106 protein-coding genes and 1 pseudogene (1 of these 107 cut by a window edge) are annotated in these 113,029 nt (G+C 73.1%); 57 read left to right on the forward strand and 50 right to left on the reverse strand.

Going from position 1 to position 113,029, the window contains the following annotated elements:
• The coding region (locus ACFYO8_RS14365) for a glutamine synthetase beta-grasp domain-containing protein (protein WP_387257258.1) at positions 1-884 on the reverse strand (884 nt) is incomplete at its 3' end.
• A 183-nt stretch (positions 885-1,067) separates the two neighbouring features.
• Here ACFYO8_RS14365 and ACFYO8_RS14370 point away from each other — a divergent pair.
• Entirely contained in the window at positions 1,068-1,469 is a 402-nt protein-coding gene (locus ACFYO8_RS14370) for an RDD family protein (RefSeq protein WP_387188779.1), read from the forward strand.
• Positions 1,470-1,530: 61 nt separating this feature from the next.
• On the opposite strand, the gene ACFYO8_RS14375 is transcribed toward ACFYO8_RS14370, so the two are convergent.
• Positions 1,531-2,220, reverse strand: a complete 690-nt coding sequence (locus ACFYO8_RS14375) for a DUF4191 domain-containing protein (RefSeq protein WP_354869830.1) — start codon at positions 2,218-2,220, stop codon at positions 1,531-1,533.
• A gap of 215 nt (positions 2,221-2,435) precedes the next feature.
• Here ACFYO8_RS14375 and ACFYO8_RS14380 point away from each other — a divergent pair, with 215 nt between their 5' ends.
• Both ACFYO8_RS14380 and ACFYO8_RS14385 read left to right on the forward strand, forming a co-directional pair.
• The gene (locus ACFYO8_RS14380; protein WP_354869832.1) at positions 2,436-2,606 is read left to right on the forward strand and encodes a hypothetical protein; all 171 of its coding nucleotides are present in this window, start codon (positions 2,436-2,438) and stop codon (positions 2,604-2,606) included.
• Positions 2,603-5,635 carry an AAA family ATPase gene (locus ACFYO8_RS14385; protein ID WP_354869834.1) on the forward strand — a complete coding sequence of 1,011 codons (3,033 nt, stop codon included), beginning with the start codon at positions 2,603-2,605 and terminating at the stop codon, positions 5,633-5,635. Before ACFYO8_RS14380 ends, ACFYO8_RS14385 begins: the two co-directional genes overlap by 4 nt.
• On the opposite strand, the gene ACFYO8_RS14390 is transcribed toward ACFYO8_RS14385, so the two are convergent.
• Together ACFYO8_RS14390 and lipA are read right to left on the reverse strand one after the other, a co-directional pair.
• The gene (locus ACFYO8_RS14390) at positions 5,595-7,229 is read right to left on the reverse strand and encodes a DUF423 domain-containing protein (RefSeq protein ID WP_357708929.1); all 1,635 of its coding nucleotides are present in this window, start codon (positions 7,227-7,229) and stop codon (positions 5,595-5,597) included. The two genes, ACFYO8_RS14385 and ACFYO8_RS14390, sit on opposite strands and share 41 nt — an antisense overlap.
• Positions 7,230-7,289: 60 nt before the next feature.
• Positions 7,290-8,336, reverse strand: coding sequence for a lipoyl synthase (gene lipA / locus ACFYO8_RS14395; protein WP_354869839.1), 1,047 nt, complete (start codon positions 8,334-8,336; stop codon positions 7,290-7,292).
• Positions 8,337-8,692: 356 nt separating this feature from the next.
• On the opposite strand from lipA, the gene aspS reads away from it, so the two are divergent.
• Entirely contained in the window at positions 8,693-9,979 is a 1,287-nt protein-coding gene (gene aspS, locus ACFYO8_RS14400; protein WP_354869841.1) for an aspartate--tRNA(Asn) ligase, read from the forward strand.
• 365 nt (positions 9,980-10,344) lie between these two features.
• Here the strand turns inward: aspS and ACFYO8_RS14405 are convergent, their stop codons facing one another.
• The 3 genes from ACFYO8_RS14405 to ACFYO8_RS14415 form a co-directional block, all read right to left on the reverse strand.
• Entirely contained in the window at positions 10,345-10,737 is a 393-nt protein-coding gene (locus ACFYO8_RS14405) for a VOC family protein (protein ID WP_354869844.1), read from the reverse strand.
• A 5-nt stretch (positions 10,738-10,742) separates the two neighbouring features.
• The gene (gene lipB / locus ACFYO8_RS14410; RefSeq protein WP_354869846.1) at positions 10,743-11,384 is read right to left on the reverse strand and encodes a lipoyl(octanoyl) transferase LipB; all 642 of its coding nucleotides are present in this window, start codon (positions 11,382-11,384) and stop codon (positions 10,743-10,745) included.
• A gap of 70 nt (positions 11,385-11,454) precedes the next feature.
• On the reverse strand, positions 11,455-13,266 hold the full coding sequence (locus tag ACFYO8_RS14415; RefSeq protein WP_357708935.1) for a DUF2079 domain-containing protein: 1,812 nt from the start codon (positions 13,264-13,266) through the stop codon (positions 11,455-11,457).
• A gap of 173 nt (positions 13,267-13,439) precedes the next feature.
• Between ACFYO8_RS14415 and ACFYO8_RS14420 the strand changes: the two genes are divergently transcribed.
• Complete coding sequence (locus ACFYO8_RS14420; protein WP_387257259.1) at positions 13,440-14,699, forward strand: PHB depolymerase family esterase; 1,260 nt, start codon at positions 13,440-13,442, stop codon at positions 14,697-14,699.
• Positions 14,700-14,720: 21 nt separating this feature from the next.
• Here the strand turns inward: ACFYO8_RS14420 and ACFYO8_RS14425 are convergent, their stop codons facing one another.
• The 6 genes from ACFYO8_RS14425 to lpdA form a co-directional block, all read right to left on the reverse strand.
• Positions 14,721-15,620 (reverse strand): TIGR01777 family oxidoreductase, encoded by a 900-nt coding sequence (locus ACFYO8_RS14425; RefSeq protein WP_354869854.1) that lies wholly within the window; start codon positions 15,618-15,620, stop codon positions 14,721-14,723.
• A gap of 127 nt (positions 15,621-15,747) precedes the next feature.
• Positions 15,748-16,758: an aldo/keto reductase gene (locus tag ACFYO8_RS14430; RefSeq protein WP_355015295.1), complete on the reverse strand. Its 1,011-nt coding sequence runs from the start codon at positions 16,756-16,758 to the stop codon at positions 15,748-15,750.
• Positions 16,759-16,769: 11 nt separating this feature from the next.
• Positions 16,770-17,717 (reverse strand): LLM class flavin-dependent oxidoreductase, encoded by a 948-nt coding sequence (locus ACFYO8_RS14435; RefSeq protein WP_355047463.1) that lies wholly within the window; start codon positions 17,715-17,717, stop codon positions 16,770-16,772.
• A 104-nt stretch (positions 17,718-17,821) separates the two neighbouring features.
• Complete coding sequence (locus ACFYO8_RS14440) at positions 17,822-19,156, reverse strand: low temperature requirement protein A (RefSeq protein WP_355047462.1); 1,335 nt, start codon at positions 19,154-19,156, stop codon at positions 17,822-17,824.
• A gap of 135 nt (positions 19,157-19,291) precedes the next feature.
• On the reverse strand, positions 19,292-21,172 hold the full coding sequence (gene sucB / locus ACFYO8_RS14445; protein ID WP_354869865.1) for a 2-oxoglutarate dehydrogenase, E2 component, dihydrolipoamide succinyltransferase: 1,881 nt from the start codon (positions 21,170-21,172) through the stop codon (positions 19,292-19,294).
• A 67-nt stretch (positions 21,173-21,239) separates the two neighbouring features.
• Positions 21,240-22,631: a dihydrolipoyl dehydrogenase gene (lpdA, locus tag ACFYO8_RS14450; protein WP_354869868.1), complete on the reverse strand. Its 1,392-nt coding sequence runs from the start codon at positions 22,629-22,631 to the stop codon at positions 21,240-21,242.
• A 177-nt stretch (positions 22,632-22,808) separates the two neighbouring features.
• Here lpdA and ACFYO8_RS14455 point away from each other — a divergent pair, with 177 nt between their 5' ends.
• Complete coding sequence (locus ACFYO8_RS14455) at positions 22,809-23,138, forward strand: hypothetical protein (RefSeq protein WP_354869870.1); 330 nt, start codon at positions 22,809-22,811, stop codon at positions 23,136-23,138.
• 76 nt (positions 23,139-23,214) lie between these two features.
• On the opposite strand, the gene ACFYO8_RS14460 is transcribed toward ACFYO8_RS14455, so the two are convergent.
• Positions 23,215-24,783 (reverse strand): leucyl aminopeptidase, encoded by a 1,569-nt coding sequence (locus ACFYO8_RS14460; protein ID WP_354869872.1) that lies wholly within the window; start codon positions 24,781-24,783, stop codon positions 23,215-23,217.
• A gap of 165 nt (positions 24,784-24,948) precedes the next feature.
• Here ACFYO8_RS14460 and gcvT point away from each other — a divergent pair, with 165 nt between their 5' ends.
• The gene (gene gcvT / locus ACFYO8_RS14465; RefSeq protein WP_354869875.1) at positions 24,949-26,073 is read left to right on the forward strand and encodes a glycine cleavage system aminomethyltransferase GcvT; all 1,125 of its coding nucleotides are present in this window, start codon (positions 24,949-24,951) and stop codon (positions 26,071-26,073) included.
• A gap of 10 nt (positions 26,074-26,083) precedes the next feature.
• On the opposite strand, the gene ACFYO8_RS14470 is transcribed toward gcvT, so the two are convergent.
• The 4 genes from ACFYO8_RS14470 to ACFYO8_RS14485 all read right to left on the reverse strand — a co-directional run bounded on the left by ACFYO8_RS14470 (position 26,084) and on the right by ACFYO8_RS14485 (position 30,383).
• Positions 26,084-27,373 (reverse strand): DUF2314 domain-containing protein, encoded by a 1,290-nt coding sequence (locus ACFYO8_RS14470; RefSeq protein WP_354869878.1) that lies wholly within the window; start codon positions 27,371-27,373, stop codon positions 26,084-26,086.
• Positions 27,374-27,436: 63 nt separating this feature from the next.
• The gene (gene cobS, locus ACFYO8_RS14475; RefSeq protein WP_354869880.1) at positions 27,437-28,210 is read right to left on the reverse strand and encodes an adenosylcobinamide-GDP ribazoletransferase; all 774 of its coding nucleotides are present in this window, start codon (positions 28,208-28,210) and stop codon (positions 27,437-27,439) included.
• Positions 28,200-30,125: a bifunctional adenosylcobinamide kinase/adenosylcobinamide-phosphate guanylyltransferase gene (locus ACFYO8_RS14480; protein ID WP_355015291.1), complete on the reverse strand. Its 1,926-nt coding sequence runs from the start codon at positions 30,123-30,125 to the stop codon at positions 28,200-28,202. Before ACFYO8_RS14480 ends, cobS begins: the two co-directional genes overlap by 11 nt.
• 48 nt (positions 30,126-30,173) lie before the next feature.
• Positions 30,174-30,383 carry a hypothetical protein gene (locus ACFYO8_RS14485; protein WP_030500114.1) on the reverse strand — a complete coding sequence of 70 codons (210 nt, stop codon included), beginning with the start codon at positions 30,381-30,383 and terminating at the stop codon, positions 30,174-30,176.
• A 175-nt stretch (positions 30,384-30,558) separates the two neighbouring features.
• Here ACFYO8_RS14485 and ACFYO8_RS14490 point away from each other — a divergent pair, with 175 nt between their 5' ends.
• Positions 30,559-30,759, forward strand: coding sequence for a hypothetical protein (locus tag ACFYO8_RS14490; RefSeq protein ID WP_354869885.1), 201 nt, complete (start codon positions 30,559-30,561; stop codon positions 30,757-30,759).
• A complete protein-coding gene (locus tag ACFYO8_RS14495; RefSeq protein ID WP_128138698.1) occupies positions 30,756-31,550 on the forward strand; it encodes a site-2 protease family protein in 795 nt (264 codons plus the stop codon). The genes ACFYO8_RS14490 and ACFYO8_RS14495 overlap by 4 nt, the downstream gene beginning before the upstream one ends.
• Positions 31,551-31,601: 51 nt before the next feature.
• On the opposite strand, the gene ACFYO8_RS14500 is transcribed toward ACFYO8_RS14495, so the two are convergent.
• Entirely contained in the window at positions 31,602-32,600 is a 999-nt protein-coding gene (locus tag ACFYO8_RS14500) for an aldo/keto reductase family protein (protein ID WP_354869888.1), read from the reverse strand.
• A 67-nt stretch (positions 32,601-32,667) separates the two neighbouring features.
• Complete coding sequence (locus tag ACFYO8_RS14505) at positions 32,668-37,389, reverse strand: WG repeat-containing protein (protein ID WP_387257260.1); 4,722 nt, start codon at positions 37,387-37,389, stop codon at positions 32,668-32,670.
• Positions 37,390-37,550: 161 nt separating this feature from the next.
• Between ACFYO8_RS14505 and ACFYO8_RS14510 the strand changes: the two genes are divergently transcribed.
• From ACFYO8_RS14510 to ACFYO8_RS14520, 3 genes are read left to right on the forward strand one after another with little or no spacing between them, the layout of a single operon-like run.
• Positions 37,551-38,402: an ABC-2 family transporter protein gene (locus tag ACFYO8_RS14510; protein ID WP_354869894.1), complete on the forward strand. Its 852-nt coding sequence runs from the start codon at positions 37,551-37,553 to the stop codon at positions 38,400-38,402.
• Positions 38,403-38,448: 46 nt separating this feature from the next.
• Entirely contained in the window at positions 38,449-39,249 is an 801-nt protein-coding gene (locus ACFYO8_RS14515) for an ABC-2 family transporter protein (RefSeq protein WP_354869897.1), read from the forward strand.
• Positions 39,246-40,223 (forward strand): ATP-binding cassette domain-containing protein, encoded by a 978-nt coding sequence (locus tag ACFYO8_RS14520; RefSeq protein ID WP_354869899.1) that lies wholly within the window; start codon positions 39,246-39,248, stop codon positions 40,221-40,223. The genes ACFYO8_RS14515 and ACFYO8_RS14520 overlap by 4 nt, the downstream gene beginning before the upstream one ends.
• On the opposite strand, the gene ACFYO8_RS14525 is transcribed toward ACFYO8_RS14520, so the two are convergent.
• From ACFYO8_RS14525 to nadA, 4 genes are all read right to left on the reverse strand, one after another.
• The gene (locus ACFYO8_RS14525) at positions 40,207-40,341 is read right to left on the reverse strand and encodes a hypothetical protein (RefSeq protein ID WP_387257262.1); all 135 of its coding nucleotides are present in this window, start codon (positions 40,339-40,341) and stop codon (positions 40,207-40,209) included. The genes ACFYO8_RS14520 and ACFYO8_RS14525 overlap by 17 nt on opposite strands.
• A gap of 222 nt (positions 40,342-40,563) precedes the next feature.
• Entirely contained in the window at positions 40,564-41,169 is a 606-nt protein-coding gene (locus ACFYO8_RS14530; RefSeq protein WP_354869910.1) for a DUF3043 domain-containing protein, read from the reverse strand.
• A gap of 78 nt (positions 41,170-41,247) precedes the next feature.
• Positions 41,248-42,603 carry a UDP-N-acetylglucosamine 1-carboxyvinyltransferase gene (murA, locus tag ACFYO8_RS14535; RefSeq protein ID WP_354869911.1) on the reverse strand — a complete coding sequence of 452 codons (1,356 nt, stop codon included), beginning with the start codon at positions 42,601-42,603 and terminating at the stop codon, positions 41,248-41,250.
• A gap of 214 nt (positions 42,604-42,817) precedes the next feature.
• Entirely contained in the window at positions 42,818-43,993 is a 1,176-nt protein-coding gene (gene nadA / locus ACFYO8_RS14540) for a quinolinate synthase NadA (RefSeq protein WP_354869913.1), read from the reverse strand.
• Between the two features lie 43 nt (positions 43,994-44,036).
• Here nadA and ACFYO8_RS14545 point away from each other — a divergent pair, with 43 nt between their 5' ends.
• The 4 genes from ACFYO8_RS14545 (at position 44,037) to ACFYO8_RS14560 (ending at position 47,398) form a co-directional block, all read left to right on the forward strand.
• Positions 44,037-45,197, forward strand: a complete 1,161-nt coding sequence (locus ACFYO8_RS14545; RefSeq protein WP_354869916.1) for a glycerate kinase — start codon at positions 44,037-44,039, stop codon at positions 45,195-45,197.
• 139 nt (positions 45,198-45,336) lie between these two features.
• Positions 45,337-45,705, forward strand: coding sequence for an iron-sulfur cluster insertion protein ErpA (gene erpA / locus ACFYO8_RS14550; protein ID WP_269704820.1), 369 nt, complete (start codon positions 45,337-45,339; stop codon positions 45,703-45,705).
• Between the two features lie 176 nt (positions 45,706-45,881).
• On the forward strand, positions 45,882-46,856 hold the full coding sequence (locus ACFYO8_RS14555) for a carbohydrate kinase family protein (protein WP_354869918.1): 975 nt from the start codon (positions 45,882-45,884) through the stop codon (positions 46,854-46,856).
• The gene (locus tag ACFYO8_RS14560; protein WP_354869921.1) at positions 46,853-47,398 is read left to right on the forward strand and encodes an ATP-binding protein; all 546 of its coding nucleotides are present in this window, start codon (positions 46,853-46,855) and stop codon (positions 47,396-47,398) included. The genes ACFYO8_RS14555 and ACFYO8_RS14560 overlap by 4 nt, the downstream gene beginning before the upstream one ends.
• On the opposite strand, the gene ACFYO8_RS14565 is transcribed toward ACFYO8_RS14560, so the two are convergent.
• Positions 47,395-47,619 carry a sulfurtransferase TusA family protein gene (locus ACFYO8_RS14565; protein WP_354869923.1) on the reverse strand — a complete coding sequence of 75 codons (225 nt, stop codon included), beginning with the start codon at positions 47,617-47,619 and terminating at the stop codon, positions 47,395-47,397. The genes ACFYO8_RS14560 and ACFYO8_RS14565 overlap by 4 nt on opposite strands.
• The gene (locus tag ACFYO8_RS14570) at positions 47,616-48,767 is read right to left on the reverse strand and encodes an aminotransferase class V-fold PLP-dependent enzyme (RefSeq protein WP_354869926.1); all 1,152 of its coding nucleotides are present in this window, start codon (positions 48,765-48,767) and stop codon (positions 47,616-47,618) included. The genes ACFYO8_RS14565 and ACFYO8_RS14570 overlap by 4 nt, the downstream gene beginning before the upstream one ends.
• Before the next feature lie 170 nt (positions 48,768-48,937).
• Here ACFYO8_RS14570 and coxB point away from each other — a divergent pair, with 170 nt between their 5' ends.
• Entirely contained in the window at positions 48,938-49,909 is a 972-nt protein-coding gene (coxB, locus tag ACFYO8_RS14575) for a cytochrome c oxidase subunit II (protein ID WP_354869929.1), read from the forward strand.
• A 10-nt stretch (positions 49,910-49,919) separates the two neighbouring features.
• Positions 49,920-50,348 (forward strand): cytochrome c oxidase subunit 4, encoded by a 429-nt coding sequence (locus ACFYO8_RS14580; RefSeq protein ID WP_354869932.1) that lies wholly within the window; start codon positions 49,920-49,922, stop codon positions 50,346-50,348.
• Positions 50,349-50,474: 126 nt separating this feature from the next.
• On the opposite strand, the gene ACFYO8_RS14585 is transcribed toward ACFYO8_RS14580, so the two are convergent.
• The 4 genes from ACFYO8_RS14585 to ACFYO8_RS14600 form a co-directional block, all read right to left on the reverse strand.
• Positions 50,475-50,684: a hypothetical protein gene (locus ACFYO8_RS14585; RefSeq protein ID WP_354869935.1), complete on the reverse strand. Its 210-nt coding sequence runs from the start codon at positions 50,682-50,684 to the stop codon at positions 50,475-50,477.
• Positions 50,685-50,863: 179 nt separating this feature from the next.
• Positions 50,864-51,910 (reverse strand): anthranilate phosphoribosyltransferase, encoded by a 1,047-nt coding sequence (gene trpD, locus ACFYO8_RS14590; protein ID WP_354869938.1) that lies wholly within the window; start codon positions 51,908-51,910, stop codon positions 50,864-50,866.
• Positions 51,911-51,990: 80 nt separating this feature from the next.
• The gene (locus ACFYO8_RS14595; RefSeq protein ID WP_091421042.1) at positions 51,991-52,389 is read right to left on the reverse strand and encodes a hypothetical protein; all 399 of its coding nucleotides are present in this window, start codon (positions 52,387-52,389) and stop codon (positions 51,991-51,993) included.
• A 104-nt stretch (positions 52,390-52,493) separates the two neighbouring features.
• Positions 52,494-53,447 (reverse strand): cytochrome c oxidase assembly protein, encoded by a 954-nt coding sequence (locus ACFYO8_RS14600; RefSeq protein ID WP_387188776.1) that lies wholly within the window; start codon positions 53,445-53,447, stop codon positions 52,494-52,496.
• 108 nt (positions 53,448-53,555) lie between these two features.
• Here ACFYO8_RS14600 and ACFYO8_RS14605 point away from each other — a divergent pair, with 108 nt between their 5' ends.
• The 5 genes from ACFYO8_RS14605 to ACFYO8_RS14625 all read left to right on the forward strand — a co-directional run bounded on the left by ACFYO8_RS14605 (position 53,556) and on the right by ACFYO8_RS14625 (position 58,724).
• Positions 53,556-54,155 carry a heme-copper oxidase subunit III gene (locus ACFYO8_RS14605; RefSeq protein ID WP_354869940.1) on the forward strand — a complete coding sequence of 200 codons (600 nt, stop codon included), beginning with the start codon at positions 53,556-53,558 and terminating at the stop codon, positions 54,153-54,155.
• 72 nt (positions 54,156-54,227) lie between these two features.
• The gene (locus tag ACFYO8_RS14610; RefSeq protein ID WP_354869943.1) at positions 54,228-55,061 is read left to right on the forward strand and encodes a cytochrome c; all 834 of its coding nucleotides are present in this window, start codon (positions 54,228-54,230) and stop codon (positions 55,059-55,061) included.
• A 67-nt stretch (positions 55,062-55,128) separates the two neighbouring features.
• Positions 55,129-56,217 (forward strand): Rieske 2Fe-2S domain-containing protein, encoded by a 1,089-nt coding sequence (locus tag ACFYO8_RS14615; protein WP_354869945.1) that lies wholly within the window; start codon positions 55,129-55,131, stop codon positions 56,215-56,217.
• Positions 56,214-57,845 carry a cytochrome b N-terminal domain-containing protein gene (locus ACFYO8_RS14620; RefSeq protein WP_354869947.1) on the forward strand — a complete coding sequence of 544 codons (1,632 nt, stop codon included), beginning with the start codon at positions 56,214-56,216 and terminating at the stop codon, positions 57,843-57,845. Before ACFYO8_RS14615 ends, ACFYO8_RS14620 begins: the two co-directional genes overlap by 4 nt.
• A gap of 210 nt (positions 57,846-58,055) precedes the next feature.
• Entirely contained in the window at positions 58,056-58,724 is a 669-nt protein-coding gene (locus tag ACFYO8_RS14625; protein WP_354869949.1) for a DUF4142 domain-containing protein, read from the forward strand.
• A gap of 61 nt (positions 58,725-58,785) precedes the next feature.
• On the opposite strand, the gene ACFYO8_RS14630 is transcribed toward ACFYO8_RS14625, so the two are convergent.
• From ACFYO8_RS14630 to ACFYO8_RS14650, 5 genes are all read right to left on the reverse strand, one after another.
• Positions 58,786-59,073, reverse strand: a complete 288-nt coding sequence (locus ACFYO8_RS14630) for an Lrp/AsnC ligand binding domain-containing protein (RefSeq protein WP_354869952.1) — start codon at positions 59,071-59,073, stop codon at positions 58,786-58,788.
• Between the two features lie 52 nt (positions 59,074-59,125).
• Positions 59,126-60,010, reverse strand: a complete 885-nt coding sequence (locus tag ACFYO8_RS14635; protein WP_354869955.1) for a sugar phosphate nucleotidyltransferase — start codon at positions 60,008-60,010, stop codon at positions 59,126-59,128.
• Positions 60,007-60,534: an NUDIX domain-containing protein gene (locus ACFYO8_RS14640; protein ID WP_354869958.1), complete on the reverse strand. Its 528-nt coding sequence runs from the start codon at positions 60,532-60,534 to the stop codon at positions 60,007-60,009. The genes ACFYO8_RS14635 and ACFYO8_RS14640 overlap by 4 nt, the downstream gene beginning before the upstream one ends.
• Positions 60,535-60,573: 39 nt before the next feature.
• Complete coding sequence (locus ACFYO8_RS14645; protein WP_355097119.1) at positions 60,574-62,361, reverse strand: HD domain-containing protein; 1,788 nt, start codon at positions 62,359-62,361, stop codon at positions 60,574-60,576.
• A gap of 129 nt (positions 62,362-62,490) precedes the next feature.
• Entirely contained in the window at positions 62,491-64,245 is a 1,755-nt protein-coding gene (locus ACFYO8_RS14650; protein ID WP_357708976.1) for a DEDD exonuclease domain-containing protein, read from the reverse strand.
• 126 nt (positions 64,246-64,371) lie between these two features.
• On the opposite strand from ACFYO8_RS14650, the gene ACFYO8_RS14655 reads away from it, so the two are divergent.
• The 4 genes from ACFYO8_RS14655 to ACFYO8_RS14670 all read left to right on the forward strand — a co-directional run bounded on the left by ACFYO8_RS14655 (position 64,372) and on the right by ACFYO8_RS14670 (position 68,706).
• The gene (locus ACFYO8_RS14655; RefSeq protein WP_357708979.1) at positions 64,372-65,769 is read left to right on the forward strand and encodes an NYN domain-containing protein; all 1,398 of its coding nucleotides are present in this window, start codon (positions 64,372-64,374) and stop codon (positions 65,767-65,769) included.
• 130 nt (positions 65,770-65,899) lie between these two features.
• Complete coding sequence (locus ACFYO8_RS14660; protein WP_354869968.1) at positions 65,900-66,139, forward strand: hypothetical protein; 240 nt, start codon at positions 65,900-65,902, stop codon at positions 66,137-66,139.
• A 186-nt stretch (positions 66,140-66,325) separates the two neighbouring features.
• On the forward strand, positions 66,326-67,585 hold the full coding sequence (locus ACFYO8_RS14665; RefSeq protein WP_354869970.1) for a M48 family metallopeptidase: 1,260 nt from the start codon (positions 66,326-66,328) through the stop codon (positions 67,583-67,585).
• Positions 67,582-68,706 carry a glycosyltransferase family 4 protein gene (locus ACFYO8_RS14670; protein WP_354869973.1) on the forward strand — a complete coding sequence of 375 codons (1,125 nt, stop codon included), beginning with the start codon at positions 67,582-67,584 and terminating at the stop codon, positions 68,704-68,706. Before ACFYO8_RS14665 ends, ACFYO8_RS14670 begins: the two co-directional genes overlap by 4 nt.
• A 79-nt stretch (positions 68,707-68,785) precedes the next feature.
• Here ACFYO8_RS14670 and ACFYO8_RS14675 read toward each other — a convergent pair whose 3' ends face one another.
• From ACFYO8_RS14675 to ACFYO8_RS14695, 5 genes are all read right to left on the reverse strand, one after another.
• The gene (locus ACFYO8_RS14675) at positions 68,786-70,546 is read right to left on the reverse strand and encodes a putative bifunctional diguanylate cyclase/phosphodiesterase (RefSeq protein WP_387188774.1); all 1,761 of its coding nucleotides are present in this window, start codon (positions 70,544-70,546) and stop codon (positions 68,786-68,788) included.
• Positions 70,539-71,351: an SAM-dependent methyltransferase gene (locus ACFYO8_RS14680; RefSeq protein WP_354869976.1), complete on the reverse strand. Its 813-nt coding sequence runs from the start codon at positions 71,349-71,351 to the stop codon at positions 70,539-70,541. Before ACFYO8_RS14680 ends, ACFYO8_RS14675 begins: the two co-directional genes overlap by 8 nt.
• Positions 71,352-71,548: 197 nt before the next feature.
• The gene (locus ACFYO8_RS14685) at positions 71,549-72,217 is read right to left on the reverse strand and encodes a response regulator transcription factor (RefSeq protein WP_013287678.1); all 669 of its coding nucleotides are present in this window, start codon (positions 72,215-72,217) and stop codon (positions 71,549-71,551) included.
• A 7-nt stretch (positions 72,218-72,224) separates the two neighbouring features.
• Positions 72,225-73,919: a GAF domain-containing sensor histidine kinase gene (locus ACFYO8_RS14690; protein WP_354869980.1), complete on the reverse strand. Its 1,695-nt coding sequence runs from the start codon at positions 73,917-73,919 to the stop codon at positions 72,225-72,227.
• Between the two features lie 14 nt (positions 73,920-73,933).
• On the reverse strand, positions 73,934-75,736 hold the full coding sequence (locus tag ACFYO8_RS14695; protein ID WP_354869982.1) for a long-chain fatty acid--CoA ligase: 1,803 nt from the start codon (positions 75,734-75,736) through the stop codon (positions 73,934-73,936).
• Positions 75,737-75,904: 168 nt separating this feature from the next.
• Here ACFYO8_RS14695 and ACFYO8_RS14700 point away from each other — a divergent pair, with 168 nt between their 5' ends.
• The 6 genes from ACFYO8_RS14700 (at position 75,905) to ACFYO8_RS14725 (ending at position 81,475) form a co-directional block, all read left to right on the forward strand.
• Positions 75,905-76,381 carry an SRPBCC family protein gene (locus ACFYO8_RS14700; protein WP_354869985.1) on the forward strand — a complete coding sequence of 159 codons (477 nt, stop codon included), beginning with the start codon at positions 75,905-75,907 and terminating at the stop codon, positions 76,379-76,381.
• Positions 76,382-76,402: 21 nt separating this feature from the next.
• Positions 76,403-77,038 (forward strand): hypothetical protein, encoded by a 636-nt coding sequence (locus ACFYO8_RS14705; RefSeq protein ID WP_354869988.1) that lies wholly within the window; start codon positions 76,403-76,405, stop codon positions 77,036-77,038.
• Positions 77,039-77,111: 73 nt separating this feature from the next.
• Entirely contained in the window at positions 77,112-78,059 is a 948-nt protein-coding gene (locus tag ACFYO8_RS14710) for an ROK family glucokinase (protein ID WP_354869991.1), read from the forward strand.
• Position 78,060: 1 nt separating this feature from the next.
• Positions 78,061-78,759 (forward strand): endonuclease/exonuclease/phosphatase family protein, encoded by a 699-nt coding sequence (locus ACFYO8_RS14715; protein WP_354869993.1) that lies wholly within the window; start codon positions 78,061-78,063, stop codon positions 78,757-78,759.
• A 426-nt stretch (positions 78,760-79,185) separates the two neighbouring features.
• Positions 79,186-80,595, forward strand: coding sequence for an NAD(P)-binding domain-containing protein (locus tag ACFYO8_RS14720; RefSeq protein WP_354869995.1), 1,410 nt, complete (start codon positions 79,186-79,188; stop codon positions 80,593-80,595).
• A gap of 55 nt (positions 80,596-80,650) precedes the next feature.
• Positions 80,651-81,475 carry an alpha/beta fold hydrolase gene (locus tag ACFYO8_RS14725; RefSeq protein WP_354869997.1) on the forward strand — a complete coding sequence of 275 codons (825 nt, stop codon included), beginning with the start codon at positions 80,651-80,653 and terminating at the stop codon, positions 81,473-81,475.
• Positions 81,476-81,491: 16 nt separating this feature from the next.
• Here the strand turns inward: ACFYO8_RS14725 and ACFYO8_RS14730 are convergent, their stop codons facing one another.
• From ACFYO8_RS14730 to ACFYO8_RS14740, 3 genes are all read right to left on the reverse strand, one after another.
• Positions 81,492-82,910, reverse strand: a complete 1,419-nt coding sequence (locus ACFYO8_RS14730; RefSeq protein ID WP_354869999.1) for a trehalose-6-phosphate synthase — start codon at positions 82,908-82,910, stop codon at positions 81,492-81,494.
• 173 nt (positions 82,911-83,083) lie between these two features.
• Complete coding sequence (locus ACFYO8_RS14735; protein ID WP_354870001.1) at positions 83,084-83,923, reverse strand: DUF308 domain-containing protein; 840 nt, start codon at positions 83,921-83,923, stop codon at positions 83,084-83,086.
• Positions 83,924-84,279: 356 nt separating this feature from the next.
• Positions 84,280-87,747, reverse strand: coding sequence for an ATP-binding protein (locus ACFYO8_RS14740; protein WP_387190845.1), 3,468 nt, complete (start codon positions 87,745-87,747; stop codon positions 84,280-84,282).
• A gap of 192 nt (positions 87,748-87,939) precedes the next feature.
• Between ACFYO8_RS14740 and ACFYO8_RS14745 the strand changes: the two genes are divergently transcribed.
• On the forward strand, positions 87,940-88,128 hold the full coding sequence (locus tag ACFYO8_RS14745) for a hypothetical protein (protein WP_387190833.1): 189 nt from the start codon (positions 87,940-87,942) through the stop codon (positions 88,126-88,128).
• A 63-nt stretch (positions 88,129-88,191) separates the two neighbouring features.
• Here ACFYO8_RS14745 and ACFYO8_RS14750 read toward each other — a convergent pair whose 3' ends face one another.
• Entirely contained in the window at positions 88,192-88,884 is a 693-nt protein-coding gene (locus tag ACFYO8_RS14750) for a Crp/Fnr family transcriptional regulator (RefSeq protein WP_013287664.1), read from the reverse strand.
• A 246-nt stretch (positions 88,885-89,130) separates the two neighbouring features.
• Between ACFYO8_RS14750 and ACFYO8_RS14755 the strand changes: the two genes are divergently transcribed.
• From ACFYO8_RS14755 to proC, 4 genes are all read left to right on the forward strand, one after another.
• The gene (locus ACFYO8_RS14755) at positions 89,131-89,634 is read left to right on the forward strand and encodes a polyadenylate-specific 3'-exoribonuclease AS (RefSeq protein ID WP_354870007.1); all 504 of its coding nucleotides are present in this window, start codon (positions 89,131-89,133) and stop codon (positions 89,632-89,634) included.
• Positions 89,635-89,693: 59 nt separating this feature from the next.
• Positions 89,694-90,197, forward strand: coding sequence for a pyridoxamine 5'-phosphate oxidase family protein (locus ACFYO8_RS14760; protein ID WP_354870010.1), 504 nt, complete (start codon positions 89,694-89,696; stop codon positions 90,195-90,197).
• Positions 90,198-90,375: 178 nt separating this feature from the next.
• A complete protein-coding gene (locus ACFYO8_RS14765) occupies positions 90,376-91,404 on the forward strand; it encodes a 6-phosphofructokinase (protein ID WP_354870302.1) in 1,029 nt (342 codons plus the stop codon).
• Between the two features lie 78 nt (positions 91,405-91,482).
• On the forward strand, positions 91,483-92,301 hold the full coding sequence (proC, locus tag ACFYO8_RS14770; protein WP_387257265.1) for a pyrroline-5-carboxylate reductase: 819 nt from the start codon (positions 91,483-91,485) through the stop codon (positions 92,299-92,301).
• A 3-nt stretch (positions 92,302-92,304) separates the two neighbouring features.
• On the opposite strand, the gene ACFYO8_RS14775 is transcribed toward proC, so the two are convergent.
• A complete protein-coding gene (locus ACFYO8_RS14775) occupies positions 92,305-93,021 on the reverse strand; it encodes a YoaK family protein (RefSeq protein ID WP_387257267.1) in 717 nt (238 codons plus the stop codon).
• A 279-nt stretch (positions 93,022-93,300) separates the two neighbouring features.
• On the opposite strand from ACFYO8_RS14775, the gene ACFYO8_RS14780 reads away from it, so the two are divergent.
• The 9 genes and pseudogenes from ACFYO8_RS14780 to ACFYO8_RS14820 all read left to right on the forward strand — a co-directional run bounded on the left by ACFYO8_RS14780 (position 93,301) and on the right by ACFYO8_RS14820 (position 101,493).
• On the forward strand, positions 93,301-93,603 hold the full coding sequence (locus tag ACFYO8_RS14780) for an urease subunit gamma (protein ID WP_354870018.1): 303 nt from the start codon (positions 93,301-93,303) through the stop codon (positions 93,601-93,603).
• Positions 93,604-93,646: 43 nt separating this feature from the next.
• A pseudogene (locus ACFYO8_RS14785) lies at positions 93,647-93,982 on the forward strand (urease subunit beta); the annotation flags it as partial.
• 198 nt (positions 93,983-94,180) lie between these two features.
• A complete protein-coding gene (locus tag ACFYO8_RS14790; RefSeq protein ID WP_354870025.1) occupies positions 94,181-95,899 on the forward strand; it encodes an urease subunit alpha in 1,719 nt (572 codons plus the stop codon).
• Positions 95,900-95,956: 57 nt separating this feature from the next.
• Positions 95,957-96,520, forward strand: coding sequence for an urease accessory protein UreE (gene ureE, locus ACFYO8_RS14795; RefSeq protein ID WP_354870027.1), 564 nt, complete (start codon positions 95,957-95,959; stop codon positions 96,518-96,520).
• A 17-nt stretch (positions 96,521-96,537) separates the two neighbouring features.
• On the forward strand, positions 96,538-97,215 hold the full coding sequence (locus ACFYO8_RS14800; protein WP_354870030.1) for an urease accessory protein UreF: 678 nt from the start codon (positions 96,538-96,540) through the stop codon (positions 97,213-97,215).
• 28 nt (positions 97,216-97,243) lie between these two features.
• The gene (ureG, locus tag ACFYO8_RS14805) at positions 97,244-97,873 is read left to right on the forward strand and encodes an urease accessory protein UreG (RefSeq protein WP_354870033.1); all 630 of its coding nucleotides are present in this window, start codon (positions 97,244-97,246) and stop codon (positions 97,871-97,873) included.
• Positions 97,870-98,787 carry an urease accessory protein UreD gene (locus ACFYO8_RS14810; protein ID WP_357709006.1) on the forward strand — a complete coding sequence of 306 codons (918 nt, stop codon included), beginning with the start codon at positions 97,870-97,872 and terminating at the stop codon, positions 98,785-98,787. Before ureG ends, ACFYO8_RS14810 begins: the two co-directional genes overlap by 4 nt.
• A gap of 17 nt (positions 98,788-98,804) precedes the next feature.
• Positions 98,805-99,875, forward strand: coding sequence for an urea transporter (locus ACFYO8_RS14815; protein ID WP_357709009.1), 1,071 nt, complete (start codon positions 98,805-98,807; stop codon positions 99,873-99,875).
• A complete protein-coding gene (locus tag ACFYO8_RS14820) occupies positions 99,853-101,493 on the forward strand; it encodes an ammonium transporter (RefSeq protein ID WP_357709012.1) in 1,641 nt (546 codons plus the stop codon). Before ACFYO8_RS14815 ends, ACFYO8_RS14820 begins: the two co-directional genes overlap by 23 nt.
• 87 nt (positions 101,494-101,580) lie before the next feature.
• Here the strand turns inward: ACFYO8_RS14820 and ACFYO8_RS14825 are convergent, their stop codons facing one another.
• The 3 genes from ACFYO8_RS14825 to ACFYO8_RS14835 form a co-directional block, all read right to left on the reverse strand.
• Complete coding sequence (locus tag ACFYO8_RS14825; protein WP_357709015.1) at positions 101,581-101,916, reverse strand: 5-formyltetrahydrofolate cyclo-ligase; 336 nt, start codon at positions 101,914-101,916, stop codon at positions 101,581-101,583.
• A 74-nt stretch (positions 101,917-101,990) separates the two neighbouring features.
• On the reverse strand, positions 101,991-102,782 hold the full coding sequence (locus tag ACFYO8_RS14830) for an inositol monophosphatase family protein (RefSeq protein WP_354870044.1): 792 nt from the start codon (positions 102,780-102,782) through the stop codon (positions 101,991-101,993).
• Positions 102,779-103,612, reverse strand: a complete 834-nt coding sequence (locus ACFYO8_RS14835) for a DUF5919 domain-containing protein (protein ID WP_354870046.1) — start codon at positions 103,610-103,612, stop codon at positions 102,779-102,781. Before ACFYO8_RS14835 ends, ACFYO8_RS14830 begins: the two co-directional genes overlap by 4 nt.
• A gap of 228 nt (positions 103,613-103,840) precedes the next feature.
• Between ACFYO8_RS14835 and ACFYO8_RS14840 the strand changes: the two genes are divergently transcribed.
• From ACFYO8_RS14840 to ACFYO8_RS14865, 6 genes are all read left to right on the forward strand, one after another.
• Positions 103,841-104,095: a hypothetical protein gene (locus ACFYO8_RS14840; protein WP_354870049.1), complete on the forward strand. Its 255-nt coding sequence runs from the start codon at positions 103,841-103,843 to the stop codon at positions 104,093-104,095.
• Positions 104,086-104,448, forward strand: a complete 363-nt coding sequence (locus ACFYO8_RS14845) for a hypothetical protein (protein ID WP_357707334.1) — start codon at positions 104,086-104,088, stop codon at positions 104,446-104,448. The genes ACFYO8_RS14840 and ACFYO8_RS14845 overlap by 10 nt, the downstream gene beginning before the upstream one ends.
• Positions 104,445-105,518, forward strand: coding sequence for an FAD-binding oxidoreductase (locus ACFYO8_RS14850; RefSeq protein ID WP_355094708.1), 1,074 nt, complete (start codon positions 104,445-104,447; stop codon positions 105,516-105,518). The genes ACFYO8_RS14845 and ACFYO8_RS14850 overlap by 4 nt, the downstream gene beginning before the upstream one ends.
• Positions 105,518-105,844, forward strand: coding sequence for a DivIVA domain-containing protein (locus ACFYO8_RS14855; RefSeq protein ID WP_354870055.1), 327 nt, complete (start codon positions 105,518-105,520; stop codon positions 105,842-105,844). Before ACFYO8_RS14850 ends, ACFYO8_RS14855 begins: the two co-directional genes overlap by 1 nt.
• Before the next feature lie 35 nt (positions 105,845-105,879).
• Positions 105,880-106,230, forward strand: coding sequence for a DUF2203 domain-containing protein (locus ACFYO8_RS14860; RefSeq protein WP_354870057.1), 351 nt, complete (start codon positions 105,880-105,882; stop codon positions 106,228-106,230).
• A gap of 194 nt (positions 106,231-106,424) precedes the next feature.
• Positions 106,425-107,228, forward strand: coding sequence for an SGNH/GDSL hydrolase family protein (locus ACFYO8_RS14865; protein ID WP_354870060.1), 804 nt, complete (start codon positions 106,425-106,427; stop codon positions 107,226-107,228).
• Positions 107,229-107,292: 64 nt separating this feature from the next.
• Here the strand turns inward: ACFYO8_RS14865 and ACFYO8_RS14870 are convergent, their stop codons facing one another.
• Positions 107,293-107,781, reverse strand: a complete 489-nt coding sequence (locus ACFYO8_RS14870; protein ID WP_355094706.1) for a glutathione peroxidase — start codon at positions 107,779-107,781, stop codon at positions 107,293-107,295.
• Between the two features lie 143 nt (positions 107,782-107,924).
• Here ACFYO8_RS14870 and ACFYO8_RS14875 point away from each other — a divergent pair, with 143 nt between their 5' ends.
• From ACFYO8_RS14875 to ACFYO8_RS14890, 4 genes are all read left to right on the forward strand, one after another.
• The gene (locus ACFYO8_RS14875) at positions 107,925-109,559 is read left to right on the forward strand and encodes a glycosyl hydrolase family 18 protein (RefSeq protein ID WP_354870065.1); all 1,635 of its coding nucleotides are present in this window, start codon (positions 107,925-107,927) and stop codon (positions 109,557-109,559) included.
• 173 nt (positions 109,560-109,732) lie between these two features.
• Positions 109,733-110,293 carry a hypothetical protein gene (locus ACFYO8_RS14880; protein WP_355094704.1) on the forward strand — a complete coding sequence of 187 codons (561 nt, stop codon included), beginning with the start codon at positions 109,733-109,735 and terminating at the stop codon, positions 110,291-110,293.
• Positions 110,294-110,350: 57 nt separating this feature from the next.
• Entirely contained in the window at positions 110,351-111,757 is a 1,407-nt protein-coding gene (locus ACFYO8_RS14885; RefSeq protein ID WP_354870069.1) for a class II 3-deoxy-7-phosphoheptulonate synthase, read from the forward strand.
• 86 nt (positions 111,758-111,843) lie between these two features.
• A complete protein-coding gene (locus ACFYO8_RS14890) occupies positions 111,844-112,863 on the forward strand; it encodes a GntG family PLP-dependent aldolase (protein WP_354870305.1) in 1,020 nt (339 codons plus the stop codon).
• A gap of 48 nt (positions 112,864-112,911) precedes the next feature.
• Here ACFYO8_RS14890 and ACFYO8_RS14895 read toward each other — a convergent pair whose 3' ends face one another.
• Positions 112,912-113,029: the final stretch of a deoxyribonuclease IV gene (locus ACFYO8_RS14895; protein WP_354870070.1), read on the reverse strand. 752 nt of this gene lie beyond the right edge of the window; only the last 118 of its 870 coding nucleotides appear in the window; its start codon lies off the right edge, out of view; its stop codon occupies positions 112,912-112,914.

Here is a 113,029-nt window from a genome sequence, read left to right on the forward strand (position 1 = left end):
GACAGGCCGGCGTAGCCGGTCTCGTCGTAGAACAGCGGTTCGCCGCCGCGCCAGAGGCTCTGGTGGGTGTGCATGCCGGAGCCGTTGTCGCCGAACAGCGGCTTGGGCATGAACGTCGCGGTCTTGCCGGCGGCCCAGGTCTCGTTCTTGACGATGTACTTGAACATCTGGAGCTGGTCGGCGGCGTGCAGCAGCGTCGAGAACTTGTAGTTGATCTCCGACTGGCCCGCGGTGCCGACCTCGTGGTGCGAGCGCTCGACGGTGAAGCCGCCGTCGACGAGGCGACGCACGATCCGGTCGCGCAGGTCGGCGTAGTGGTCGACCGGCGGCACGGGGAAGTAGCCGCCCTTGTAGGCGGTCTTGTAGCCGCGGTTGCCGCCCTCTTCGATCCGGCCGGTGTTCCAGGCGCCCTCGATCGAGTCGATGTAGTAGAACGACTGGTGCGCGGAGGTCTCGTGGCGGATGGAGTCGAAGATGTAGAACTCCGCCTCGGCGCCGAAGTACGCGGTGTCCGCGATGCCGCTGGCGGCGAGGTAGGCCTCGGCCTTCTTGGCGACGTTGCGGGGGTCGCGGGAGTAGGCCTCGCGGGTGAACGGGTCGTGGATGAAGAAGTTCAGCGCGAGGGTCTTCTGCGCCCGGAACGGGTCGATGAACGCGGTGGCGACGTCCGGCAGCAGCAGCATGTCGGACTCGTGGATGGCCTGGAACCCGCGGATCGAGGAGCCGTCGAAGGCGAGGCCGTCGGTGAACACGCTGTCGTCGAACGACTCGACCGGCAGGTTGAAGTGCTGCATCACGCCGGGCAGGTCACAGAAACGTACGTCGACGAACTTCACGTCCTCGTTGGCGAGGTATCGCAGGAGTTCCTCGGAATTGGCGAACACACGTCCTCCTGGCAGGTTCACTCCGGTAGCTAACTACTGGCGACGCTATGGCCGAGGGGTTGCCCTGCCGTGTCCCGTCTGTTTCCGCCGTGTTACGTCGCTTGCGGAGCGTCATCCTAGCGCTCTCAGGTGCGGAATGTCGGAATTTTCGTCGACGGTCGAGGCGGCGTTACCCTGGCCGCTGTGACCGATACCGCCGCCACACGGGTGCCGCCCGCCACCGACCCCGCCTTCACCCCGCCCAGCCTCGGCCGCCGCTTCGGCGCCCTGATCATCGACTGGGTGCTGTGCCTGATGGTCGCCCGGGCCTTCTCCGACCCGGTCCGCGACGGCTGGCCGCCGGTCCTGGTGCTGATCCTGGAGTACGGCTTCTTCATCGGCCTGTTCGCCCAGACCCCCGGCATGTACCTGACCCGGCTGCGCTGCGTCTCCTGGGCCGACGGCGGCCGGATCGGGGTGCTCCGGGGACTGCTGCGCGGCTTCCTGCTGGCCCTGGTCGTGCCGGCCCTGCTCATGGACGAGCACCGGCGCGGCCTGCACGACCGGCTCGCCGGGTCGGTCGTCACCGACGCCCCGCGCCGCTGACCCGCACGACGAAGGAGCCGGCCCCGCACGGGGACCGGCTCCTTGGCGCGTACACCGGACGTCAGCGACCCCGGGTCTGCCGGAACGCGCCGCGCGCCGGCCGCATGTTCTTCGGGACCGCGCCCTTGGGCATCTGCGGTCGCGCGGTCAGCGCCTTGAGCCGCTTGTCGAGCGCGTTGACGTCCTTCGGGGACAGGGCGCGGGGCAGCCGCATCAGCGTCATCCGCAGCTTGCGGACCGGCAGCTCACCCTCGCCCTGACCGATCACGTAGTCGTGCAGGGGAGCGGTGCCGATCACCTTCGCCAGGCGGCGCTTCTCCTGGCCGAGCAGGCCGCGTACGCGCTGCGGGTTGCCCTCGGCCAGCAGGATCACGCCCTGCCGGCCCACCACCAGGTGCACCATGTCCATCTGGGTGGTGGAGCTGACCGCCGGGGTGACCCGCCAGTCGCCACGCATGCTCTCCATGATCTGCGCCGCCGCGCCCGGCTGCCCCTCGGCGGCGTTCATCATCGCCTTGTTCGAGCGCAGGTTGAGCACGATCAGCACGGCCAGCAGGGCGAGCAGGATGCCGATCGGCAACCAGATCCAGCCCCAGGCGATCACCGCGACCACGGTGAGCGCGAGCGGGATCAGCACCGCCGCCGCCGTCAGCGGCGCGAACCACTTGTCCTGCTTGGCGGTGAACCGGAACACCATCCCGATCTGCTTCAGCCGCTGGCCGAACGAGACCTTCTCCTGGGGCTTTGCCATACCGCAGAGTCTAGTGGTCGGCGCGCACCCCGTTGATCCGTGGCCGCCCCCTGCGCCGAGGGCTGAGTACCTTACCGCCGCGGCGGCCCGAATCGGCCCGCCGGTAAGGAGGCCGGGCGGGCGAAGATCAGGCGGCGTACCCATGCACCGGGGGCACCTTCGCGCGGAGAGTCGATCTCGACAGGGAACGACACCGCACGACAGGGAGATTCGAGATGTTCGGCAACGACGCAGACCTCATCCTCAGCATCCACCGCAGCCACGCCGCCGAGTTGCAGGCCGACGCCGCCCAGGACCGGCTCGCCCGGTCGCTGCCGCGCCGGCACCCGCGCGGATGGCTCGGCCGCCGCCAGCACCACGCCCGCACCACCGACGCCCGCCGGTGACCGCACCGGCGGCCGTGACCGGGTTCGTGGGCGCGGCCGGACCGGCGACGTCGCACGGCCCGATCGGGCCGGTCGGGCCGTCGGAGGGCCGTGGCATGCTCGACGACGTGACCGTACGCGCCGCCAGCACCGTCCTCGTCGGCCGCCGGCCCGAGCTGGCCGCGCTCGGCGACGCGCTGGCCCGGTCCCGGTCCGGCGAGCCGACGACGGTGCTCGTCGGGGGCGAGGCGGGCGTCGGCAAGACCCGGCTGCTGGAGGAGTTCGGCACCCAGGTGGACGCGGCCGGCGCGCGGCTGCTGGTCGGCCAGTGCCTGGAACTGGGCGAGGCCGGCCTGCCGTTCGCCCCGTTCGCCGCCGCGCTGCGCGACGTGCTGCGCCACGACGGGCCGGCCGCCTTCGCCGGCTACGAGGCGGAGTTCGCCCGGCTGCTGCCGGAACTGGCCCGGATGCCGGCGGCCGTCGCCGCGCCCGCCGGACCGGCCCTCGCCGACACCCCGCGCGGCTACCTGTTCGACCTGGTCGCCGAGCTGTTCCGACGGCTCGCCGAGGAACGCCCGCTGGTGCTGGTGATCGAGGACCTGCACTGGGCCGACCGGTCCACCCGCGATCTGATCGGCTTCCTGGTGCGGGCCGCCCGCGCCACCCGCCTGCTGGTCGTCTGCACGTACCGCACCGACGAGCTGCACCGGGGGCACCCGCTGCGGCCGTTCCTCGCCGAACTGGACCGGGTCCGCGGCGTGGACCGGATCGACCTGGGCCGCCTCGACCGGGACGGCACCGCCGCCGTACTGGCCGACCTGCTGGGCGTCGAGCAGTACGCCCGGACCGTGGACGACGTGCACGAACGCACCCAGGGGAACCCGTTCTTCATCGAGGAGCTGGCCGCCGCCGGTGGCCCGGTCGGCTGCGCGGCCATCCCGGAGACGTTGCGCGATCTGCTGCTGGCGCGCGTCGACCGGCTGCCCGAGCCGGCCCAGCGGGTGCTGCGGATCGCCGCCGCCGGGGGCACCCGCTTCGCTCACCAGCTCCTCGCCGAGGTGGCCGGCCTGCCCGAAGCCGAACTGGAGGACGCGCTGCGCGCCGCCGTCGCCGGGCAGCTCGTGGTGGCCGACCCGGACGGCGACTACGAGTTCCGGCACGCGCTGGTCCGCGAGGCGGTGCACGACGACCTGCTGCCCGGCGAGCACGCGCGGCTGCACGCCCGCTACGCCGCCGCGATCGAGGCCCAACCGCACCTGGTCGCCGCCGGTCGCGCGCCGGCCGAGATCGCCCACCACTGGTACGCGGCGCACGACCACCCTCGCGCGCTCACCGCCGCCCGGGTCGCCGCCGAGGCGGCGGAAGAACGGTACGCGTACGCCGAGCAGAGCCGCCTGCTGGAGCGCGTCCTCGAACTGTGGGAGCAGGTGCCGGACGCCGCCGACCGGCTCGGCATGGACCACCTGCGCCTGCTGGAGGACACGCTGACCGCGGCGGTCACCGCCGGTGACCTCAGCCGGGCGCTCACGCTCACCCGGGCCGCGCTGGCCGAGGTCGACTCCGACGCCGAACCGCTGCGCGCCGCCCGCCTGCTCGACCACCGGGGCCGGCTGTTCGCGCTGCTCGGCAAGAGTGACGGCGCGACCGAGCTGCGCGAGGCGTACCGGCTGGCGGCCGCCGCCCCCGACGGCCCGGAACGGTTCGGCGTGCTCGCCGACATCGCGTCGCACCTGATGAAGGTCGACCCGCGCGAGGCCGCCTCGGTCGCCGCCGAGGCCGCGGCCGGCGCGTCCGAGGTCGGCACCGACCTGGTGCTGCTGCCCACCCGGATCGCCCTGCTGCACCGCCTCGACGGCACCCCGGAGCGCGGGCTGGCGGAGCTGCGCCGGGTCGAGGCGCGGGCCCGCGCTGCCGGTGACTCGTGGGCCCTGGTCAGCGCGCTGGTCTTCCTCTCCGACGTGCTCTACGAACTGGGCCGCTACGACGAGTCGGAACAGGCCGCCGCGGCCGGGGTGAGCGAGGCGCGCCGGGTCGGCATCAGCCGCTCGATCGGGGCGTACCTGCTGTCGAACCGGGCCGAGGCGCTGATCGCGCTGGGCCGCTGGGACGAGGCGGACGCCACCTGCGCCGAGGCGGCCCGGATCGACCCGCCCGGCGTCTCCGGGCTGCACTGGCTGCAACTGCGCGCCGGGCTCCACCTGGCCCGCGCCCATCCCGCCGCCGACGAGGTCGTCGGGCGGGCGCTGGCGTTCCTGGGCCGGCCGTACCTCTGGCCGAACCACCGGCTGCCGCTGCACGAGCTGCGTGTGGAGGCCGCGCTCGCCGCCGACGACAAGCCGGAGGCGGTACGCGCGGCGCGCGCCGCCCTGGCCGACGCGCACCTGGCGGACCTGCCCCGCGAGGGCTGGCCGGTGCTCAACGCGGTGGCGCGTGTCGCCGCGCTGACCGGGGACGCGACGCTCGCCGCCGAGGTGTCGGCGGTGGCCGCCGCGCTGCCCGCCCGGCACCCGGCCGAGCACGCCCACGCCGCCCACGTCGCCGCGATCCTCGGCGGTACGGCGCCCTCCGGTCCCGCCGACGCGCTCACCAGGTGGCGGGCTGCGGTGGCGGCGTGGCGTACCGCCGGGCAGCCGTACCCGCTGGGCCGGGCGCTGCTCGGGCTGGGCGAGGTGGCAGCGGCGGCGGGCGAGCGCGACGAGGTGGCCGCCACGGTCCGGGAGACGGCCGAGCTGGCCGCCCGGCTGGGCGCCACCCCGCTGCGCGAGCAGGCGGCGACGCTGGCCCGCCGGGTCGGGCTGCGCGGCACCGGGCGACCGGGTCCGGACCTGCTGACCAGCCGGGAGCAGGAGGTGCTGCGGCTGGTCGCCGAGGGGCACAGCAACAGCCGGATCGCCGAGCGGCTGTTCATCTCGCCGAAGACGGCGAGCGTGCACGTGTCCCGGATCATCGCCAAGCTCGACGTGACCAACCGGGTGGAGGCCGCCGCGCTGGCCCACCGCCTCGGCCTGCTCAGCGGCGAGGCAGGTAGATCCGCCAGCCGGGCACGGTGACCACGTCGAGCGTGCCCGGTGCGGCGCCGACGCGCTGGTCCAGCCGCGCGGCCAGCGGTGAGTCGGCCGTCGCCACCCACGCCGCGTCCGGGTCGGCCGCCACTTCCCGCCGGTACGCGGGCAGCCGGTCGAAACCGGGGCTCAGGTCGTCGTCGACCACGGCACAGAGCACGTTCTCGCCCGTCGCGTAGGTGAGCCGGTTGCACGTCCAGTAGCCGCCGCGTACGTGCCGGACGTCGAGCGCGCCCAGCGTGTCCACGAGCGACCGGTGCCGGTCGGCCTCGGCGTGCACGTCGGGCGCGGTGCGGACCACGTCCACGGTGGCCGCCGCGCCGGTGCCGAGCACGCCCGCGAGCACCGCCAGCGCCCCGGCCCCCGCCACCCGGGCCATCCCGCGCCGTCGGTCAGCGCGGTGGGTCAGCCGGCGGGCGGCGAGCGGGCGGGCGGCCTGCCACAGGGGCCAGAGCAGGGCGGGGACGGCGACCGCCAGGCACGACAGGTAGCGGCTGCTCTCGATCGGCGTCTGCCCGGCCGCGTTGCTCACCGCGTACGCGGCGAGGATCCCCGCCGCGCCGCCGAGCAGCGCCAGCCGCACCCCGGCCGACACCCGCTCCACCGAGCGCGGACCGCCGGGAGCACGACGGAGCGTGTGCCACGCGGCGAGCGCGGCGAGCACCAGCAGCACCGGGAACGCGACGGCCCACCAGAGCTGCCAGGTGGCGCACCGGCCGGGTGAGCAGAAGCCCATCGCCAGTGGCGGCCCGAGGACCAGCGCGCCGTGCAGCCGGTCCGCCCAGTCCGCGGGCGTGCCGGTGCCACCCGCGGCCAGCACCGCCGTCACCGGGTTGCGGCCGTGCCGGATGCTGTCGGCGAGCATCGGGGCCGTGCCCAGCAGCAGCGCGCCGGCCAGCACCAGCCCGGCCCGTCCGGCCAGTTCCCGCCACCGCCACGCCATGAGTAGCGCGCCGAGCGTCAGCACGTACGGCAGGATCAGCGGGTCCACCCAGAGCAGCACCCCGGAGATCAGGCCCCAGGCCGACCAGCGGGGCAGCCGCGCGCCCACCCCGGTCACGCAGAGCCCGACCGTCAGCAGCGCCAGCGCGGCGCCGGCCGGGTTCAGCTCCGGGTAGCCGCCACCGGCGATGAGCTGGTTCTTCACCACGCGGTCGGAGCCGAGCGCCAGCACGGCGACGACCAGCAGGGCGTACCAGCGGTCACCGCCGAGTCGCCGGGCCAGCCGCCAGGACAGCAGCAGGAACAACGCGTACAGCGCGAGCGTGGGCAGCCGCAGCACGAGCACCGACGGTCCGGCGAGCGCGACCAGTGGCGCGGCCAGGTACGCCTCCAGCGTGCCCATGTACGCCTGGCCGTAGAACCACACCGGGAAGCCGTCACCGCGGGCGATGTGCAGGGCGGCCAGCCCCATCGTCGCCTCGTCGCTGTTGGTGGGCGGCGCGTCGGTGAACAGCAACGCCAGCCGGTAGCCCACAGCGACGAACCCGACGAGCACCGCGAGCAGCGTCGGCGACGGCAACCGCCGGGGCGTACGAGGGCGCACGACTTCGCGTGGCTCCTCGCGTACCCGGGCGCTCATGCCTGTGATCATGGCATCCGGCGCGCGGCCGGCGGTGGGTGACGCGGTGACCGGCCGGCCTCAGCCGGCGACGGCGACCTGCTCGCGGGCGGTGAGCGCCTGCTGGTAGAGCCGGCCCGCGCGGTACGACGAGCGGACCAGCGGACCGCTCATCACGCCCGCGAAGCCGATCTCCTCGGCCTCCTCGCGCAGCTCGACGAACTCCTCCGGCTTGACCCAGCGGGTCACCGGGTGGTGCCGGGGGGAGGGGCGCAGGTACTGCGTGATGGTGATCAGCTCGCAGCCTGCCTCGTGCAGGTCGCGCAGCGCCTGGGACACCTCGGCGCGCTCCTCGCCCATGCCCAGGATCAGGTTGCTCTTGGTGACCAGGCCGTCGGCCCGCGCCTGGCGGATCACGTCCAGCGAACGCTCGTAGCGGAAGGCCGGGCGGATCCGCTTGAAGATGCGCGGCACCGTCTCCACGTTGTGCGCCAGCACCTCGGGCCGCGAGCCGAAGACCTCGGCGAGCTGCTCGGGCACGGCGTTGAAGTCGGGGATCAGCAGCTCGACACCGCAGCCGGACTGCAGCGCGTGGATCTGCCGGACCGTCTCGGCGTAGAGCCAGGCGCCGCCGTCGGGCAGGTCGTCGCGGGCGACACCGGTGATGGTCGCGTACCGCAGGCCCATCGCCGCTACCGACTCGGCGACGCGCCGCGGCTCGTCGGCGTCGAACTCGGCCGGCTTGCCGGTGTCGATCTGGCAGAAGTCGCAGCGCCGGGTGCACTGGTCACCACCGATGAGGAAGGTGGCCTCCCGGTCCTCCCAGCACTCGTAGATGTTGGGGCAGCCGGCCTCCTGGCACACCGTGTGCAGCCCTTCGCGCGAGACGAGCCCGCGCAACTGGGTGTACTCCGGGCCCATCTTGGCCTTCACCTTGATCCACGGCGGCTTGCGCTCGATCGGCGTCTCGGCGTTGCGCGCCTCGATCCGCAGCATCCGCCGCCCCTCGGGGGCGACAGCCGCGGTGCGCGCTGGCTGCTCAGTCGTCGGCGCGGATTGCTCGATCGTCACAAAACCGAGCGTACGCCGGTCGGCGCCGGTCGATGAACGGCAGGCGACGGCCGTCACGCCGGAATCGCTGTGACACCGGACACCAGGGGCGAAAAAACCCGGTCACAGCGAGGCGTGCGCGGTGCTAGCGTGCCGGGCAGAGCTGTGACGGAGCCGAGTAACGGACCGATCCGCGAGTACAGAGAGCCGCCGGTTGCTGTGAGGCGGTCTGGCGCCGGTCCGCGAAGACCCTCCCGAGCTGTGGGAAGAACGGCGCCCCGCGCCCAGTAGAGCCCGCCCGGCCGGCCCCGGTGAAAAGGCGACGAACGAGGCTCCCGCGCAGTCGGGGGCGAAGGTGTGGTGGCACCGCGAGGTTCCCGCTCGCCCACACCTCCCTGGGGATCGCGTTGCGATTGGTCAAGGAGGTAGTCGTCGTGCAACGCATCCTGTCCAACCAGATTTCCGCCCATGTGGGTGCCACAGTGCGGCTCGCCGGCTGGGTCCACCGTCGCCGGCTGCTCAAGTCGGTGGCCTTCCTGATCCTCCGGGACGCCGCCGGGCTCGCCCAGGTGGTCGTCGCCGCGCCCGTCGTGCGCGAGCAGGTCGAGGCGCTCACCGAGGAGACGGTCGTCGAGGTCGTCGGCACTGTGGTCGCGAACCCCACCGCGCCCGCCGGGGTCGAGGTCGTCGAGCCGACGGTACGTCCGCTCGGGCCGCCCGCCGTCCCGCCCCCGTTCGACCTGTACCGGCCGGCGCTCACCGCCACCCTGCCCACCCAGCTCGACCACGCGCCGGTCGCGCTGCGGCACCCGGTCCGGTCCGCCGCGCTGCGGATCTCAGCGGCGGCCGTGGCCGGCTTCCGGGCCACGCTCGACGGGCAGGGCTTCGTCGAGGTGCACACGCCGAAGGTGGTCGCCTCGTCCACCGAGAGCGGGGCGAACGTGTTCGCGCTCGACTGGTTCGGGCGGCCCGCCTACCTGGCCCAGTCGCCGCAGTTCTACAAGCAGCTCATGGTCGGCGTCTTCGAGCGGGTCTACGAGGTGGGACCGGTGTTCCGCGCCGAGCCGCACGACACGGTGCGCCACCTGGCCCAGTACACGTCGCTCGACGTCGAGCTGGGGTTCGTAACCGACCACCGGGACGTGATGACGGTGCTGCGGAGCACCTTGACCGGCATGGTCGACACCGTCGCCGACCGGGCCGGTGGCGCGCTGGCCACGATCGGCGTGACGGTGCCGTCGGTGCCGGCCGAGATCCCGGCGGTGCACTTCACCGATGCGCTGAAGATCGCCGGGGCGCCGGCCGACGAACCCGACCTGGCGCCGGCGCACGAGCGGGCGCTGGGGGAGTGGGCGCTCCGCGAGCACGGCAGCGACTTCCTCTTCGTCACCGGGTACCCGATGGCGAAGCGTCCCTTCTACACCCATCCGGACCCGGCCCGGCCCGTGTACTCGAACGGTTTCGACCTGCTGTTCCGGGGCGTGGAGCTGGTCACCGGCGGGCAGCGGCTGCACCGGCACGCCGACTACCTGGCCGCGCTGGCGGCGCGGGGCGAGCCGGTCGAGCCGTACGCCGGGTACGTGGACGCGTTCTGGCACGGCATGCCGCCGCACGGCGGCTTCGCGATCGGGCTGGAGCGGTTCGTCGCCCGGCTCACCGGCGCGGCGAACGTCCGGGAGGTGACCGCCTTCCCGCGCGACCTGCACCGCCTCACGCCCTGACGGCTGCGGAGGCCAGCCACGGAGAGTGAGGGAAGGCTGTGTCGCGTCGAAGTGACGCTCCGTGATGATGCGTTCGGGCCGGTTGGGTGCCCTTGTCGGTGGCGGATTGCTCTGAGCAGGGGTAATGGCGAACGGTCTCCCCGAGGGAGGGATGGGTGTCTGTGCCCTTTGCTCTGCAGCCGTGGACGCAACGATCGACCGGTAGTTACCGTCGCGTATGCGGCTGCAGAGCAAAGTCCGCGGAGGGGTGTAAGCCTCGGCTCGGGAGTGTCACTCACGGTGACCGCTCGTGGGTGGGCCGGGCGGGCGGCGATCCGGGCCCGTCGGCACGCGTGTCGAGGGGATGCTCGGGGCCAGGGGAGCAGTCAGGCCGGGCCGAGCAGGTCCCAGGGGTTGCCGGCGATGTCCCGGAAGACCGCGACCCGGCCGTACGGCTCGGTGCGGGGTGGCCGGACGAACTCGACGCCCGCGTCGACCATCCGGCGGTACACCGCCTCGAAGTCGTCGACCCGGAGGAAGAAACCCACCCGGCCGTGGGTCTGGTCGCCCACCGCGCCGGCCTGGTGCTCGCCGTCGGCGCGGGCCAGCAGCAGGCCGGTGCCGCCGCCGGGCGGGCGTACCACCACCCAGCGCTTGGGCCGGCCGTCGTTTGTCAGCGAGGGCGTGTCCTCGGCCAGCTCGAACCCGAGCACCTCGGTGAAGAACGCGACGGCGGGGTCGTACTCGGCCACGACGAGCGTGACCAGGTCGAGCCGCACCCGGCTCAGACCCGGGTCAGCGTCGGCAGGTGCCGCTCGACCACCGGCAGCACGTCGGCGACGGTGATCGGCCGGCCCAGCTCGGCGGTCAGCGAGGTGACCCCGGCGTCGCGGATGCCGCAGGGCACGATCCGGTCGAAGAAGCCCAGGTCACAGTCGCAGTTGATGGAGAAGCCGTGCAGCGTGACGCCGCGGGCCACCCGGATGCCGATAGCGGCCACCTTGCGGGCCGGGCCCTTGTCGTCCTCCGGCACCCACACGCCGCTGCGGCCCTCGACCCGGCCGGCGGCCAGCCCGAACTCGGCGCAGACGTCGATCAGCAGCTGCTCGGTGCGGCGGACGTACGCGACCACGTCGACCGGGTCGGGCAGCCGGACGATCGGGTAGCCGACGAGCTGCCCCGGGCCGTGCCAGGTGATCTTCCCGCCGCGGTCCACGTCCACCACCGGGGTGCCGTCCATCGGCCGGTCCCACGGTTCGGTGCGCTTGCCGGCGGTGTAGACGCTGGGGTGCTCCAGCAGCAGCACGGTGTCGCCCTGCTCGCCGGCCACCACCGCCTCGTGCAGCCGGCGCTGCTCGTCCCAGGCGGCCCGGTAGTCGAGCAGGCCGGCGCGGACGGCGGTCAACCCGGAAGTCGTCACGCTCACCCGTCCAGCCTAGTCCCGCCGTCCGGGAACCGGACCCGTGAGCCTCGTCGCGATCGGGCCGAGGCGGCGGTCAGTCCGGCACCCGCCACAGCCAGACGTCCTCCACCCGCTCGGGCGGACCCAGCAACTCGGTGGCGGTGCGCCGCAGCGCCTCCTCGTCGACGTCGAACTTGGCGCCGTGCACCCGGTCGGGCAGCACGACCGCCTGGACGCCCCAGTAGCGCAGGTCCGCCCGGGACTCGCGGATGCTGCCGTCGGTGATGATCGGCACGAGCCCGGTCCGGCCGGCCTGGTCCATCAGCGAGTCGAAGGTGCGTGGCACCGGGCCGATCCGGCCCCGGCCCTCCGGGCCGCCCGGTCCGAGGAAGAACCCGGACGGGATCCGGAACTCGCCCTGCCGGTGGGCCAGGGCGTACGCCTGCCAGCGCTGCCCGTCCGGGTAGACGTCGACGGTCAGCGGCAGCGGGGTGAGCACCCCGTCGGGCGGGACGTAGCGCTGCCAGGCGCCGGTGGTGATGAACGCCGGGATCGGTTCCCGGATGCTGGTCAGCAGCGGGGTCGGCACCAGCGGCAGCAGCGCGGCGACGAAGCCGAGCGCCCAGGCGAACCCGGTCGACCGGTGCCGGAGCGGGCGGGCGCGCAGCGAGTCGATCGCGTACGCCAGCAGCAGGCCGATCACCGGCGCGACCACGAGCGCCAGCCGGGACGGCAGCGCCGCGTTGATCACCGGCAGGTTGTCCAGCACCCCGAACGGCAGCGTCTGGTCGAAGCGGCGTCCGTTCCACTTGACCGAAGGGCCCCACGACAGCACCGCGAAGACCACAGCCGTCACGCCGAGCGCGGCGAGCGTGGCCCGGAACGCGCGGTCCGCACGCCGCCACAGCAGCGCGAAGCAGGCCAGGGCGAGCAGGAGCAGCGGTACGCCGAAGAACGAGTTCTCCTCGGTCGGGTTGGGCGCCAGCGAGGTGCCCCACCCGGCCCAGCCGGCGAGCGACCGGCGCGGGAACGACCCGTACGCGGCGATGTCCTCGGAGTGGATCAGCGGGTCGAAGCCGGTGCCGTGGAACCGCTGCGGCCCGAGGAAGTGCAACCAGAGCGGGTACGCCAGCAGCGCCCCCGCGACGAGCGCCGTCACGCCCAGCCCGGCGGCCATCCGGGGCAGCGCGGCGCGTACCTCGGACCGGCGGACCGGGTGCAGCGCCCAGACCGCGAGGAACACGCCGAGCGCCAGCGCGGTGAAGAACAGCCCTTCGGCGGCGATCGAGAACGCGGCCGCCACCAGCAGACCCAGCACGATTCCGCCGGTGACCGCCCGGCCGGGCCGGCGCAGCCGGAACACGCCCCAGATCAGCAGCGGCACCAGCCATCCGGCGGTCCAGTTCAGGTGTGCGTTGGCGTGCGACACCATAGCCGGGCAGAAGGCGATGAACAGCGCGCCCACCGCGGCGGCCAGCCGGCTGCGTACCAGGTGGCGGCTGAGCAGCCAGTACCAGGCAACCGCCGTCGCGGCCAGGTTGAGCGTGAGGATCACCAGGAACGTCGCGGGCGGCCCGATCAGGTACGTCAGCGGCGCGAAGACCGCCGCGTACACGGTGATCGAGGTGTTGACCGCGAGGTTCACCCCGTCCGGGACGTTGATGAGCGTGGTGTACAGCGGGTTCTGTCCGTGGGTCAGCGCGTGCCCGCCGAACGCCAGCAGCCACTCGAACAGCGCCTGGTCGCTGGAGTTGACGGTGATGGCGCGGCTGTTCGGATCCCGCCACATGCCACTCGTCACCCAGAGGGCCAGGGCAAGCGCGGCGAGCGTGACCAGCAGGTCGGCACGCCGGTCGCGGACGCGCGTCGGCGCCGGGCCGGTGGCCGGGGACGGGGAGGAGGGCACGCAGCGGACGTTACCAACCGGACCTGGGCAGACCGCCCGGACGCGGAACTCACCCGCACACTTTGGTGGTCGTGAATGTGTGAGCGGCGGCCATACCGGTGTGACGAAACGCGGCCGTAACGTCGCGGCAATCCGGAGGTGACTCAGTTCACATTCCACGATCGGGAGGTCCCGTGCCCCGCTCCTCATCCCTCATCGCCCGCGTCGCCGGGGCGGCGGCCGGAGTCGTGCTGGCCGCGGCCACCGCGCTGGTCGCCGCCCTTCCGGCCCAGGCCGCCACGCTCACCCAGGTCACCGGTTTCGGCTCCAACCCCGGCAACCTGGCCATGTACGCGTACCGCCCGGACGGCCTGCCCGCCGGCGCGCCCGCCGTGGTGCTGCTGCACGGCTGCGTGCAGAACGCCTCCACCTACGTGGCCAACTCCGGCTGGCAGAAGTACGCCGACCAGTGGAAGTTCACGCTCATCGCGCCGCAGCAGCCCAGCGGCAACAACGCCAACTCCTGCTTCAACTGGTTCGAGACCGGCGACACCGCGCGCGGCCAGGGCGAGGCGCTGTCGATCAAGCAGATGGTCGACTACGCGAAGACCAACTACGGCACCGACGCCGCGCGGGTCTACGTCAGCGGCCTCTCCGCCGGTGGCGCGATGAGCGCGGCCATGCTCGCCGCCTACCCGGACGTCTTCGCCGCCGGCTCGATCATCGCCGGCGTCCCGTACCGCTGCGCCACCAGCACCGTCACCGCGTTCAGCTGCATGAGCCCGGGCGTGGACAAGACCCCGGCGCAGTGGGGCGACCTGGTCCGCGGCGCGTACGCCGGCTACACCGGCAAGCGCCCCCGGGTGGCGATCTGGCACGGCACCAGCGACACCACTGTCGCGACCGCGAACGCCGCCGAGTCGCGGGACCAGTGGACCAACGTTCTGGGTGCGCCGACGACGCCCACCAGCACCTCCACGCTGCCGGCCGGCACGAGCCTGGAGGTCTACGGCGCCGACCAGGTACGCCTCTACCGGGTCTCCGGGATGGGCCACGGCACCCCCGTCGACCCGGGCACGGGCGCGGACCAGTGCGGCACCGCCGGGGCGTACTTCCTGGACACCATCTGTTCGACGTACCGGGACGCGGTCTTCTTCGGGCTCGGCGGTGGCGGCGCCTCGCCGAGCCCGACCCCGACGGCGACCGCCTCGCCCTCGCCGACCGCCTCGCCCTCGCCGACCGCCTCGCCCTCGCCGACCGCCTCGCCCACGCCGACCAGCGCGCCGGTCTGTGTCACCGCGAGCAACTACGCGCACGTCGTGGCCGGGCGGGCCTACCAGTCCGGCGGGTACGCGTACGCGCTCGGCAGCGGGCAGCGGATGGGCCTCTACAACACCTTCTACACGAGCACGCTCAAGCAGACCGGGCCCGCGTACTGGGTGATCGGCTGCTGAACCGCCGCGCCGCCCTCCCGGTCAGCCGGTGAGGGCGGCGCGCAGCGCGCCCGGCAGGTCCGGGTGCGTCCAGCGGAAGCCGGCCCGGTCGAGCACGCCCGGCAGCACCCGCGTGCTGGTCAGCGCCTCCTGCGCGAAGCCGCCGAGCGCGACCTTCAGTGCCAGCGCCGGGATCGGCATGACCGCCGGGCGGTGCAGTTGAGCGGCCAGTTCCCGGGTGAACTCGGCGTTCGTCACCGGTGCCGGGCCGACCACGTTCACCGGGCCGGCCACGTCGTCGCGGTTCAGCAGGAACGTCGCGGCGTCGAGCCAGTCCCGCATCGAGATCCACGGCAGCCACTGCCGCCCGTTGCCCAGCTTGCCGCCGACGCCGAGCCGGAACGGCAGGAGCTGTGGCTTGAGCAGGCCGCCGTCGCGGTGCAGCGGCAGTCCGGTACGCAGGCGGACCACCCGTACGCCGGCATCCTCGGCCGGGCGGGTCGCGGCCTCCCAGACCCGGCAGACGTCGGCGAGGAACCCGTCACCGGCCGGCGTCTCCTCGGTGACCGTCCGGTCGCCGGTGTCGCCGTACCAGCCGACGGCGGAGGAGTTCAGCAGCACCGCGGGCCGGTCGGCGGCGGGCAGGCCGGCGATCGTGATGGCGAGTGTGGTGGTGCTGTCCACCCGGCTGGTCCGGATCACCCTCCGGTAGTCGTCGTTCCAGCGCTTGTCGCCCACCCCCGCGCCGGCCAGGTTCACCACCGCGTCGGCCCCGGCGACGCACTGCGGGTCCAGTTGCGCGGCGGACGGGTTCCACCGCCGCTCGGCGGGCGTGCGCGGTGGGCGGCGGACCAGGCGGGTGACCTGGTGGCCGTCCGCGGTGAGGCAGTCGACCAGTCGGGTGCCGAGGAAGCCGGACACGCCGGCCATGAGGATCCGCATGTTCACATCTTCGAGTACGGAGCGGGATTCGGATGCCTTGAGCGAAATCACTCACTCGTCACGCCGGCCGCTTGCGTACCGGCCGACGCCGCGCATCAGTCGGCCGGTGGCCGTGCGGCCGAGCCGGTCAGGCGCCGGCCGGGACGGTGCGCAGGTCGGCGAGCAGGCGTTCCACCTCGGCGAACGCGTCCTGCGGCAGCGGCCCGTACGCCAGCGCGCCCAGGTTCTCCTCGGCCTGCGCCACAGTCCGGCAGCCGGGGATCGGCAGCGTGTGCGGGCTGCGGGCGAGCAGCCAGCCGAGCGCGCCCTGGGCGAGGGTCCGGCCGTCGGCGGTCAGCGCCTCGCGGACCCGGGCCACCCGCTGCGCCCACTCGGCGCGGGGTACGCCACCGGAGAACCAGTCCAGCCACTCCGGCGCCACGCCGCGCACGTCGTCGCCGCCCCGGGCGGCCGGCGCGTCCTGGTACTTCGCGGTGAGCAGGCCCATCGCCAGCGGCCCCCGGTTGAGGCTGGCCAGGTCGAACTCCGCGCACACCGCGAGCATGGCGGCGTTGTCCCGCAGCACCGACTGGTCGTGCTGGATCGCCGCGCAGTGCGCTCCCGCCCCGGCGAAGGCGCGCGCCGAGGCGGGGTCGTCGGTGCTCCACCCGTACGCCCGGATCTTGCCTTCGGTCACCAGGTCCTCCAGCGTGCCGACGAGGTCCAGTGCCCGCGGCACCGGCAGGCCGCCCAGGTGGAGCTGGTAGAGGTCGACGTGCTCGGTGCCGAGCCGGCGCAGCGAGCCCTCCAGGCTGCGGCGCGGGTATTCGGCTGTGGCGTCCTCACCGAGCGCCTGGCGGGTCTCCTCGTCGGTGGGGTAGCCGAACTTGGTGGCGATGACCGCCCGCTCCCGGCGGCCGGCGAGCGCGCGCCCGAGCACCCGCTCGCTGTGCCCCGCGCCGTAGTTGCTGGAGGTGTCGAAGAGCGTCGCGCCCAGGTCGAGAGCCCGGTGGACGGTGCGTACCGACTCGTCGTCGTCCACCTCGCCCCAGCCGAGCGGTTGGCTGCCGTCCCAGAGGGGCCCGCCGATCGCCCAGCAGCCCATCCCGATCGCGCTGACCTCGATGCCGCTGCGGCCCAGCCGTCGTGTCGTCGTCATGGGCACAGTGTTCACTGTCGAGCGTGCTCGAAGTCCAGCTCTTTTCCCGCCAGCCGGGGCAGGAGCGGGGCGAGCGCGTCGACGGCCCCGGCACGTACCACGAAGCGGGTGACGCCCCAGCGGCGTTTGTGCCCGGCCACCGCGGCGACGATCTCGTCGGCGGTGCCGACGAGCACGAACGGGGTGGCCAGCACCTCCGCCGGAGTGAGTCCGGTCTCGGCGGCCGTCACGGCGGCGGCCGCCTCGGCGTCGTCGGTGACGGCGACGTGCTGGACCAGCGCCTCCAGGACCGGCGGCGTCTCCCGGCCGGCCGCTCCGGCCGCCACGTGCGCGAGCTGCGCCTCGATCTGGTCGGCCCGCCACCTGACCTCGTGCTGGTGGCCGTCGGGCAGGGTACGGCCGAAACCGGTCAGGCCCACCACGTCGGCGTGCGCCCCGGCCCAGCGCAGCAGCGTCGAGTTGGCGGTGCCCACCGTCAGCGGGACGCGGTCCTGGACCGGCCGGGGCTCCTTGAGGCGGGCCGCGTACGCGCTCAGCTCCTCGGTGTCCACAGTGACCTCGTCGCCGGCCAGCAGCGCCCGTACCGTCTCGGCCACCGCGACGCAGCGGCGGACCCGGCCGGCGACGCCGGGGCGCTCGCGCCCGACGGCCCGCCACTCGGCCGGGGTGTGGCCCGCGCCGATACCGAGCCGGGCCCGCCCGCCGGAGACCACGTCCAGGGTGGCGACGTCGGCGGCGAGCAGGATCGGCTCCCGGACGGCGGCGTTCGAGACGTACGAGCCGAGGCCCAGCGTGCTGGTCACCGCCGCCGCGGCGGCCAGCGCGACGAACGGCGACGCGCAGTCGCCGGGGTGGTCGGCGGCGAACAACGCGTCGAAACCGGCGGCCTCGACGGTTCGGGCCAGCTCGGTCCAGCTCGCCGCGTCGGTGGGCTGGGACTGCACGGAGAAGGTCGCCATCGGCCCAGCATCGGCGCGTGCGCGGCGGTGGGCCACCCCGCACGCGCCGATTCTGCCGACGGCCGAACCCTCGGCGCCCTGTGCGGTCGTCGCGGGCGCGTGGTTCACCCGTTCTCGTCGCGGTCCTCCGGTGGCTCGTGCCATCGGGCCCGCCAGGCCGCCTCGTGCGCCTCGTGGCTGGCGCGTTCCTCGAACACCAGCCTCCGCAGCGCGTGCCGGCCCTCGGCGAAGACGATCACCTCGACGGCCACCATGCCCACGGTGACGGCGGTCAGCATGCCCAGCGCGACCAGTCCCGGCACCCGTTCCGCGGCCGGGATGGTCACGCCGAGCAGCAACGCCGTGCCGACCCGGGTCCAGCTCAGCGTGTGCAGGGTACGGAGCTGGAACAGCATGTTGCCGCAGAGGTAGCAGATGACGCCGCCGAACAGCAGTGGCACGCCGGGACCGTGCGCCGGCTCGCCGGGCGGCACGTTCGGGTCGGCGATCCCGTGCACGATCGTCTCGGCGCCGAGCGCGAACAGGATGATGCCCGCGATCATCGGCAGGAACAGGTACGCGTACGCGTCCCGGGCCATCGCCACCCGAGGGCCGTCCTGCGCGGCGTGCAACGCGATCCGGGCGGCCGGCCCGACCATGTCGTAGTGCGCCCACCAGAGCGCGGCGGTGAAGAAGATGCCGAGCACCGACGCCGTCACGGCCGGCCAGGTGGGCGGCTGCCCGCGCAGGTTGCTGCCCACGCCCACCGAGATGACCGACTCGCCCAGCGCGATGATCAGGATGAGGTCGTACCGCTCGGTCCAGTGTTCGGCCGACGCGACGCCCCAGCCCCAGGTGCCGGCGAGGATGCCGGTGCCGTACTGGAGCAGGATGGCAGCGCCCCACAGCACGTCCCGGAGCACGGCCGCCGAGAACAGGTCGTCGATCCGCGGCGGCAGCAGTGCGGCGATCAGCAGCAGCGCGGTGCTGCCGATCAGCTCCGGGGCGAACCGGATCAGCTGCCGGCGCTCGTTCGGGCTGTCCCGGACGGCGTGCCGGTAGAGCAGGAGGTGCACCACCCGCAGGACGGTGTAGCTGAGCGCCGCGACCATCGGCCCGGCCGCGTTGCCGTGCGGGTCGCGGAACGCGTTCGGCAGTGACAGCGCGAACGTGAACAGCGCGGCCATGCCGACTGTCATGAGCACCGGGACGAAGCCCTCGCCGAGGCGTACCCGGGTGGCGACCACGCTGTGCACCACCCACGACCACCAGAGCACGGCGAGGACCAGCAGCGCGTGCAGCAGCGCCCCGCCGGTCACCTGGAGCGCGGTGGCCCGGGTGATGATGAAGAACGAGAAGACGAAGACCAGGTCGAAGAAGATCTCGAAACGGTCCACCCGGGCGCCCGGGGCCACCGGCACGGCCGGCCCCAGGCGTCCCCGCCACCCGTACGAGCCCACCGGCCGAGTCTGTCAGCGTGGGTCCGGGCCGCGGGCCGATTCCGGTCAGTCCAGCCGGTGGCGCACGCCCTGGTCCGCCCTGGCACGAGAAAGGGCGCGCGGCGTGTCGCCGCGCGCCCTTCAGCCGTATCGGATCTACAGACCCAGCTCGGCCTCGAAGTTGCCGCCCTCCAGCCGCTCCTTCACCGCGGTGAGGAAGCGGGCCGCGTCGGCGCCGTCGATCAGCCGGTGGTCGTACGACATGGCCAGGTAGACCATCGACCGGATCGCGACGACCTCACCCAGCTCCGGGTCGTTCACGACGACCGGGCGCTTCACCACGGCGCCCGTGCCGAGCATCGCCGACTGCGGCGACGGCACGATCGGGGTGTCGAACAGGGCGCCCCGGCTGCCGGTGTTGGTGAGCGTGAAGGTCGCCCCGGCCATCTCGTCCGGGGTGATCTTGTTGGCCCGGGTGCGCTCGGCCAGGTCGGCGATCCGCTTGGCGATGCCGCCCATGTTGAGGTCACCGGCGTTGTGGATGACCGGCACGAGCAGCCCGCGCTCGGTGTCCACCGCGATACCCAGGTGCTCCGCTGCCGGGTAGGTGATCGTCCCGCCGTCCAGGTCCATGCTGGCCTGGATGATCGGGTACGTCTGGAGCGCCTCGATCGCGGCCAGCGCGAAGAACGGCAGGAAGGACAGCTTCACGCCGTGCTTGGCCTGGAACGAGTCCTTGGCCCGCGCCCGCAGCCTGGCGACCTTGGTGACGTCGACCTCGACGACGGTGGTCAGCTGCGCCGTCTCGTGCAGCGACTGCTGCATCCGCTTGGCGATGGTGGCCCGGATCCGCGGCAGCTTCTCCGTGGTGCCCCGCTTGGCGCTCGGCTCCGGCTTGGCGGCCGGCTTGGCCGGGGCCTCGGCCTTGGCGGCCGGCGCGGCCGCAGCCGGCTCCGGCTTGGCAGCCTTCGCCTTCTCGGCCGCCTCCAGCACGTCCTGCTTGCGGATGCGGCCACCCACGCCGGTGCCCTTGAGCGAGCCCAGGTCCACGCCGTGCTCGGCAGCGAGCTTGCGCACCAGCGGCGTCACGTACCCGGCGGCGTCCTCGCCGTACTCGGCCGGGACGCTCGGGCGCTGCTGGGCGGCCGGCGCGGCCGGCTGGGCCGCCGCCTCGGCCTTGGCCGGCTGCGCGGCCTGCTCCGTCTCGGCGGCCGGCTCGTTGTAGGACGCGCCCGGGGTGGGCTCCTCGACCTTCGGCTCCGGCTTCGGCTCGGCCTTGGGCTCGGGCTCGGGCTCGGGCTCGGGCTCGGGCTTCGCCTCGGCCTTGGGCTCCGGCTTGGGTTCGGGCTTCGGCTCCGCCTTCGCGGGCGCGGCGCCGGCCACCCCGACGATCGCCAGCACGGCGCCGACGTCGGCGGTCTCGTCCTCGGCGACCTTGATCTCCTGCAGCGTGCCGGCGACCGGCGACGGGATCTCGGTGTCGACCTTGTCGGTGGAGACCTCCAGCAGGGGCTCGTCGACCTCGACGGTCTCGCCGACCTGCTTGAGCCAGCGGGTGACGGTGCCCTCGGTGACGCTCTCGCCCAGGGCCGGCATGGTCACCGGCGTGCCCTCACCGGACGGCGCGGCGGGCTCGGCGGGCTCCTCGACGGCCGGCTGCTCGGCCTCGGCGTCCGGCTCGGCGGCGGCCTCCTCGGCCTCCTCGGCCTGCTCCGGCTCGGGGCCGGTGCCCTCGGCGGCGGCCGTCGGCTCGGTGGCCGGCTCGGCCTCCTGGGTGGGCGCCGCGCCGGCGTCCTCGCCCTCACCGGCGATGACGGCCAACTCGCTGCCGACCTCGGCGGTCTCGTCCTCGCCGACCACGATCCGGCTCAGCACGCCCGCCGCGGGCGACGGGATCTCGGTGTCGACCTTGTCGGTCGACACCTCCAGCAGGGGCTCGTCGACCTCGACGGTGTCACCCTCCTGCTTGAGCCAGCGCGTGACGGTGCCCTCGGTGACGCTCTCGCCGAGCCGGGGCATGGTGACCGATACCGGCATGTTCTCCAGACTCCTTTGTTCCCCTGGTGGGATCATCGCCCGTCGCCGGACGCCGCGGTTGTCGTGGTCAGTTGTGCGCGTGCAGCGGCTTGCCGGCCAGGGCCAGGTGCGCCTCGCCCAGAGCCTCGTTCTGCGTCGGGTGGGCGTGCACGAGCTGCGCCACCTCGGCCGGGTACGCCTCCCAGTTGTAGATGAGCTGCGCCTCGCCGATCAGCTCACCGACCCGGGCGCCGACCATGTGCACGCCGACCACCGGGCCGTCGTCCACCCGGACCAGCTTGACGTGGCCGGTGGTCTTGAGGATCTGGCTCTTGCCGTTGCCGCCCAGCGGGTAGTTGTACGTCTTGACCTTGTCGGCGCCGTACTGCTCCTTGGCCTTCGCCTCGGTCAGGCCGACCGACGCCAGCTCCGGGTCGCAGTAGGTGACGCGCGGGATGCCGGCCTCGTCGATCACGGCCGGGTTCTTCCCGGCGATCTCCTCGGCGACGAAGATGCCCTGCTGGAAGCCGCGGTGCGCGAGCTGCAGGCCCGGCACGATGTCGCCGACCGCGTAGATGTTCGGCACGCTGGTGCGCAGCCGCTCGTCCGTCAGCACGTAGCCGCGGTCCATCTTGACGCCCTGCTCCTCGTAACCGAGGCCGGCGGTGTTCGGGCCGCGGCCCACGGCGACGAGCAGCAGCTCGGCCTCGACCGTGTCGCCGCCGGAGATGGTCAGCTTCACGCCCTTGTCGGTCTTCTCGACCTTCTCGAACGGCTTGCCGACCTTGAAGTTGATCTTCCGCTTGCGGAACGCCCGCTCCAGCGCCTTGGACGACTCCTCGTCCTCGGCGGCGACCAGCCGGGGCAGCGCCTCGACGATGGTCACGTCCACGCCGAAGGACTTCCAGACGCTGGCGAACTCGACGCCGATGACGCCGCCGCCGAGCACGATCGCCGAGGACGGGATGCGGTCCATGGTGAGCGCGTGGTCGCTGGTGATGATCCGCTCGCCGTCGACGTCCAGACCGGGCAGCGTCTTCGCGTACGAGCCGGAGGCGAGCACCACGTTGCGGCCGGTGTAGCGCTTGCCGTCCACCTCGACGACGTTCTTGCCGACCAGCTTGCCGGCGCCGGCCACGAAGGTGATCTTCTTGTTGCCGCCCACCAGGCCCTGCAAGCCCTTGTACAGGCGGGCGATCACGCCGTCCTTGTACGAGTTGACCGCCTTCATGTCGATGCCCACGAGCTCGGCCTTCACGCCGAACTGCTCGGACTCGCGGGTCTGGTCGGCGATCTCGGCGGCGTGCAGCAGCGCCTTGGTCGGGATGCACCCGTTGTGCAGGCAGGTCCCGCCGAGCTTGCTCTTCTCGATGAGGGCGACGGAGAGGTCCAGCTGGGCGGCACGCAGCGCCGCCGCGTAGCCGCCGCTACCACCTCCGAGGATGACGATGTCGAAGGTCGTGTCGTTCGGCTCGCTCACATCCAACTCCCAGTTCGCGTCACTGCATCGGGGGTTACGGCGGAGTAACAGGCACACCCCACCTCGGTCATCTTGTCACCACCACGGACCGGGCGCGTACCGAGGTGCCCAACGACACGTCGGTGACACGTACCCTTGGCACCGTCTTCGATCACGCGTGGGGGAGGAGTGGATTCGGTGGGGCTGTTCCGACGACGCAAGCGGGCGGCCCCGGCGAGCCGCGACCGCGCCGCCGACCGCGCCGATCTGGACCATTTGGAGAACTTCGTCCGGACCCGCAAGGGTGTCGAGGCGTACATCGAGCCCCGGACGACGGTCACCGAGACCACCGTCATGCTGATCGCCGACGACGGCGAGTGGACGCGGCGGCGGGTGGGCGGGCCGGACGAGGCCCGCCGCTGGGCGCACCGGACCGCCATCCCGATCTACGACGTGCGGCTGATGGGCTACCCGCAGCGCATGCGCGACTACAACGAGCGCCGCAAGCGCCGCCCCGAGCTGTACTGAGCTGTCCGAGCGCAAGTGCGGAGAAGGGCCCCTTCCGCAACGCCAGGCGTTGCGGAAGGGGCCCTTCCTGACAACTTCAGCCGTTGGCGGCGACGTCCTCGACCAGGTGCACGAGCGTACGCACCGGCACGCCGGTGCCACCCTTGGTCCAGTAACCGGTCGCCTCGCCCGAGTGGTAGCCCGGACCGGCGATGTCGATGTGCGCCCATGCCACGTCGTCGGTGACGAACTCGCGCAGGAACACGCCGCCCTGGAGCATGTGCCCGGCCCGGTCCATCCCGGCGTTGACCTGCGAGATGTCCGCGACGTCGGACTCCATGCCCTTGCGCACGTCGTCCGGCAGCGGCATCGGCCAGGCCGGCTCGCCGGTCGCGTCACCGGCCACCCGCACCCGCTCGCACAGCTCCGGGGTGCCCATCACGCCGGCGATCCGCTTGCCCAGCGCGATCACCTGCCCGCCGGTCAGCGTCGAGGTCTCGAACAGGTAGTCCGCGCCGTCCGCGCAGGCCCGCGCCATCGCGTCGGCCAGCACCATCCGGCCCTCGGCGTCGGTGTTCAGCACCTCCACCTTCTTGCCGTTGAACATGCTGATCACGTCGCCCGGCCGGTAGCTGGTGCCCGACGGCATGTTCTCCGCCATCGGCAGGTAGCCGGTGACGGTCACCGACGGCTTCAGCGCCGCGACCGCCAGCATGGCAGCGCCGACCGCCGCCGCGCCGGCCATGTCCGACTTCATCTCCCACATGCCCTGCGCCGGCTTGATCGAGATGCCGCCGGTGTCGAACGTGATGCCCTTGCCGACCAGCGCGACCCGCTTGCCGTTGCCGCCGCCCTCGGGCGTGTAGGTGAGCTTCACCAGCCGCGGCGGGGCCTCGGAGCCCTGACCGACGGCCAGGATGCCGCCGTAGCCGCCGGCCTTCAGCGCCGCCTCGTCCAGCACCTCGACCTCCAGCCCCGCCTCGCGGGCGGCGGCGGAGACGACGTCGGCGAACGCCGGGGGACGCAGCTCGTTCGGCGCGGTGTTCACCCAGTCCCGGCTGGTGCGCACCGCGCCGGCCACCGCCTGCGCCCGCGCGACCTCGGCCTGCGCGGTCGCGTCGGCCGCGTCCGGCACCGCCACCAGCACCTCGGCCACCGGCTCCCGCCGGGTCGGCTGCGGCTTGGTCTTGTAGCCGGCGAACCGGTAGCCGCCCAGCAGCGCGCCCTCGGCGACCGCGCGCAGCGCGGCCGGGGCGTCGGCGTCGTCGGGCAGCGGCAGGGCCAGGGCGACGCGCGAGGCGCCGGCCAGCGCCCGCACCGCCGCACCGGCGGCCCGGCGCAGCGACTCCGGGGCCGGAGCGGCGCCCGAGGGCTCCGGGCCGAGGCCGACGGCCACGACCAGCGGTGCGGTCACGGTGCCCAGCGTGGCCAGCTTGATCACCTCGCCCGGGCCACCGGTCGCGCCGAGCAGGGCCAGCGTCTCGGTCAGCTTTCCGTCGAACGCGGCGGCGATGCTCTCCCCGCCGGTGGCCAGCAGCAGGGCGTGGGCGGCTGCGCCGCTGCCCGGCTCGGTGGTCTGGCTGTGCACGCCGATCACGATCGCGTCGACGGCGAGTTCGGCGGGGTCGGTGTCGACCAGGCTGAGGGTGGTGCGGGGCGATGTCACGAAAGCTACTCCGGGCGGGCCGGGCCGGCCGCGTCGTCGCGTACCGGCGATGAAGTGTCTCCGGCGGCAACCTACCCGCCGGGAGGCATGGCTGTCCCGCCGATGCGTGCCGACGGGATCCCGCCGATGCTATCCACAGCAGCCCCGGCCGGTAAGTTGCCACCCATGACCGAGGTGACCTCCGACGCCGCCGAGACCCGGCTGCGCCGCTCCCCGCTGCACGAGCGGCACACCGCGCTCGGCGCGAAGTTCGCCCCCTTCGGGGGCTGGCAGATGCCGCTCGAGTACGCCGGCGGCGGCGTGCTCAAGGAGCACACGGCCGTCCGCGAAGGCGTCGGCGTGTTCGACGTCTCGCACCTGGGCAAGATCCGGGTCACCGGGCCGGGCGCCGCGGAGTTCGTCAACGGCTGCCTCAGCAACGACCTCGGCCGGATCGGCCCCGGCCAGGCGCAGTACACGCTCTGCTGCGACGACACGACCGGCGGCGTGGTGGACGACATCATCGCCTACCTGCACGCCGACGACCACGTCTTCCTGATCCCCAACGCCGCGAACACCGCCGAGGTCGCCCGCCGGCTGCGCGCCGCCGCGCCCGAGGGCGTCACGGTCACCGACCAACACGAGGCGTACGCGGTGCTCGCCGTCCAGGGGCCGCGCTCGGCCGACCTGCTGGACGCGCTCGGGCTGCCCACCGGGCACGACTACATGAGCTTCTCCACCACCACGCTGGACGGTGTGGAGCTGACCGTGTGCCGCACCGGCTACACCGGCGAGCTGGGCTTCGAGCTGGTCGTCCCGGCCGAGCACGCGGTCGCCGTCTGGGACGCGATCTTCGCGGCCGCCGGCGACGTACGCGCCTGCGGCCTGGCCGCCCGGGACACGCTGCGCACCGAGATGGGCTACCCGCTGCACGGGCAGGACCTGTCCCCGGAGATCACCCCGGTGCAGGGCCGCTCCGGCTGGGCGGTGGGCTGGGACAAGGCGGCGTTCTGGGGCCGCGACGCGCTGCGCGCCGAGAAGGCCGCCGGTCCGCCCCGTACGCTGCGCGGCCTCGCCGCCGTGGACCGGGCCATCCCGCGACCCGGCATGGCCGTGTACGCGGGCGACCGGCGGGTCGGCACCGTCACCAGCGGCACGTTCAGCCCGACGCTCAAGCACGGCATCGCGCTGGCGCTGATCGACACCGACCCGAAGATGCCCGACGGCGACGAGCTGGAGGTGGACATCCGGGGCCGCCGGGCCCGGATGCGCCTGACCAGGCCGCCGTTCGTCGAGCCCTCGGTGCGCTGAGCCGGGCGGGTCAGCCCTCGCCGCGCTCGCCGGCGTCGAGGACCGCCTGCGTCCAGCCGCCCTCCAGCACGCCGGTGCCGTCCAGCACCGCCCAGTCGACCACGTCCGACGCCTCCACCACGACGGGCGAGCCGATCCGCACGCTCGGGTCGGTGTCGGCGTCACTGGCGCTGGCCGCGACGATCCGTTCCGGGGTGTCCCACGAGGTCACCCCGGCCCAGACGTACTCGGGGCCGTCGTCGCCGGGCAGGCCGTACTTGACCACGAGCTGGCTCTCCTCGGGCAGCCGCCCGGCCAGGAAGCGGGCCCGGATGTCGCCGAGCGCCTCCCGGGCGGTCTCCACCGCGCGGCTCATCGCGTCACCGGTGCGGGTGTAGCGGACGTCCGGCTGGATGCCGTTGAACAGCGTCGCGCAGGCGGCGGCGAAGTAGCGGCCGGGCGGCCCCGGATGCCCGGGCGGCGGGTTGAGGCTCAGGAACGAGTCCGCGTCCGGGTCGGTGGCCGGGTCCAGTTCCAGCCGCAGCAGCACCGGCGCGGTCGCGCCGTGCTGCTCCGGATTGCCGTACGCCACGGCGATGTCGTGCCCGGTCACCGTGGCCAGCACCGGTAGCTGCACGAACGCCGGCACCTCCTCGGCGGTGAGCCCGTCGGTCCAGTCCCGCAGCAGCCGCCGGGCCGCGCCCGTCATCACCGCGCCCCACGCCCGGGTCAGATGGTCCGGTACGCCCTGGGCCTGCAACTCCAGCAGCCCGAACCGGCGCAGCCCTTTGGTGGTGAACCAGAGCCCGTCGGTGTCGGAGGAGTAGGGCACCAGCACCCAGTCGACGAGCCGGATCCGGCCCTGCTCGTCGGGCAGCGAGCGCAACGCCGTGGCCGGGTCGAGGAACTGGAGCCCGAAGACGTCCACCACGTCCCCGCCGACCGTCTCGGCGACCGCCGCGGCCACCGCGCGGGCAGCCCACTCGTGCGCGGGCGGCCAGCCCGGCCGGTACTCGGCCTGCACCACCACCAGGTGGGTGGCGGCGGCCAGCCGGGCCAGCTGCTCCTCGGTGGCGCCGAACGCGGTGAGCAGGTCCGGCGGCAGCTCGGGGAACTCGTCGACGGTACGGGTGTCCACGGTCATCAGCGGGCTGTCGAGCATCTGCCGGGCGAGCCCGTGCACCGGCTCGGCGAGCCGGCCGGCCAGCCCTTCCACAGCTGTCTTCGGGCTCACCTTCGGCAGCCCGGTGATCGGCACCAGGTAGGTCGCGTCGAGCGACTCGGGCACCGGTACCGGCAGGAAGTCGTCCGTGATGAGCATGCCGTCCCCCTCGACCGTGCCGGTGCACTCGCCCCGAACGCTACCTGCCCGGACCGGTGACGTTCAGCCGGTCAGCACCAGTCCCAGGTAGGACAGCGTGGTGACGACCTCCACGAGCGCCCCGAGCACGTCGCCGGTGATGCCGCCGAAGCGGCGTACCAGGTGCCGGAGCAGCCCGGCCGCGACGGCGAGCGCGCCGAGCACGGCGAGCGGCCCCTGCCACGGACGGTCCGGTACGGCGGGCACGGCCGCCAGCGCGACGGCGAGCGCGCCGAGCGCCAGCGCGCCCCACCCGACAGTGCCGGCGACCAGCGCGCCCAGGCCCTCCGGCCGGGCCGCCGGCACGCCGCGGCGGCAGGCCAGGCCGACGGCGAGCCGCCCGGCCGCGGTGGCCGCGACCACGGCGGCGAGCGCGGCGAGCGCGTCCCGGCCGGCCAGCTCCGCGAGCACCGCGCTCTGGAGCAGGAGTACGAGCACCAGCGCGACCACCCCGAACGGGCCGACGTCCGGCTGCTTCATGATCTCCAGCGCGGCCGGACCGCGCCGGTACGAGCCGAGCGCGTCCACGGTGTCGGCCAGCCCGTCCAGGTGCAGGCCCCGGGTGAGCAGCGCGCCCAGTCCCACCGTGACCACGGCGGCGACGAGTGGTGGCGCGAGCGTGCCGGTGAGCAGCAGCACCCCGCCGAGTACGACGCCGAGCAGCGCGCCGACCAGCGGGGCGAGCGCCATCGCGGTGCCCGCGGCGGCCCGGTCGACGCGTCCGGCGCGTACCGGGAGGGTGGTGAACGTGGTGAGCGCCAGCCGGATGCCGTCGGCGAGCCGTGCCTCAGTCGGCACGTCGGCCGGGGGCGACCGGCTCGTCGGACCCGGTCGTGGCCGGTCCCGGCCCGGCCGGCTCCGGCTCGGCGAAGTCCGCGTCGTCGCCGGTCTGTTCGTCGTCGTCGGGGCCGCCCAGCGACGGGTGCACCGGCAGCGTGGCGGCGAGCGTCAGCGCGGAGCGCAGCAGCGGCAGCGCGGCCAGCGCGGTCGCCCCCTCGCCCAGGTCCAGCCGCAGGTCCACCAGCGGGGTCAGGCCGAGCACGTCGGCGGCGAGCCGCACGCCCGGACGACCGCCGTGGTCGGGCAGCAGGCACCAGTGCCGGGCCTGGCCGGCCAGATCGCGGCTGACCATGGCGGCGGCGGCGCCGACCGGCCCGTCCAGCAGCACCGGCACCTTACGGGCGGTGGCGCCCAGCAGCACGCCCGTGGCCAGCGCGATGTCGCCGCCGCCCAGCTCGGCCAGGACGTCCTTCGCCTCCCGGGCGGAGCGCCGGGTGCGGTGCAGCGCGTCCCGCACCGCCGCGCAGCGGACCATCCAGGCGGCGTCGTCGATCTCGCCCTGCTCGGTGACCACCCGGCCGAGCACCGTCGGCGGCTCCGCGCCCGCGGTGGCCGCGAGCACCGCCGCGGCGGCGGCCTCGGCACCCGCACCGCACGCGGCGAGCACCAGCAACTGCACGCCCGCGTCGGCGGCCTGCTCGGCGAGCCGCCAGCCGTAGCGCAGCGCCGCCTCCACCTCGTCGGCGGACAGGGCCGGACCGTCCTCGATCGGCGCCGAGGCGGGCGCCTCGACGATCTGGAGGCCGGCGCGGTTCTCGGCGGCGAGCCGGGCCAGCGCGCCCCGGCCGGCGCGGGCCTGCCGGGCGCGGCGGTCCGACTCACCGGTCGTCGCGCCGGCCGACGCGCCGCCCACGTGGTCGCCCCGGATCAGCAGTACGCGAACCGAGTCCCACGGCCGCGGCGTCGAGGTGCCCTGGGTGGCGGCGGCGAAGCCGACCACCTGTTCGAGCACGCCGAGGCCGGCGCCGGGGATGTCGAGGGTGGCGAGCCGGTCGACGGCCTGCGGCCCGGTGTAGTCGTCGGGCATCGGCAGTTCCATGCCCGGCTGGATGACCAGGCCGGTGGCGATCATCGGCAGCGCCATGGTCGGCGCGGCCCAGTCGCCGGTATCCGGTGCTCCGGGGGTGGCCGGTGCGGGCACCGGTGCGGCGGCGGGTGTGAGCACCTCGGGCAGCGTCACGTCCCCGGCGCCGAGATCGGCCGGTACGGCTCCGGTTGTCGCGGTCTGCCTCGGTGCGGGCTGGAGGGCCGCGGGCCGGAGGGCTGCGCCACGGCTCGGTGCGGCCTCGGGGGAGGTGGCCGCGAGCGGCACGGCGTGCGCAGGCGCGGCCGGCTTGAGCCACGCGGCCTGCCCGGCGACCACGAGCGCGACCGCGTCGCAGGCGTCGGCGACCGCGCGGTTGGTCGCGCCGAGCGCGTCGGTGAACGCCCGGCCCAGCGGCGTGGTGGGTACCAGGGACAGACCCACCTCCGGGCTGACCAGCACCACCCGGGCCGCGCTGGAGCGCACCGCCGTGGCCAGCTCGGTGATCGTGGCGGTGTCGTCAGCCGGCTGGTGGGCCGGGTCGAGCAGCACCGTCACCCAGCCGCCCAGATCGTCCACGACCAGCGTCTCGTTCGCTCCGGCGCCGGCGATCACCTCGACCAGCCGGCCCGGATCCGCGGCGGTCTCCTCGGTGGTCCAGCTGCCCGGCCGGCGGGCGCGGTGCGCCGCGAGGCGGGTCGCCCACTCGGTGTCCTCCGGGTCCCCGGCGGGGGCGGTGGCCACGTATCGGACCGTGGGCGCGTCGGCGACCAGTGACTCGGCGAACTCGGACTTGCCGGAGCGGATACCGCCGAGCACGAGGAGGGTGTGCCACCCGTCAACGGACATGCCCCGTACCTTAGATGCCGCCGCCCGGGCGGGGCAGTGAGAGGTGGCTCATCGCGGTCGGCGCTCGGGGGCCTCGAAGCGATAGTCGTTGGGATTCACGTCAACCGGCTTCGGATCCTCCTGCCAGGCTCCCTCGCCGGGGCGGGCGAGGAGCGCGTCGAGCAGCTCCTCCCGGTCCATCTCGTGGGCCGCCTCGATGCCGCCGCGTACCGCCATCGCCCGCACCTCCTCGGTGTCCATCTCCCGCAACGGCCGCATGGTGTCCTCCCTCGCCGACGACGTCCGGCGTGGATACCCCGTTGGTGACGGCCGAACCTTGCGGGCACCCGCGCGTCGGCCCGCGCCGGTCGAGGGGTGAAGCGTCGTGGGCGGGCGACTAGGCTTGCGGAGGTTTGGCGTCCTACGGGGCGACGGCGGCGAGGGGAGACGCGGCATGGCGTGGAGCTGGCGGTACGAGGGCGCGAACGGCGACGCGGTCGACGGACCCGACGAATCGTTCCCGAGCCAGGCGGACGCCGAGTCGTGGATCGGCCAGACCTGGCGGGAGCTCGCGACATCCGGCGTCACCACGGTCGTGCTTGTCGAGGACGACCGGGTGGACTACCGGATGAGCCTGCAACCCCCGGCCGAATGACCGGCTACGACCGCCCGGGTGAGCCGCTGGTCCTCGGCGTGCCCCGGGCGGCGTTCCGGCCGAGCCCGATCTTCCTGGCCCTGGTGGCGCTCTTCGTCGCCTCCGGGGTGATGACCTGGAACCGGTACGGCAACGTCGGCTTCGACGTGTTCCTCTTCGTCGTCTCCGGGTGGCTGGTCTCGCTCTGCCTGCACGAGTACGCGCACGCCGTGGTCGCGTACCGGGCCGGTGACCGGGACATCGCACACCGCGGCTATCTCACGCTCAACCCGCTGAAGTACACCAGCCCGCTGCTGTCGATCGTGCTGCCGGTGGTCGTGGTGCTGCTCGGCGGCATCGGCCTGCCCGGTGGCGCGGTCTGGGTGGACCGGCACGCCATTCCCGGCCGGCTGCGGCACACGCTCGTCAGCCTGGCCGGGCCGGCCACCAACGTGCTGTTCACGCTGGTGCTGGTGGCGGCGGTGGCGTGGGGCCCCGAGCTGGGTGGGCCGCTGGAGTTCTGGGCCGGCGTCGGGCTGCTCGCGTTCCTCCAGCTCACCGCCAGCGTGCTCAACCTGCTGCCGGTGCCGGGCCTGGACGGCGGCAACATGCTCCAGCCCTGGCTCAGTCCCGCCTACCGGCGGATGTACGACCTGTTCGCCCCGTACGGCTTCATCCTGCTGTTCGCGCTGCTGTGGAGCCCGCAGATCAACCGGGCGTTCTTCGGCGCGGTCTTCGCCGTCGGCGACGCGCTCGGCCTGCCGCGCGAGCTTTACCAGATCGGCTACGCGCTGATCCGCTTCTGGGAGTAGCAGGCCCGTCGTTCCCGGGCCGGCGCGAACCGGCCCGGGAACGACGCGACGTCACGGACGCTGGGCCGGGCTCTCGGTCTTCGCCGGGTCCCGCTCGGTGACCGGCTCGACGATCTCGTCGATCGCCTTGAGCAGATCGGCGTCGAGCTTCACGCCCGCCGCCTTCACGTTGTCGTGCACCTGCTCCGGCCGGGACGCGCCGACGATCGCCGAGGAGACGTTCGGGTTCTGCAGCACCCACGCGACGGCCAGCTGCGGCATGGTCAGCCCGGCCTGCTCGGCCAGCGGCTTGAGCCGCTGCACCCGGGTCAGCACGTCGTCGGTCATGAACCGGGCGATGAACCCGGCCCCGGACTTCTCATCGGTGGCGCGGGAACCGGCCGGCGGCGGCTGGCCCGGCAGGTACTTGCCGGACAGCACGCCCTGGGCCATCGGCGACCAGACGATCTGGCCGATGCCCAGCTCCTCGCTGGTGGGGACGACCTCGGTCTCGATGACCCGCCACAGCATCGAGTACTGCGGCTGGTTCGAGATCAGCGGGATGCGCAGCTCACGGGCCAGCGTGTGCGCCTCGCGCAGCTGCGACGCCTTCCACTCGGAGACGCCGATGTAGTGCGCCTTGCCGGAGTGGACGACGTCGGCGAATGCCTCCATCGTCTCCTCCAGCGGGGTGCTGTAGTCGTAGCGGTGGGCCTGGTAGAGGTCCACGTGGTCGGTCTGGAGACGGCGAAGCGAGCCGTCGATCGACTCCATGATGTGCTTGCGGGACAGGCCCCTGTCGTTGCGGCCGGGACCGGTCGGCCAGTAAACCTTGGTGAAGATCTCCAGCCCTTCGCGACGCTCGCCCTTGAGCGCGCGGCCGAGCACCGACTCGGCGCGGGTGCCCGCGTACACATCGGCGGTGTCGAAGGTGGTGATGCCGCTGTCGAGGGCGGCGCGGACGCACGCGACCGCCGCGTCCTCCTCCACCTGCGAGCCGTGGGTGATCCAGTTGCCGTACGAGATCTCGCTGACCATCAGGCCGGAGCGGCCCAGGTGACGGAATTCCATGCTCCCGACCCTAGACCCGCCCGGTCCCGGACGCCGTCCGGCGCTCCCCGGCGGCGTGAGGCACAGGTCAGAGCACCGGGCTGGCATCGGCCAGCAGCCTGTCGATCTCCTCGATCACGGCCGCGCGGCCCGGGTGCACCGGGTCGATGAGCGGTTCGCCGCGCCGGTCCAGCGCCCCCCACCGGCCCGACTCGATGGTGAACAGGAACGCCACCGGGTGTACCACGACCGTCGGGTACGCGGGCGCTACCACCACCCGGCCGGTCCGGTCCACCACGCCCCGGCGGCCGGCCAGCTCGACCACCGCCAGTCCGTCGGCGGTGAACCCGTCGGCCACCCGCCCGTCCACCGGCGGCATGCCGATCCGGTGGTAGCGGGTCGGCACCACCACCTCGCCGGCGAGGTTCACCGCGCCCCAGCCGCCGTTCTGCCGTACCGCCGCCAGGCCGTTGCGGAACGGCCGGGCCTCCTCGTACCCGGGCGGGATCTTCACGATGTTCATCCGGTCGACGGCCATCCACCGGCTCTTGCCGTCCATCGACACCCAGGACAGCCCGTCGGAGAAGGGCAGCACCGACCGGTAGCCGTTGTTCGCCTCGATCAGCGCCGCGCCGGACGTGTCGATCAGCGCCCAGCGGGACGCCTCCGGTCGCCGTACCCAGGCCACTCCCTCGTGGAACGGCTGCGCCTCGGCGTACCGGTGCGCGACGACCATCTCGCCGTCGGCGTCCGCGTACCCCCAGAGCTGCTGTTCCTCGTCGAACGTCGCCACCGGCGGCCGCGGCGTGCCGAGCACCTCCTCGGGCCGGCGCGGCGCGGGCCCGAAGCCGTCGGCGGCGGCCCGTTCGGCGACCGCCGCGAGCGCGATCTCGACCCGGCCGTTCAACTGCGCGTCCTCGCCGTGACGCAGGTCCAGTGCCCGCTCGAAGTGCAGGCACGCCTCGGTCAGCCGGCCCTGGTCGTAGCAGCACCGCCCGGCGTGTTCGTGCAGCAGCGCGCGCAGCCGGTCCGGCAGCTCCGGCGAGTTCGCCTCCGCGAACAGCCGGTCCGCCTCCGCGTGGTCACCCCGCCACCGCAGCGCCTCGGCGAGCCGCGCGCGGGCCATCGCGGTCCGCCGGAACTCGCCCGTGGCCTCGGCGTACGTGACGGCCAGCCGCGCGTCGTCCAGCGCGTCGTCCAGGTCACCCAGCACGCGGGACGCCACCGCGCGCAGGCTGAGCAGCCGGGCCCGGCTGCGGTTGTCGAGCGCCGTGTCCAGCTTGCCCGTCAGCCCGTCCCGGATGACCCGCAACCGCGCCGGATCGGGCGCCTCCTCGCGCAGCGTCCGCGGGTCCAGCCGCCAGGCGACAGCGGCGAGGGCCTGCTCCGGGTCCGCCGGGGGTGGCGTCGCCGGCTCGGGGGTACGCGGAGACGGCGCGTCGTCGGTCCGACCGGCCGGCTCCGGTCGTGCTGCCCGCTCGCGGCCGTGCTCCGGTTCGGCGCCGGGCTCGTCGGTCGCCGTCTCGGCGGGCGTGACCGGGGTGTCCTGCGGCGTGCCGGCGGGTTCGGCCGTATCGGCGGGCTCGTCGCCGGGTGCGGGCTCGGTGGGGGCGACACCGGTGTGGCCGACGCCGGCAGGTCCCGTGGCGTCGTCGGCTTCGGCATGGGCGGTAGCGCCGGTCGTGGTGCGGCTGGGCGCGGGCTCGTCGTCGGCCACCTGCCGGGCCGGCGTCACGTCGGCGTGGCCGGCGTCGACCGGATCCGCAGTGCCGCCGGGCCTGTCGCCCGTTGCGGGGCCGGTGCGCGTGACATCGGCACGACCGGTGTCGGCCGATCCCGGCGTGCCGCCTGCCGATACGCGGTCGGCGTTCCCGGGGTCGGCGTTCCCGAGAACCGTGGGCGCGCCGCCTGGCGTGGCCTGCTCGTCGCCGGTGGGGCGGGCCGGCGTGCTCGGGTGCCCGGCCGCGGGGGCAGGCGTCGCCGCGGCGTCTGCCGTAGGCGCGTCGGACGTCGTCGTCGAGGCCCCCATCGCCTGCGGCTGGTCCTCAGCGGGCGAGCGCGTACCCGAAGGCGCCGCACCGGCGGGCGGCGCCACCACGTCGTCGCCGGGCCGCCGCGCGGCGGGCGCGGCATCGCCGGTCGCCGGCTCGGCCCCGTCCGTCGAAGATCTTGGTAGGAAAGGGCCCCCAGGAGGGCCGGAACCTTCCAAGATCTCTGGCGGTTCCGCGTTCTGCGAGGGCGGGGGTGCGGGCTGGCTCGGGCGGAACCACGCCTCGGGGCCGGAGGCCGTGACCGGAGAGGTCTTGTCCGCAGGTCCGTGCTCCGCCCGCTCCGACGGCTCGACAGGGCGGCCGGTGGTCGCCCCGGTTTCACGCCGTGTCGTGCCCGCCGTCGTTGCGGCGTCCACGACGCCCTCCGGACGGTTGGCCTCGATGGCCGGTGTGGGCAGGGCGGCTACTTCGGACTGCCGACGATCGGCATCCGTGCCCGGCGCGACCACGCCGGGCACCGCGGCCTCGGGCCGGCTGGTCGCGTCCGCCTCGGCGTTGGGCTGCTCGGTCGCGTCCGCCTCGGCGGCGGGCCGGGGCACGATCGGGACCGGTGGGGCGACCGGGCGCTCCACCGAGCCCGGGGGCGTGGGCATCGCCCGCTCGGCGGAAGGCGGGCCGTGACGATCGCCGGTCCGGTCCTGCGGTGATGCCGGTCGGGTCGCGCCTTCGGCCCGGTCCTGCGGCGGCGTCGGCCGGGTCGCGTCCTCGGTCCGGTCTGCCGATTCGGTGCCGCCGGCACCCCGTCCGCCGGGAGCGGACGCGCCGGAGGCGGGCGGGTCGGAAGCAGGCGCCTCGAAGGCGGGCGGGCTGGAAGCGGGCACGTCGGCACGCGGCGGCATGGGTGTGACCACGCCGGGAGCCGGGGCGGTCGCGACAGGCGCGCCGGCCCCCGGCGCGGGAGATGGGGATGGTGGGGCGTCGCCGACCGGGGCCGGCGGGTGAGCGGCCGGCCGTACCGGCCACTGCGCCGGCGGCGCGGACCTGGGCGAATCCGGCGGTGCCGACCCGCGTACGTCCGGCGGTGCCGGACCCCGGTCGGGTGATCCCGGCCGGTGCCCGTCGGGGCGTGCCGGCCACTGCTGGGCGCGGGCCTCGGGGCGGACGGTGACGTCTGGCTGCGGCCGACCGGGTTCGGGGCGGGACGGGGCGGTGGGCGGCCGGGTGGCGGAGGGCTGGGAGCGCGGCTCGTCGCGGGAACCGGCGAGGTCGAGCTGGTCGCCCGGATCGGCCGGCCGGGTGTCCCGCGAGCCGGGACGGCCGGAACCGCCCTGCTCCGGGTGGCGTACGTCGGCGCGGGCGGCTTCGGACGGCGGCATCGGGTACCGCGGCGCCGCGGGCCGGTCCGTGGACGGGTGCCGGCGGTCGTCCGGCTGCCGCGGATCCGGCTCCGGGCGGGAACGTGGCTCGACGATCGGCCACTCGCCCTGGTGCGGGCGGGGCCGGTCGACCGGCTGGCGCTGACCCTGCCACCGCTGGTCGGCGGCGGGACGCGACGTGCCGTAGCGATCGGGCGGCTCGGTCTGGGACCGCCCGTTCTCCGGCGCGCGACGCCGGGTCTCGGGGTGCGCGGCGGCCTCCCGGCCCGGCGCGTGACCGTCCACTGGCGTACGGCCGTCCACTGGCATACGGCCGTCCACTGGCGTACGGCCGTCCACTGGCGTACGGCCGTCCACCGGCTCGCGCCGGTCCCCCGGAGGGCGGCGGTCCGGCTCCTGCCAGCCGTCACGGTGCGGCTCGCGCCGGCCGTCACGGGCCGGTCCGACCCATCCGGCCGCGCCCCGCACCGGCGGAGTCACAGCGCCGTCGCGCCGGTCGACGGGGCGCCCGGTGCCGTGGTCACGCCGTCCGTCCGACGGGGGTTCCCGCCGGTCGTCCGGGAAGACGCCACGGCGTCCGTCGGACGGAGACTCGCGACGCCCGGTGGGGGAGTGGTCGGGCCGCGCGTCGGGCGCGGCGCCCCACCGCTGTCCCGAAGCGGCCGGACGGCCCTCGGCCGGGTGCGGGCGATCGGCCCGGCGGTCGGCGGCGTGCGGGAACTCGTTCGGCTCCGGCATCCAGCCGGGCTGAGACGGCCGGCGCGGCGCGGCGTCGGGGCGCGTCCAGCGTTGGTCGAGACGCTCGGGCGGCACCGGCGGCCCGGGGCGGCGCCGGTCCTCCGGCCATGGCCGCCCGCCGTCCGCGGCGGGTCCGTCCGGGTGTCCACGCCGGTCGTCCGGTGCGGCACCGGCGGGGCGCGGCCCGCCGCGACCCACGGGTCCGGCCGGGTACGCCCCGCGTGAAGCCGGCGGACCGCTCGACTCGGCCCCGCGCGGACCGGCCGGACTGGTCGGGTACGTGCCGTGCGCGCCAGCGGGACTGACCGGATCGACCCGGCGCGACCCGGCCGGGCTCACCGGATGCGTGCCGTGCGGACCCGCCGGGCTCACCGGGTACGTGCCGTGCGGGCCCGCCGGGCTGACCTGGTGCGTGCCGTGTGGGCCCGCCGGGCTCACCGGGTACGGGCGGTGTGGGCCGGCCGGGCTGACGGGATACGAGTCGTGCGGCCCAGCCGGGCTGACGGGGTACGCGTCATGGGGAGCGGCCGGGTTGACCGGGCGTACCTCGGCCCGGCCGACCACGGCGCGACGGGGCGGAGTCAGGTTCTCGATGCCGATGTCACCCGGGTAGCGCTGTCCGGGGAACTGCGGCTGCCACTCGTGGGTGGGCTCGGCGGCCCAGGCCGGTTCGGCCGGCTCGCGCCAGCCACCCCAGCCGCTCATCGGCAACCCCTCCCGCCGCTCGCGCGGGACGGCCCCGGGGCCGGCTCGCGTCGCTCGCTCACGGCGGTGTCACCTCATTGGAAATTCTCGCGCTGGGGCCCGGACGTACCGGTAGAGTCGCCCGGTCCAGCACGTCGTGGCTGCGGAAGGAGGGTAACGGCGTGGGCTCGGTCACCGCCACTGTCGCACCACCTACCGGCGCACACGTTACCCCATGGTTTCGGACATTCGGCGCGATCGCGGCGGCCGGGTTCCGGCGGCACGCCACCTACCGGCAGGCCGCCGTGGCGGGGTTGTGCACAAACACCGTGTTCGGCTTTCTGCGTTGCTACATCTTCCTCGCGGCGGCAGGCGCGGCGGGCACCGTGGCCGGCTACGACCGGGCGCAGCTCGCCACGTTCGTCTGGGCCGGCCAGGGGCTGCTGGCGGTCATCGCCGTCTGGGGCTGGACCGATCTGGCCGACCGGATCCGTACCGGCGAGGTGGCCGCCGACCTGCTGCGGCCGGTGCACCCGGTGACCAGCTACCTCGCCGCCGACCTGGGCCGGGCCGGGTTCGCGTCGCTGGCCCGGCTGGTGCCGCCGCTGGTGATCGGCCCGTTCTTCTTCGCCGTGTACGTGCCCCGGCACTGGGCCACCGCGCCGCTGTTCCTGCTCTCCGCGCTGCTCGCGGTGGTGGTCTGCTTCGGCTGCCGCTACCTGGTCAACGCCGCCGCGTACTGGTTGCAGGACGTGCGGGGCCCGATGATCCTGTGGACGCTCGGCTCCGGCGTGCTGGCCGGGCTCTACTTCCCGCTCGGCTTCCTGCCGGGTCCGCTGGAGACGATCCTGCGGTACGCCACGCCGTTCCCCAGCATCCTCCAGGTGCCGCTGGACGTGCTGGTCGAGCGCGAGCCGATGGCCACCGGTCTCACCCTGGTCGCGGTGCAGGCCGGCTGGGCGGTGCTGCTGCTGGCGCTGTGCCGGCTGGTCCAGCGCCGCGCCGAGCGCCGTCTGGTGGTCCAGGGTGGCTGAGCGCGGTAGCGCGTCCGGGGTGGCTGAGCGCGGCAGCGCGTCCAGGGTGGCTGAGCTGAAGGCGTACCGGGCGCTGCTCGGGGCGCAGGCGCGGTCGCAGGCGGCGTACCGCACCTCGTTCGTGGTGGACCTGGTCGGCAACGTGGGCGCCACCGTGTTCGACGTGGTCACCGTCCTGGTGCTCTTCGGCGTGACGCGGGAGCTGGGCGGCTTCACGCTGCGCGAGACGCTCGTCGTGGTCGGCCTGTCGTCGTGCGGCTTCGCCACCGCCGACCTGCTGGTCGGCAACATCGAACGGCTTCCCCGGTACGTGCGCACCGGCCTCTTCGACGCCGTGCTGGTCCGCCCGCTCGGTGCGCTGCCGCAACTGCTGCTGATGGACCTGCCGTTGCGCAAGCTGTCCCGGGCCGTGTTCGGGCTGGCCGTGCTGATTTTTGCGCTCGCCTCGGCCGGCATCGACTGGACGCCGGGACGGATCGCGCTGGCGGTGGTCGCCCCGCTGGCCGCCGTGGTCTTCTTCGGCTCGGTCTTCGTGCTGACCGCCACCGTGTCGTTCTACTGGGTCGACTCCGGCGAGCTGGCCAACGCGGTCACCTACGGCGGGCGCGACTTCACCTCGTACCCGGTCACCGTGTACGGCGGCTGGTTCCGCGCGCTGTTCGCGTACGGGATGGGGTTCGCCTTCGTCAGTTACCATCCGGCGCTGGCGCTGCTGGGCCGCGCCGACCCGCTCGGCCTGCCGCCCTGGGCGGGCTGGGCCGCGCCGGGCGTCGCGGTGGTCGCCGCGGCGCTGGCCGCCCTGGCGTGGCGCGTCGGGGTCCGTCACTACCGGAGTACGGGGTCATGAGCGTCATCGAGATGGACGGTCTGCGCAAGGAGTTCACGATCCGGGTGAAGGCCGGGCCGCTGCGGCGCGAGAAGCGGACGGTGACCGCCGTCGACGGGGTCGACCTGCGGGTGGAGCGCGGCGAGATGCTCGGCTACATCGGCCCGAACGGCGCCGGGAAGTCGACCACGCTGAAGATGCTGACCGGCGTGCTGACGCCCTCGGCGGGCCGGGCGCGGGTGTGCGGGCTGCGCCCGGTGGCTGACCGGACGCGGCTGGCGCTGCGCATCGGGGTGGTGTTCGGGCAGCGCTCGCAGCTCTGGTGGGACCTGCCGCTGCGGGACTCGTTCGACCTGCTGCGGCACGTCTACCGGGTGCCGGCCGGCGCGCACGCGGCCCGGCTGGCCCGCTGCCGGGAGCTGCTCGACCTGGACGGGTTCCTGGACACCCCGGTCCGGCAGCTCTCGCTGGGCCAGCGGATGCGCGGCGAGCTGACCGCGGCGCTGCTGCACGGCCCGGAGGTGCTGTTCCTGGACGAGCCGACGATCGGCCTGGATGTGGTGAGCAAGCAGGCCGTGCGCGGCTTCCTGGCCGAGCTGGGCCGGGCCGGCGACACCACGCTGGTGCTCACCACGCACGACCTGGCCGACATCGAGCGGCTGTGCCGGCGGCTCGTGGTGATCGACCACGGGCGGGTGGTGCACGACGGGTCGATCGCGGAGCTGCACCGCCGGTACGGCTCGCGCCGCATGGTGGTCGCCGAGCTGGACGCGGCGCTGCCCGAGCCGCCGGTGCTGCCCGGCGCGCCGGTGCAGCGGGTGGAGGCGGACGGGCGGCGGCTGGTCTTCGCGCTGGAACGGGCGAGCGTCGCCGAGGTGGTGGCCGGGCTGGCCGGCCTGACCACGTTGCGGGACATCTCGATCGTGGAGCCCGACATCGAGGAGGTGGTGACGCGCCTCTACCGCGCGCCGTCCGCGGTCACGGGTGCTCCATGACGAGCACGGCGAAGGTGCCGGGGGCCAGCGCCTCGTACTGGTGCGGGATGTCACCGGGGAAGGTGGCGTAGTCGCCGGGTGCCAGCTCGACCGGGTCGGTCTCGGGGCCGACGCTCACCGAGGCCGGCGGCTTCGCCGGCTGTGCCCGGCCCGCCGGAGTGCTCGTCGGCCTGCTGCTCGCCTGGCGCCGGGCCCCGTTCGTGCTGGTCGTGGTCGCGGCGGCGGCAACCGCCGCGGTGCTGCGCCTGCTCGGGGTGGCCTGACGACGACGCCGGCCCGGCCGCACACGGAACGGCCCCTCACCGCCGGGGCGGGAAGGGGCCGATCGGGTCGAGCGAGGTCAGACCTTGTCGCCGATGTTCACCCGGGGCGCGGGCGCGCGCATCCGGCGGAACGTGATCGACCGCATGATCGCGTAGAAGTAGAGCGAGCCGAGTTTCTCGGTGCTCTTGGGGAAGCGCTCGCGGACCAGCCGCTTGATCTTCCGGGAGATCAGCACCGAGTCGATCAGCACGCCGAGGGCCAGCGCGCCCCAGAGCACGTTCGACAGCACCCGCACGATCGGCGGCATGGCCTGGTTGGAGCCGAACAGCACGATCAGCGCGCCGCCGAAGAACCAGGTGCCGATCGTACGCCGGGAGTCGACCACGTTGCGGGCCAGCAGCCGCTCCGGGCCCCGGTCACGCGGGCCGCCCTCACGGCGGAACTCGGCGGCGGCCTCGGCGCGGGCGGCACGGCGCTGCGCGCGGGCCTCCTCCTTGGTCAGCGGCTTGGCCGGCGCGGTCGGCCGGCGACCGGCGACCGGGCGCTTCGGCGTGACCTGCCCGAGTTCCTTCTTGCTTGGCGTGTAGCCCCGGGGGCGGGCGGCGGACTCCTCGTCGGTCGTCACAGCGGTGACGGACTCCTCGACGAGGTCGGCGGACTTGCGGCGAAACAGCGACGGCACGCGGCAAGGGTAGCCAACGGGCCGCGCCCGGTGCACATCACGGTGCACCGGGCGCGGACGAGCGAAGGCGGAGGGCGGTCAGGGGCGCTCGACGTGCGCGCCGAGGTCGGCCAGTTTGGCCTCGAAGTCCTCGTAGCCGCGGTTGATCAGGTCCACGCCGTACACCCGGGAGGTGCCCTCGGCGGCCAGCGCCGCGATCAGGTGGCTGAACCCGGCCCGCAGGTCCGGGATGACCAGGTCGGCCGCGTGCAGCTTGCTCGGCCCGGCGATCACCGCGGAGTGCTTGAAGTTGCGCCGGCCGAAGCGGCACGGGGTGCCGCCGAGGCAGTCCCGGTAGACCTGGATGTTGGCGCCCATCGTGTTCAGCGCCTCGGTGTAGCCGAGCCGCTGCTCGTAGACCGTCTCGTGGACGATCGACAGGCCGCGGGCCTGGGTGAGCGCGACCACCAGCGGCTGCTGCCAGTCGGTCATGAACCCGGGGTGCACGTCGGTCTCCAGCGCCACCGCGTTCAGCTCGCCGCCCGGGTGCCAGAACCGGATGCCGCCCTCCTGGCCCGGGCCGCCGCCGCGCGGCGGGCGCAGGTCGGTGACCTCGTACTCGCCGCCGACCGACCGGAAGATGTTCAGGAAGGTCATCATGTCGGCCTGCTGGGCGCCCAGCACCTCGACGTGACCGCGGGTGGCCAGCGCCGCCGCCGCCCAGCTCGCCGCCTCGATCCGGTCCGGGATCGGCCGGTGGGTGTAGCCGTGCAGCTTCTTGACGCCCTGGATCTCGATCACCCGGTCGGTGTGCACCTTGATGATCGCGCCCATCTTCTGCAGCACGCAGATGAGGTCGACGATCTCCGGCTCGACCGCCGCGTTGCGCAGCTCGGTGACGCCCTCGGCCATCACCGCGGTGAGCAGCACCTGCTCGGTGGCGCCCACGCTCGGGTACGGCAGCGAGAACTTCGTGCCGTGCAGCCCGTTGGGCGCGGACAGGTGCAGGCCCTCCGGCGTCTTCTCGACAGTGGCGCCGAACTCGCGCAGCGCCCGGAGGTGGAAGTCGATCGGACGCGGGCCGATGTGGCAGCCGCCCAGGTCGGGGATGAAGGCGTGGCCGAGCCGGTGCAGCAGCGGGCCGCAGAACAGGATCGGGATCCGGCTGGACCCGGCGTGCACGTTGATCTGGTCGGTGCTGGCGCTCTCGACGTTGGAGGGGTCGAAGACGAGCTCGCCCTCCTCGTCGCCGTCGCTGACCTTGACGCCGTGCAGGCCGAGCAGACCGCGGACCACCTCGACGTCACGGATGCGCGGCACGTCGAACAGCCGGCTGGGTGTGTCGCCCAGCAGGGCGGCCACCATCGCCTTGGACACCAGGTTCTTCGCGCCGCGCACGCGGATCCGCCCTTCGAGCGGAGTACCTCCGTGTACGACCAGGACGTCGTCGGTCAACGCAACCTCCAGCGCGTTGGGTGCTGCCGTGTCTAGTGGTGGGTGCACGAAGTTCATCGCTACCCGGAACGCGGCCATGGGAAAACGGGCCGCGTGTGTCGTCGCCCCGGCAGCATAGCCCTCCGTGACGGAAATGGAATCGGTCACATCGCCAGGGAGGGCACGAACCGGGGTGTCCGGTGCGTTTCCGTGCCAGCTGCGTAACCGAGGGTGATCAAGCTCCCGGGAGTGCGAGCATCTGGTCCAGCGCCGACCGAGCGTGCCGGGCGGTCTCCGGATCGACGGTGATCTGGTTCACCACCCGACCGGCGACCAGCTCCTCCAGCGCCCAGACCAGATGCGGCAGGTCGATCCGGTTCATCGTCGAGCAGTAGCAGACCGCCCGGTCGAGGAACATGATCTGCTTGTCCGGGTGGGCCAGCGCGAGCCGGCGGACCAGGTTCAGCTCCGTGCCCACCGCCCACGCCGAGCCGGCCGGGGCCGCGTCGATGGTCCGGATGATGAACTCGGTCGAGCCGACCAGGTCGGCGGCGTTCACCACCTCGTGCCGGCACTCCGGGTGCACCAGCACGTTCACGCCCGGAACCCGCTCGCGTACGTCGTCGACGCTGTCGAGCGTGAACCGGCCGTGCACCGAGCAGTGGCCGCGCCACAGGATCATCTTCGCGTCGCGCAGCTGCTCCGGGGTCAGCCCGCCGCCCGGCTTGTGCGGGTCGTAGAGCACGCAGTCGTCGAGCGAGAAGCCCATCTCCAGCACCGCGGTGTTGCGGCCCAGGTGCTGGTCGGGCAGGAACAGCACCTTGCGGCCCTGCTCGAAGGCCCAGTCCAGGGCCCGCTTGGCGTTCGACGAGGTGCAGACCACGCCGCCGTTACGGCCGACGAAGCCCTTGATGTCGGCCGAGGAGTTCATGTACGTCACCGGGACGGTGTCCGCCGCGATGCCCAGGTCGGTGAGCGTGTCCCACGCGGTCTCGACCTGCGAAAGCACCGCCATGTCGGCCATCGAGCAGCCGGCCGCGAGGTCGGGCAGGATCACCTTCTGCGCGTCCGAGGTGAGGATGTCCGCGCTCTCGGCCATGAAGTGCACGCCGCAGAAGACGATGTACTCCGCGTCCGGGCGGGCCGCCGCCTCCCGGGCCAGCTTGAACGAGTCACCCGTCACGTCGGCGAACTGGATCACCTCGTCGCGCTGGTAGTGGTGGCCCAGGACGAACACCTTCGTGCCGAGCGCGGCCTTCGCGGCGGCGGCGCGGGCCACCAGGCCGCTGTCGCTCGGTGCGGGGAGATCACCCGGACACTCCACGCCACGCTCGGTGGCGCTGTCGCTGCCGCGGCCGAGGAGCAGCAGCGCCGTGGCGGTGTTGGACGGCTCAACCCAGGTCGAAGTCACGCCCCCATGGTCCCACAGCGCGCCCGCGCCGCAGCCGCGTCGGATGTGGCCTGCCACACTGCTGCGCATGCGCGTGCTGCTCTGCCCGGACAAGTTCGCCGGCACGCTGCCGGCCCCCGACGTGGCCGCCGCGGTGGCCGAGGGCTGGCGGGACGTCGCCCCCGGCGACGAACTGCTGGTCCGGCCGCTCGCCGACGGCGGGCCCGGGTTCGTCGACGTGCTCGCCGGAGCGCTCGGCGGGCGCCGGCTGCCGGTGCCCACCGTCGACCCGCTGGGCCGCCCGGCCGCCGGTGAGATCCTGCTCACCGACGACGGCACGGCATACCTGGAGAGCGCGCAGGCGTGCGGACTGCACCTGCTCGCCGCCGCCGAACGCGACCCGAAGGCCACCACCTCGTACGGGCTGGGACTGCTCGTCGCCGCCGCGGTCGAGGCGGGCGCGCGCACGGTGGTGGCAGGGCTGGGCGGCTCGGCCACCAACGACGGCGGCGCCGGGATGCTCGTACCGCTGGGTGTCACGCCGCTGGACGGCGCGGGCCGGGCCCTGCCGTACGGCGGCGCGGCGCTGACCGAGGTGGCCGCGCTCGACGGCGAGCCCCGGCTGCGCGGCGCCACGCTCGTCGCCGCCACCGACGTGGACAACCCGCTGCTCGGGCTGCACGGCGCGAGCAGCGTCTTCGGCCCCCAGAAGGGCGCCGACCGGGGTGACGTGCTGCTGCTGGACGCCGCGCTGGCCCGCTGGGCGCAGGTGCTCACCGAGCGGCTGCCGGACTGCCCGTCCGGGCTGGGCGCGCTGCCCGGCGGCGGCGCGGCCGGCGGTCTCGGCGCGGCGGTGCTGGCGCTGGGCGGCCGGTGCGAGTCCGGCATCGGGCTGGTCACCCGCGCGGTGAAGCTGGACGCCGCGCTCGACGCCGCCGACCTGGTGATCACCGGCGAGGGCTCGTTCGACCACCAGTCGCTGCGCGGCAAGGTGGTCGCCGGTGTGGCCGGGGCCGCCCGGGACCGGGGCGTGCCCTGCGTGGTGCTGGCGGGACGGGTGAGCACCGGGCGGCGGGAGGCCGCCGCGGCCGGGGTGACCGAGGCGCACAGCCTGGTCGAGCACTTCGGTGGCGAGGAACACGGGGGAGTGGACGCGGCGATGACCCGCCCGGCCGAAGGGCTGCGCGCGCTCGGCGCCCGGCTGGCCCGGCAATGGAGCCGCTGACCGGTTCCGCTGCTCACGCCGCCGGGTGGTGACGCCGGGAGCGGCGTACGATCGAAAGACGGACCACACCGGGAATCACTGGCGGACGTGCGGCGTTGGCCAGGACGTCCGGACCCATACCGCGCAGGGAGACTTCCACGTGACCACGCCAGCGCAGACCGAGTCGACCGAGGCCAAGGCCCCCAGCACCGTCGTCCTCACCGACGTCGCGGCGCAGAAGGTCAAGGCCCTGATCGAGCAGGAGGGCCGCGACGACCTGCGGCTCCGGGTCGCGGTGCAGCCGGGTGGCTGCTCCGGCCTGCGGTACCAGCTGTTCTTCGACGAGCGCTCGCTCGACGGTGACGTCGTCACCGACTACGACGGTGTCGAGGTCGTCGTCGACCGGATGAGCGCTCCCTACCTGACCGGCGCCACCATCGACTTCGCCGACCGGATCGACGCCCAGGGCTTCACCATCGACAACCCGAACGCGGGCAACTCCTGCGCCTGTGGCGACTCCTTCAGCTGAGTCGACCGACCGAAAGCGGCGGGCCGCCCCCGAACGGGGCGGCCCGCCGCTTCGTCGTATCTCCTGCGCGGGACCTTCGGATGTGCGCTGATCGGCCGGTTGGTGACTGACCGCCGTTCGTCCGGTCCGGAGGCCGGTAGGCTGACCGCGCCGTGCTCCCGACCCCGAGGGTTGACATGAAGATCGCCGTGACCGGCTCGATCGCGACCGACCACCTGATGAGCTTCCCCGGCCGGTTCGCCGACCAACTCATCGCCGACCAGCTCGACAAGGTCTCGCTGTCCTTCCTCGTCGACGAGCTGGTGCTCCGGCGCGGCGGCACCGCGGCGAACATCGCCTTCGGGATGGCCCAGCTCGGGCTGCGGCCGGTGCTGCTCGGCGCGGTCGGCGCCGACTTCGCCGACTACCGCTCCTGGCTGGAGCGGCACGGCGTCGACTGCGACTCGGTGCACGTCAGTGAGGTCGCGCACACGGCACGCTTCGTCTGCACCACCGACACCGACATGTGCCAGATCGCCTCGTTCTACGCCGGGGCGATGAGCGAGGCCCGCAACATCGAGCTGGCCCCGGTGGCGCAGCGCCTCGGTGGCCTGGACCTGGTGCTGGTCAGCGCCAACGACCCGGCCGCGATGATCCGGCACTCCGGCGAGTGCCGGGATCGCGGCTACTCCTTCGTCGCCGACCCGTCGCAGCAGCTCGCCCGGATGGACGGCGCGGACGTGCTCGGCCTGGTCGAGGGCGCCGACTACCTGATGACCAACGAGTACGAGAAGTCGCTGCTGCAGAGCAAGGCCGGCCTGACCGACGAGCAGCTGCTCGACCGGGTCAAGGTGCGGGTCACCACGCTCGGCAAGCAGGGTGTGGAGATCGCCGGCCGGGAGATCGGCACGCTCCGGGTGCCGATCGCGCGGGAGATCCAGGCGGTCGACCCGACCGGTGTCGGCGACGGCTTCCGGGCCGGCTTCTTCGCCGCGCTCGACTGGGGCGTCGGCCTGGAGCGGGCGGCCCAGGTCGGCTGCCTGCTCGCCGCGCTCGTGCTGGAGAACTTCGGCGGTCAGGAGTACGAGGTCCGCCGGGACCTGTTCGTGAAGCGACTCGCCGAGTCGTACGGGGACGCGGCCGCCGAGGACGTCCGGCCGCACCTGCTGTGACCGGCCCCGCCGGCGGGCTGGACCCGAACGCGGCCCGCCCCGGCTCCGGCCAGCCGGTGCTCGTCGCGTTCGCCGGGCTGCCGGGGGTGGGAAAGAGCACCCTGGCCGCCCGCGTCGGCGCCGCGCTGCGCGCCCCGGTCCTGCCCGTCGACCCGGTCGAGCGCGCCCTGCACCGCTATGGCCTCACCGGCGACGTGCCCGGGATGGCCGCCTACGGCGCTGTCGCCGGGCTGGCCGAGGTGCAGCTCGGCCTGGGGCTCAGCGTGGTCGTCGACGCGGTGAACCCGGTCGCCAGCGCCCGGGGCCTCTGGCACGACGTGGCCGAACGGGCCGGGGTGCCGCTGCGGGTGATCGAGGTGCACTGCGGCGACGAGGCGGAGCACCGCCGCCGCGTCGAGGCCCGCCCGCCCGAGGAGAACGTCACCTGGGAACAGACGCTGCGCCGCCGGGCCGAGTACGAGCCGCTGATCGGCCCGCGCCTGGTGGTCGACACCGCGGTGGAGGGCGACCCGCTGCCGGGCATCCTCGCCTACCTGCGCTAGCCGCTCACCCGGACGTCGTAGGCGGGCCCCGGGCGCGCGTCCAGGAACTCGTGGCCGCGCATCCGGCACCACGCCGGGATGTCCACCGCCGCCGCCGGGTCGTCGGCGAGCACCCGCACCACCGCGCCGGCCGGCAGACCGGGCACCAGCCGGGCGAGATTGATCACCGGCAGCGGGCAGCGCTGCCCCCGGCAGTCCAGCACCTCGTCCGGCTCGCTCACAGGTCGGTCACCCCCGCCTCCGCACGCAGCCGCGCGACGATCCCGGGCAGCTCGGCCAGGAACCGCTCCACGTCCGCCTCGGTGGTCTCCCGGTGCAGCGACACCCGTACGTTGCCGTGCGACAGCACTCCCATCGCCTCCAGCACGTGTGACGGGCGCACCGTCGAGGACGTGCAGGACGACCCGGAGGACACCGCGAAGCCGCGCCGGTCCAGCGCGTGCAGCAGCGCCTCGCCGTCGACGTACAGGCAGGAGAACGTCACCAGGTGCGGCAGCCGGTCCACCGGGTCGCCGACCACCTCCACGTCCGGCACCTCGGCCGCCACCCGCGCCCGGATCCGGTCCACCAGCGGACCCAGCCGGGCCGCCTCGGCCGCCGCGTCGGCCGCCGCCGCGCGCAGGCTCGCCGCCGCCGCGACCACCGCCGGCAGGTTCACCACCCCGGGGGTACGCCCCGACTCCCGCTCGTCGGCCGGGTACGGCGACTCCCAGCGGGTGCCCTTGCGCACCGCCAGCAGCCCGACGCCGGGCGGCCCGCCCCACTTGTGCGCGCTGGCGGTCAGCACCGACCAGCCCGGCGGCAGCGGCGCCCGGCCGGCGAGCTGCGCCGCGTCCACGTACAGCGGCACGCCCGCCTCCGCGCACAGCTCCGCCGCGGCGGGCACCGGCTGCACGGTGCCCACCTCGTGACTGGCCCCGATCAGTGCGGCCAGGGCCACGCCGGGCGCGGCCACCGCCGCCGCCCAGGCGTCCAGGTCCAGCCGGCCCGACCGGTCCACGGGTACGGACACCGCCGCGCCGCCACCGGCCGTGTGCCGCTGCGCGGCGTGCAGCACCGCCGAGTGCTCGATCGCCGAGTGCACGAGCGTCGCGCCGGCCCGCCGTCTCCCCGTGAGGCCACCGAGCACGGCGGCGTGTGCTGCCGCCGTACCGCTGGGGGTGAAGGACAGCTCGTCGGCGCGGACGCCGAGGATCTGCGCGGCGGCCCCGCGGGCGGCGTCGAGGAGCTGGCGGGCGCGGCGGGCCGCCGAGTAGAGCCGGGCCGGGTCGGCCCAGCCGTCGTCCAGGGCGGCCAGCATCGCCTGCCGCGCGACCGGATGCAGCGGGGCCGCGGTGGCGGCGTCCAGGTAGACCGGGGAGGCGCTCATGAGGTTCCACGCTATCGCCCGGTTACGCCCAAGATCCCCCCGAAGGGGGTGGACAGCGACCCCAAGACGGCCTGGCCGGTCATGGTCGAGTAATCTGCGACCGTCGGTGACGCCTTTGCCGTCGGTGTCAGGAGAACAACCGCCGCGGCGCGCTAGGGAGGCAGGACCAGGTGGTCGCAAGGAGTTCGGAGGTACGGCGCTCGGCCGTACGGGACAGCGCTTCCCCGGGGGCCGGTGTGCGCCGGCGGCGTGGTGCTGGTCGAATCGCCGGGCTCGGTCTCGGCGCGGCGGCGCTGCTGGTCTCGCTCACCGGCTGCGACGTCGGCAAGGCGTTCGGCGGGTTCGGCTGGCCGCAGGGCGGCATCACGCCCGAGTCGCACCGCATGTACGACCTGTGGATCGCGTCCTGCATCGCGGCGCTCGCCGTCGGCGTGTTCGTGTGGGGCCTGATCTTCTGGTGCGTGGTCCGCTACCGCAAGCGCGGCAACGAGCTGCCGGTGCAGACCCGCTACAACCTGCCGATGGAGTTCCTCTACACCATCGCGCCGATCCTCGTGGTCTCCGTGCTCTTCTACTACACGGCGGTCGTGCAGACCGACGTGAACAAGCAGTCGAGGAACCCGGACGTCACCGTCGAGGTCGTCGCGTTCAAGTGGAACTGGCAGTTCAACTACCGCGACGGCCAGGGCCCGGAGGCCAACACCGTCGCCTCGGTGCTCGGCACCAGCGAGGTCATCCCGATTCTGGTGCTGCCCAGCGGGCGCTCGATCCGCTTCGAGGAGACCAGCCGCGACGTCATCCACTCGTTCTGGGTGCCGGAGCTGCTGTTCAAGCGGGACGTCATGCCGGGCAACGTGCGCAACACGTTCGAGGTCTCCAGCATCGACCAGGAGGGCGCGTTCGTCGGCCGCTGCGCCGAGCTGTGCGGCAGCTACCACGCCTTCATGAACTTCGAGCTGCGAGTCGTCTCGCCGGAGAAGTACGACCAGTTCCTGGCGGCCAAGAAGGCCGGCAAGTCGACCCAGGAGGCGCTCGGCGAGATCGGTGAGGAAGAGTACGCCACCGAGACGAAGCCGTTCGACACCCGGCGCGACGTGAACAACTTCAACCCGTCCGACGCGTCGGCCGGCGCGGGAAGCTGAGGGGTTCGGCATGAAGACCGAGTGGAAGATCTTCCTCACCATCGCCACGTTCCTCCTCGGCGCGACGATCCTCTACGGCGCCTGGACGTACGGCGACAGCGGCGGCCACATCGAGTGGATCGGCACCGTGGCGCTGCTGCTGTCCTTCCTGCTCTGCGCGATGTGCGGCGGCTTCTTCTGGTTCGTCTCCCGCCGTATCGACCTGCGCCCCGAGGACCGGCCGGACGGCGAGATCGCTGACGGCGCCGGCGAGGTCGGCTTCTTCAGCCCCGGTAGCTACTGGCCGTTCGGCCTGGCGCTGGCCGCCGCGATCGCCGGCCTGGGCCTGGTGTTCTGGCAGTTCTGGCTGCTGGGACTGGGCCTGGTGGCGGTCGTCTTCGCCGCCTGCGGGCTGCTCTTCGAGTACTACTCCGGCACCCGCCGCACCGCCGAGCACTGACCCGACACACGCCGAAGGCCCGCGCCCCCGTCCCCGGGGTCGCGGGCCTTCGGCGTTCCCTCCTCGCACCAGGGTCCGGACCGGAGCCGGGCCGGAGGGGAGGGGAGGGGAGGGGAGGGGTGCGGTTCAGGCGGCCCGGGGGTGGGACGGCCGGCGCGGGGTGCGGCGGCTGGACAGGCGCGTCGGGCGGAAGGTGAACGTGGCGATCACCACTGCCGCGCCGCAGCCGGTGCAGATCAGCTCGGGGCAGTCGGCGCCGTGCCCGTCGCCGCACGGCGGCGCCTCGAACAGCACGACGTCCGCACAGGTGTCGCAGTGCAGCTCGCGGTTCGACACGGGTGTCTCCTCTCGCTCCGGGCGCCGGCCGAAAGGCCGCAAACGGAAAGGCCGCAAACGGAAAGGCCGCAAACGGAAAGGCCGCAAACGGAAAGGTCGAAAAAGGAAAGGTCGAAAAAGGAAAATAACTCCCGTGTAGTTTGGCACGCGGGTACGACAAGACCCGCGTCAGGCCGCCGTCAGGCGGCGCGCGCCACCTCGAGCCAGCGCTCAAGCGCGGCGGCGGCGGCGCCCGAGTCGACCGCCTCGGCGGCGCGGCCCAGGTTGGCCCGCAGCGCCTCGTGCAGATCGCCGTCCAGCGGGCCCTGGGTGGCCAGCGCCACCGCCGCGTTGACCAGCACCGCGTCCCGTACCGGGCCGGTCTGGCCGGCGAGCAGGCGGCGTACCACGTCGGCGTTGTAGACCGCGTCCCCGCCGCGCAGGTCGGCCAGGGTGGCCCGGGGCACCCCGAGCTCCGCGGCGTCCAGCAGCGCCTCCGTGACGGTGCCCTGCTGGGCCACCCAGACCCGGGTGGGCGCGCCGGTGCTGAACTCGTCCAGGCCGTCCTCGCCGCGTACCACTATCGCGGAGTCGCCCCGGGCCGCGAAGACGGCGGCCATGACCGGGGCCATCCGCTTGTCGAAGCAGCCCACGGCGCCCGCGCGGGGCCGTGCCGGGTTGGTCAGCGGGCCGAGGAAGTTGAACGCGGTGGGTACGCCTATCTCGCGGCGGACCGGGCCGGTGTGGCGCATGCCGGGGTGGAAGCGGGCGGCGAAGCAGAAACCGATGCCGGCCTCGGTGACGCAGCGGGCCACCTGCTCGGGCTCCAGATCAAGGGGCACGCCGAGCTGCTCCAGCACGTCGGCGGTGCCGCAGGAGGAGGAGGCGGCCCGGTTGCCGTGCTTGACCACGCGCACCCCGGCCCCGGCGACCACGAGCGCCGCCATGGTGGAGATGTTCACCGTGTGGGCGAGGTCGCCGCCGGTGCCGACCACGTCCAGCGCAGTCGCGCGTACGTCCTCGGGCAGGTGCACCGGCACCGCGCGGGTCAGCATGGTCTCGACCAGGCCGCCCAGCTCGGCGGGCGTCTCGCCCTTGGTGCGCAGCGCCACGGCGAACCCGGCGATCTGCGCCGGGGTGGCCGAGCCGGCCATGATCTCGCCCATCGCCCACGCCGTGTCGGCGGTGGAGAGCTCCTCGCCGCGCAGCAGCGCGTTGAGCAGAAGCGGCCAGGTCCGTTCGCCCATGACGGGCCTCCCGAGCGGCGTGAGGAAAGCGGTTGGGGCACGCCACGGCCGCGTCGCCGTGGCGCGCGAAGGCCGGAGGGTCAGGCCGCGGCGTGGGTGCGGCGCAGCAGCTCCGCCACGGTGCTGCCGGCGACCACCGGGTCCAGCGGGTGGGTGAGCGTGGCGTCGACCTCGGCGTACGCGGCCAGCCAGCGGTCGGCGGCGCGCGCCAGCACCACGCAGGTCGGCGGCGCGTCGTCCCGGTCGTCCTTGATCTGGCGGGCGATGCCGATGCCGCCGCCGGGGCTCGCCTCGCCGTCGAGCAGCATCAGGTCGATCTCGTAGTCGTCGACCAGCCGGATGCACGCGTTGTACTCGTCGGCCTCGACGAACTCGATCTCGATTCCCGGCGCCGGCCGGGTGCCCACGGCGAGGCGCATCCGGTCGCGGACCTTCGGGTCGTCGCTGTAGAGCAGGACGGTGCAAAGACGATCGCTCATCGTGACGTGGCTCCCACCTCGTAGCTGCCCGCTGATCGTAGCCGTTGTCACATCCGGGCCGTCGGCCCGCCCGGCCGGGCTCGGGGCGTACCCCGGAACGGGTCTCAGGCGCTGGCCTCCGCGGCGCGCTGGCGGGCCTCCTGACGGTCCAGCTCGCGGTCGAGCCGGCGCGCCTCGCGCTCGGACTGCTTGACCCACTGGACGACGAGGACGGCGAGCATGGTGACGCTGACGAACTCGCCGCCGGCCCACAGGATGCCGCCGGCCACCACCTGGTCGTTCCAGGGGTCGGACCAGGACAGGTTGAGCGACGGGTACCAGTCGCCGCCGAACAGCGTGGTGCTCTGCATGATGGTCAGCCCGAGGACCGTGTGGAACGGCACCGAGAGCAGCATGAGCAACGCGCGTCCCGGATACGGCCAGCGGCCGGGCAGCGGGTCCAGGCCGAGCAGCGGCCAGAAGAAGACGCAGCCGGTGGCGATGAAGTGCGCGTGGACCAGCTCGTGCGCCCACTCGTGGCGCAGGGTGAACTCGTAGAGGTCGGTGAAGTACAGCGCGAACGGATTCACCACGAAGATGGCGAACGCCACAAGCGGGAAGCTGTAGATCCGGATCACCTTGCTGTGCACGATCGCGAGCAGCCGCTTGCGGGGCCGCACCGGCAGCGTGCGCAGCGCCAGCGTCATCGGGGCGCCGAGCGCCAGGAAGATCGGCGCGACCATGGACAGCACCATGTGCTGGACCATGTGCACCGAGAGCAGCGCGGTGTCGTACGCGCCGAGGCCGGTGAGCGTGACCAGCGCGATGCCGCCGAGGCCGGGGCCGAGGAACGAGACGGTACGGATGACCGGCCAGCGGTCGCCGCGCAGCCGCAGCCGGTGCACCCCGTAGAGGTAGAGGCCGGCGGCCAGGACGATGCCCAGCGTGAGCCAGCTGTCCAGCCGGGTCTCGGTGAACACCCGGGTCACGGTGAACGGCGGCGGGGCACCCTCGCCTCCCGCGGCCAGCGTCGCCGGAACAGCCGAGGTGACGGCGCGGATCTGATCGACGTGCAGCACGCTTTTCAGGGTAGGTCAGGCGAAGCGGACCACCACGATCGGGCCACGGAAGGGCCAGGTTTGGCACCCCGCTGATCCTCGGTCCCGGTCAGGGGCAATAATGACCGCGTGACTGCGGCCCCAGCCATTGACAAGAGCCGGATCCACTCCCTGACCCGACCCAACATGGTCAGCGTCGGGACGATCGTGTGGCTCTCCAGCGAACTCATGTTCTTCGCGGCGCTGTTCGCGATGTACTTCTCCATCCGCGCGGCGGCGCCGGAGCAGTGGGAGAAGCACACCGAGGTGCTGAACATCCCGTACGCGACCACGTTCACGGTGATCCTGGTGCTCTCCTCGATCACCTGTCAGATCGGCGTGTTCGCGGCCGAGCGCGGTGACGTCCACGCTCTGCGCCGGTGGTTCACGATCACCTTCGTGATGGGTCTGATCTTCGTGCTCGGTCAGTTGAACGAGTACCGGACCCTGGTGCACGAGGGCGTGAAGATCAACGAAGACGGTTACGGGTCGATGTTCTACCTCACCACCGGCTTCCACGGTCTGCACGTGACCGGCGGTCTCATCGCCTTCGTGATCTTCATGATCCGGACCACGATGGGCCGGTTCACCCCCGCGCAGGCGACCTCGGCGATCGTCGTGTCCTACTACTGGCACTTCGTGGACGTCGTGTGGATCGGGCTCTACGTCATGATCTACTGGCTCCAGTGATCTTGGCGCGTCACGAACCGCGCCGCTGCTCCGTCCCCTGAGACAAGGTCCAACCGGTTAAGGACACAGGTCATGACTTCTGACAACGACCGCCGACGCGGTCTGCTCGCGCGGCTGCGCGGGCGGCCCGTGGCGCGCAGCAGGGGCCGCCGCCGGCTGGGCGCCGCGGTCCGGCTGTTCGCCGCGCTGATGCTGGCCGGCGGTGCCTACACCGTCTTCGCCCCCGGCGTGCAGGCGCAGGACAACCCTCCGTTGACCGCCGCAGGCAACGAGGGCAAGGCGCTGTTCGACGTGAGCTGTGTGACCTGTCACGGTCGCAACGCCCAGGGCGTCGAGGGCCGCGGTCCGAGCCTGATCGGCGTCGGGGCGGCCTCGGTGGAGTTCCAGGTCAGCAGCGGTCGCATGCCGATGGCCCGGCAGGAGGCCCAGGCCATGCGCAAGCCGCCGCAGTTCACCGACGAGCAGGTGCGCCAGCTCGGGCAGTACGTCCAGGAGCTCGGCGGCGGCCCGGAGGTCCCCAACGGCGACCTGCGTGAGGGCGCCAACCTCTCCACCGGCGGTGAGCTGTTCCGGATCAACTGCTCCCAGTGCCACGCCTTCGGCGGTGGCGGCGGCGCGCTGTCCTCCGGCAAGTACGCCCCGAGTCTCGCCCCGGCCAGTGACCGGCAGATCTACGCCGCGATGCTGAGCGGCCCGCAGAACATGCCGGTGTTCGGCGACAACCAGATCACGCCCGAGGAGAAGGCGGACATCATCGCCTACATCCAGGAGACGCTGAAGCACGACGGCGACCCGGGCGGCTTCAACCTGGGCCGCTACGGCCCGTCGACCGAGGGTCTGGCGATCTTCCTGGTCGGCATCGTCGCGCTGGTCTTCGCGAGCCTGTGGATCGCAGGCAAGTCGTGACCGGACCGATCATTGCTTCCAGTGCCGTGGCGCCGGTCCCCGGCGTCACCCGTAGCGAGGTGACGGCATGAGCACCCACACCGAGCACCAGGCCCAGCAGGGCCCGGAGCCGCTCGACGTGAACGACCCGCGGCTCTCCCGGTTCGAGATCGTCCAGGAGGGCGCGCGGCGCGACGACATCGAGATCGTCCACTACGAGCCGCAGGTGGCCCCGGGCAGCAGGGCCGAGCGCCGGCTGACTCGTACGGTCGCCCTGATGTTCCTGCTGACCGGGGTCTTCGCGACCGCCTTCCTGGTGGTCTACATCTGGTGGCCGTGGCAGTGGGAGCCGGGTCGCGGCGGCGACAAGCTCTACACGCCGCTGCTCGGCGTGACGCTGGGCCTCGCGCTGCTGGGCATCGGCTTCGGCATCCTGACCTGGGGCAAGAAGCTGCTGCCCAAGGAGGTCTCGATCCAGGACCGGCACGACCAGGTCGACAACCCGGAGGGTCGCAAGATCACCGGTGAGACCATGCTCTACATGGCCGACGAACTCGGCGTGAAGCGTCGGCCGCTGCTGGGCATCTCCCTGCTCGCCGGCCTGGCCCCGGTGGGCGCGGTGGCCGCCGCCCCGCTGATCGGCGGCCTGATCGAGCAGCCGCACAAGAACAACCAGATGTTCACCACCGGCTTCCAGCCCGGCAAGGGTGGCGAGAAGATCCGGCTGATCCGCGAGGACGGCCGGCCGATCCGCCCCGCCGACGTCAGCGTCGGCGGCCAGCTCACCGTGTTCCCCGGAATCGACGGCGGCGTCAGCAACCTGCACGCCGACTCGCCCACCCTGCTCATCCACCTGCGGGAGGACGACGCACAGAAGTCGCGCGAGGCGAACGAGCGCAAGGGCCACGGCGACTACATGTGGGGCAACTTCGTCGCGTACTCCAAGATCTGTACGCACGCCGGCTGCCCGGCCAGCCTCTACGAGCAGCAGACCAACCGCCTGCTCTGCCCCTGCCACCAGTCCCAGTTCCTCATCACCGACAACGCCAAGCCGATCTTCGGCCCGGCTAACCGGCCGCTGCCACAGCTGCCGATCGAGGTGGACGAGGAGGGCTTCTTCGTGGCGAAGTCCGACTACACCGAGACCATCGGTCCCGACTTCTGGGAGCGGCCATGAAGCGCCGAAAGTTTGATGCGGCCGCGTTGCCGGCCAAGAGCGCGCGGGCGGTGGACGACCGCTTCCAGGTGGCCACGCCCCTGCGCAAGCTGCTGAACAAGGTCTTCCCCGACCACTGGTCCTTCCTGCTCGGCGAGATCGCGCTGTTCTCGTTCATCGTCCTGCTGCTCACCGGCGTCTTCCTGACGTTCTTCTTCGAGCCGGCGATGACCGAGGTCATCTACAACGGCAGCTACGCCCCGCTGCGGGGCACCCCGATGTCGGCCGCCTACGCCTCCAGTCTGGACATCTCGTTCGATGTCCGGGGTGGTCTGATCATGCGGCAGATGCACCACTGGTCGGCCCTGCTGTTCATGGCCGCGATCGTGGTGCACATGCTGCGGGTCTTCTTCACCGGCGCGTTCCGCAAGCCGCGTGAGACCAACTGGATCATCGGCTCGCTGCTGTTCTGGGTCGGCTTCCTGGCCGGCTTCACCGGCTACTCGCTGCCGGACGACGGCCTGTCCGGCACCGGTCTGCGGATCGCCTCCGCGATCATCCTGTCGATCCCGGTGATCGGTTCCTGGGTCAGCTCGTCGATCTTCGGCGGGGAGTTCCCCGGCACCATCATCATCAGCCGCTTCTTCATCGCCCACGTGCTGCTCGTCCCGGGCCTGCTGGTGGCGCTGATCAGCGTGCACCTCGGCCTGGTGTTCAAGCAGAAGCACACCCAGTGGCCCGGCCCCGGGCGGACCAACGACAACGTGGTCGGCGAGCGGATGTTCCCGCGCTACGCGCTCAAGCAGGGCGGCTTCTTCATGGTCGTCTTCGGCGTGATCGCGCTGCTGGGCGGTCTGTTCCAGATCAACCCGATCTGGCTGTTCGGCCCGTACGAGGCGTGGGTGGTCTCGGCGGCCAGCCAGCCCGACTGGTACGTCATGTTCCTCGACGGCTCGACCCGACTCATGCCGGGCTGGGAGATCCACATCCCGATCGGCAACGGGTACGTGATTCCACCGTTGTTCTGGCCGACGGTGGTGCTACCCGGAATCCTGGTCGGCCTGTCGACGATGTACCCGTTCCTGGAGGCGCGCCGCCTCAAGGACTACAAGCACCACAACCTGCTCCAGCGGCCCCGGGACGTTCCGGCCCGGACCGCCGTGGGCGCCATGGCGCTCGCCTTCTACATCGTGCTGACCCTCTCCGGCGCCAACGACGTCATCGCGGACAAGTTCCACATCAGCCTGAACGCGATGACCTGGGGCGGCCGGATCGGCCTGCTGATCATCCCGCCGATCGCGTACTACATCACGTACCGGATCTGCCTGGGCCTGCAGCAGCACGACCGGGAGGTGCTGGCCCACGGCGTGGAGACCGGCATCATCAAGCGGCTGCCCGACGGCCGGTTCGTCGAGGTCCACCAGCCGCTCACCTCGGCCGAGGGCCACGACGGTCACCCGCCGGCGCTCGACTACGTCGGCTGGGTGGTGCCCAAGAAGATGAACCGGCTCGGAGCCCTCGGCCCGGCGATCCGGGGCTTCTTCTACCCGATCGAGAAGCCGGCCGAGGCGCCGGTCTCGCCGGGACACCCGCCGGTCGAGGCCGCGCCGGAGCGGGAGGAGATCGGCAGCGGCGAGAGCCGTCGCTGACCCTCCCCGGTACGACTGACAGTGGCGCCCGCCGGATCATCCGGCGGGCGCCACAGCCGTTTCCGCCCCTGCCGTCCGGTTGCCTCCCGCGCACGCCGGGCGACCGGTGCACCGACGGCCGTCGCCCCCGACACGGACGGGTGGAATCGCAGGAATAACCCCGGTCAGCCGGGTATCCGTGCGGTCCGACGTCTCATGGGGGAGGAACGAATGTGGGGAATCAAACGCCTGGGCCTGCTGGCCGCGCTGGTGGTCGTGGGGCTGGCGCCCGCCGCCGCGGCGCAGGCCGCAGCGCAGCCGTCGACGCAGGACACGCAGTACCTGCAGGCGGTGCACCAGGTCAACCTGTTCGAGATCACCGCCGGTAACCTGGCCCAGCAGAAGGGCCAGAACCAGCAGGTCAAGGACCTGGGCAAGATGTTCGTCACGGACCACACCCAGCTGGACCAGACGGTGCAGTCGACCGCGCAGCAGCTCAACGTGCAGTTGCCGGCCGACCCGAGCGCCGACCAGCAGAAGGTCCTGGACAAGCTGAACAATCTCAACGGCGCCGAGTTCGACAAGGCGTGGGTGACCGCGCAGCTCGCCGGTCACGTCCAGGCGATCCAGGCCACCCAGACCGAGATCTCGCAGGGCTCGGAGCAGTCGGTGGTGCAGATCGCGCAGGACGCGCTGCCGGTCCTCCAGGCGCACTACGACGCGCTTGTGGCCCTGGCGCAGACCCTGGGCGTCCCGGTGCCGCAGACCAGCGCCAGCGGTACGCCCAGCCCGGGCGGCACCACGTCCCCGGGGGGCACCGAGTCGCCGGCTCCGGGCGGCACCCAGACCGAGGAGCCCGCTCCGGGCACCACGGAGACCCCGGTGCCCAGCCAGAGCTGACGTATCGCACGGTCGACGGTGGCCGGTCCGCCCGGGAGGGCAGGCCGGTCACCGGCTCGTGTCAGTCGGCGTTCGCCAGCCCGATCGCGAACGCCGACTCCAGGTCGTGCTGCGAGTAGGCGCGGAACGCGATGTGCGACTCGGTGTTCAGCACGCCCGGCACTTTCGAGATGCTGCCGGCGATGACCTGCGCGATCTGCTCGAACTCCCGGACCCGGACCATGGCGATCAGGTCGACGTGTCCGGCCACCGAGTAGACCTCGCTGACGCCGGGCAGGTCGGCCAGGGCCTCGGCCACCTCGGGGATGGAGTCGGTGGCGCAGTCGATCAGCACGATCGCGGTGATCACGGGACGTTTCTCCGTTCGTCGGCGACGAGGCCAATGCTAGAGCCAGTGGCCCTCACCGCGCCGCCGGGACGGTCAGGTCGTCGCCGGCCCGGATCACCTCGCGCAGGCGTTCCCCGGCCGCGACGCTCGCGCCCGGCCACACCACCGACCGGTCGACGTCGCCGTGCACCAGCGCCCCGGCGCCGACCACCGAGCCGTCGACCCGGCCGGTCACCGTCGCGGTCGGGTCCACCAGCCCGTGCGGGCCGGCCGCGTGCAGGTTGGCGGCCAGGTAGTCGGCCGGGGTGCCGGTGTCGTAGAACGTGCCCCGGTAGGGCACCACGGTCAGCTCACCGGCCGCCTCCGCGGGCCGCCACACCGCCCGGACCAGGTCGCCGAACGTGGCCGGCAGGTCGCGGACCAGCCGCCAGGGCAGCAGCGAGAAACCCACGAAGTCGTGGCCGTCGAAGGTCCCGAGGGCGTCCGGGTCGTCGGCGGGCCGGCCGAGCAGGCGTACGCCGTGCCCGTCCCAGCCGTCCAGCAGCGCGGCGATGTCCTTGCCGGGTGGCGCCTGCGGATCGGCCAGGTACGCGTCGGCGTTGCCGACCAGCACCCCCCGGCCGTCGATCCAGTCCCGCAGCCGGCCCACGCCCCCGGCGGTGCCCAGCGGAGCGCCCGGCTCGACGGACAGGTGCGCCCGTTCGCCCACCCGCGCGACCACCTGGTCACCCAGGTAGCAGGCGTTCACCGCCACCCGGCGTGGGCCGGTCAGGCCGAGCCCGGCCAGCCGGGCCAGCGCCCGGTCCAGCAGCGGGACGTTGCCGACCGGGCAGAGCGCCTTCGGCACCCGCTCGGTGAGCGGACGCAGCCGGGTGCCCTCGCCCGCGGCCAGCACCACAGCGCACACCTCGACGCCCGGCGCGGCCGCGGCGCCCGCGTACGCGACCGGGGTGCTCATGCGGCCGGCGGGTGCTCGCCCGCCCGCGGGCCGATGCCGTAGTACCCGAGCAGGTTGGCGGTGGCGCGGCTGAGCCGGGGCAGGTCGTCGAGCGGATGGAAGGCGGCCTCGAAGACCTCGGCGCCGTCCACCTTCAGCTCGGTGCGGGAGGCCGGCACCTCCGCCTCGAAGACCACGTCGACCCAGCCCTTGGCGTGCACCACCGCGTTCGGCACCGCCGGGCGCAGCGCGTCGGGCGACAGGCGGACGCCGGACTCCTCGTACAGTTCGCGGGCGGCGCCGACCACCGGGGCCTCGCCGCGTTGCAGCAGCCCGGCCGGCAGCGTCCAGCTGTACCCGGGCGGCTGGCGCAGCAGCAGGAGACGGCCCGCGCCGGTGGCCTCGGCGTCCCGCAGCAGGGTGACCGCGCCGACGATGTACTTCGGTACGGCCAGCCGGACCAGCCGCCGCCGCAGCGGGACCGGAAGCCGGTAGAAGAGCTTGTAGCCGAGGGCCCGTCCGGTGGCACGCGCGCGGGGGATCATGCCGTTCAGGCTAGTGGTCCCCGGGCGGGCCGGCTCCGCCTACTGCCGGTGGTCGACCAGATCGATCAGCTGCTGGACCACCGTGTCCGGCTCGACGGTGCGGTCGAAGACCGCCACCAGCAGCGTCTCCAGGTCGGGGTAGCCCAGTTCCTCGGACAACCGCAGCAGCGGAAGGTCGTTGGCCAGGCCCCGGTTGTGCTTGCGCAACGCCAGGCCGATGGAGGCCCGGCCGAGCCGGACCTTGTCGGCGATCGAGATGCCCGGCTCGGTGTGCTCGGCGAACCAGCGGTTGATCTGCATCTGGGCGTGCGGGGACTTCACGAAGCCCAGCCACTCCCGGCGTGGGCCGCGCGGGGCCGCGTCCGCCTCGAACCCGCTCTCCGCGTCGTTCTCGGTGAAGATCTCCACCACGTCGCCCTCCTCCAGTTCGGAGGCGAGCGGCGCGAGCCGGCCGTTGATCCGGGCCGCCAGGCAGCGGTCCCCGCGCTCCGTGCCCAGCTCGTACGCGAGGTCGACAGGGGTCGCGCCGGCCGGCAGCACCACCTGCCGCCCGTCGGCGACCACCTGGATCTGCGCCTCGGACAGGTCGCAGCGCAGCGACTCCATGAACTGCGTGGGGTCGACCGTCTCCTGTTCCCAGTCGAGCACCCGGCGCAGCCAGGCCAGCTCGTCCGCCCGGTCGACGGCCCGGCCCGCGGTGCGGGGGAAACGGTAGTGGGCGGCCACGCCGTACTCCGCCGAGCGGTGCATCTCGGTGGTGCGGATCAGCACCTCGACAGTGCGGTCCTGCGGCCCGCAGACGCTCGTGTGCAGCGACCGGTAGAGGTTGTTCTTCGGGGAGGCGATGAAGTCCTTGAAGCGGCCCGGCACCGGACGCCAGAGCCCGTGCACGGCGCCCAGCGCGGCGTAGCAGTCGGTCGCCGGACCGTCCACCACGATCGCGATGCGGGGCAGGTCGTACGGGGCGGTGTGGTCGCCGGCGACGGTGTCCTTCCAGATCGAGTAGAGGTGCCGGGGACGGGGGGAGACCTCGGCGTCGACCCGGTTGCGGCGCAGCGCCACCCGGGTGCGGGCCACCACGTCGGCGAGGTAGGCGTCCCAGCCGGGCCGGTCGTGCACGAACCGGGCGATCCGCGCGTGCTCCTCGGGTCGCAGGTGCAGCAGCACCACGTCGTCGAGCTCGCGTTTGAGCGTCTGGATGCCCAGCCGGTCACAGAGCGGGACCAGCACCTCCTGGGTCTTGCGGGCGATCCGCTCCCGGGATGCGGCCGAGCGGACGCCGAGCGTACGCATGTTGTGCAGCCGGTCGGCCAGCTTGATCACCAGCACCCGGACGTCCTTGCCGGCCGAAACGATCATCTTGCGGACGGTCTCCGCCTCCGCGGCCTTGCCGTAGAACGCCTTGTCGAACTTGGTCACGCCGTCGACCAGGTGGGCGACCTCGCGACCGAAGTCCTCCTGGAGCGCCTGGAGCGTGTAGCGGGTGTCCTCCACCGTGTCGTGCAGCAGGGCGGCGACCAGCGTGATGGTGTCCATGCCGAGGCCGGCGCAGATCTGCGCCACCGCCAGCGGGTGGGTGATGTACGGCTCGCCGCTCTTGCGGAACTGACCGCGGTGCATGTTCTCGGCGATCGTGTAGGCCCGGCGCAGCACCGAGGCGTCGGCGCTCGGGTGGATGCCGCGATGAGCCCGGACCAGTGTGGTGACCGGATCTCCGTCGGCAGTCGGCCAGGTGAGCAGGGAACGGAGGCGGCGGCCCAGCGGCAACTCGCCCTGGGTCGGGAGCGCGCCACCCAGGGCGGCGCCGTGTCCGGCGTCGACGTCCACCTGGGACACCTCCTCACCCCGGCCCTCGGCCACCGGAAGCCGGCGGCCGGGAGCAGAGCCCGCGAAACGGGCAGGTCTGCACTCCTTTAACAGACTAAGGGAGGCAAGGTAGTCCGATCGGTCAGTTGGTCATGAGCGTTCGGTCGAGAGTTTGGCGGATCCGCCACTCTCCGCCTTCGCCAGCAGGTCGCGGAAACGCCCCGCGCCGGCCACCGGCGAGGCCCATCCGGCGGTCGTCTCGACCAGCCGGGTCTCCGGTCGCTCCAACCAGGACAGGATCCGCTCGGTCTCCTCGGCGGTCGCGGCCGGCACCGGACCGTGCCCGGGCAGCACCGTCTCGGCGGTGGCCCGGATCGCGGCGATCGTGGGGCGCGGGTGGACACCGGGCGGGGACACCCCGGCCCCGGCGAGCCGGCCGTGCCGGACCAGCGCCAGCTCCCAGCCGCCCCGGGCGGCCGGGCGGGCGGCGGCCAGCTCGGCGATGCCGGTCAACGCGGCCAGCCGCTGCATCCGGACCGCCGCGCGCAGCACCGCCACCAGCCGGCCGCGTACCGCTGCTGCCTCCTCGTAGCGCTGGGCGGCCGACAGCACCTCGATGCGGGCGAGCAGCGCGTCCACCACCACACCCGGGTCGTCGCTGGTGGCGGTGCGGAACGGCGTCGCCGCGCGGTCGTCGTACTCCTCGGGGGTGATCCGGTGTTCGCAGGGCGCCGGGCAGCGGCCCAGCTCGGCCAGCGCGCAGGCCGGCATGGTGGTGCGCCGGGAGAGCCGGTGCGTGCACTGACGCAGCGGCACCGCGTCGTGGAAGCCGGCGGCGGCCAGCTCCGCGGCCTGCCGGGACCGGAACGGCCCCAGGTAGGCCGTGTCGGTGGGCGCGATGTCGCGCACGATCGACAACCGGGGGTACGCCTCGTCGGTGAGCTTCAGCCACACCTGGCGCTCCGGATACTTCGACCGGCGGTTGTACGGCGGCGCGTGCGACGCGATCAGCCGCAGCTCGCGGACCTCCGCCTCCAGCGAGTGGGCGCACTCGACCGCCTCCACCCGTTCGGCTGCGGCGAGCATCTCGGAGATCCGGGCCCGCTTCTCGGCGGCGGTGAAGTAGCTGCGGACCCGGGTGGCGATGTCGCCGGACGTGCCGACGTAGAGCGGCCGGTCGTCGGCGGCCCGGAAGATGTAGACGCCCGGCACCTTGGGCAGCCCGTCGGCGAGGTGCCGCTTGCGGCGCTGGGTCGGGGTGACCGCGCGGGCGAACTCGATCGCCTCGCCGACCGTGTCGACCCGGTGCCCGCCGAGGCGGCCGATCAGCCCGTGCAGCACGTCGACGGTGGCCTTGGCGTCGTCCAGCGCCCGGTGGTTGGGCTGGGTGGCGGTGCGGAAGTAGGCGGCGAGCGTGCCCAGCTTGCGGTTGGGCACCTCGTCGCGGGTGAGCACCCGCCGGGCCAGCGCGGCCGTGTCCAGCACCCGGGGGTTGGGCCAGCGGTAGCCGTGCTTCGCGCAGGCCGCCTTGAGGAAACCCACGTCGTACGGCGCGTTGTGGGCGACGAGCACGGCGTCGCTGATGAACTCCAGGAAACTCGGCAGCACCTGCTCGATCGGCGGAGCGGGCAGCAGCATGGCCTGGGTGATGCCGGTGAGCACGGTGATGAACGGCGGGATCGGCACGCCCGGGTTGACGAGCGTGGCGAGCACGCCCAGCTCCTCCCCGCCGCGGACCTTCACCGCGCCGATCTCGGTGATCCCGCCGCCGTCGGGCGCGCCCCCGGTGGTCTCCAGGTCGACCACCACGAAGGTGGTCGCGTAGAGCGGCAGCGCCGGGTCGACACCGCTGCCCGCCGGGTCCAGGCCGGCCAGCGGCTCCTGGACGTACTCCGCTCGTGTCACCCGCGGGACGCTAGCGGCACGGTCCGACACTCCTGTCACTGCCGTCCCAGGAGCTACCACGGGGTACGATGAGAGATCGGCTCACTCACCGGGCGGTGGGCCCGTTCGGGGTGGGAGACTTGCCTCATGCCCCTCACCGAGCCGAACGACGACCACTCCTCCGCGGAGGAGCCGGTGGTCGGCGTGCCCGCCGATGAGGGCACACCCCCGACGGTCGAGCCCGAGCCCGTGCTGCCCGAGCCGGTCCGGCAGCGGATCGTCACGCTCACCGCCGCCGTGCTGCCCGGCCTGCCCGCCGACGAGGTGCCGGTGCCGCTGCGGCGGGTCGCCAAGTTCGCTCCCAACCGCCGGGCCCGCCTCGGCGCGCCCGCGATCGCCACCCAGCTCACCGCCGACCCGCTGTTCCGGCAGCGGATCACCGCCCGGGTGCTCGCCGACGCCGGCGACCTCGGCGCGGCGGTGGTCGAGGGCACCGCGCCCGCCGCCGCCGATCCGGTCGAGGTGGCCGCCCTGGCCTACCTGGCCCGGCCCCGGGGCTGGCGGGAACTGATCGAGGCCAGCGGCGAGGCGGTACGCGCCGAGGCCGACAGCGCGGTCGTGGCCGAACTGGTCCGCGAGGCTGAGCAGCGCGCCGCCCGCGCCGAGCACGACCGGGCGGTGGCCCGGGTCGAGGCGGAGAAGCTGCGCGACGAACTGGCCCGGGTCCGGGAGGAGCTGGGTCAGCTCCGCGAGGAGGCCCGCCAGTTGACCCGTACCCTGCGGGAGACCCAGGCCCGCGAGCGCAAGGCCACCGAGACGCTCGCCACCGAGCGGGGGCGGGCGGCCCGCGCCGCCGCCGACGCGGACGCCGAGCTGCGCCGCGCCCGGGCCCGGCTGGCCGAGGCGGAGGCCGCCGCCGGGGTGGCCCGGGCCAGCGCCAAGGAGGCCCGCTCGGTCGACGACGCGCGCCTGTGGCTGCTGCTGGAGACCATCGGCCAGGCCGCCGTGGGGCTGCGCCGGGAGCTGGCGCTCGACCCGGTGGACAAGCTCCCGGCCGACTTCGTCGCCGACGCGTTCGCCGAGCAGCCGGGCACCGCGCCGGCCGGGCCGTCGACGCGGGCCCGCGACACCGACGACCCGGCCCGCCTCGACCAGTTGCTCGCGCTGCCGCGGGCGCACCTGGTGGTGGACGGCTACAACGTCACCAAGCGCGGCTTCGGCGAGATGTCGCTGGAGCAGCAGCGCAAGCGGCTGATCACCGGGCTGGGCGGGATCGCCGCGCAGACCGGGGACGAGGTCACTGTCGTCTTCGACGGGGCGGAGCGGATCCACGGTCTGCCCCCGGCGCCGCGCGGCGTGCGGGTGTTGTTCTCCCGCAAGGGCGAGACCGCCGACGAGCTGATCCGCCGCCTGGTGCGCGCCGAGCCGGCCGGGCGGCCGGTGGTGGTGGTCTCCTCCGACCGCGAGGTCGCCGACGGGGTACGCCGGCACGGCGCGTACCCGCTGGGCGCCGACTCGCTGCTGCGGCGCCTGGCCCGTTCCTGACCGGATGATCGTGTTCGCGGCGGCTGCTGCCTCGTTGTCCGGTTCTGTCATACCCGAGCGTTAGCGTCGTGGTGACCGACGGTGGTGGCTTCTTCCCCGACCGCCACCGGCGACCCGTCAGGAGGCGTTGATGCTGATCGACTGCGACACCTGCGCCAACCGTGGTGCCGGCTGCTCCGGCTGCCTGGTGACCGCCCTGCTCGACTCCGACCCGGCCGACCTGGGTCCGGCCGAGCACCGGGCGATCGAGGTGTTCGCCCGGGCCGGATTCGAGGTGGAGGTGCTGCCGTCCGCACCGGTCGCGGCGCCCGTGCCCGCCGCGCGACGGGCGCCGGCACCCCGCCGTCCCGGCCGTCGCCGGATCGCCTGACGCTGCCCGCTGCGAGCCTTGCGAGGTGGCACAACTCCAAGATCGGCGCGTTCGGCCGGGGCCGGGGACGGCGCGGCCGGGCACGTGTCGGCGCGGTGGGCCCCGATCGGGGCCGGGCCATAGGATGGGCGGTCACGGCGGGGGGAGCGGCATGACGCGGACGGGGCACCACGGCGGGGTGGGTCGGTGACCCCGCGCGCCTGGGCGCTGCTGACCCTCGGCGGCCTGGCGGTCGCGCTGCTGGTGGCGGTGGTGCTGCTGGTGCCGTGGAGCCGGCCGCCGGCGCCCCGCGCCGACCAACTCGCGGCGCTGGGGGAACTTCCGGCCGGGCAGGTGGCCCGGGGCCGGGAGTTCCACGGCGCGCTCCGCCCGTCGGCCTGGTCGGCGCTCGCGGTCGGGCTGGTGGTGGCGTTGCTGCTCGGGCTGACCCCGCTGGGCGCGCGCCTGGTCGAACTGGTCGGCCGTCCTTTCGGCGGGCACTGGGTCGCACAGGCGGTGCTCGGCGGGCTGGCCGTCATCTTCCTCGCCGACCTGCTCACGCTGCCGTTCGCGGCCTGGCGCCGTACCGTGCTGGTCCGCTACGGGCTGAGCACCCAGAGCTGGGGTGGCTGGGCGGTCGACCTGCTCAAGTCGTACGCGGTCAGCGCGTTGATCGGCGCGCTGGTCCTGCTCGGCTTCTACACGGTGGTCCGGCTCGCCCCGCGCTGGTGGTGGGCGTTCGGCGCGGCCGGTGCGGCAGCCCTGGTGGTGGTGCTGTCGTTCGTGCTGCCGGTGCTCGTCGAGCCGGTGTTCAACCGGTTCACCCCGATGGAGCCGGGTCCGCTGCGCAGCGAGCTGACCGCGATGGCGGCCCGGGACGGCGTACCGGTGCGCGACGTGCTCGTCGCCGACGCGTCCCGGCGTACCAGCGCGGTGAACGCGTACGTCTCCGGACTCGGTCCGACGCGGCGGGTGGTCGTCTACGACACGCTGTTGCGCGAGGCCGAGCCGGCGGAGGTGACCAGCGTGGTCGCCCACGAGCTGGGGCACGCCAAGGACCGGGACGTGTGGACCGGCACGCTGCTCGGCGCGCTCGGCGCCGCCGCCGCGGTGGTGGCGCTCTACCTGATCGGGTCCTGGACGCCACTGCTGCGGCTCGCGGGCGTCGACTCGATCGCCCAGCCCCGGGCGTTCCCGCTGCTGATCGCGCTGGTCACGATCGCCGGCCTGCTCGCCACCCCGGCGCAGGCGCTCGTCTCCCGCCGGATCGAGGCCCGCGCCGACGCCCACGCGCTGGCGCTCACCGGCGACCCGGCGACGTTCGAGGCGATGCAGCGGCGGCTGGCCGGGGTCAACCTGGCCGACCCCGACCCGCCGCGCTGGGAGCGCCTCTGGTCGGCGACCCACCCGTCCACCGTGGAGCGGATGGCCGCCGCCCGCGCCTACGCCAGGGAGCCGGGCCGATGAGCCGCACCTTGCTGATCACCAACGACTTCCCGCCGCGCCCCGGCGGCATCCAGTCGTTCGTCCACAACCTCGCGGTGCGCCAGCCGCCCGGCTCGGTGGTGGTGTACGCGTCGAGCTGGCGCGGTGCGGAGAAGTTCGACGCCGACCAGCCGTTCGAGGTGGTCCGGGAGCGGACCCGGGTGCTGCTGCCCACGCCGCTGATCGCCCGGCGGGCGGCGCGGCTGGCCCGCGCCTACGACTGCGACACCGTCTGGTTCGGTGCGGCGGCCCCGCTGGGGTTCCTCGCCGCGGGCCTGCGGCGGCGGGCCGGGATCCGCCGGGCGGTGGCGCTGACCCACGGGCACGAGGTCGGCTGGGCGGCGCTGCCCGGCGCCCGGTCGGCGCTGCGCCGGATCGGCCGGGGCGTGGACGTGACCACCTACCTCGGCGAGTACACCCGGGAGCGGCTGGCCCGCGCGCTGGACGGGCTGACCGAGCTGCGGCGGCTCGCACCCGGCGTGGACGTGGACACCTACCACCCGGACGTCGACGGCAAGGAGGTCCGCAGGCGGCTCGGGCTGGCCGACCGCCCGGTGGTGGTGTGCGTGTCACGGCTGGTGCCCCGCAAGGGCCAGGACATGCTGATCCGCGCGCTGCCGGCGATCCGCCGCCGGGTGCCCGACGCCGCGCTGCTCGTGGTCGGCGGCGGACCGTACCGCTCGACGCTGGAGAAACTGGCCCGGCAGACCGGGCTGGAACGCGACGTGGTCTTCACCGGGTCGGTGCCCTCGGCCGAACTGCCCGCCCACTACGCGGCCGGCGACGTCTACGCGATGCCGTGCCGCACCCGCAACCGGGGGCTGGACGTGGAGGGCCTCGGGATCGTCTACCTGGAGGCGAGCGCGACCGGACTGCCGGTGGTGGCCGGTGACTCCGGCGGCGCCCCGGACGCGGTCCGCGAGGGGGAGACCGGGTACGTCGTCGGTGGCCGGGACGTGGCCCAGCTCGCCGACCGGGTGGCCACGCTGCTCGCCGACCGGGATCTGGCCCGGCAGTTCGGCGCCGCCGGCCGTGCCTGGGTGGAGCGCGAGTGGCGCTGGGAGACGCAGGCGCAGCGGATGGCCGCCCTGCTGACCGGCTGACCGCGCGCCGCCGGATCAGGTGGCGGGGTCAGGTGGCAGGGCCGGCCGGTCAGGAGGCCGCGTCTCAGGAGGCCGCGTCTCAGGGGGCCGCGTCGACGTGGGCGGGCACCCGGCCCAGGTGCGGCGCGGCCGGACCGGGACGGCCGAAGTGCCAGCCCTGCCCGGCGTCGCAGCCGATCGCGCGCAGCCGTTCGGCCTGGTCGGCCGTCTCCACCCCCTCGGCGGTGACGGTCAGGTCCAGCGCGTGCGCCAGCGAGACGAGCGAGGCGAGGATCCGCTCGTCGGTGCGGCTGCCCGGCGCGCGCAGGCCGCTCACGAACTCGCCCGCCACCTTCAGCTCGTCGACCGGCAGGTCCCGCAGATACGCGAGGTTGCAGTATCCGGTGCCGAAGTCGTCTATGGCGACCCGGACACCGAGGTCGCGGAGCACCCGCAGAGCCCGCACCGGCTCGACCACGGTGCTCATCATGGTGCTCTCGGTGATCTCCAGTTGCAGCCGGTGCGGCGGCAGGCCGGTGCGCCCGATCACGCCGCGTACCTCGGTCACCAGGTCGCTGCGGTGCAACTGCCGGACGGCGAGGTTGACGCTGACGAACGGCGCGTCCCCGTCCACGTCGGGCCAGGCGCCCGCCTCGCGGCACGCCTCGGCCAGCACCCAGCTGCCGAGCCGGACGATCAACCCGGTCTCCTCGGCCAGCGGGATGAAGCTGTCCGGCCGCAGCACACCCAGCTCCGGGTGACGCCAGCGCACCAGCGCCTCCATGCCGACCACCCGCCCGTCGCGCAGCGACGTCAGCGGCTGGTAGTCGAGGTAGAACTCGCCCCGGTCCAGCGCGGCGGGGATCGCCGCGGACAGCGCGTACCGGGCCAGGTCGCGGCGGTTGCGGTCGGCGTCGAACAACGACCAGCGGGCCCCGCCGGCGGCCTTGGCCCAGTGCAGCGTGCTGTCGGCCGCGCGCATCAGATCCATCGGCGAGGTGCCCGCGACCGGCCGCTCCACGATGCCGATGCTCGCGGACACGGTCAGCTCGTGGCCGTCGACCAGCGCCGGCTCGCGTATCGCCGCCAGCGCCACCTCGGCGACCTTCACCGCGTCGTCGGTGCCGACGGTGCGTTCCACGAGGATCACGAACTCGTCCCCACCGAGCCGGGCCACCAGGTGTTCACCGAGCGCCCGGTGCAGGCGCTGGGCCACTGTCACCAGCAGCGAGTCGCCGACCTGGTGGCCGAGGGAGTCGTTGACGACCTTGAAGCGGTCCAGGTCGAGGAAGCAGACACCGACCCGGTCGGCGCCCCGCCCGGGCGCGGTGATCGCGGCGGTCAGCCGTTCGGTGAACAGCGTGCGGTTCGGCAGGCCGGTGAGCGGGTCGTGGGTGGCCTGGTGCCGGAACCGGGCCTCGCTGTCGCGCAGCGCCCGTTCCGCCTGCGCCCGGGCCATCATGGCGGCCCGGCGGATGGACTCCTGCTCGTCGAGCGTGCGGTCGCGCAGGGCACGGGCGTACCCGGTGGCGACTGTGGCGAGCAGCCGCGCCATCCGGTCCTCGACGTCGTCGACGACCAGGTCGAGATCGCGGACCAGGCGCAGCTGGATCACCTCGACGGTGCGGCCGAGCCCTTCCGCGGAGGCGATGTGCGCCTGCACCAGCTCCGCGCCGACCTGCTGGCCGATCCGCATGTCGAACGGCTCGGCACGCAGCGCCTGGGCCAGCCGCTCGGTGAGCCGTTGCAGCGTTTCCTCGAGTTGCGACTGGGCCATCGGCAGGTAGCTGGTGCCGGAGACCGCCTTGGCCCAGGCCCGGGCGAAGACGCCCGGGCGGCAGCGGGCCGCGTCGTCACGCACCGAGCCGCCCCACCCCGCCCATGAAGACGGCCCGCTCGGCGTTCTCCGCCTGGTCGGGGGAGTCCGGCCGCCACTGCGGCACCCACACCACGCCCGGGTCGACCACCTCGAAGCCGTCGAACAGCGTGGTCAGCTCGGCCCGGCTGCGGATCCAGAGCCGGCTGTCGGTGCGCCGGTAGACCCGTTCCGCCTCGGCCCGCTCGCCGGTGCCGGCGCGGCCGTCCTCGCTCGCCTGGGAGAGCACCAGGTGACTGCCGGGCGCCAGAGCCGTGCGCAGCGTCCGCAGGATCTCCTCGGGACGGTCGGCGTCCGGGATGAAGTGCAGCACCGCCACGATCATCACGGCGACCGGCTGGGTGAAGTCCAGCAGCCGGGTGACCTCCGGGTGGGCCAGGATCGCCTCCGGCTTGCGCAGATCCTCCTGGAGCACGACCGCGTTCTCGTTGCCGGCCAGGATCTCGTGGCTGTGCGCCACCGCCACCGGATCCACGTCGACGTAGACCACGCGCGACTCCGGGTCGATCCGCTGGGCGATCTCGTGCACGTTGCCGACGGTCGGGATGCCGGAGCCGATGTCCAGGAACTGACGGATGCCGGCGTGGGCGAGGTACTGCACCGCCCGGCGCAGGAACGCGCGGTTGGCCTGGGCCATCAGCGGAGCCTCCGGCACCGCCTCCACCATCGCGCGGGCGGCCGCCCGGTCGGCCGCGAAGTTGTGCGATCCCCCGAGGTAGTAGTCGTACATCCGGGCGACACTGGGGCGCTCGATGTCGATCGTCTCGGGTGCCCAGTCCGGCCGCTGCATGTCCTGCCCCTCGGGTGTCGGCGACACGCGGTCCGCGCCGTCGCGTGGACCACCCGGGTATTCTGCCCCTCCGCCGTCGCGGTGCAAAGACCGCCGTCGCTACGCGTCCGGCCGTTCACCGTACGCGACCAGGCGTGGCGTCGGAGCCGCGAGAGGCCCGCGTCCGTGGCGGACGGGGCCTCTCGCGGCGGTGTGCCTCAGAACTTCGGGGCGTCCGGGGCCTCCAGCAGCCCCAGCCGCAGCGCGGTCATCAGCGCCTGCGCCCGGTTCGCAGCGCCCAGCTTCTCGTAGAGCTTGGAGATGTGGGTCTTGGCGGTCGACTCGCTGACGAAGAGCTGCTTGGCGATGCCGGCCACGCTCATGCCGTCGGCGAGCAGGCGCAGCACCTGGCCCTCGCGGGGGGACAGCTGCGGACCGGACGGCGCCAGCCGGCGCTTCATCGCCTCGGCCAGGTCGGCGGCGGTGAACGCGCTGGGGGAGGAGGCGGCGTGCCGGGCGGCGGCCACCACCTCGTCGGCCGGGGCGGTCTTCGGCACGAACGCGCTCGCACCCGCCTCCAGGGCACCGAAGAGCTGGTCGTCGCCGGCGTACATGGTCAGCACGACGATGCCCATGGACGCGCTGGACTTGCGCAGGGCGCGGGTGGCCTCCAGGCCGCTGCCGTCGGGCAGGCGCAGATCCATGATCACCACGTCGGGCTGGAGCGCGCCGGCCTGGCGCACGCCCTCCGCGGCGGTGGCGGCCTCGCCCACGACCTCGAACTGACGGTCGCGCTCGAACGCGTGACGCAGCCCCTTGCGGATGAGGTCGTGATCGTCGACCAGGAGAACCTTGGTACGGGTGGCCGGTGTCGGACTGCTGGTCATCCTCGGGTTACTCCCCTTCTGCTGCTGCGGCGCTGCCGCGCACCTTATCGCGCCGGGGCGACGAACCGAGCACCACCGCCACAGTCGTCCCACTCGGCTGTCGCGGCCTGATCTCCAACCGGCCTCGGATACGTTCCGCCCTCTCCGCCATGATCGCAAGGCCATAGTGCCCGTCCGGGCGCTGGTCACCGATGCCGTGACCGTCATCCGACACTTCGATTCGGGCGAACGGGGGATCCACCTCGCACGTGACCCACAGGTTCGAGGCGCCGGCGTGCTTGCGGGCGTTCGTCACCGCCTCCTGCGCGATCCGCAGCATCTCGGCCTCGGTGGCGGCGGGCAGCCGGGCGGTGGACTCGTCGAGCGACAGGTGCACCCGCAGGCCACCGGAGGCGCCGACGGTGCGGGCGTACTCGGCGATGGCGGCGGCCAGGCCACCGTGCCGGTCCACCTCGCTGCGCAGCTCGAACAGGCTCAGCCGCAGCTCGGTGATCACCCGGGTGACCTCCTGGCGCAGCGTACGCAGCGAGTCGGCGGTCTCGTCCGCGTCGTCGTGCACGGTGGCCAGCGCGTTGTCGATGCCGTACCCGACCATCACCAGCTCCTGGGCGACCCCGTCGTGGATCTCCCGGGCCAGCCGCTGCCGCTCCTCGTTCGTCGCCAGCGAACGCACCTCGTCGAAGAGCAGCGCCGCCTCCAGCCGCAGCGCCGCCGGGCCGGTCAGCGCCGTCACCCGGGACACCACCGGCGGCGGGTACGCGGCGGCGGTGTCCGCCTCGATCACCACCAGGCCGACCGTGCGTACGCCCGCCACCAGCGGGACGATCAGCGCGGACACCTCGCCGGAGTGCCGCGACCGGGCCTGCGAGCGCGACGAGACGGTCGGTTGCTGGCTGGCCCAGGCGTCGGCGATGGCCGAGTCGGCGTCGAGCGTCGTCTCCCAGTCCACCCGGTCCGCGCCGATCTGCGCGAGCACCACGAGCCGGCCGCCGCCGCTGGCGGACAGCACCGCGCCCCGGTCGGTCTTGGCCACCACCCGCAGCTCCTCGAGCAGGTGCTCGGAGATGCCGCCCGGGTCCAGGGTGGCGCCGGGCAACTGGCGGGCCACCGTACGGAGCTGGGTGAGCAGGCGGGTCGCCTCGGCGTACGGCTGGGGTTTGCCCTCGCCGCGCATCCGCATGACGCGCTGGAGCGTGCCCGCGGTGTAGAGGCCGAGCCCGGCCAGGATCAGCCACTGGGCGCAGACCGTGAGGTAACCGACCTGGCCGAGTTGCGGTCCGCCGTCGACCTTGGTGAACGCGGCGCTGGCCAGCAGCGTCGCCGCCGCGACCACGAGCAGCGCGGCGCCCTCGCGGAACCGGCGGCCCAGAGCGGTCACGGTGACCGGCACGGCGAGGTACGGCAGCACCGCCGAGGCGCCCAGCCCACCGGTCACACCGGACAGATGGGTGTCGGCGGCGACCTGGCTGGCGGCCAGCCCGAGCACCACCACCTCGGCGAAGCGGCTGAACGGGGCGAGCAGCCGGTGTTGCGGTGCGAGCACGGCGGGCAGGCCCGCGACGCCCAGCAGCGCGATCCACCAGAGCTGGGCGGCGTCGCGGGTGGCGAACAGGGTCAGGGCGGCGACCAGCGCGAGGAGGACCGCGCGAGCCGCTACCGCGAGGGGCTGCGTCGACGGCTGGCGGGATGTGGAGGCGGGCACGTGACGGATGGTAGTCAGCCCCGGTAGATCTCGGCGATCTCCGAGGCGTACGTCTTGTGCACGACCTGACGCTTGACCTTCAACGACGGGGTCAGTTCACCGGTGGTCTCGGCGAAGTCCTGCGGCAGGATCCGGAACACCTTGATCGCCTCGGCCTTGGAGACCGCCTGGTTGGCCTGGTCGATCGCGGACTGCACCTCGGCGCGCAGCGCCGCGTCCTCGCGCAGCTCGGCGATGCTCGTGGTCTCCGGGCGCCCCTGCCCGGCCAGCCACTTCGGCAGCGCCTCCTCGTCGATGGTGACCAGGGCGGCGATGAACGGCTGCCGGTCGCCGACCACCACGCACTGGCTGATCAGCGGGTGCGCCCGTACCTGGTCCTCCAGCACCGCCGGGGCGACGTTCTTGCCGCCGGCGGTCACGATGATCTCCTTCTTCCGGCCGGTGATGCTCAGGTAGCCGTCCTCGTCGAGCTGCCCGAGGTCGCCGGTGCGGAACCAGCCGTCGGTGGTGAGCGCCTCGGCGGTGGCCGCGTCGTTGCGCCAGTAGCCCTGGAAGACGATGTCGCCGGCGATCAGGACCTCGCCGTCGTCGTCGATCCGGATGGTGACGCCCGGCAGCGGCCGGCCGACGGTGCCGATCCGGGTGCCGCTGGGCAGGTTGGCGGCGGCGGCCGGCGAGGTCTCGGTGAGGCCGTACCCCTCGCAGATGGTCACCCCGACGCCGCGGAAGAAGTGCCCGAGCCGCGCGCCGAGCGGCGCGCCGCCGGAGATGGCGTCGCGGCACCGGCCGCCCATCGCCGCCCGCAGCTTGCGGTAGACCAGCTTGTCGAAGAGGGCGTGTTGCGCGCGCAGGCCAAGGCCCGGACCGCCGGGCAGCTCCTGCGCCTCGCTCCACGCGATGGCGACCTTCTCCGCCCGTTCGAAGATCTTGCCCTTCCCCTCGGCCTCGGCCTTCTGCCGCGCGCCGTTGTAGACCTTCTCGAAGACCCGGGGTACGGAGAGCACGAACGTCGGCTTGAAGTCCTGGAGCTCGGCGACCAGGTCCTTGGTGTCCGCGCAGTGCGCCATGGTGGCCCGGGCGTGCACCACGCCCACCTGGATGAGCCGGGCGAAGGCGTGCGCGAGGGGCAGGAACAGCAGCGTCGAGGCGCCCTGGCGGAACAGGTTCGGCAGCACCGGCACCGCGTTGGCGATGTCGGTGTAGATGTTGCGGTGGGTCAGCACGCAACCCTTGGGCCGGCCGGTGGTGCCGCTGGTGTAGATGATCGTGGCGACGTCGTCGGCCTTGAGCAGCGAGCGGCGGGTCGCCACCTCGGCCGGGTCCACCGACGCGCCGGCGGCGACCAGCTCGCCGACCGCGCCCAGCTCGATCTGCCAGACCTCGCGCAGTTCCGGCAGCCGGTCCCGGACGCCGGCGACCAGGGTGGCGTGCGCGGTGCTCTCCACCACCACGGCCACGGCGCCGGAGTCGCCGAGGATCCAGGCGGCCTGCTCGGCGCTGGACGTCTCGTAGATCGGCACGGTCACCGCGCCGGCCGCCCAGATCGCGTAGTCGAACAGCGTCCACTCGTAGCGGGTGCGGCTCATCAGGCCGACCCGGTCGCCGGGGGAGACGCCCGCGGCGATCAGGCCCTGCGCCAGCGCCACCACCTCGTCGCGGAACTGGCGGCAGGTCACCTCCTCGCGCGCGCCCGTCCCCGCGGCGGGGCGGACGAACTGCACGGTGTCCGGGGCGACCTCGGCGTTTTCCCAGACCGGGTCGGTCAGGTTGGCCGCGTCGCCGACGGTGACGATCGGCGGGACGGAGAACTCGCGCACCTGCACTCCCTCGTGCTCTACCGGCGGGGGGCCGGCCTGGTCGGCTCTGTCGAAAACCTACCCGCACACCCCCGGGGGCCTGCCAGGGAGGTTGCTCGCCCGGCTGGTGGGACACCGTCCGGCGGGTGGAGCGGGACCGGCCGGGACGCGGCCGGGTAGCCTCCCCCCATGGCGGACTCCTCCACCCAGTCGATCATCGTCGGCGCGTCACCGGACCGGGTGGCGGCCGTCATCTGCGACTTCCCGAGCTATCCCGAGTGGGCCGAGGCGGTACGCCGGGCCGAGGTGATCGAGGAGTACGAGGACGGCTACGCCAGCCAGGTCCGCTTCACCCTCGACGCGGGCGTGCTGGCCGACGAGTACGTGCTGGCCTACGAGTACGCCGAGGACATCTCGCGGATCGAGTGGCGCCTGGTCGCCCCGTCGAAGATGCAGCGCTCCCAGCGCGGCTCGTACGACCTGGTGGGCAACCCGGACGGGACGACCACGGTGACGTACACCCTGGAGGTGGAGCTGTCCGTGGCGATGCTCGGCATGTTCCGCCGCAAGGCCGAGAAAATGATCATGGACGCGGCGTTGAAGCAGCTCAAGCGCCGGGTAGAACCACCCGGTGCGGCGCAGGAGACCCGACCGTCGTCCCGGTAGTCACGCTGGAGGAGCCGAACCATGGGCACCACTGATCCGGGTTCGGCCCGGGAAGAGGCCGAGCGCCTCGTCGCCACACTGCTCGCCGGCGCGAAGCTGGCCGCCGCCGCGCCCGGCCCGGGCGCCTGGGGTCCGCTCGGTGGGATCCTCTCCGGTGTCCTCGGTCACACCCCGACCGGCGCCGGTTCCGCGGCGGAGCCCTCCGGCAGCACCGGTTTCGCCACCGGCTCCCCGGAATGCTGTGTCTGCCCCCTCTGTCGCGGTATCGCCGCGTTGCGGGATCCGAGTCCGGAATTCGCCGAGCGGCTCGCCACCGGCGCCGGGGACCTGGCGGCCGGGGTGGCCAGCGTGCTGCGCGCGTTCACCCCCGCCGAGCCGCAGCGTTCCGCCGACGACGGCGCCGCCGAGCCGGCCGGATCCGGGGACCACGTGTGGCGCGAGGCGACCCGTACCGGGCATGATTCTCAGCCGGCACCCGAGCAGGACGTGTGGTCCGCCGCCACCCGGGGGGAGGGCGCGGCCGATTCGGGTGCCACCGCCGACGCCGCCGGGCCGCCGGAGCCGGGCACGAGCCGGCCACCGGCCGGCCGTCCCGTGGTGCCCGCCTCGCGGGCGTCCGGCGAGGTGGGCGCGGACGCACCAGGCGACGGAGCCTGACCACCGGACATCCCGGGACCGTACGGCCGGTTCGGCCGGTTCCCGGGCAGCACAGCAGAGGGGAGTGGCAGCGGTGACGCTGACCATCGGAGTCGACGTCGGTGGCACGAAGGTGGCCGGCGGTGTCGTGGACGACGCCGGCACGGTACTCGTGCAGACGCGACGGGACACCCCCGCCGACGACGTGGCCAAGACCCGCGACGTCATCATCGAGGTGGTCACCGAGCTGGCCGCCGGTCACGCCGTGGGGGCGGTCGGCATCGGCGCCGCCGGCTGGATCGACGCCTCCCGCTCCACAGTGCTGTTCGCCCCGAACCTGGCCTGGCGGGACGAGCCGCTGCGCACGTACGTCGGCGACGCCACCGGCCTGCCGGTGATCGTGGAGAACGACGGGAACGTGGCCGCGTGGGCGGAGTTCCGCTACGGCGCGGCCCGCGACGCCGACGACTCGATGGTCATGTTCACCATCGGCACCGGCGTCGGCGGTGGCATCGTGCTCGGCGGTGACCTGGTCCGCGGCGCCAACGGCATCGCCGCCGAACTGGGCCACATGCTCACCGTGCCGGACGGCCACCAGTGCGGCTGCGGCCGGCTGGGCTGCATCGAGCAGTACGCCAGCGGCAGCGCCCTGGTCCGCTTCGCCCGCGCCGCCGCCCGGCAGGAGCCGCACCGGGCCACCGCGTTGCTGGAGCTGGCCGGCGGCGAGGCCGAGACGATCACCGGCCCGATGGTGACCGCCGCGGCCAAGGGCGGCGACCCGGTCTCCACCGAGGCGTTCGCCCAGGTCGGCCGCTGGCTCGGCACCAGCCTCGCCGACATGGCGCAGATCCTCGACCCGCAGGTGCTGGTGGTGGGCGGTGGCGTGATCGACGCTGGTGACCTGCTGCTCGGCCCGACCCGGCGGTCGTTCGCCGACGCGCTGGCCCAGCGCAGCCGCCTGCCCGTCGCCGAGGTACGCCCGGCCGAGTTGGGCAACACCGCGGGCGTCATCGGCGCCGCCGACCTGGCCCGGCGGATCTGACATGACGGACACGGGTGTGCCGCTGCGGGTGGTGTCGTACAACATTCACAGCCAGCGCGACGACACCGCCGCCCTGGCCGAGGTGGTCCGGACGGCGGCGCCGGACGTGGTGATCGTCCAGGAGGGACCGCGCCGGTTCCGGTGGCGGCAGAAGTGCGCCGCGCTGGCCGAGTCGTTCGGCATGGTGGTGGGCGCCGGTGGCCTGCCGTCGCTGGGCAACGTGCTGCTGACCAGCCTGCGGGTGCGGGTCGTCGACGCGAGGTGCCAGCGCTACCCGCTGACGCCGGGACGGCACATGCGCGGCGCCGCGTACGCGCAGTGCCGCGTCGGCGGCGTCGACGTGCTGCTTGCCGGCTCGCACCTGTCCACCGACCCGGCCGAGCGGCCGGCCCAGGCGGCGGCGTTCAAGCGGGAGCTGGCCGCGTCCACACTGCCCGTGGTGGCCGGCGCCGACATCAACGAGGGTCCGGACGGGCCGGCCTGGCAGACGCTCGCCGAAGGGCTCACCGACACGGCGCTCGCCGCCGACCGGGCCGACCGGCTCACGTTCTCCTGCGCCGACCCTCGTCGCCGCATCGACGCGCTGTTCGTCGACCCCCGGATCACGGTCGTGGATTACGACGTGGTGGACACGCCGCTGACCCGCCGCGCCAGCGACCACTTCCCGGTCCTGGTGGACCTGCTGCTGCCGCCCGCCTGACCGGAGCGGACCGCCGGGGGAAGTACCCGGGCCCGGCGGTCCACCGGCGTCACGCCCGCCTGGGCCGTGACACACGGTCAGGTGCCCGCCGGCCGGAAGGACCACCCCTCGCCGCCTTTGCTCTGCCGCCATATGCGCATCAGCTACCCGCCGTGACCGGCGGGCCGCGTCCTGGCCGGACGGCCGCGAGGCATAAGCGCAGCTCGCGGCGGTGCTGCGTCTGTGGCGGCAGAGCAAAGGGCACACGAGGATACGCCTGCGGGGCTGCCCGTTCAGCCACGCTCGGTGACCGGCCCTGCGTGACGCTGTGTCAGGGGAGCCGGGCGGGTGGGCGCGGCGCCGGATCCGGTGGCTGGACAACGGCGGGCATTCTCGGCAGGATTTCGCTCCGACCCGGCACGCGTGCCGCACAAAGGAGAATTCGCGGTGTCCTCCTCCACCGACCCCGGCCGCCCCGATCCGGACCGGACTGTCGTACCGAGCCGTGACGAACGCCCGGTCTCCGACCGGGGCGACACGGTCTGCGTCATCGGCGCCGGTGCCAGCGGCCTGACCGCCGTGAAGAACCTGCGCGAGGCCGGCTTCGGCGTGGACTGCTACGAGCGGGAGACGGGCGTCGGTGGCGCCTGGAACTGGCGGCACGACCGCAGTCCGGTGTACGCCAGCACGCACCTGATCTCGTCCCGGCCGTTCACCCAGTTCCCCGACTTCCCGATGCCCGACGACTGGCCGGATTACCCGCACCACAGCCAGTTGCTGTCCTACTTCGAGCGGTACGCCGACCACTTCGACCTGCGCGAGCACATCTGGTTCGGCACCGAGGTGGTCCGCGTCGAGCCGGTCGACGGGGACCGCTGGGACGTGACCACGCGCAGCACCGGCGGCTACGGCCCCGAGCGCACCTCCCGGTACTCCGCCGTGGTGCTCGCCAACGGCCACAACTGGTCGCCGAAGCTGCCCCGCTACGAAGGGCTGGAGGAGTTCCGCGGCGAGGTCATGCACGCCTCGTCCTACAAGGACCCGGCGCAGTTGCGCGGCAAGCGGGTGCTCGTCGTCGGCGCCGGCAACACCGGCTGCGACATCGCGGTGGAGGCGGCCCAGCAGGCGTCGCACTGCTGGCACTCCACCAGACGTGGCTACTGGTACGCCCCGAAGTACGTCCTCGGCCGCCCCGCCGACCAGGTGAACGACACGCTGCTGGCGTTGCGGGTGCCGCTGCGGGTACGGCAGTGGCTCTACCACTGGACGCTACGGCTGACCGTCGGCGACCTGACCCGGTTCGGCCTGCCCAAGCCGGACCACCGGGTCTACGAGACGCACCCGATCGCCAACAGTCAGCTCGTCTACTACGTCGGTCACGGCGAGATCACCCCGGTGCCGGACGTCGCCCGGTTCGACGACCGCGCCGTGGAGCTGACCGACGGCCGGCGGATCGACCCGGAGCTGGTCGTCTTCGCCACCGGCTACCTGCCGCGCTTCGAGTTCCTCAAGGGCCGGGTGCTCGGCGACGAGGACGGCTCCGGGCGGCCCCGGCTGTGGCTCAACGCGTTCACCGCCGGTCATCCCACGCTCGCCGTGGTCGGCCTGGTGCAGCCGGACTCCGGCATCTTCGCGATCTCGCACTGGCAGAGCGTGCTGTTCGCCCGGCTGCTCACGCTGCGCGCCACCCGGCCGGAGCGGGCCGCCGCGTTCGACAGCAGGGTCCGGGCCGGTCTCGGCGAGCGGTACTCGGCAAAGGTCAAGGACAGCACCCGGCACTGGTTCGAGGTCGGGCACGCCGACTACCTGCGCGCGCTCCAGCGGGCGCTGCACGAGCTGGAGGAGGGCACCAGGTGAGCGCGAGGAACGCAGCGCAGCGGAGTCCCGCAGTCGCGAACGAAAGGCCGGCACGGTGACGGCCGAGCGGGTGCGGGTGGTCCGGTCGTGGGAGTGGGCCCGGCCGGAGCGGCCCGCCCGCCGCGAGGTGATCGCCGCCGTACCGGACCGGGAGGAGGCGAAGCCGCCGCTGCTGTTCGTGCCCGGCTTCGGGCACGGCGCGTGGGCGTTCGCCGAGCACTGGCTGGGGCACGCCGCCGGTCGCGGCTTCCCGGCGTACGCGCTGAGCCTGCGCGGGCACGGCGGCAGCGAGCCGGCGCCGGAGGCGACGCTGCGCTCGTACACCCATGACGTGACGCAGGTGGCGGCGAGCCTGCCGCGGCAGGCGGTGCTGGTGGGGCACGGCGCCGGCGCCCGGGTCGTGGCGCACGCGCTGGCCCGCTACCCGGCGCGGGCCGCGGTGCTGGTGGCGCCGGTGCTCGGCGGATGGGCGACGTTCGGTACGGCGTTGCGGCGCAACCCGGTCGGCACGGTGCCGGCGGTCTTCGGCGCCGGGCTGCGGCTCAACCGGCGGCAGTTGTTCAGCCCGGAGCTGCCGGACGCCGACGTGCGGCGGCACCTGGCCCGGCTGGGCCGGGCCGGGCGGCGGGCGCAGTGGCAGTTGCTGACCGGCCGGTCCCCGGAGCCTGCGGTGGGCCGGCCACCGGTGCTGGTGCTCGGCAGCCCGGACGACCGGGTGCTGCCGGCGACGGCGCTGACCAAGGCGGCCCGGCGGTACGCCTCGGCGCCGCTGCTGTTCCCCGGCATGGGCCACGACCTGATGCTCGACGCCCGCTGGCGCGAGCCGATCGACGCGATCCTGGACTGGCTGGACAAGGACCCGGCGCCCGCCCTCGGGTGAGCGCCCGGGGCGCCGGTCACCGGGCCGCGGGGCGGCGGCCGCCGAGCGGTCCGCTCTCCTCCAGCGCGCTGAGGTAGGACGCCGCCCAGGCGTGGATGTCGTTGTGGGCCAGGTGTGCGCGCATCGCGTGCATCCGGGCCGTCACGTCCTCCGGGCCGGCGCGCAACGCGGCCAGCAACCCCTGCTTGAGGCCGTCGAGGTCGTGCGGGTTGACCAGGTACGCCTGCTCCAGTTCGGCGGCGGCGCCGGCGAACTCGCTCAGCAGCAGCGCGCCGGTGCCGTCGACCCGGGCCGCGACGTACTCCTTCGCGACCAGGTTCATGCCGTCGCGCAGCGGCGTCACCGCCATCACGTCCGCGACCCGGTAGAGCGCCACCAGCTCGGCGCTGTCGAACGGCTGGGTGAGGTAGTGGATCGCCGGCTCGCCGACCCGGCCGAACTCGCCGTTGATCCGGCCGACCTGGTGCTCCACCCGGTCGCGCAGGATCTGGTACTGCGCCACCCGGTCGCGGCTGGGCACCGCCACCTGGACCAGCACCGTGTCCCGGACCTTGATGTCACCGTTCGCCAGCAGCTCCCGGTACGCCTTGAGGCGCTGCTCGATGCCCTTCGTGTAGTCCATCCGGTCGACGCTGAGGATCACCTGCTCCGGCTGGCCGAGATCCTGCCGTAGTCGGCGGGCCCGCTCGGCGACCTCGGGGCGCGACGCGAGCGCGGACATCTCGGCGGTGTCGATGGCGACCGGGAAGGCGCCGACGCGCACCACCCGGCCGTCCACGCCGATCCGCCGGTCGGTGGCGGGCAGGCCGAGCACCTTGGTGGCGAGCTGGGCGAAGTTGTGCGCGGCCTGGGCCCGCTGGAAGCCGACCAGGTCGGCGCCGAGCATGCCGCGTAGCAGCTCGGCCCGGCGGGGCAACTGCATGAACAGTTCCGGCGGCGGGAACGGCACGTGCAGGAAGAACCCGATCCGCAGGTCGGGGCGCAGCTCGCGGAGCAGGCCGGGCACCAGCTGGAGGTGGTAGTCCTGCACCCAGACCAGGCCGCCCGACTCGGCCACCTGGGCCGCCGCCTCGGCGAACCGCTGGTTGACCCGCTGGTACGCCTCCCACCAGCGGCGGTGGTATTCCGGCTGTTCGACGGCGTCGTGGTAGAGCGGCCAGAGGGTGGCGTTGGCGAAGCCCTCGTAGTGGTCGCGGAAGTCCTCGGTGCTCAGCGGCACAGTGTGCATCCGGACGCCGTCCACGTCCGGCAGTTCGGGAGCCGGACCGGTGCCGCCGGCCCAGCCCACCCAGGTCGCGGGCGTGTGCCGCAGCAGCGGGTGCAGGGCACTCACCAGGCCGCCGGGGCTGCGGCGCCACTCGAAGGCGCCGTCGGGCGCCACGCTGTCGTCGATGGGGAGGCGGTTGGCCACCACCACGAGGGGGCTCTGTCGCATCTCGGGCATTCCGCTCAGCAGGGGACCGGCGACCCGGAGTAGACGCAAGCCGGACAGCCGGTGCGGGACGTGACGTTCAGCCTATTACTACTGACCGTAAGTTACACGCTTGTTACGCCTCGGCCCGGGGTGGGCGGCGTCCCGGCATCCGGGCAGGAGCCGACGACGCGGCGTCAGACGACCGCGCCGTCGTCCGGGTCGTGGTCGTCCCGGTCACCCGGGCGCAGCCGCCAGATCAGCATCACGAAACCGGCCAGGATGCCGGTGAAGCCGAGCAGCGTCACCACCGACGGGTCGACCAGCGACACCACGGTGGGGGACAGGAACAGCAGGAAGCCGAGCACGATGCAGGCCACGCCGAGCACCGCGTACTTCGAGAAGCGGGGCAGCGGGGGCGGCGGGGGCGGGGTGTAGTGCTCCTCGTCCGAGGCGTCGTCGGGCAGGCCGGCGCCGAACGTGTCCAGACCGTCGAGGAGTGAGGGCTCGTCGTGCCGGTCCCGGCTGACCGAGACGCCGGAGACGTCGGCGGCGTACGGCAGCCGGCGCACGTCGGTGGCGGTCGGACCGGCGGGCTCCTCGGCCCGGCCGCCGGCGGCGGTGCCCGGCACGGGCGGGTCGTCCACGTCCTCCGCGGCGGGCCAGGGGTGGCTGCCGGCGCTCGGCGCGGTGTGGAAACCAGCGACGATCTTCGCCCACTCGGCCTCGATGTCCGGCTCGTCGGCGCGCGGCGGGTCGCCCGCGCCCTCGTCGGCGAGCTGGGTGAGGTAGTCGCGGGCGGTGGTCAGGTGCGATCTGTCGACGTAGAGCCGGTCGACCGGGCGGGCCGGGACGGTGGTGGTGCGGGTCACCGGGTTCAGGTCGGCCGAGGGCTGGAGGTAGGCCGCGATGCCACCGGCGGCGAGCACGTCGAGCAGGTGCTCGCCGACGCGTGGATCGACGTCGCCCGCGACCGCGTACTCGGCCGCGTCGAGCCCGTTGTCCCGTCGTCCCCGACGGGGCCCGCCCCCTGACAACGGACACCCCCCTTCGCCGATCCCTGACCTTGCCCTGAATCGTGACACGTCGGCACCCGGTTCCGGGAGTGCGTTGTGGCGTGCCGCTCGTCGTTCGTACCCTCTTCCCGGAGTCCGGCCGGCGCGGACGGCGCCTCCGGGGCCGCGCGGAGACCCGTCCGCCGGCATCGGCACGGGACGGACGCCGGTGTTGTACTGGCTGCTGAAGTACGTCATTTCGCGGCCCGCTGCCGAGGTTGATTCCCTCTTCACTCGCTGATCGTCGAGCGAAAAGTCACATCCATCGCGAAAGCCGAATACTTCACCGGTAACGGCCTCGTCCACCCCGGAGCCGCCCGGTCGTCCCGGCTCGACCCTCAGCCCGCCCCGGCGATCCGCAGCAGCCCCGCGGCGGCGTGCCGGCCGGCGAACGCGCGTACCCGGTCCAGCGTCGCCGCGGCGGCCGGCGGATCCGCCTCGGTCAGCGGCCCGACAGCCAGCGCGGACGCGATCATCTGGTCGGTCACGTCGGTCATCTCCGCGTACCCCTCGGCCGCGGTGGTGAGCAGCCGGCCCGCCCGCGCGGCGTCGCCGTCGCCCCGGGCCAGCGCCGCCTCGGCCGACCGCCCGGCCGAGCGCGCCCAGCGGGTGGCGCGCGGCGACCGCGCCAGCAGGTCGCGCACCAGCACCGCGGCGTCGCCACCGAGCAGCGCGGCGACGTGTCCGATCGCCGGCACCCACTCGGCGAACGGGATCATCCGGGTCTGCCGCCAGTCCTCGTCCAGCTCGGTGAGCAGCGCCACCGCCTCGTCCCGGCGGCCCTGCACCGCGCGGCAGAGCGCGGCGTGCGCCAGCGTGGAGCGCAGCACCCGCTGGAAGCCGCTGCGCCGGGCCGCGACGAGCGCCTGGTCCACCAGGTCCTCGCCGGTGCCCGGCCCGGCCGGATCGTCGCTGAGCGCCCTGATCCAGCCGGACACGGCCACGATGTGCAGGTCCCACTCGTCGGTCGGGCGCCGCGTCGACCCCTCGGCCATCCGCAGCGCCGCCGACCAGTCCCCGCTGTAGTACGACCGGGCCCACTGATCGCTGAAGTTCACCGTCAGCGCGTGCTCGCCGGCCAGGTCCAGAGACCGCTGCTCGTCGATCAGCCGGGCCGAGCCGGCCAGGTCGCCCTCCTCCTGCAGCACCCAGGACAGGTTGTGCACCGCGCGGCGGCGGCTGGTCAGCCGCTCCACCCGGCACTCCTCGGTCAGCTCGGCCAGCTCGGCGTACGCCTCCTCGGCACCGGCCTGGTAACGGACCACGGCGAGCGTGATGCGCGCGTTCGCCCGGGCCTCCCGCATCCCCAGCCGCTCGGCCAGCTCGGCGGCGGTGCGCGCGGCAACGCACGCCGGTTCGGTCTCCGCGTCGAGCATGTGCGCCCGGGCCAGATCCAGCAGCACGCCCACCTTGTCCTCGCTGTCCGGCAGCGTGGCGTGCAGCCGGATGGCCCGGTCCAGGCAGCGCATCAGCTCCGAGCGGTCGGCCCGCGCGAAGGCCGCCGTGGCCAGCAGCCGCCACGCCTTCGCCGCGCCGGGCCGGTCCCCGGTGTCGGCCAGCCGGTCGGCCAGGGCGGTGAGCAGCGCCGTACCGCCGCCGTCGAGGAAGCCGTCCCGGTCCCGGTAGAACGCCAGTTCGGCCCGGAACAGCTCCAGCGCCGGGTCCGGACCGCACTCCACGCTCAGCGCGCGGTCCACCAGCGTGGCCGCGGTCTCCAGCGCGTGCAGGTCGTACGCCCGGCGCGCGGCGCGGTGCAGCGCGGACCGGGTCGCGCCGTTGTGCGAGGTCTGATCCAGCCCGACGGTACGGGCGATCTCGTGCGCCGCCCACCTGTGGTTGGCCAGCACCTCGGCCAGGTCGTGCTGCCGGCCGTCGGCGAGTTGCTCCAGCCAGTCTGCGGTGCGCTGGTGCCGGGCGACCCGCTCGGCCCGGGGCAGCCGCTGATAGCAGACGTCCCGGACCAGCACGTGCCGGAACCGGTACTCCGCCTGGCCGGGCATGGTCGACACAGGCAGCTCGTAGACGAGGTCACGGCGCTGGAGGTGGTGCAGCGCGCGCTCGACCCACTCCGCCGGGCGGCCGAGCGCCAGCGCCACCGGCGCCGCCCAGAACTGCACGCCGACCACCGAGGCGGCCTGGAGCACCGAGCGGTCGGCCGGATCGAGCAGGTCCAGCCGGTTGGCGATGACCGCCTGCACGGTACGCGGCATCCCGGCGCCCGCGGTCGGGTCGACGAGCGCGAGCGCGGCCGTCCGCTCCGCCAGCCCGCCGTCGAGCAGCATCCGCGCGTACTCCTGGGCGTAGAGCGGGTTGCCGTCGGCGAACTCGATCAGCGGCGCCCGTGCGTCCTGCGGCAGCGTGGCCTGGCCGAGCAGCAGCGAGTAGAGCGTGTCGATGTCCCCGTCGTGCATCGGCGGCACCGAGATGGACATCGCCCCGCTGATCGTGCCGGTCCAGGCCGGATGCCGTTCGCGCAGCTCCGGGCGGGCGGTCGCGACGACGAGCAGCGGCACGTTGCGGGCCGCCGCGCCGAGCTGCTCGACGAAGGACAGCATCGCCTCGTCGGCCCAGTGCATGTCCTCGAAGACGAGCACCGTGGGACCGGTCGCCGCCAGCGTGAGCAGGAAGCGCCGCCACGCCGCCTCGGTCTCGGCCGAGGTGAGTCGTTCGCCGGTGACGCCGACGAGCGGGCCCAGCGCCTCGGCCAGCCGTACCGCGTGCGGGTCGGCGAGGAGGCCCAGCCGCTCCCGCAGCCGGTCCCGGATGGTGGCCGGGTCGTCGACGCCGGTCAGCTCGGCCCAGCTCCGGACGATGTCGGCCAGGGCCGCGTAGGTGACGTTCTCGCCGAACGGCGGGCACTGGCCGGTCAGCCAGGTGACCCGGGTGCCGGGCAGGCTGGCGGCGTGCCGGGCCAGTTCGCGCAGCAGCCGGCTCTTGCCCACCCCGGCCGGGCCGAAGACGGTGAGCAACTGCGAGGTGCGTTCGGTCAGCGTGCGGTGCAGCGCGCTGACCAGCAGCCCTCGCTCGTGGTCCCGGTCGACCATCGGGGTCAGCTCGGCGGTCTGCCCGTCGCGCCGGGGCCGCGCCCGCACGGCCAGCCAGATCCGGCTCACCGCGGACCGGCCGCGCAACGTCACCGGCGGCTGGTCGTCGTACTCCATCTCGCGCCGGGTCGCCGACCAGGTGCTCTCGTCGACCACCACGCCGCCGACCGGGGCCAGCCCCTGCAACCGGCTGGCGGTGTTCACCACGTCGCCGGTGACGAACGCCTGGCCGCCGTCGCGCGCCGCGGCCAGGTCGACAAGGGCCTCGCCGGTGGCGATGCCGACCCGGAACCCGAGCGGCGGATGCGGTCCGGCCGGCTGCTTGGCCAGGCTGCGTTGCAGCTCCAACCCGGCGCGTACGCAGCGCAGCGCGTCGTTGTCGGTGGCCACCGGCGCGCCGAACAACGCCATGACCGCGTCGCCGATGTACTTCTCCACCACGCCGCCGTACTGGTGCACCAGCCGGCGCACCGTGGCGAAGTACGCCTGTTGCAGGCCGCGGGCCTGTTCCGGGTCGGCCCGCTCGGCGTATGTCGTGAAGTCGACGATGTCGATGAAGAGCACGCTGACCTGCCGGCGGTCCTCCTGCACCGTGACCGCGTGGTCGCGCAGCGGCTGACCGCAGTTGGTGCAGAAGTTGGCGTCGGCGTCGTTGGCGTGGCCGCAGCCGGGGCAGGCCGCCGCGAGCGGGCGCCCGCACCCACCGCAGAAACGGTCGTCCGGCCCGGCGGTCCGCGAGCACTGTCCACAGGTGAGGTCGATGTCCGGCTCCGTACGCGTGAGGTCCCCAGTGTCCCGCGCGGCCGCGCAGTCGGGTACCCGACGGGTCGGCGGACGTCGCGGCTGTTCGGCCGGGTCTAGTCTCCCCTAGCAGGAAGTCCCGTCGACAGGGAGTTTGCCGTGCACGTCCGGCTGTCCACCTCATGGACCGATCCACGGGGGACGGTGTGGGCCGTGGGCGACACTGTCGACGTGGACGCCGTCACCCTCGCCGAACTGGAGGAAAAAGGCATGGTGGAGCAGCCCGCGGGTAGCGGATCGAGCGAGACCACGACCACCACGACGACCCCGCCGAAGAAGACCGACCCGTCGAAGATCGGCCCGGGCCCGAGCGCGCCCCCGGCGGACACCGACAACGACTGACCCGGCGTACGACGAACGCGGCGGGGGCCGGCGGGACGACCGCCGGCCCCCGCCGTCGTCGTGTCAGCGGTCGTTCATGCCGGCCCGGCGGCGGAGCGCGGCCACGTCGGTGACCACGATGCGGCGTCCCTCGGTGCGCAGCCAGCCCCGGCTGGCGAACGAGCCGATGGCCTGGTTGACGCTCTGCCGGGAACCGCCGGCCATCTCGGCGAGCTGGCTCTGGTTCAGCTCGATGGTGATCATCGGGGCCTGGCTCTCGCCGGCCAGCCGGACCAGCGTCTTGGCGACCCGGCCGGGCAGGTCGAGGAAGACGTGGTCGGCGTTCTGCTCGGTGAGCCGGCGGATCAACTGGCCCAGCGAGCGCATCACCGCGTCCAGGATGCGCGGGTTGGAGTGCACCAGCTCCATGAACGCGGGCCGGGACAGCGCCAGCGCGGCGCAGTCCTCGATCGCCTCGGCCGACGCCGAGCGGGTGGAGGCGTCCAACAGGGACACCTCGCCGAGCACGTCCGGGGGTCGGATCACCGACAGCACCGCGCGCTCGCCGGTGGGGGCGGTGCGGAACACCGCCACCGCGCCGCGGCGCAGCACGATCAGCGACTCGCCGGGGTCGTTCTCGACGAAGAGCAGTTGGCCCTTGCGGTAGGTGCGCGGTACGGCCGCGGCGATGACGCGCTGCCGCACCTCCGGCTCCAGCCCGGCGAACATCTCCACACCCGTGAGCGCGTCACCCGGCTCCGGCAGGCGAGACTCCACGGCTCAACCCCTCCCCGGTCAGAAGTCACGACTCGCACACCGGGTGAAGCTGTGAGTCCCGGTTCCAGACAGTTCAACCGGTTCGGCGCCCGACGGCGGTACACATCAGATCATGACGCTCTCGTCGCGTGCTGTACACCCCTGGAAACACTTCCGTGACCATGCCCGGTCGCCGCCGGCACGCCGCCGACCTCGGCGGACGCCCCGGCGACCGGGCCGCGCCGTCGATGGGCGAAGATGGGTGCGATGGTCTACCGCTATTTCTACGACTGCGAATTCATCGAGGACGGCCGCATCGTCGACCTGGTGTCGATCGGCGTCGTCGACGAGTACGGCCGCGAGTTCTACGCGGTCTCCACCGAGTTCGACGACTCCCGGGCGGTGCCCTGGGTGCGGCGCAACGTGCTGGACAAGCTCCCCTCGCCGGCCGACCGGGCCTGGCGCTCCCGTGAGCGCATCCGTGACGACCTGCACGAGTTCCTGCTGGAGCCGGTGCGGGACCGGCCGGGTGAGCAGTTGGAGCTGTGGGCCTGGTACGCCGCGTACGACCACGTCGTGCTGGCCCAGCTCTGGGGCGCGATGCCGGCGCTGCCCCGGGAGATCCCCCGCTTCACCAAGGATCTGCGCCAGCTCTGGGACGACCGGGGACGCCCTCGGCTGCCGGACGCCGAGGCCGACCGGCACGACGCGCTCGTCGACGCGCGGCACAACCTGGCGCGGTGGCGGGCGATGATCGCGCGGGAGGTTTGACCGGTTCCGCCCAGGGCACGGGAGCGGCAGCTACGCCGACCCGAGGACAGGAGTGCCCCATGAGCAAAGAGCCGACAAACGCCGCGGACGCCCGTCGCCGGGTCACCGAGCTGATCCGGGACGCCCGGATCTGCCTGCTCACCACCACCGGCGTGGACGGGCGTCTGGTCGGCCGCCCGATGGGGTTGCAGGAGGCGGAGTTCGACGGCGACCTGTGGTTCTTCGCGTACGCCGACTCGGCGAAGGTCCGGCAGATCCGGGTGAACCCGCAGGTGAACGTCGGTTTCTCCGACCAGCGGCACCACGCCTGGGTGTCGGTGGCCGGCACCGCCACGGAGGAGTGGGACGCCGAGCGGGCGAAGAAGCTGTGGAACCCGCTGCTGAAGGCGTGGTTCCCGGACGGGCTGGACACGCCCGGGCTCACGTTGATCAAGGTGCACACCGGGTCGGCGGAGTACTGGGACTCGCCCGGCAGCACCGTGGTGAACCTGTTCGGCTTCGCCAAGGCGGCGGTGACCGGCAAGCCGCCGAAGGCGGGGGAGAACCACGAGGTCAGCTACTGACGGGTAGCCCGTCCGCCGTCCGGAACGGCCCGGGGTGCGGTGTCGGCGTACACCTCTGCCGACTACAGTGCGCAGTGACGGCCCGCCCCGGGCCGGCAACGGCGCCGATGGTCTGATCTGACACATATCCTGGGGCTTATCCGGGCTTCACCTGATGCTCCAGGAGGATGAGCAGATCATGCGTATCGGCGTGCTCACCGGCGGCGGCGACTGCCCAGGTCTCAACGCGGTGATTCGGGCGGTGGTCCGCAAGGGCGTCGCCACCTACGGTCACGAGTTCGTGGGCTTCCGGGACGGCTGGAAGGGCCCGCTCGAGGGCCTGACCAAGCCGCTCGGCATCGCCGAGGTGCGCGGCATCCTGCCGCGCGGCGGCACCATCCTCGGCTCGTCCCGCACCAATCCGTTCAAGATCGAGAACGGCGTGGAGCGGATCAAGGAGAACCTCGCCGCCCAGGGCGTGGACGCGCTGATCGCGATCGGCGGCGAGGACACGCTTGGCGTCGCCACCAAGCTGCACGAGCTGGGCGTCCACGTCATCGGCGTGCCGAAGACGATCGACAACGACCTGGGTGCGACCGACTACACGTTCGGCTTCGACACCGCCGTCAACATCGCCATGGAGGCGATCGACCGGCTGCACACCACCGCGGAGAGCCACCACCGCACGCTCGTGGTCGAGGTCATGGGCCGGCACGCCGGCTGGATCGCCCTGCACGCCGGCCTCGCCGGTGGCGCCAACGTGATCCTGCTGCCGGAGCGGCAGTTCGACGTCGAGCAGGTGGCTGGCTACGTCGAGAAGCGCTTCCAGCACCAGTACGCCCCGATCGTCGTGGTCGCCGAGGGCGCCCAGCCGCTGGACGGCCAGATGGTGCTGCACAACCAGGAGCTGGACTCGTTCGGTCACGTCCGTCTCGGCGGTATCGGCCAGTGGCTGGCCGAGCAGCTAGAGGCGAAGACCGGCAAGGAGGCCCGCACCGTGGTGCTCGGCCACATCCAGCGCGGCGGCACCCCGACCGCGTTCGACCGGGTGCTCGCGACCCGGCTCGGCCTGCACGCGATCGACGCCGTACACGAGGGCGACTGGGGCAAGATGGTCGCGATGCAGAGCACGGACATCGTCCGCGTCCCGCTTGCCGACGCCACCCGCGAGCTGAAGACTGTGCCGCTGGAGCGGTACGCCGAGGCCGAGGTCTTCTTCGGTAGCTGATCGACGGCGCGCGGCGTGGCGGGGCCGTCGACCGGCCCGCCACGTCGCGCCCACATGACCCGGGAAGGGGTACGGCTGATGGCAGATCAGGTGCGCACTGTCGCGGTGATCGGCGCCGGCAAGATCGGCGAGCTGATGCTCTCCGGTCTGCTGCGCTCCGGCTGGCCGGTGGAGCGGCTGCTCGCCACCGCGCGGCGGCCGGCCCGGGCGCGGGAGCTGACCGAGCGCTACGGCGTACGGGTGGTGGACAACCTGACCGCCGTGGCCGAGGCCGAGGTGCTGGCGGTGTCGGTCAAGCCGCAGGACGCCGCCGCGCTGCTGGACGAGATCGGCCCCAAGGTGCCGGCCGACAAGCTGGTCATCTCGCTCTGTGCCGGCCTGCCGACCGCCTTCTTCAACCGCCGGCTGCCCGAGGGCACCCCGGTGGTCCGGGTCATGACCAACACCCCGGCGCTGGTCGACAAGGCGGTGAGCGCGATCTCGGCGGGCGCGTACGCCACTGGCGAGCACCTCGCGCTGGCGGAGGGGATGTTCTCCCCGCTCGGCGCGACGGTGCGGGTGCCCGAGTCGCAGCAGGACGCGGTGACCGCGCTCTCCGGCTCCGGCCCGGCCTACTTCTACCTGCTGGTCGAGGCCATGATCGACGCCGGCATCCTGCTCGGCCTGCCGCGTCAGGTCGCGCACGAGTTGATCGTGCAGACGGCTATCGGCTCGGCGGTGATGCTGCGCGACTCCGGCGAGCACCCGGTGAAGCTGCGTGAGGCGGTCACCTCGCCCGCCGGCACCACCATCTCCGCGATCCGTGAGCTGGAGAACCACGGCGTACGCGCGGCCATGCTGGCGGCGCTGGAGGCGGCCCGGGACCGGGCCCGGGAAATCGCCGCCCAGGCCGAGTGACGCTCAGCCGGACCGCGACGCCGGCCGCGGGTGCCGGCGCAGCAGCAGGACCAGCACGGCCAGGGCGATCAGCCCCCACAGCGGCACCCAGTGGGGCCGGTGCTGGGCCAGCGTGCCGATCGCGCCGCCGACGCTGTAGCTGATCAGGGCGAGCAGCCCGAGCAGGGTGCCTCGCCGGGCCCGGCTCCGGCCGGCGGTGGGGCCGAACAGCCAGTGGGCGGCCCGCTCACCCGTCTTCGTCATGGTGCCCGACTGGTAGGTGATCGGCGTCGCGATGCCCGCGGTACGCGTCGCCACCGTGGTCAGGCTGCCCATGGCGACCGCCCCGGCGGCGGCGAGCAGGACACGTGACGGCATGCCGTGCCGGCCGTACGCGAGCGCCAGGTTCAGCACCGTCCAGACCACCATGGCGACCTCGGTGACCGCGATGTCGACCAGTGGGGCCGTGGTCTGTCGTGCCCGGTCGCGCAGCAGGTTGACCAGGCCGGCGGTGGTCGAGAACGCGACGATGGACGCGGCCGAGACCGGCCAGGCGGGATGCGCGCCGGCCGGCCCCATGCCGAGGAAGATGGCGTTGCCGGACTGGTTGGCGACGAACGCGCCGTACCGCAGGAACGCGAAGGCGTCCAGCGCGCCGGCGGTCACGACGGCCAGCACCAGCGCCGCGAGCGGGTGGCGGAACTCCCGGTAGGAGTCCGCGGAGCCGTCCGACCGGTTCACCCTTCCCCCGTCCGCGTGCAGGAGCGACCCCGGCGGCGTCCGGGAGTTTCGCTGCCGGGCCGCTGAGGAGAACCTACTATATGTCGCATATGTGGGGTTTCGGCCGCATCCCTGGGCGGTCGCCGGCGGACGGGGTGACATGACGTCGAGCGGACGCGCGGCCGGCCGGCCGCCCCAACTCCTGAAATCTCTCTGAACGGGCTGCGACCCGACTAAGCCGACCTTACCGTGACGGAATAGCTGAAACCGTACAGAAGGTGCGGACGAAGGGATCACGACGTGCATCTCACGCCGAGGGAATTCGACAAGCTGACGATCCACTCGTTGGCGATGGTGGCCAATGCCCGGAGGGCGCGCGGAGTCAAGCTCAACCATCCCGAGGCGGTGGCGGTGATCTGCGCCGCGGCGCTGGAAGGCGCGCGCGAGGGCAAGACCGTCGAGGAGGTCATGAACGACGCGAGCCACGTGCTCACCGCCGACGACGTGATCCCCGGGGTGGCGGACCTGATCCCGATGCTCCAGGTCGAAGCGGTCTTCACCGACGGGTCGCGGTTGATCACCGTCCACTCACCCATCCAGTAGAGCAACGACCGGAGGCCGTGGTCTCCGGCAGAGCGGGGGCGACATGGCGAAGCAACATCCGGGACCGAACTCCAAGCACCTTCGGCCCATCGGCGGCTACAAGCTCAGCGACCAACCGCTGGAACTCAACGCCGGGCGGCCGGTGACCGAGGTGGTCGTGCACAACACCGGTGACCGGCCCATCCAGGTCGGCTCCCACTTCCACTTCTTCGAGGCCAACCGCTTCCTGGAGTTCGACCGCCCGGCGGCGTTCGGTAAGCGGTTGAACATCCCGGCCACCACCTCGATCCGGTTCGAGCCCGGCGACCGCAAGACCGTCCAGCTCGTCCCGTACGGCGGCTCCCAGCGGGTCTACGGCTTCAACGGCCTGGTCCAGGGCTGGACCGGCGACGGGCCGATCCCCGGGTACCGGCCGGACCGGGCCGAGGCGCTCCACCAGGCCCAGACGCGCGGCTTCAAGACGACGCCGCAGGGCCAGGGCAAGGACCAGGCCAAGGGCAAGGACCAGGACAAGAGCGGCAAGGGCAAGAAGTAGCCCGGCCTTTCCTTCGACGCGCCAGAGCTGGAGCGAGAACGCATGAGTCAGATCTCACGGCAGGAATATGCCGGAATGTACGGCCCGACCACGGGCGACCAGATCCGGCTGGGTGACACCGACCTCTACATCGAGATCGAGAAGGACCTGCGGGTCCTCGGTGACGAGGTCATGTACGGCGGTGGCAAGACCCTGCGCGACGGCATGGGCAGTGCCAGCCAGGCCACCAGCGCCGAGGGCGTGGTGGACCTGGTGATCACCAATGTGACGATCGTTGACGCGCTGGTCGGCGTGGTCAAGGCGGACGTGGGGATCAAGGACGGCAGGATCGCCGGGATCGGCAAGGCCGGCAACCCCAACATCATGGACGGGGTGACGCCGGGCCTGGTGACCGGTCCGGGCACCGACGCGATCTCCGGTGAGCACCTGATCCTGACCGCCGGCGGCATCGACGCGCACGTCCACCTGGTCACCCCGCAGCAGGTGTGGGCCGCGCTCAGCAACGGCGTCACCACCCTCTGGGGCGGCGGCACCGGGCCCACCGACAGCACGAACGGCGTCACCATCACGCCCGGCCCGTGGAACATCCAGAACATGATGCGGTCCTTCGAGGACCTGCCGATCAACATCGGCCTGCTGGGCAAGGGCAACAGCAGCGGCCGGGCGCCGCTCGTCGAGCAGATCATGGCCGGGGTGCCCAGCTTCAAGATCCACGAGGACTGGGGCGCACCGCCCGCGGTGATCCGGTCCTGCCTGGCCGTGGCCGACGAGTACGACGTCCAGATCAGCATCCACACCGACACGCTCAACGAGAGCGGCTACATCGAGGACAGCATCGCCGCCTTCGAGGGCCGGACCATCCACACCTTCCATACCGAGGGCGCCGGTGGCGGGCACGCGCCGGACATCATCAAGGTCGCCGGCCAGATGAACGTGCTGCCCGCGTCGACCACGCCCACCGTGCCGTACGGCATCAACAGCCAGTCCGAGCTGTACGACATGATCATGGTCTGCCACAACTTCAACCCGAAGGTGCCCTCGGACGTCGCCTTCGTGGAGAGCCGGATCCGCACCGAGACCATCGCCGCCGAGGACGTGCTCCTCGACGAGGGCGTCATCTCGATGATGCAGAGCGACTCGCAGGCCATGGGCCGGGTGGGGGAGACCTGGCTGCGCACGATCCAGCTCGCCGGCCAGATGAAGAACGTCCGCGGCAAGCTGGCCGAGGACTCCGACGCCAACGACAACTTCCGCGTCCTGCGCTACGTCGCCAAGATGACCATCAACCCGGCGATCACCCAGGGCGTCTCGCACGTCATCGGCTCGGTCAGTCCGGGCAAGCTCGCCGACCTGGTGCTCTGGGAACCCGCGTTCTTCGGCACGAAGCCGAAGATGGTGCTCAAGGGCGGCATGATCGCCTGGTCGATCATGGGCGACCCGAACGCGTCGCTGCCCACCCCGCAGCCGGTCTACTACCGGCCCATGTTCGGCGCCACCGGCTCCCAGCTCGCCAGGAACTGCGTGACGTTCGTGTCCCGCGCCGCGCACGAGTCGGGTGTGGCCGAGCGGCTCGGCCTGCAACGGCAGGTCATGCCGGTCTACGGCTGCCGCAACCTGACCAAGCGCGACATGGTGCGCAACGACCGTACGCCGAAGCTCGAAGTCGACCCAGAGACCTTCGCCGTGAAGATGGACGGCGTGCACGCGACAGTGCCGGCGGCCAAGAACCTCCCCCTCAGCCAGCTCTACTTCTTCAGCTGACCCGGCGCGGCGCCCGCCCCGGCCGGGCCGGCGGCGGGCCGCGTGAAAGGAGAACAGATGCTCGTCGAAACGGTACTCGGCAACGTGAACGAGCCGGCCTGGACCGAGCGGCTCCGGGAGGCCAAGGTCGACGACCTGGTCCTCGACCAGTGGGACGCCCAGAAGAGCCGGCTGCGCCGGACCACCAGCCTCGGCACCGAACTGGCGCTGTCGCTGGCCCGCGGCGTACGGCTGCGTGACGGCGACGTCCTCGCCTGGGACGACGCCACAGCGACCGCGGTGGTGGCCCGGATCGCGCTCGGCGAGGTGATGGTCGTGCACCTCGACACGCTGCACGGGGAGTCCCACGAGATGGTGGTCCGCTCGGCCGTCGAACTCGGCCACGCGATCGGCAACCAGCACTGGCCGGCGGTGGTGAAGGGCACCAAGATGTACGTCCCGCTCACCGTGGACCGCAAGGTCATGGACTCCGTGATGCGCACCCACGCGTTCACCGGTCTCACCCACGAGTTCATCCCCGGCACCGAGATCATCGCGTACCTGGCCCCGCACGAGTCGCGGCGCCTGTTCGGCGGGGCCGACTCGACCCCGCACACGCACCTGCCCGCCGATCTGAACTGAGGGGCCGGGTGTCCACGGTGACCGAGGCCCTGAAACTGCTCCAGTTCGGTGACTCGGTCTTCCCGGTCGGCGCCTTCTCCTTCTCCAACGGACTGGAGACGGCCGTCGAGCAGGGCGCGGTGCACGACCGGACCACGTTGCGGGAGTTCGTGCGTACCGTCACGCGCGCCGCCGCCACCGGCGACGGGGTGGCGCTGCTCGTGGCGCACCGCGCCGCCCGCGCCGGTGACCTCGACCGGATCCGGGCGGCCGACGAGGCCGTACACCTGCGCAAGATCAACGAGGAGACGCGGACGATGACCGTCCGCATGGGGCGCAAGCTGGCCGAGGCCGCCGAACGGGTGGTGGGGGAGTCCCTGCTGCGCAAGCGCCTCGCGGAGAGCGGTGGCGGCGTCCCGGTCACCTACCCGGTCGCGATCGGCGTGCTCTTCGCCGAACTCGGCGTGGGCGAGGCGGACGCGTTCGCCGCCCACCAGTACGGCGCGGCGTCGATGGTGCTCGGCGCGGCGGTCCGGCTGATGCGGGTGGACCACCTCGACACCCAGTCGATCCTCTTCGCGGTCAACGAGCGGGTCGGCGAGGACTACGAGGAGGTGCGCACCGCCGGGCTCGACGACATGCAGAGCTTCGCGCCGCACCTCGACCTGCTGGCCGGCGCGCACCAGCACGCACACGTACGGATGTTCATGAGCTGAGCGCTCATCCACCTGAAGGGCTTCGGAAATGAAATCAGCGAGTCGGATCGGTGTCGGCGGCCCGGTGGGCAGTGGCAAGACGGCCATCATCGAGGCCGTCGTGCCCCGCCTGGTCGAGCAGGGCCTGCGCATCCTGGTCATCACCAACGACGTGGTCACCACCGAGGACGCCAAGCACGTCCGCCGCGCCCTGACCGGCGTGCTGGTGGAGGAGCGCATCATCGGGGTGGAGACCGGCGCCTGCCCGCACACCGCGGTACGCGAGGACCCCAGCATGAACCTCGCCGCGGTGGAGGACATGGAGGCGCGGTTCCCGGACAGCGACGTCGTGCTGATCGAGAGCGGCGGCGACAACCTCACGCTCACCTTCAGCCCCGCGCTCGTCGACTACTTCATCTACGTGATCGACGTGGCGGCCGGCGACAAGATCCCGCGCAAGAACGGTCCGGGCATCTCCAAGTCCGACATCCTCGTGATCAACAAGACCGACCTGGCCCCGTACGTCGACGCCGACCTGGACGTGATGGCCCGCGACGCCGAGCTGATGCGCGGCGGCAAGCCGTTCGTGTTCACCAACTGCAAGACCGGCGAGGGCATCGACGACCTGGTGGACCTGGTCCGCCGCAACGCGCTGTTCGACGCCGAAGTGCTCGCATGACCACTCTGGACTCCGTCCGGGAACTCGCGCCGTACCAGGACCAGCCGGCGCAACTGCCGGCCGCCGCGAACGGCAAGGTGGGCATCCTCCGGCTGGGGTTCGAGCGGCGCGAGGACCGGACGATCCTGCGCGACGTCTACCGGCAGTCCCCGCTGCTGGTGCAGCGCGCCCTGTACTGGGACGAGGAGATGCCGGGCCTGCCCTGCGTCATGATCCTCACCACCTCCGGCGGCGTGCTCCAGGGCGATCGGCTGCGCATCGACGTCGACCTCGGGCCCGGCGCGCAGGCGCACCTGGTCACCCAGGCCGCCACCAAGATCCAGGAGATGGACGCCAACTACGGCACCCAGACCCAGAGCTTCACCCTGGCGCAGGACGCCTACCTGGAGTTCCTGCCCGAACCGGTGATCCCGTTCCGGCGCAGCCGGTTCGTCTCCGACACCGTGGTCCGGCTGCCGGAGACCGCCACCATGCTGTACGCCGAGGTGCTCCAGCCCGGCCGCAAGTACTACCGCGACGGCGAGATCTTCGCGTACGACCTGTTCTCCACCACGCTGCGGGCCGAACGGCCGGACGGACGGCCGCTGTTCGTCGAGAAGTTCGTGATCACTCCCGGCCGCTTCCCGGTGTCGCGGATCGGGATGATGGACCGCTTCCACGTCTTCGGCAACGTCGTGCTGCTCACCGACCCGGACCGGGCGGCCCGGGTCTTCGAGCGCACCGCGACACCGGTGTGGGACGAACAGACGCCGCTGGCCACCGCGGTCAGCCGGCTGCCGAACGACGCCGGCCTGGTGTTCAAGGTGCTCGGCCAGGAGACCGAGCCGGTCCGCGCCGCGGTCCGCGCGTTCTGCGTGGCCGCCCGCGAAGAGGTGACCGGCTGCACCTTCCCGCCGGTCTTCAGCTGGCGTTGAGCGAGGAGAAGACCGACATGGCCGACATCGGACGAGACTGGCACCACCTGGCCGACCGGAACCCCCTGGTCCGGTTCGTCGACGCGTGCCTGCGCGGCGCCGCCCAGGTGGTGCTGCAGAACAATCCGCTGAGCGGCCTGCTCATCCTGATCGCGCTCGCCTGGGGAGCGTTCGAGAACGGGACACCCCGGGTGTTCGGCGGCGGCGTGCTCGGCCTGGTCGTGGGCACCGCCACCGCGCTGGCACTGCGGGTGGACCTGGGAAGCTGGCGTAAGGGCCTGTTCGGCTTCAGCCCGCTGCTGACCGGACTCGCGGTGCCCACGTTCCTCGACCAGCGCCCGCTGATGTGGCTCTACCTCGTGCTCGGCGCGATCGGCACGGTGGTGGTCACGCTCGCCCTCAACGCCGTCTTCACACGTTGGAACCTGACCGCCTACACGTTCCCGTTCGTGCTCACCACCTGGTTCCTGCTGATGGGGGCGTACCAGTTCGACAGGTTCACGGTGCTCACCAAGCTGACGCCGAAGTTCCCCGGTGAGGGGCCACTGAGCGGCGGCACGTTCGACGGGGGCCTGATCCCGACCTTCCTCAAGGGCGTGTCCCAGGTCTACCTGATCGAGAGTTGGGTCACCGGACTGCTCATCCTCGTCGCCCTGCTGATCAACTCCCGGTGGTCGGCGCTGTTCGCGGTGATCGGCACCGTCGGCGCGACGCTGCTGGCGCTCTGGTTCGGCGCCGACGGCGCGTCGCTGGACAAGGGCCTGTTCGCCTTCAACGCGGTGCTGACCGCGATCGTGGTGGGCGCTGTCGCGCACCGCCCCGGCGCTCTGGTGACCGTCTACACGCTGTTCGGCATCGCACTCACGCTGTTCGTGCAGATGGCGCTGACCACCATGCTCACCCCGCTCGGCATCCCGGTGCTGACCGGTCCGTTCAACATCGCCGCCTGGCTGTTGCTGCTGCCGGACCGGCACTTCGCGCCGATGCCCAACCGCGAACGGGTGGAGGACACCGCCCTGTCCACCGTTCGCGACTCCGTCCACCTGCGAGACAAGGGGGGAAACCATGTCCGCTCCGAACGCGGGTGACACCGCCTGGGTGCTTGTGTGCGCCGGCCTCGTCCTGTTCATGACGCCGGGCCTGGCCGCGTTCTACGGCGGCATGGTCCGCACCCGCAACGTGCTGGCGATGCTGCAACAGAACATGATCGCGCTGGGCGTGGTCAGCCTGACGTGGGTGCTCGTCGGCTACACCATCGCCTTCGGCGACGACGCCGGCAGCGGGCTGTTCGGCAACCTGGAACTGTTCGGGCTGACCGACCTGAAGGTGCCGCCCGCACCCAACCTGCACGTGGTCGACGGCCGGATCACCATCCCGACGCTGGCGTTCGTGCTGTTCCAGATGATGTTCGCGGTGATCACGCCGGCGCTCGTCACCGGCGCCACGGCGGGCCGGCTGAAGTTCGGCGGCTGGGTGCTGTTCCTCGCGGTCTGGTCGGTGGTGGTCTACGCGCCGATCGCGCACTGGCTCTGGCACCCCGGCGGCTGGCTGGCCAAGTTCGGCACCCAGGACTGGGCCGGCGGGCTCGTCGTGCACGCCAGCGCCGGCGCCGCCGTGCTGGCCGTCCTGCTCGTCGTCGGTCGCCGCCGGGACTGGCCGCACACGGCCGCACCACCGAACTCGATCCCGCTGACGATCGTCGGCGCGGGCATCCTCTGGTTCGGCTGGTTCGGCTTCAACGGTGGCGACGGCCTCCAGGCCAACGGCCTGGCCGCGCAGGCCGTCCTCAACACGCACCTCGCCGCCGCCGCGGCGATGCTGGTCTGGCTGGCGCTGGAACGCGTCACCGACGGGCACAGCACCGTCGTGGGCGCGGTCTCCGGCGCGGTCGCGGGCCTGGCGACGGTCACCCCGACCGCCGGGTACGTCAACGCGGCCTCGGCCGTCGCGATCGGCGCGCTGGCCGGTCTGGTCTGCCACTTCGCGCTGAAGCTGAAGTACCTGCTGCGCCTCGACGACGCGCTGGACGTGCTCGCCGTGCACTTCGTCGGCGGCATGCTCGGCACGCTCCTGCTCGGCCTGTTCGGCAACAGCGGGGTCAACCCGCTCGGCGCCGACGGGCTGTTCCTCGGCGGCGGGGGCGGCCTGCTGTGGCGCCAGCTCGTCGGCGTGGTGAGCGTTGTCGCGTTCTCCTTCGTCCTGACCTGGCTGATCGCCGCCGGGGTGCAGGCGCTCATCGGCCTGCGCGTGCCGCTCGCCGACCAGGAACGCCTGGACCAGGCGCAACAGGGTGCCGACGCGTACCACCTGGGCGGGGTCACCAGCCTGACCGCGCCGGGGGCGCCCCGGCGCCGTACCGGAGCGACGCCGGCCGGCGAACCGGCCGTGCCGCCCGGCCAGCGGGTACGGGTGGTCACCGCGCTGCTGGAACCGGATCCGGCGGCGAACAGCGCCGACCTGCGCGACGCGCTGCTGCGCGCGGGTGCGATCTCGGTCATCGTCAGCGACGCCGCCGTGGCGACGACGACGCCGCAGGCGAGCCTGCTGCCGCGTGGCTACTGGCAGGACCAGCCGCTGTCGGCCCGGTTGCGCGTCACGGTGCTGGTCGGTGCCGACGGGGTGGGGGCGGTGCTGGACGAACTGGACCGGATGGGGGCCCGCCGGAGCGACACGTTCGTGCAGGAGGCGGAACGCGTCCAATCCTGACAGTCCGCGGATCGGTGCCGGCGGGCAGCTCACCGGAGGAGGTCACGACAGGACCTCGTGACCTGTATGGGATGGCGCTGGGTCACCTCAATCAACAGTGGCTGATGCCCTGAGGACCGGAATGGAATCGATCTTCTGGACGCTGAGGCTTTCCCAGTAGATGCCGGCCGGGCGCTGGGTTCGGCGGCACTCGATCACCTCGTCCGGCGTGACGATCAAGTCGACCCGGAAGTCGTGCGACGACTCGGGAAGCGGTCCTTCAACGACCTGTAGCGAATGCACCGTCGTTGCGAGGATGGTGGAGGGGCCGACCAAGCCGGCCTCGGTGAGCAGGGCGACCTCGATGTCCGAGTAACCCGCGCCCTTTCCGATCCGTACCCCGTCACGATTGACCGCAACGCTGCACCTCGCGTTTTGCCTCATCGATGTTCATGTGCCTCCTCATGACGACATCAGAGCGAGAGTCCGAGGCGACCTCTGCCACAGTCGTCATCGGCTCACGCCGTCCCGTTCTCCCGCAGGTGCTGCAACATCTGACCGACCAGCCCAGGGGTGATCGCGAGGGTGGTCGTTGACTCGGCGCTGTACTCGGCCCCTCTGCTGTCGACGACGACGGCTCCCGCCTCGCGGGCGATGGCCACCCCGGCTGTCATGTCCCAGGTGTGGTTGGAGAGGGTGATGGCGGCGTCGATCTTCCCCTCCGCCAACCAGACGAGATCCACTGCCGCTGATCCACTCATCCGCACGCGCTGCACCGTCGCGGCGAGCCGCGCCATCAGTGCCAGCCGGATCCGATTCTTGTTCGCGGCATCCGCTCCGACGGCGAAATCGCCGATCCCTACGACGGCTTCGCCCAGGCTGGTGGTGTCGCTCACCTTGACCGGCTTGCCGTTCGCGAATGCCCCACAACCCTCGGCGGCCCAGTATCGAGCACCGAGGAAGGGTAGGTCCACGACGCCGAGGGCTGGACGTGTTCCGTGGAGTAAGCCGAGGGAGATACCGCACAAGGGGAGACCGCGAACGAAATTGATCGTTCCGTCGACCGGATCAAGCGTCCATTGCAAATCCCCGGTGCCGCTGGCTCCCTCCTCCTCCCCGAGGAAGGCAATGCCGGGCGTCGCATCGCGCAGGAACGATCGAAGGTCTCGTTCAATCGCGTAGTCGACATCCGAGACGAGATCGCGGTCGCCCTTACTGGTAGAGGTGACTGGTGCCTGGCGGCGCATGAAGGTGGCTGCCCGACCAACAGCATCGAGGGCGACCGGCAGCAGCTCACGATACGAGGTCACAGTTGGCGGCTCCGCTCCCACTGAGACTCGAAGATCTGCTCATACACCGGATACAACCCCGTCGTGGGTTCTCGGCGTCGCATCACGAAGGTCGGAGAGTCGACCCCTCGGCTCGCGGGCAGGTATGCCTGGGCAAGGCAGAGGTCGTCGATGAGGAGCACGTTGAACCGAAGCGTCTCGTCGTAGAGGGCGACCTGCACGCTGCCGTACAGGTCGCCCGACAGGCGGTCACGCACCCGCAACATCGTCTCGATGTTGAGCTTCGTCAGTGCCGCGAGTTGGCCGGCCGGGAAGCTCTCCTCACGTTCCCTGGCTTGGATCGCCGAGCCATCAGGATCCAGGAACAGGCATCGGACCTGCGCGCCGCCTTCGATGAGCTGACGCCAGCGGTGATCGGGGTAGTGTTGGCACAGCAGGTTCAGGGAGAGTCCCATCGCTCGAACCTTTCGGGCGCCGTCCAGGATGCGATCCGCGGGCAGGTGCGCAGAGAGCTCAGCCCGGTTGCGGAAAACCGCCGTGACGTCCGCTATTGAGGTGCCACCGTTCCCTTCCGCCTGGACATCGGCAGCACCTTGCCGCAGCTCGGCGGCATCGGCCAATCCCAAGCCTGACCGGAATCGCCGATGAACCTCGTTCCCCGCCCGCGCGAGCGCGGTGTCGAGAGCGGCTTGCATCTCCGGTCGAGGTTGCACCGCCTCCCGACCGGCTTCCCACTTCGAGACGGTGCGCTCGCTGACGCCGAGGTGCTCGGCGAAATCGCGAATGCTCATCCGCAGCGCGTGCCGCAGCATCCGGGTCTCCCGGCCGGTCCACTTCTGCACGGTCGTCATCGGCTCGCCTCCGAGTGCGTCGAGACCGGCCGCCAGCACCTCAGCGGCTCGACTTCAGAGCTGGTACAGCGCAAGTGCAGAGCGTAGTCGTACCCCTTGAGCCGCAAGCTGACGAGGGTGGACGCATGGCCCGGGGCGGGTGCTGGGCTCCGGTGGGGCGTCACCCGAGCGCGTCCGCCGTCCCCGCCCGCCCCGGTGCCGCTCCGACTCTCGACGGAAGGGCTTCTCATGGCGGCGGTGCTGGACGACTTCCCGGTGCTCACCCCGGTCAGCGACGAGGATGTGGCGCTGGCCGTGCGCGCGGTGGCGGTGCATGTGCCGGAACAGTGGCCTGCGGGTCCACTGTGCCGCAGCGAGCGGGTGCCGCACCCGTGCCGGCTGGCCCGCTGGGGCCGCGGCACACTACGGGCGGCCGGGCTCACCGAGCAGCGCGTGGACGAACTGGTCGCCGCCGGCGACCCGGGCGCCTGGCCGTGGGCGTGACCGGGCTCGGGGCGTACCCGACGGAGAGCTGGCCCGGGTCGGCGGCGGTGCGCGAGGCGGTGGCCCGGTGGCTGCGGCTGGTGGCGGCGGACGCGGAGCTGGCGCCGTACCTCGTCGGGGTTGATCGGGCCCGGCTCGCCGGACACCTGGCGCTCACTCTCACGGTGGCGCTCGGCGGGCCGGCGGGCGACATCGCCCGGCCGGCGGCCGGGGCGTGGCGCGGCCTGGGCCTGACCGAGGCGCAGCACCGCCGCGTGGTCGACTACCTGGCCGGGGTGCTCTGGGCGCTCGACGTGCCGGCGTGCTCGGTGGCAGCGGCCCAGCGGGCCTTCTCGGACGAGGTCGGCTCGTGACCGCCGCCCTGGCCGCGTCGTGGTCTGTCACCACGCGGTATGCCCGCGAGGCTGCCGACCACTTCTGGTGTGCGGTGGAGGACCGCTGCCCCGGGAAGCTGCCGGAGCGGGAGGCTGCGGTGTTCCTCGCCGCATTCGGACGGCTGGTCAGCGGTGGCGACGACCCGGCCGGGCGGGCGGCGTTGTTGACCGTGCTCGGTCGGGCCTGTCGCCGCTACCGGCTGCTGCCGCACCAGCTCCCCGTCGAGGCCGCGCTCGTCGCGACGGTGTCCCGGCAGGTGAGCATGACACCGGAGCTGGTGGCGGCCTGGGCAGGGGCCGCCCGGCGGGCCACGGCGGCGGTGAGCGGTGCGGTCGAGCAAGCCGGCGACGGCCCGCCCTGGTGGCCGGCGCAGGTCGTCGACCACGACCGGGCCGCCGACGGCATCGCCGTGGTGACCGTGCGCCCCTGGCGCCGCCTGACGTTCCGGCCCGGTCAGGCGCTGCCCGTCTGCACCGAGCGCCGGCCCGGCCGGTGGCGCTGGTACTCGCCGGCCAATGCTCCGCGCGCCGACGGCACCGTGGAATTCCACATCCGTGCCGTCGCCGCCGTGTCGCGCGCGCTCGTGCACCGGGTACGCCCCGGTGATCGGATCTGGCTCGGCCCGCCCCGGTCGATCGGCCTGACTCTCGATCCGGTGTCGAATGCGGACCTGCTGCTCGTCGCCGGGGGCACCGGGCTGGCGCCGCTGCGCGCCCTCGTCGAGCAGGTCGCCGCCGCGCCGGCCGGTCGCCGGGTCACCCTGGTCGTCGGTGCCCGCACCTTCGCCGACCTCTACGATCCGATCAGCCTCGACAAGCTCCAGAGCAGCAACAACTGGCTGACCGTCGTGCCCGCGTTCTCGCACGATCCTCTGGCCGAGGCGGGAGAGCAGGGTGACGCGCTCACCGTCGCGCTCGACCACTGGCGTCCCGGTCAGGAGGTCTACCTGTGCGGGCCACCGTTGATGGTGGCCGGGTCGCGGCTGCGGTTGCTCGCCGGTGGGGTGCCGGCAGAGCGGATCCACCTGCCGGACGGGTTCGGCGTCTGATGGGCGTCTACCGCAGCCGCAACGCGCTGGCCGGTCCGCTCACCGCGGACCGGCTCAGCGCCGTCGAGCTGCCCCGCACGTCACTGGGCCGGCGCGGTTACCGGACCGACGACGTCGACGCGCTGCTGCACCGGCTCGTCTACGAGCTGGGGGAGCGGACCCGGCGGCTCGACGACGCCCGGGACGAGAACGATCGCATCAAGCGGGCCCTGCGCGCCTGGCAGGCCGAGGTGCGGGAGGCTGCCGGCGTCGTCTGGTCTCCCGCGGCCCTTCCAGGCTCACCGTCTCGTCCCGGCCCGGACGGTCGACGTGCGGCTGGGCGGTGACCCGGAAGACACGAGTTGTGCCGCATACTGGCCCGGTGTTCACTCTCGCCCAGGCGCGACACCTGGTGGCCACGCTGCGGCCACGCGTCGACGAGCTGATCCGGCTGCGGGCCGACCTGGCCGAGCTGCGGGTCGATCTGGCCGACCACGGTGTCAGCGCGCTCGGCGGGCTCGCCGAGGTGAAGGCGCTGGAGGCGCGGCTGCACGTGGTGGTGGACGAGTTCCATCAGCATGAGATCGCGGTCAAGGGGATCGCTCCGGTGCTGCTCGACTTCCCCGGCGAGCGCGACGGCCGGGCAGTGCTCTGGTGCTGGCTGGAGGGGGACACCGACATCCGTTGGTACCACCGGGTCGAGTGCGGTTTCGCCGGCCGCCGTCCCATCTGAGCCGGCCCGTCCACGCCTGATCTGCGCCGATCCGCCCGGCTTGGCGGAAACCTTCGTTGTGATGCGCCCACCTGGCACCGATTTATAGGGACAAGTCGCTATGCGCGCCGGCCCGTAAATCGGTAATCTTCCATGCCCTGTGATCTTATTGATATCTATCTCTCACCACCACTTCACGCCCCCAGGAGTGCGACGTGCGGAGATCCCGTCTTGCCACCCTCGCCCTGACTCTGGCCGCCTCGGTCGGGGTCACCCTCTCTCTGGCCGCCCCCGCCCAGGCGGCCCCGTCCGACCGCTACGTCGCGCTCGGCGACTCGTACGCCTCCGGCGTCGGCGCCGACAGCTACACCTCGGAGAGCGGTAACTGTCTACGCAGCACGAACGCCTACCCGGCGCTCTACAACACCAACATCAAGCCCGCGTCGTACCGGTCGGTCGCCTGCTCCGGCGCCACCACGACGGACGTCATCAACAGCCAGCTCTCCGCGCTCACCTCGACCACCACCCTGGTCAGCGTCACCGTCGGCGGCAACGACGTCGGCTTCGCCAACATCATGAGCACCTGCGTGCTCAAGGGGGAGACCCAGTGCGTGGCGGCCGTGCAGTCCGCCATGAACGTCGCCCGCACCTCGATGGCGGGCCGGCTCGCCAACGTCTACAACGGCATCAAGAGCCGGTCGCCCTCGGCCCGTGTCGTGGTGGTCGGCTACCCGGTCTTCTACCAGCTCGGCACCACCTGCGTGGGGCTCAGCGCCACGTCCCGGGCGAAGATCAACGAGGGCATCAACCTGCTCGACGACATCACCCGTACGGCCGCCGTCTCGGCCGGGTTCACCTTCGCCGACGTGCGCTCCATCTTCGTCGGTCACCAGCTCTGCAGCTACGGGACCAAGTGGCTGCACGCGCTGAACGTGCTGAACCTGAGCAAGTCGTACCACCCGACGGCCGCCGGGCAGTCCGGCGGCTACTACCCGGTCTTCCGGTCCGCCGCCGGCTGACCCGATCCACGGCAGCGGCACGCCTCCGGCCGGGGGCGTGCCGCTGCGCCGTGCCCAGCGGCCGTCAGGCCGGCAGCACCTTCTCGATCGCCGCACGCAGCTCGGGTGAGTCGGGCGTGACCTGCGGCGCGAACCGGCCGGCCACGGTCCCGTCCGGCGCCACGAGGAACTTCTCGAAGTTCCAGCGCACGTCCCCGGTGTGCCCCTCGGCGTCCGGCGTGGGCGCCAGCTCCGCGTAGAGCGGGTGCCGGTCCGGCCCGTTGACGTCGACCTTCTCCGTCAGCGGGAACGTCACGCCGTAGTTGACCTGGCAGAACTCCTCGATCTCGGCGGCGCTGCCCGGCTCCTGGCCGGCGAACTGGTTGCACGGCACCCCGAGCACCGTCAGCCCGCGCTCGCCGTACGTGTCGGCGAGTTCCTGAAGGCCCGCGTACTGCGGGGTGAGGCCGCAGCGGGAGGCCACGTTGACCACGAGCAGGGCGCGGCCGCGGTAGCGGCCGAGGTCGGCCGGGCCGCCGGTGAGGGCGTCGATCTGGACGTCGAGAACGGTCATGGCACGAGGCTACGGGCCCCCGCGTGGGCCGTGCCGCGCCGGCCGGCAAATCGATGCATTGACATCTTGACGAAGTGGCGACGGTGTGAGTAGCGTCTCAGCAATCAATTTGGAAAGTTTCCTAACTATTGGAGGGACGCCGTATGAAGAGATCGCTCCGCCGGGCCCTGTGGGCCACCGGCGCCGTGGTCGCGCTCGCGGTCGCCGCGGTGCCCATGACCACCGCGTCGGCCGCCGGCAGCGTCACCGCCACGTTCGCCAAGGTGCAGGACTGGGGGACCGGCCACGAGGGGCGGGTGACCGTCACCAACGGCACCAGCTCCACCGTCAACGGCTGGCGCATCGAGTTCACGCTGCCCTCCGGCACCTCGATCAGCAGCTCCTGGGACGCCGACATCACCCGCAGCGGTGACCGCTACGTGGCGGTGAACAAGAGCTGGGCCGCCACGCTCGCCCCGGGTGCCAGCTTCAGCTGGGGCTACAACGGCACCGGCGCGTACAAGGCGCCGGTGAGCTGCACGATCAACGGCGGCTCCTGCACCGGCGGCGGCACGCCGACGACCACCGCGCCGACCACGACCCCGCCGACCACGACGCCACCCACCACCACGCCGCCGACGACCACCCCGCCGACGACGCCGCCGCCCACCACGCCGCCGCCCGGTGGCAAGAAGATCGTCGGCTACTTCGCCGAGTGGGGCGTCTACGCCCGCAACTACCACGTCAAGAACATCCACACCAGCGGCTCGGCCGCGAAGCTGACCCACATCCTGTACGCCTTCGGCAACACCACCGGCGGCCGGTGCAGCATCGGTGACAGCTACGCCGACTACGAGAAGGCGTACACCGCCGCGGACAGCGTCGACGGCGTCGCCGACACCTGGGACCAGCCGCTGCGCGGCAGCTTCAACCAGCTGCGCAAGCTGAAGAAGATGTACCCGAACCTGAAGGTGCTCTGGTCCTTCGGCGGCTGGACCTGGTCCGGCGGCTTCACCCAGGCCGCGCAGAACCCCGCCGCGTTCGCCGACTCCTGCTACTCGCTGGTCAAGGACCCGCGCTGGGCGGACGTCTTCGACGGCATCGACGTCGACTGGGAGTACCCGAACGCCTGCGGCCTCCAGTGCGACAGCAGCGGCCCGAACGCGTTCAAGAACGTGGTCTCGGCGCTGCGCAGCAAGTTCGGCTCCAGCTTCCTGGTCACCGCGGCGATCACCGCGGACGGCAGCAACGGCGGCAAGATCGACGCCACCGACTACGCGGGCGCCGCGACCAGCCTCAACTGGCTGATGCCGATGACGTACGACTACTTCGGCGCCTTCAACGCCCAGGGGCCGACCGCGCCGCACTCGCCGCTCTACTCGTACGCCGGAATCCCACAGCAGGGCTTCTGGTCGGACGCGGCGATCCAGAAGCTCAAGTCCAAGGGCGTACCGTCCAGCAAGCTGCTGCTCGGCGTCGGCTTCTACGGACGTGGCTGGACCGGCGTGACCCAGGCCGCACCCGGCGGCAGCGCCACCGGCGCGGCCCCGGGCACCTACGAGGCCGGCATCGAGGACTACAAGGTGCTGAAGAACAGTTGCCCGGCCACCGGCACGGTCGGCGGCACGGCGTACGCCAAGTGCGGCAGCAACTGGTGGAGCTACGACACCCCGTCGACCATCGGCGGCAAGATGAGCTACGCCAACAGCCAGGGCCTCGGTGGCGCGTTCTTCTGGGAGCTCTCCGGTGACACCGGCAACGGCGAGCTGATCGGCGCCATCAAGGGCGGTCTCGGCTGAGCTGAGGGCCGACGCACCACCCACCCGGCGGGGAGGGGCCACACCGGCCCCTCCCCGCCCGCGTGCCGTCCTGGCCGAGCGCGCCGATCCGGGTCAGGATGGGGAGTCACCAGGCCGTGCGGCCGGTGTGGCACACTCGCCGCTCGATGACGTCCACGCCGACGGGAGGACCGATGGGTCGCAGCCACCGGGGCCGGTTCGCCGCGCTCGCCGTCCTCACGCTCCTGCCGGCGGGCCTGGCCGCCTGCGGCTCCGGCGACGGCGGCGGCGGCGCCACGCCCAGCGGGAAGGCGCCGGCCGAGGAGGCGGCGGCCAAGAGCCGGGAACGCGTGCAGGCGTACCTGGACGCGCTGACCGCCCGCGACGCCGACGCCGGCCGCAGCCAGCTCTGCGCGCCCATGCACGCCGCCTTCGACTCCGCCGCCACCGGCCCGAACGGCGACTTCGCCGACCACTTCACCGTGCCGCAGGCGACCATCACCGACGTCCGTTCCGGCCCGAACGGCCAGGAGGTCAGCGCCTCGGTCACGGTCGCCGCCGGATCGCGTACGGCCGCCCGGTCGCTGCTGTTCACCGTCACCCGGAACGGGGCGGACTGGTGCATCTCCGGCGAGGTGCCCGTCGACAGCACGGTCGAGCCGACCGCCGACCCGGCAGGGCCGCAGCCCGCCGGCGCGACCCCCGACCCGACGGGGCCGCCGGGTGTGCCGGCCCCGCCGGTGCCCTCCCAGTGACCGGAACCATCCCCCTCGGCGGTGAGTGATCGCTTCGGTCGCCGTACGCTTTCCCTCATGCGCCATGAGTGGCATCAGCTGAGTCACCCCGCCGTGGGCAGCCCTGGTCTGCAGACCAGCCGCCCGACCGCCGACTCCGCCGAGGACGCGGCCCTCGGCCTCGACCGCTGGCGGGAGCTGCCGCGCGCGCAGACCCCGCCGTGGGACGACCCGGCCCAGGTCGCCGAGGTCTGCCGGGTGCTGGACACGGTGCCGTCGGTGGTCGCGCCCTACGAGGTCGACCAGTTGCGGCAGCGGCTCGCGCTGGTCTGCGAGGGCAAGGCGTTCCTGCTGCAGGGCGGCGACTGCGCGGAGACCTTCGTCGACAACACCGAGAGCCACCTGCTCGCCAACGCCCGCACGCTGCTCCAGATGGCCATCGTGCTCACCTACGGCGCGTCGCTGCCGGTGGTCAAGGTCGCCCGGGTCGCCGGCCAGTACACCAAGCCCCGGTCCCTGCCGACCGACGCCCGCGGGCTGCCCGCCTACCGCGGCGACATGATCAATTCTCTGGAGGCCACGCCGGAGGCGCGGGTCGCCGACCCGCAGCGCATGATCCGGGCGTACGCGAACTCGGCCGCCGCGATGAACATGCTCCGGGCGTACCTGGCGGGCGGGCTGGCCGACCTGCACGCGGTGCACGACTGGAACAAGGACTTCGTGCGGCAGTCCCCGGCCGGCGAGCGCTACGACGCGATCGCCCGCGAGATCGACCGGGCGCTGGCCTTCATCCGGGCCTGCGGGATGACCGACGACGAGGCGCTGCGCACCGTCACGCTGCACTGCTCGCACGAGGCGCTGGCGCTGGAGTACGACCGGGCGCTGACCCGGATCTCCGACGGCAAGGCGTATGGCCTGTCCGGGCACTTCCTCTGGATCGGGGAGCGGACCCGGCAGATCGACGGCGCGCACATCGACTTCATCTCCCGCATCGCCAACCCGATCGGCGTCAAGCTCGGCCCGACGACCACCCCGGACGAGGCGATCGAGCTCTGCGAGAAGCTCAACCCGGACAACGTCCCCGGCCGGCTCACGCTGATCAGCCGGATGGGCAACCACCGGGTCCGCGACGCGCTGCCGCCGATCGTCGCCAAGGTCACCGCCGCCGGCGCCAAGGTCGTCTGGCAGTGCGATCCGATGCACGGCAACACGCACGAGTCCTCCAACGGCTACAAGACCCGGCACTTCGACCGGATCGTCGACGAGGTGCTCGGCTACTTCGAGGTGCACCGCGGCCTGGACACGCACCCGGGCGGCCTGCACGTCGAGCTGACCGGCGAGGACGTCACCGAGTGCCTCGGCGGCGCCCAGGGCATCGAGGACCTGGACCTGCCCGACCGGTACGAGACCGCCTGCGACCCCCGGCTGAACACCCAGCAGTCGCTGGAGCTGGCGTTCCTCGTGGCGGAGATGCTCCGTGGCTGACGCGAGGAGTGAGCTTGCGAGCCCCGCAGTCGGCAGCCGGAGGGGGCACAGTGGCTGACGCGAGGAGTGAGCTTGCGAGCCCCGGGCTGATCGATCTGCGGACGGACACCGTGACCCGGCCGACGCCGGGGATGCGGGAGGCGATGGCCGCCGCCGAGGTGGGCGACGACGTCTACGGCGAGGACCCGACCGTCGCCGCGCTGGAGACCGAGGTGGCCGCGTTGTTCGGCCACGAGGCGGCGCTGTTCGCCCCGAGCGGCTCGATGGCCAACCAGATCGCGCTCCAGTTGCACGTGCCGCCCGGCGACGAGCTGCTCTGCGACGCCGACGCGCACGTGGTCACGTACGAGGTCGGCGCCGCCGCCGCGTACGGTGGGATCTCCTCGCGGACGTGGCCGGCGGTGGGCGCGGAGCTGGACCCCGACGTGGTCGCCGGGATGATCCGCCCGGACGGCTACTTCGCGGTGCCGACCCGCGCGATCGCTGTGGAGCAGACCCACAACCGGGGCGGCGGCGGGGTGATCCCGCTGCCGACGCTGCGCCGGATGCGGGAGGTCGCCGACGAGCACGGGGTGGCGCTGCACTGCGACGGCGCGCGGATCTGGCACGCGCACGTGGCCGACGGGGTGCCGCTGACCGAGTACGGCGCGCTGTTCGACACGCTGTCGGTCTGCCTCTCCAAGGGCCTCGGCGCGCCGGTCGGCTCGCTGGTGGTGGGCAGCGCCGAGAAGATCGCCCGGGCGCGGTTCCTCCGCAAGCGGATGGGCGGCGGCATGCGGCAGGTCGGCATCCTCGCCGCCGCCGGCCGGTACGCGCTGGCGCACCACGTCGAGCGGCTCGCCGACGACCATGCCAAGGCGGCCCGGCTGGCCGAGGCGGTCGCCCCGCACGGCGTGCTCGCGGCGGTGGTGCGGACCAACATCGTGCCGCTCGACCTGACCAAGCACCCGCTGGACGCGCCCGCGCTGGCTGCCGCCGCGCGGGCGGAGGGGCTGCTGATCTCGGTGCTCGGCCCGCGTACCGCCCGGCTGGTCACCCACCTGGACGTCACCGACGCGCAGATCGACCGCGCCGCCACCATCCTGCACACCGCCCTGCGGGCCTGACCCGCGCCCCGCCCTCACCCCAGGGGAGGGATCGGGGTGACGAGGGCGTCAGGGGTGGAGGCGCTTGAGGGTGGCGATGTCGGCGGCGTGGCCGATGTGCTTCTCCGTGGGGGTCTCCACCAGCACCGGCACCCCGGCGGTCGCCGGGTGACACATCAGTTCGGCG

The sequence above is a fragment of the Micromonospora sp. NPDC005257 genome (genome assembly GCF_042872445.1).
Classification (GTDB): domain Bacteria; phylum Actinomycetota; class Actinomycetes; order Mycobacteriales; family Micromonosporaceae; genus Micromonospora.

Excerpts from the sequence above, each read along its gene's own strand:
- ACFYO8_RS14375 (WP_354869830.1), bottom strand. The coding sequence starts at position 2,220 with ATGGCAAAGCCCCAGGAGAAGGTCTCGTTCGGCCAGCGGCTGAAGCAG.
- ACFYO8_RS14380 (WP_354869832.1), top strand. The coding sequence starts at position 2,436 with ATGTTCGGCAACGACGCAGACCTCATCCTCAGCATCCACCGCAGCCAC.
- ACFYO8_RS14390 (WP_357708929.1), bottom strand. The coding sequence starts at position 7,229 with ATGAGCGCCCGGGTACGCGAGGAGCCACGCGAAGTCGTGCGCCCTCGT.
- ACFYO8_RS14425 (WP_354869854.1), bottom strand. The coding sequence starts at position 15,620 with ATGCGGATCCTCATGGCCGGCGTGTCCGGCTTCCTCGGCACCCGACTG.
- ACFYO8_RS14430 (WP_355015295.1), bottom strand. The coding sequence starts at position 16,758 with ATGACGACGACACGACGGCTGGGCCGCAGCGGCATCGAGGTCAGCGCG.
- ACFYO8_RS14435 (WP_355047463.1), bottom strand. The coding sequence starts at position 17,717 with ATGGCGACCTTCTCCGTGCAGTCCCAGCCCACCGACGCGGCGAGCTGG.
- sucB (WP_354869865.1), bottom strand. The coding sequence starts at position 21,172 with ATGCCGGTATCGGTCACCATGCCCCGGCTCGGCGAGAGCGTCACCGAG.
- gcvT (WP_354869875.1), top strand. The coding sequence starts at position 24,949 with ATGACCGAGGTGACCTCCGACGCCGCCGAGACCCGGCTGCGCCGCTCC.
- ACFYO8_RS14470 (WP_354869878.1), bottom strand. The coding sequence starts at position 27,373 with ATGCTCATCACGGACGACTTCCTGCCGGTACCGGTGCCCGAGTCGCTC.
- ACFYO8_RS14480 (WP_355015291.1), bottom strand. The coding sequence starts at position 30,125 with ATGTCCGTTGACGGGTGGCACACCCTCCTCGTGCTCGGCGGTATCCGC.
- ACFYO8_RS14485 (WP_030500114.1), bottom strand. The coding sequence starts at position 30,383 with ATGCGGCCGTTGCGGGAGATGGACACCGAGGAGGTGCGGGCGATGGCG.
- ACFYO8_RS14490 (WP_354869885.1), top strand. The coding sequence starts at position 30,559 with ATGGCGTGGAGCTGGCGGTACGAGGGCGCGAACGGCGACGCGGTCGAC.
- ACFYO8_RS14495 (WP_128138698.1), top strand. The coding sequence starts at position 30,756 with ATGACCGGCTACGACCGCCCGGGTGAGCCGCTGGTCCTCGGCGTGCCC.
- ACFYO8_RS14500 (WP_354869888.1), bottom strand. The coding sequence starts at position 32,600 with ATGGAATTCCGTCACCTGGGCCGCTCCGGCCTGATGGTCAGCGAGATC.
- ACFYO8_RS14505 (WP_387257260.1), bottom strand. The coding sequence starts at position 37,389 with ATGAGCGGCTGGGGTGGCTGGCGCGAGCCGGCCGAACCGGCCTGGGCC.
- ACFYO8_RS14520 (WP_354869899.1), top strand. The coding sequence starts at position 39,246 with ATGAGCGTCATCGAGATGGACGGTCTGCGCAAGGAGTTCACGATCCGG.
- ACFYO8_RS14545 (WP_354869916.1), top strand. The coding sequence starts at position 44,037 with ATGTGGCCTGCCACACTGCTGCGCATGCGCGTGCTGCTCTGCCCGGAC.
- ACFYO8_RS14555 (WP_354869918.1), top strand. The coding sequence starts at position 45,882 with ATGAAGATCGCCGTGACCGGCTCGATCGCGACCGACCACCTGATGAGC.
- ACFYO8_RS14570 (WP_354869926.1), bottom strand. The coding sequence starts at position 48,767 with ATGAGCGCCTCCCCGGTCTACCTGGACGCCGCCACCGCGGCCCCGCTG.
- ACFYO8_RS14580 (WP_354869932.1), top strand. The coding sequence starts at position 49,920 with ATGAAGACCGAGTGGAAGATCTTCCTCACCATCGCCACGTTCCTCCTC.
- trpD (WP_354869938.1), bottom strand. The coding sequence starts at position 51,910 with ATGGGCGAACGGACCTGGCCGCTTCTGCTCAACGCGCTGCTGCGCGGC.
- ACFYO8_RS14595 (WP_091421042.1), bottom strand. The coding sequence starts at position 52,389 with ATGAGCGATCGTCTTTGCACCGTCCTGCTCTACAGCGACGACCCGAAG.
- ACFYO8_RS14610 (WP_354869943.1), top strand. The coding sequence starts at position 54,228 with ATGACTTCTGACAACGACCGCCGACGCGGTCTGCTCGCGCGGCTGCGC.
- ACFYO8_RS14615 (WP_354869945.1), top strand. The coding sequence starts at position 55,129 with ATGAGCACCCACACCGAGCACCAGGCCCAGCAGGGCCCGGAGCCGCTC.
- ACFYO8_RS14620 (WP_354869947.1), top strand. The coding sequence starts at position 56,214 with ATGAAGCGCCGAAAGTTTGATGCGGCCGCGTTGCCGGCCAAGAGCGCG.
- ACFYO8_RS14625 (WP_354869949.1), top strand. The coding sequence starts at position 58,056 with ATGTGGGGAATCAAACGCCTGGGCCTGCTGGCCGCGCTGGTGGTCGTG.
- ACFYO8_RS14635 (WP_354869955.1), bottom strand. The coding sequence starts at position 60,010 with ATGAGCACCCCGGTCGCGTACGCGGGCGCCGCGGCCGCGCCGGGCGTC.
- ACFYO8_RS14640 (WP_354869958.1), bottom strand. The coding sequence starts at position 60,534 with ATGATCCCCCGCGCGCGTGCCACCGGACGGGCCCTCGGCTACAAGCTC.
- ACFYO8_RS14655 (WP_357708979.1), top strand. The coding sequence starts at position 64,372 with ATGCCCCTCACCGAGCCGAACGACGACCACTCCTCCGCGGAGGAGCCG.
- ACFYO8_RS14660 (WP_354869968.1), top strand. The coding sequence starts at position 65,900 with ATGCTGATCGACTGCGACACCTGCGCCAACCGTGGTGCCGGCTGCTCC.
- ACFYO8_RS14670 (WP_354869973.1), top strand. The coding sequence starts at position 67,582 with ATGAGCCGCACCTTGCTGATCACCAACGACTTCCCGCCGCGCCCCGGC.
- ACFYO8_RS14680 (WP_354869976.1), bottom strand. The coding sequence starts at position 71,351 with ATGCAGCGGCCGGACTGGGCACCCGAGACGATCGACATCGAGCGCCCC.
- ACFYO8_RS14685 (WP_013287678.1), bottom strand. The coding sequence starts at position 72,217 with ATGACCAGCAGTCCGACACCGGCCACCCGTACCAAGGTTCTCCTGGTC.
- ACFYO8_RS14700 (WP_354869985.1), top strand. The coding sequence starts at position 75,905 with ATGGCGGACTCCTCCACCCAGTCGATCATCGTCGGCGCGTCACCGGAC.
- ACFYO8_RS14705 (WP_354869988.1), top strand. The coding sequence starts at position 76,403 with ATGGGCACCACTGATCCGGGTTCGGCCCGGGAAGAGGCCGAGCGCCTC.
- ACFYO8_RS14715 (WP_354869993.1), top strand. The coding sequence starts at position 78,061 with ATGACGGACACGGGTGTGCCGCTGCGGGTGGTGTCGTACAACATTCAC.
- ACFYO8_RS14730 (WP_354869999.1), bottom strand. The coding sequence starts at position 82,910 with ATGCGACAGAGCCCCCTCGTGGTGGTGGCCAACCGCCTCCCCATCGAC.
- ACFYO8_RS14755 (WP_354870007.1), top strand. The coding sequence starts at position 89,131 with ATGGTCTACCGCTATTTCTACGACTGCGAATTCATCGAGGACGGCCGC.
- ACFYO8_RS14760 (WP_354870010.1), top strand. The coding sequence starts at position 89,694 with ATGAGCAAAGAGCCGACAAACGCCGCGGACGCCCGTCGCCGGGTCACC.
- ACFYO8_RS14765 (WP_354870302.1), top strand. The coding sequence starts at position 90,376 with ATGCGTATCGGCGTGCTCACCGGCGGCGGCGACTGCCCAGGTCTCAAC.
- proC (WP_387257265.1), top strand. The coding sequence starts at position 91,483 with ATGGCAGATCAGGTGCGCACTGTCGCGGTGATCGGCGCCGGCAAGATC.
- ACFYO8_RS14790 (WP_354870025.1), top strand. The coding sequence starts at position 94,181 with ATGAGTCAGATCTCACGGCAGGAATATGCCGGAATGTACGGCCCGACC.
- ureE (WP_354870027.1), top strand. The coding sequence starts at position 95,957 with ATGCTCGTCGAAACGGTACTCGGCAACGTGAACGAGCCGGCCTGGACC.
- ureG (WP_354870033.1), top strand. The coding sequence starts at position 97,244 with ATGAAATCAGCGAGTCGGATCGGTGTCGGCGGCCCGGTGGGCAGTGGC.
- ACFYO8_RS14810 (WP_357709006.1), top strand. The coding sequence starts at position 97,870 with ATGACCACTCTGGACTCCGTCCGGGAACTCGCGCCGTACCAGGACCAG.
- ACFYO8_RS14815 (WP_357709009.1), top strand. The coding sequence starts at position 98,805 with ATGGCCGACATCGGACGAGACTGGCACCACCTGGCCGACCGGAACCCC.
- ACFYO8_RS14820 (WP_357709012.1), top strand. The coding sequence starts at position 99,853 with ATGTCCGCTCCGAACGCGGGTGACACCGCCTGGGTGCTTGTGTGCGCC.
- ACFYO8_RS14825 (WP_357709015.1), bottom strand. The coding sequence starts at position 101,916 with ATGAGGCAAAACGCGAGGTGCAGCGTTGCGGTCAATCGTGACGGGGTA.
- ACFYO8_RS14835 (WP_354870046.1), bottom strand. The coding sequence starts at position 103,612 with ATGACGACCGTGCAGAAGTGGACCGGCCGGGAGACCCGGATGCTGCGG.
- ACFYO8_RS14840 (WP_354870049.1), top strand. The coding sequence starts at position 103,841 with ATGGCGGCGGTGCTGGACGACTTCCCGGTGCTCACCCCGGTCAGCGAC.
- ACFYO8_RS14855 (WP_354870055.1), top strand. The coding sequence starts at position 105,518 with ATGGGCGTCTACCGCAGCCGCAACGCGCTGGCCGGTCCGCTCACCGCG.
- ACFYO8_RS14870 (WP_355094706.1), bottom strand. The coding sequence starts at position 107,781 with ATGACCGTTCTCGACGTCCAGATCGACGCCCTCACCGGCGGCCCGGCC.
- ACFYO8_RS14875 (WP_354870065.1), top strand. The coding sequence starts at position 107,925 with ATGAAGAGATCGCTCCGCCGGGCCCTGTGGGCCACCGGCGCCGTGGTC.
- ACFYO8_RS14880 (WP_355094704.1), top strand. The coding sequence starts at position 109,733 with ATGGGTCGCAGCCACCGGGGCCGGTTCGCCGCGCTCGCCGTCCTCACG.
- ACFYO8_RS14885 (WP_354870069.1), top strand. The coding sequence starts at position 110,351 with ATGCGCCATGAGTGGCATCAGCTGAGTCACCCCGCCGTGGGCAGCCCT.